The following is a 111,844-nucleotide window of genomic DNA, read 5'->3' as shown; positions in this document are numbered from 1 at the left end:
GTCGCCCGTCGAGGAGCTCACGCCGGTGTCGAACGCCCGCGTGCGGACGAGCATGCCGGTGTCCACCTTGCCGCTTGCCGGCCCGTCGAAGGGCCCGCGCAACGCGGGCGCCAGCAGCCACGGTCCGGGCGCGACCTCGGACGACGCGTAGGCCGCCGCGGCCCGGTTGCCCGCGCTGGTGCCGAGCACGTCCGGGTCGCCCTCGCCGAAGACGGCGTAGCCCAGCTCGAGCAGGATCGGCGCCGACGCCTCGGCCGCGGCGAGCACGCTGCTCGTCTGCGTCGGCACGAGGAAGTACGGCGGCGCCTGGTCGCCGGGGATCGGCAGCGGGACGCCGGTCGCCTGCGTCAGCGACAGCAGCGGCAGCGTGTCCTGGCGCTGCAGCCGCGGGTCGGCGAAGACGTCCTCGATCCCCGCGCCGGAGTTGCGCACGGTGAGCGTGGCGGTCACCGGCCGGCCCGCCTCGAGCGCCTCGCCATGCGGGATCCCGTGCGCCTTCACCGCCGGTTTGTCGAACCCGATCGTCCCGTGATACGGCGCCGACGGCGCGTTGCCCCCGACCGGGTTGAGCACGTTGACGACGAGCTTCCAGCGACCGGGCCGCGGCCGCAGCCGGTAGGCGGTGAACCCGTGCGTGAGCTGGAGCCCCGGGGCACCGGCGTAGCCGCTGTCGGCCGCGCCGAGCGCGTTGCCCTGCGGGTCGATCAGGTAGCCCTGCACCTCGGTCCCCTCGTCGTCGGGGAACGTCAGCGAGGCGGTCAGCTCCGGGCGCCCGGGCGGGACGTCGAACGCGAACGTCTCCTGCTGGGCCGGGCCGGGCCGGCCGTTGCCGCCGGCCAGCGTGCCGGAGAACCGGCCGCCATCGCCGTCGACCGGCACGAGCGAGCGCATGACGACCGGCACCACGGTGCGATCGCCGGAGCCGTCCTCGATCACGAGGTCGTGCGCGCCGTCGCCGGGCGTCCGGGGCAGCGAGACGTGCACGCGGAAGCGGCCCGTCTCGCCGGGCGCGAGCGTCTGGCCGGCCGGCGAGACGGCGTCGACCGCGCCGAAGCGCTGGGTCGCGAACTCGAGATGGACCGGCCCGGAGAACGTGCCGTCGCGGATGAAGGCGATCGCGGTCCAGGTCCCCGCCGCGGGCCGGCGGACGTCGACCTGCCCGTGATCCCCGTTGCCCTGCGGGCGCGTGTAGGCGGCGTAGGCGCCACTCGGGTCGATCACGGTCAGGCCCACGCGCGCGCTGGGTCCGGGCCACGCGTCATAGGCGACCAGCCGGTCGGCGCCGGCGGGCACGGTGAACGTCGTCCGTGCGTACGGGAGCGGCTTGCCGAAGCCGTCGATGAACGTGGGGTTGCCGGGGCCGAGCGTGACGTCGGCCTTCGCGTCGCTGGCCTGGGTCGTCAGCGCGCGGGCATGGGCGCTCACCGTCTGCGGCGCGGCGCCCGTGTTCGTCACCGAGACCGTCGCGTCGGCCGGCGTGCTCCCCGCCGGCCCGGTGACCTGGAGCTTGCCTGGACCGATCAGCAGCGAGTGGGCCGCCGGCGACCCGTGATCGACGGACTGCGCCGCCTGCACCGCCTTCAACGCATCGACCTCGCCGGCGCCCTGCTCGGCGCTCGGGAAGCCGAGGTCGTCGGCCGTGCTCATGAGGATCTGCTTGACCAGCGCGGGAGCCGGGGTACGGCCGCCGTGCGCGTCGCGGTAGGCCTCGATCACCAGCGCGGCGGCGCCGGCGGTGAGCGGCGTCGACTGGCTCGTGCCGCCGAACTGCTGGAGCGGCGAGGAGCCCGTGAAGCCGGTGCAGTCGGTGTAGAGCGCGACGTTCGGGCTGCACAGCGCCCAGTCCGCCTCGCCCGGCGCGACCAGGTCGACGCTCTGCGCGTCCTGCCCGAAGCCGCCGCCGCCGATCGAGGAGACGTTGTCGCTCAGGTAGCTGCCGTTGGAGAACTGGAACCCGTAGGAGGTCGTCTGGGCGTAGTTGCGGAAGTTGGTGCTGGCGCCCGCGTTGATCACCAGCGGGTCGGTGGAGGGAGCCGACGGGCTCGCCTCGGCGCCGGAGTCGCCGCTGCCCTGGGACACCGTGACGCCGGCGGCGACGGCCTGGTCGTTGAAGCGCCGGATCAGGTCCTCGGTCGTGTCGGGGATCGGGTAGCCGCCGAACGACTCGCTGATGATGTCGGCGTGGTCGTGGGTGACCGCCCACTCCATGCCCTGCACGATCGCCGAGCTGAACGCCGAGCCCACGCTGCCGAACACCTTCATGCCGATCAAGGACGCGCCCGGGGCGACGCCGCGGACGGTGATCGTGCAGCCGGGCGGCAGCGGATGCGCCGGGCTGACGACGCTCGACAGGTCGTACACCTGGCGGCCCTGCGCGGCGATCGAGCTCGCGTCGCCGAACGCCTCCGCGGCCCCGGTGACGGCGTTCGGGCCATCGCCGCTGAAGTCGCGGTAGTCGATGAAGACGTGCGAGCCGTCCGGGCGGATGAAGTCCGGGTTGTCGATGTCGAGGCCGTCCGCGAAGAACGCGACCTTGACGCCGCTGCCGGTGGCGAGCGACTGCGCCTGCGGCGTCGCGGTGTCGTCGTACGCGACATGCATCGTCTGCAGGGCCTCAGGCTCGAGCAGCGGCTTGGCCGGATCCGCGGGGCAGGTCCCCGTCAGCGGGGTCGACGGGTTGCCGGGCGGCGCGGCGGGCGCCGGCCCCGGATCGTCCTGCCGCGGCAGCGACACGACCTGGTCGGGGACCACTTGCGCGACGGCAGGGTCGGCGGCGAGCCGGGCGCGCTCTGCGCCGGAGACCGTCGCGCTGAAGCCGTTGAGGACGTGGAACTCGCGCGTCACGTGCCCGCCCGCCCGGGCGATCCGGGCCTTCAGCGGGCGCCGGTCGCGCGCCTGGAGCCTGTCGCGGGCGCGCAGGCTCGCTGCGCTCGCGGGGTGGCCCGGATGCTGGTCACGCAGCACGACGATCACATGCTGGGAGAGCAGCCTCGAGTCGCGCGTGACACGCATGGCGGGCAAGCCGCGGTGCGCCGGCGTGCGATGCGCCGGGGGCGGCGCGCTCCCCATCGCCTGCGACGCGCCTGCCAGCGCCAGCAGCGGCACCGCCAGCACGGCCGTCCGCGGCCTCCAGATCCCTCGCATCATCGACCTCCCAGTCGCCGCCGCCCGCCCCTGCGTCAGAGCCGACGGCAGCACGTTAGTGCGACGCGAGCGGCTTTGCGCAGCTACTGCTGACCGTTATGGGTGCATGATGAAGCGCCGATGGGATGCTCAGCGGGCGAGATGCTCGCGCGCCTCGCCCCAGCGCCAAATCCGTCGCGCGCACGCGCACGCCGCCGACCCGGCGGTCGGTCACATACGAGACCTCGCCGGCGGGCACCACCGAGCGCAAGCCCGGCTCACCGGACGAGGGTCGCCACGGCCAGCGCCGCAACCCCCTCCTCGCGCCCCACGAAGCCCATGCCCTCGCCCGTGGTCGCCTTCACCGACACCGAGGCGCCGACCGCTTGGCGCAGGCGCGCCGCGATCGCCGCCCGGTAGGGAGCGAGCTTCGGGCGCTCCATCACGACCGTCGCGTCGACGTGCTCGATCGACCAGCCCTCGGCGCTCACCAGCGTCACGACCTCACGCAGCAGCGCGAGCGAGTCGGCGTTCTTGAAGGCGGGATCCGTGTCGGGGAAGTGCTGGCCGATGTCCCCCATGTCCGCCGCACCGAGCACCGCGTCGGTGATCGCGTGCGCCAGCACGTCGGCGTCCGAATGGCCGGCCAGCCCGCGCATGTGCGGGATCTCGACGCCGCCGAGGACCAGCGTGCGGCCCTCGGCGAACCGGTGCGTGTCGACGCCGAGGCCGGTCCGGACGCTCACCCGATCGGCTCCAGCCGCCGCACCCGGCGCTCGAACACGGCGAGCTCGGTCACGCCGCACGCCTCCAGCAGCTTGCGCGCACGGTCATAGCCGAAGCCCACGTGCTCGGGCAGGTGCGCGTCGCTGGAGAGCGCGACCGGTACCCCGGCGTCGACGGCCATCTCGAGCATCGCGCGCGCGGGGTAGAGCTCGCCGACCGGCTTGCGCAGCCCGGCGGTCGACACCTCGATCGCCACGTCGGCGTCGAGCATCGCCTCGATCGCCGGCTCGTAGTAGCGGCGCGGGTCGACGTCCGGGAGCGGGCGCGCGCCGCCCCAGATCTTGACCAGGTCGGGGTGGGCGATGATGTCGTAGAGCCCGCTGCGCGCCGACGCGGCGAGCGTCTCGAAGTAGCGCTTCCAGACGCGCTCCGGCGATGTCTCGTGGCGCCACACGTCGGTCTCGTCGTCGACGTCGACCGCGTAGTCGCCGAGGAAGTGCACCGAGCCGACGACGTAGTCCCAGTCGTGCGCGTCGAGCAGGTTCGCCAGGCGATCCTCGCGGCCGGCCACGAAGTCGGCCTCGAAGCCGAGCCGCAGGTCGGTCTCCTCGCGCACGAAGCCGACGTAGGCGTCGATGTCGTCGGTCGCCCAGCGGCGCCACCACGGGTGCTGCCAGACGTCGAGCGCGGCGGTGAAGCGGTGGATGTGCTCGGACACGCCGAGCTCGCTGATCCCCTGCTCCTCGGCGGTCTCGCGGTAGCGCTCGGCGTTCGCGGCTGTGAAGTAGCGCTCCGGCGGCGTGTCGTCGCCGTCGGGGCGCAGATGCACGTGGTAGTCGGTCAGCATCGCGCATCAGGATGACGAACGGGGCGCGGCGCCGTGAAGGCGCCGCGCCCGGTGCCCGGGGCTACGCGGCGGGCACCTCGGTCGAGGGGCCCTGGTAGATGGCGTTGGCGATCACGGTCCATGCCGCCCGCGGCCACGTGCGGAAGTTGAGGTCCGTGGCCGAGATCATCACGTGGCCCTGGCCGACGTCGAACGTGACGATGTCGGCGAGCCCGCGCAGGCCCGCGTCGCCCTCGGCATAGCCGGAGGCCAGCAGCGGCTGCGCGTCGTTCGGGTAGGACGTGCCGACCTTCGCCTTGGAGGCGTCGGTCACCCGCCAGCCCGTATCGCCCTCCGACCAGGTCGCCCACTGCGCGGGCATGCCCCACAGCTCGGGCACACCGGCCGACGTCGCGACGCGCATCAGCGAGCCGGGGATGCGAAACGGCGACGGCAGCATCACGTGATCGGCCGGCAGGTCCAGCAGCGCCTTGGCGGTGTCGCCGGAGCTGCCGATGGCGACCATGGTGCCGCCGTCGAGCACGAACTGCTTGAGCTGGTCCCAGCCCTCCTGCCCGACGCCGCGCGCCCACCGGAAGCGCTCGGGCACCGTGCTCGGATCCACCCCGTTGACGATCCGCGACTGCGAGATGCCGTCGGGCATGAGGATGGTGTCGTAGAGCGCGCTCAGGCGCGGGTAGTCGTCGGCGCTGACCACCTTGTAGTCGACGCCGTGCTGGTCGAGCTGCCACATCAGCCAGCCGCCGGCCTGGTTGTTGATGCCGCGGATGAGGCCGACGCGCGTGCCCGGCTTGAGCTGGAACTCCGCCACCTGCGGCGCCGTGTCGGTCGCGTAGACCGCCAGGCCGGTCGCCTTCGACGTGTCCTCCAGCACCGCCCGGGCGCGCGCCGACGGCGGCACGACCAGCGTGCCGGGGGCGAACGCGTGCCCGTTCGAGGAGAACCCGGCCGCCGCGCGGAACGTCGGCACGTCCTGCTTCTGGAGGTTCGCGAGGAACTGCGAGACGCCCTCAGAGGCGGGCTCGACCAGATAGGCGCCGTGCGCGGCCGGCGGCTGCGGCATCAGCACGGCGTCGGGCGCGAGCGTCCGCACGCGCTCGAGGCTCGCGGAGAACGACGACGCGATCGGGTCGGCGGTGACGCCGAACATGATCGGGAGGTTGTCGGTCGCCTCGCTGTAGGGCATCAGCAGCGGGCAGCTCGGGCAGTTGCGGGCGTCCGGATACGGCCGGTTGCCCAGTAGCTGGTTGACCCAGGCGCCCATCGGCTGGCGCGTCTTGAGCACGTAGGAGCCCGCCGGATAGGCCTTCCCGCCGGCCGTGAACGGCGCCGTCGCGCGGTCGATCTCGACCAGGCTCTGGTCCATCACCTTCAGCAGGTCGTACACGGCGAACTCGTCGCGCTGGCCGGCCGGCAGCACGTAGGCCCACGGGCCGGTGGTCGAGTCGATCGCGTTGCGCGGCACCTTGTAGAGCTCGTCGAGCGACCAGCGCTCGGGCTCCTTCGCCACCGAGTCCAGGCCGAGGAAGACGCCGGTCTCGAGGTAGTCGACCATCTGCTCCAGCGTCCAGGTCGACTTGTCGTAGGGCAGCAGGTTGCGCATGCTGCGCACAGAATTGCCGAGCGGCTTCCCGTTCGAGCTGGAGAACGGATACGCGAGGTCGCGCAGGCTCGCCGTCTCGAACAGGACCAGCGCCGAGCCCATGAACGTCTCGAAGCTGGCGATGTCGGCCGTGCCCCAGATGCCGTAGCCGTTGCCGTAGGACACGCCCTTCTTGTCCTCGGAGTAGAGGCCGCGGACGATGTCCATGCCGAGCTCGTTGGAGGCCTGCATCTGCAGCGCGTCGCGCGCGTCGCTGATGCCGTCGTCCCACGGCGGGACCCACATCCGCGGGTTGCTCGAGCCCGCCTGGTGGAGGATGTGCTCGACGACCGGCCGGTACTTCTTGAAGACGCCGATCCGCAGCTTGGACTCCTTCTGCGTGAACAGGAGCCAGTCGCGGTTGTCGTCGTGACCGGTGTACGGGTGGTACAGGTCCGGATAGGTGCGGGTGTAGCTCGTGCCCTCGGTCTCGTTGAAGTAGTCGGTGACCAGGTGCGACCCGTCCGGGTTGGCCGCGGGCACGACGACGATCAGCAGCTTGTCGAGGATCTTCTTGATCTCAGGCGAGCTCTCCGTCGCCAGCCGGTAGACGATGTCCGGGATCACCTGCACCGGCCCGACCTCGGTCGAGTGCATCCCCGCCTCGAGGTAGTAGACCGGGATGTGCTTGGCCGCGAGGTCCCGTGCCTCTTCCTCGCTCAGCCCGCGCGGGTTCGCGAGCCGGTTGTTCTCGGCGAGGATCTCGTCGACCCGCTGCAGGTTCGCCGGCGAGCTGATCTGCATCAGCGGGTAGTCGTGCCCCAGCGTGGTCTTGCCCAGCGACTCGTAGGTGACGCGCGGCGAGCGGTCGGCGAGCAGCTTGAAGTAGTCCTCCATCCTCGAGAACCGCACGAGCTTGCCGCTGGTCCCGGGTTGGAAGCCGAAGAACTGCTTCGGCGGCGGAATGGGCGCGGCGTCGGCCCGCGCCGTGCCGACCGCCGGCGTGGCGGCGAGCACGAGCAACGTGGCCATGACGCGCCGCAGTGGTACCGCGAGCATGGATGTTTCCCCCCTGTGTGAGCCTGGAATGGCTCGGGCCCGAGATCCGCGCGAAGCGGACGTGGGAGTCCTATATGAGGGTGCTCAGAGGATCAAGGGAGATCCGTCATTGCTGTGACGTGAGAAGCAGCTCGGCGACCTGGAGATCGTGCGGCGTCGTGATCTTGAAGTTCGCGGGCGAGGACTCGACCACGCGGACGGACCCGCCGGCGCGCTCTACGAGCCACGCGTCGTCGGTGGCGCGGGCGAGGATCGCGTCGTCGACGTCGAGCGCGCGCTCCAGCGCTTCGCGCCGGAAGGCCTGCGGCGTCTGGATCGCCCACAGGCGCGAGCGGTCGAGCGTCGCGACGACGGTGTCGCCCTCCGCCTCCTTGATCGTGTCGGTCACGCGGGCCGCGGCGATCGCGCAGTCCGCGCTCGCGAGCGCCGCGAGCGCACGGGCGAAGAGGTCCGGCGGCGCGAGCGGGCGCGCCGCGTCGTGGACCACGATCGCCTCCGAAGGCGGGGCGGCGGCGAGCGCCGCGCGGACGGACGCGGAGCGCGTTGCGCCGCCGCGGACGCCGATGCAGCCCGGCGGGGCCTCGGCGCCATCCGGCAGCGCGACGACGATCTGGTCGATGCCCGCCGCGCGCAGCGCGGCGAGCGACCAGTCCAGCAGCGTGCGCCCGGCGACCTCTACGAGCGCCTTGGGGCGCCCGTGGCCGAGCCGCTCGCCGCTTCCCGCGGCGACCAGCAGCGCGACGGGCCCCGACGCACCGGTCATCGTGGTCGGGGCCGTGTGGAGTGTGGGGCCTTACTCGGCGCCGGCGCTCGCGGCGGCGAGCTGCTCAGCCGTGCGTGACAGGACCTCGTCGAGGTACGCCTCGGCCTCGTCCTCGGTCTTCTCGAGCGCGTACATCATCTCGGACGCGAGGATCTTCTTGGCGCGCGTGTACATCTGCTTCTCGCCCGTCGAAAGGCCCTTGTCCTGTTCACGGACGGCAAGGTTGCGGACGACCTCGGCGAGCTCGTGGATGTCGCCGGTCTTGATCTTGTCCCGGTTGTGCTTGAAGCGCCGGTTCCAGTTCTTCGGCATCTCCGACACGTCGTCGGCCAGGACGGCGAGGACCTTCTTGACCGTCTCCTCGTCGATCACGCGGCGCAGGCCGGCCTTGCCGGCGTTCTGGCACGGGACCATGACGGTCATGTCGTTGTGGAGGATCTTGATCGTCAGATACTCGCGGCGCTCGCCGAGGATCTCCTTCTCTTCCTTCTTGACGACCTGGCCCGCCCCGTGATGGGGGTAGACGACGTGGTCGCCGATCTCAAAATCGATGTTGACGAACTCGCGCTCGATCTCGAGATCCTCGATCTCGATGGCTGTATCGGGAATCGTTTCCTCCTTCATCAGGGTCCGGCTGCCGGACCGTACGGCGTCATGATCATCAGGTCTGCAGATAGCGGTCCACGAGGTTGATCTCCTGCAGGCGGCGAAGGCCCTCGCGGATGTCCTTCGCCCGGATCTCCCCCACGCCCTCGACCGACTCCAGCTCCGGATCGGTGGCGGCCAGGATCTCGTCCAACCCGCGGAACTCGCGCACGATGTTCTGCACCACCAGCTTGGGAAGCCGGGGGATGCGCCCGAGAATGCGATAACCGCGGGGGGAGACGGGATAGTCGAGCGTGTTGACCTTGCGGTCGTAGCCCAACAGCTCGGCCAGGCGGCCGAAGTCCAGAAGGTCCTGGTGCGGCAGGCGCGCGATGCCGTCGAGCGCCATCGCGAAGGCGTCGTCGACCGGATCGGCGAGATAGTCGTGCAGCAGGGCGGCCTTGTCGCCGGCCACGCCGACCATCGTCTCCTCGAGCTGCATCTCGATCAGCCGGCCTTCGGTGCCGAGCTCGACGATGTAGCGCTCGATCTCCACCGCCATGCGCGTCACCAGCTCGGCGCGCTGCAGGACGGTCAGGACGTCGTGCAGCGTGACACCGCCCTCGAACTCGAGCGCGGTCAGGCGGGTCGACACCTGGTCGAGGCGCGAGCGGTACTTGTCGAGCGTCGCGAGCGCCTGGTTGGCCTTGGCGAGGACGGCGGGGATCTCCTCGAGGATGTACTTCGCGCCGTCCACGTAGAGGCTGACCACGTCGCGGCGCTGCGAGATCGCGATGACCAGCGCGTCGGTCTGCTTGGAGATGCGCTCGGCGGTGCGGTGGCGCGTGCCGGTCTCCGACGTGAGGATCGTCGGGTCCGGCATCAGCTGCACGTTGCACCATGCGATCTTCGTCGCGTTGGCGTTCAGCGCGATCGCGCCGTCCATCTTCGCGAGCTGGTACACGAGGGCCGGCGTGTAGTCGATGTCCAGCCGGATGCCGCCGCTGAACAGGAACGCCAGCTCGTCGGGATCGCCGATGACGATCAGGCCGCCGGTGCGGGCGTGCACGATGTTGTCGATCCCCTCGCGGACGGCCGTGCCGGGAGCGACCATCTCGAGCGCCTTGACCAAACGGGGCTCTTGCCGCGCTTCGAGCTCAGTGAGCTCTTCCCCTGATCGCGGCTGCATCACAAAAGGATTCTAGCAGTTGCTTAACCGCCATTTACGCTTCGAATGTCCTGCTACAGAGCCAAAAACGCTGCTTGACGACCGCAGTTGCACATGCTAGGCGGCTTGGGTTTTGGGTGTCGACCCGAGGGCCTGGCGGACCGCTTGACGCAGCGTAGATGTGCGTTGCGAAGGGGCGATGACGTCGGCGAGCCCGAACTTCTGGGCCTCCGCGAGACGCCGTTCGGGGTGGCCCACGGAGCGCAGCTCGCCCGTCAGTCCGATCTCACCGAAGCAGGCGATCGGCGTCTGCTCGCCCATCGTCACGCCGCGGGTCGCGCTCGCGACGGCGAGGGCGACCGCGAGGTCGGCGCCCGGCTCCTCGATCTTGACGCCGCCGGCGACGTTGACGAACACGTCGGCGGCGCCGGCGCCGATGCCCGCGTGGCGGCCGAGCACGGCGAGCACCAGCGCGAGCCGGTTACGGTCGATGCCGTTGGCGACGCGCCTCGGCGGCACGATCTCGCTCGGTGAGACGAGCGCCTGGACCTCCACGAGCAGCGGCCTGGAGCCCTCCATGGCCGCGAGGACCACGCTCCCGGGGGCGCGCGTCGCCTCGGCGACGAAGCGCGCGCTCGCGTCCGCGACCTCGACGAGGCCCGAGGTCTGCATCTCGAAGACGCCGACGTCGTTGGTGGAGCCGAAGCGGTTCTTGAGGGCGCGCAGCGTGCGGTAGGTCCGCTCCCGCTCGCCCTCGAACTGCAGCACCGCGTCGACGAGATGCTCGAGCACGCGCGGGCCGGCGAGCGCGCCCTCCTTTGTCACGTGACCGACGAGCAGGACCGCGATGCCGCGCTGCTTGGCCAGCCGCGTGATCCGGTCGGCGACCTCGCGGACCTGGCCGACCGAGCCCGCCGCGCCCGTGAGGTCCCCGGCGTGCAGCGTCTGGACGGAGTCGATCACGCACACCTCCGGCCTCTCCGCGTCGAGCGTGGCGAGGACGGTGTCCAGGTCGGTCTCGGCGAGCACGGGCACGTCCAGCGCCGCCCCGGGCAGCCGTTCGGCCCTGAGGCGGATCTGCGCCGCGGACTCCTCGCCGGAGACGTACAGGGTGCGGCGGCCGTCGGCCTGCAGGTTCCCGAGCGCCATCGAGGTCAGCGTCGACTTGCCGATGCCGGGAGAGCCGCCGATCAGGACCAGCGAGCCTGGGACCAGGCCGCCGCCGAGCACGCGGTCCAGCTCGCCGATGCCGGTCGCGAGCCGCGTGTACCGGACCGCCTCGACCTGCCGCAGCGGGACGGGCTTGACGGCTCGTGTGGCCGCCTTCGGCGCCTTCGCGGGGCCACGGGCTTCCTCGGCGAGCGTGTTCCAGTTGCCGCAGTCCGGGCACTGCCCGCGCCACTTCGCCGACTCGGCGCCGCAGGAGGAGCAGACGAACACGGTGGAGGCGCGCGGCATGGTCCGGTGAACCTAGGCGCCGGGCCGGACGAGTTCGCCCCGGCGGCGGGCCGCGGCGATCCTCCGGCGGCGCCTCCGCGCTCGCGTGGTCGCTAAGTAGCGCTGTGCCCGACTTAGCGACCACACACGGGTCCGACCTCGGGCACGACCTGCCACAACGGCTCTCGCGGCCTCGCGAATCGCGCAGACAGGCTGACCCGCCTCCCTTACCGGCGCAGTTCGCCGGCCCCAGCGAGGGGCTACGCGGAGAGCGCCCCGAGGGGACGACCGTGCCGCGCAGCGGCGCGCGCCGAGGCGGCGGGGCCGCGGGGAGGGCGCCGCCGCGCGAAGACGCGCGCCGCACGGCCGCCGCCGCGCGCCTTAGACTCGCGCCGGCACCAGCGACCGCGCGTGCTCCGCGAGCACGACCATGCCGAGCGCGTCCGCGACGAGGATCGCGTCGGCGAGCATCTCTCCCGCTCTCGCCACGTCGTCGGCGCGTCCGCGGGCGAGGAGCATCTCCGCGTAGGCCACCTGTGTCCGCGCGTGCCACGGGCGGGCTCCCATGTGGGCGTGCATCTTCTGCGCCTCCTCGAAGTGGCGCTCCGCAAGGTCCCACTCGCCCTGGGCGGCCGCGAGCACGCCGAGCAGCCGGGACGCGCAGCCGTTGTTGGTCGCGTTGCGCCCCACGACCACGTTGCGTCCCGCGTAGGGCAGCAGGAGCGAGTAGAGCTCGGCGGCGCGCGGGCCGTCCTGCAACGCGCCGCAGACCTCCGCCAGCAGCGTGATCCCGATCAGCCAGTTCGCGTCGCGCGGGATGTCGGCGAAGTGGTTGGCGGCAAGGCGCTCGAACTCCGCTCGCGCCTCGTCCGGACGGCCCAGCTCGACCATCACCAGCGCCAGCGCACAGCGCCAGCCCGGGAGCGCCGGGTAGAGCTCGATGAAGCCGCGCACCGCGCCCTCCACCTCGGCCAGGCGGCCCTGCTCGCGGCGGATGTTGAACATCGACTGCGCGTAGTAGTGCAGCGCGTTCTCGGCCTGCCCGCGCTGGCCGGTCGCCAGCGTCTCCTGCGCCAGCCGCTCGGCGGCGTCGAACTCACCCGCCAGCGCCGCGCGGGCGCCGCGGAAGAGCGACGTCCACCACAGCCAGATCGGCCGGTGCAGCGCCTCGGCGAGCTTCGAAGCGGCCGCGATCTGGATGTCGACGCCCTGGATGTCGCCGAGCTCCATCAGGTCGATGATCGTCCAGCCGGCGCCCTGCAGCTCGAGCTCGGGGTCGCCTGTCTCCTGCGCCACCCGCCGCAGCTCGGCGGCGACCTCGAGCCGCTGCTCCACGTTCTCGGGCAGCCACAACGCGTAGTGGCGGGTGTCGAGGCACTGGGCGAGCGTGCGCGGGTCGTCGATCCGCCGCGCGATCTCCACGGCCTCGGCGGAGAGCGCCATCCGCAGCTCCGGCTCGCCGGCGTAGTACAGCTCGAGCGACATCCGCGCCAGCAGCCGCGCGCGCAGCGGCGAGTCGTCCGGCGGCAGCGCCTCGAGCGCGTCCTCCAGCAACCGCACGCGCTCAGGATCGGACCGCGAGAGCATCGACCACGGGCCTGCGGCGCCCAGCGCGCCGCGCCCGAGCAGCACCGGGTCGCCGAGCTGGCGCGCCGTGCGGATCGCGGCCTGGAACGTCGCGCGCGCGTCCTCCTCCATCCCGGCGCGGTCCTCGCTGGCCCCCAGCGCGAGCAGCAGCTCGGCGCGCACGTGATCGTCGACGGCGCCCGCCAGCTCGCGCGCCCGCAGCGCCGCGCGGTAGTGCATCGCCGCCTCCTCCCACGCCAGCAGGCGGTCGGCGCGGCGCGCCGCGGCGAGCGCGAAGTCGATCGCGCGATCCGGGCGCTCGACCGGCGCCGCCTGCGCGAAGTGGTGCGCCAGCATCGCCAGGTGCGGGTCCAGGTCGCCCCCGCGCAGCTTCACCAGCATCTCCCCGACGCGGCCGTGCAGCCGCGCGCGCCGCAGCTGCGAGATCCCGTCGTAGAGCGTCGCCCGCACCAGCGCATGGGTGAACGCATACCGGCCGACATGGCCGGCTTCGCGCAGGACCCGCGCCTCCACGCCCTCCTCGAGCGCCTCGACCAGCTCGTCGCCGGACTGCGTCACCACCGCCTCGAGCACGTCGAAGTCGAACTCGCGGCCGATCACCGACGCGACCAGCAGCACCGAGCGCGCGTTCTCGCTGAGCCGGCGCAGGCGCCGCGCGGTGACCTCGCGCACCCCGTCCGGGACGCCCGCCTCCTCGAGCGTGATCTCCTCCGTGAGCGCCCCCGAGGTGTCGCGGATGTGCCGCACGACCTCCTCGATGAAGAACGGGTTGCCGTCGGTCTCGCCGGCCAGCGCGCGGACGAACGAGCCCGTCGCGGGCGCCGCCGACAGCGCGATCACCAGCTCCGCGACCTCCCCCTCGTTGAGCCCGCCGAGCTCGAGCCGCCGCAGCGTCCCCTCGCGCCGCAGGTCGCCGATCAGCTCGTGCAGCAGGTGGCGCTCGGAGATCTCGCTCTCGCGATAGGTGCCGAGGAACAGCGCCCGCCGCGGCGCCGGCGCGCGCACCAGGTGGCGCAGCAGCTGGACCGTCGGGCGGTCGGCCCAGTGGAGGTCGTCGAAGACGAGCACGACCGGCGCCTCGGCGCCGATCTCGCCGATCAGCGCGGCGACGGCGTCGAAGAAGCGGAAGCGCTGCGCGTCGGCCTCGGGCCCCGACATCGCGAGCGTCTCGGGCGGCGGCGGCCCGAACTCCGGCAGCAGGATCCCCAGCTCGGCGGCGCGCGGGCCGAGGCGGTCGCGCAGCGCGTCCAGCGGCGCGCCCGCCGACCAGCCGCGCAGCATCTCGACCAGAGGCTGGTACGGCGCCAGCGTCTCCTCGTCGAAGCGGCCGTAGAGCACGACGGCGCCGTCGGAGTGGGCGCGCGCGGCGAGCTCGGCGGCCGTGCGCGTCTTGCCGATCCCCGCGTCGCCCGCCAGCAGGACGAGCGAGCGCTGCCCCTCGGTCGCCTCGCGCCAGCAGCGGCCGAGGTACTCGAGCTCGACGTCGCGCCCGACCAGCGCGTGACGGTCCACCGCGGCCGCGAGCGGAACGGGCCAGCTGACCGCGTCGAAGCCGCGCGCCGGCGCCGCCGCCGGAGGCTCCCGCCGGGCCGGGGGCGGCTCACCGCGCAGGACGCGCTCGAACACCCCCATCGCCGCCGGCCCGGGCGTCGTGCCGAGCTCCTCGCGCAGCAGCGAGCGCAGCTCCTCGAAGGCCCGCAGCGCCTCGGCCGGGTTGCCGGCCGCCTCGTGGACCTCCATCAGCAGCCGGTGGGCGGACTCGCGGAAGGGCGCGGCGGCGATCGCGGCGCGCGCCGCCTGCTCGGCGGCGCCGAGCTCGCGGCCCCCCTGGCGCAGGCCGGCCTCGGCGAGCGCCTCGAGCGCGCGCAGCCGGACCGACTCCAGCTCGCGCCGCTGCTCCGCCGCCCAGCCCCCCTCGGAGTCGGGCAGGAACGTCTGCAGGTCGATCGACAGCGCGGCCCGCGCCCGCTCGACCCCGATCGCCGGGTTGCCGGTCTCGATCGCCGTCTCCGCGTCGGCGATCGCGGCGACCGCCTCCTCGGTGTCGACGCGCACGTCGGCGGGGAGGTTCAGCCGCAGCTCGCCCCGGCCGGTCAGCATGCCCTCGCCGAGCGCCTTGCGGAGCTTCGACAGCAGCGCGCTCAGCGCGGAGTCCGCCGCGGCCGGCGGCCCCTCCGGCCAGAGGACGTCGATCAGCTCGTCGCGCGGGCAGCCGCGGGCCCGGTTCGAAACCAGGTAGGCGAAGAGGAGGCGGCCCTGCCGCCCAGGTAGTGCGGCGTCGACGCGCCGGCCCTGCGCTTCGACGACGACCGGCCCACAGAGCCGGATATCCCATCCGTGACCCACTGTCAGACCCGGAACCTATCGCGCCGCCAAGGTTTCTCCAAGGTTTCGGCAACCGCGGCGGCGCATGATGCTTGGAGCGGCGCTCGGATCGGACCCCCCGAAGCCGCAGTCGACATGGACGTCGATCGACATAGCGGGGAGTCGACACTGGCTCGGCCGGCTCTCCCACCCAGAACAAGGGATCGTCTGACCCGCGATCCCATCCTCCAGACGCTGGATCTCTCACCTTTCTCCAGCGTCGCGAGGCGGACCTACCGACTGACCCCCGGACCACCGCCTCTACGCGTGAGAGGCCCGCCGATCGGCGGGCCTCTTGCCGTCTCAGGCCTTGTCGAGCGCGGCGGTGATGCCGCTCGGCGGTCGCGTGGCGCCGCCGAACGACGTCGCCTCGGCGACCAGATCGTGCTCGACGTCGCGCGTATACGCAATGCGCGGGACCGCAAGCGCGCCGGCGCTGGAGCGCTCCAGCCGAGCCGGGCGCGGAGGCCGTCAGCCGGACCGCACCTGCAGCCGCGCGGGCGTGCACGACGGCTGGCCGGCGACGCTGATCGTCAGACTCCCGGACGGCGGCCGCCGGAGGACGAGGCGGGCGACGCCCGCGGCGCTCGTGCGCGCCTTCGCGATCGCCTTGCCGCGGCGCGTGCGCCGAGCCACCACGGTGACGCGGCGGACGCCGAGGCGCGCGCGCACGACCGTTCGCCGGTGCGGCGAGACGCGCGTGCGCGAGAGCCGGATCACGCAGGCCGGCCGCGGCCCGGGAGCCGTCGCCGGCGCCGTGCCGTCCGGGTCGCCTGCGTCAAGCGTGGTGCCCTGGGCGGCGGCCGGGAGCGGCGCCACAGGAGCGTCGCCGGTCTGGGCCGCGGGCGGCTCTCCGGGCGCCGGCGTCGCGAATGCGTCCGGTCCGAGCGCTCCGGCCGTCACCCGCACGAGGTCGAGATCACCGCGATACGACAGGCTGCAGCGGCCGAGGTAGCTGCCGATCGCGGCGCTCTGCGACGTGGTCGAGTAGTCGACACGCAGCGGCGCGGCCATCGGCGCGCCGACCGGGCGGCCGTCCACGTAGAGCCGCAGTGCGCTGCCGTCGAACGTGCCGGCGATCTGGTGCCAACGGCCGTCCCACACGTCCTGGATGCGGGCGACGGCCGAGACCACGTAGCGCCGGCCGTCGAAGACGTAGAGCGCGATCCCGCCCGCCGCGGCGGTGTAGAGGCCATAGGAGCCGGCGAAGCAGCCGCGCGCGCCGCGTGAGAGGACGTAGCGCCAGGCGCCCGGACTCTCGGGCGCGCGCACGACGGCCTGGATGGTCATCGCCTGCAGCTCGAGCCGCGAGCTCTCGGGCAGGCGGACGAGCTCGCCGCCGTCGAAGTGCAGCGCGCCGCCCGACGCGTCCGCGATCCGGACCGGATCCGCGGCGTCCGGCTCCGCGCTCGCGCCGAGCTGGCCGGTGAGGCCGAACGGGCCGTCGTCGAGCGCGGACTGCCCGTCCGGCTCGTCGAAGCGCCACTGGGCCACCAGGCCCGGAGTGTCCGCGTGTGCGGGGCCGGCCATCACCGCGAGCGCCGCGCACGCCAGCGCCGAAGCCGTCCTGCACCTGATCGCCCTCGTCGTCACGTCCGCCACCTAGCCTCGTCGGGTGCTTGACGAACGGCGGCGGCGAACCCTGGCGTCCGCGACTCGACGAATGTTGGTGTCGGCTAACCGCCGGGCCGCTCCGCACCTTTCGCGCCTTCCGCGGGTATCGAGGGGTGCGCCAACCGATCATCTCCATCGAAGGGGAAGCAAATGAGGATCTCGCGACCGTCGCCGGCCATGGTCGTCGCAAGCGCCGCCCTGTTCATGTCGCTCGGCGGCACGTCCATGGCGGCGGTGAGCTTCGCCCGCAACGCGGGCGCCGTCGACGGCAAGAGCGCCGTCTCGGCCTCCGGCACGGTGTCGCACGCCGCCGGACGGCTCGTGGCCACCAACAAGTCGGGGCCCGACAAGGGCATGCTCCCGGGCAAGTTCCTGGCCGGCGTGCCGCACACGCAGACGTTCGGGAAGTCGTTCGAGGTCGCCGACAACGCGCCGGGCGCGCCGCTGACGATCGGCAACGCCGCGGGGGTCGGGAACCTCACGGCGACGTGCAACGACCAGAACGGCGCCGCCGGCATCGAGGATCCGACGACGACGCTGAACTTCGTCAACACGTCGGGCCAGATCATCAACATCGCCCGCCGGGTCGGCGTCGGCGACGGCGCCGTCGGGCTGCTCGCCAATCAGACCGTCGCGCCGCTGACGATCAGCGGCTCCAACACGTTCTTCTACCACGTGCAGACGCCGCAGGGCGTCAACCTGCTGATCAACGGCGTGGTGCGGCAGGATGGCCGCGGCGCGCCCGCGGCCAACTGCCTCGTCTACGGGACGGTGCTCGAGATCTCCTAGCGCGGCCGGTGCCCGCTGAAGCTGATCACCTGCTGGATGCCGCTCGGGCGGTTGGTGAAGCGGATGGTCGTCTTCAGCAGGCCGGAAACGAAGCCCAGGCGCTCCTTGTCGGCATCGGCGCGCCAGGCGTCCGGGTCCGCGGTGCCCTGGGCCGTCTGGAGCGCCGCGCCGGCCGCCTCGAACGCGCCCCATAGGGCCGTGGCGCACGCCGCGGCGCTGCCGCGGCCGCAGTAGCGCGTGGAGAGCGGCCGCTTGAACCGGGTGCCGGTGAGCCGGCGCAGGTCCTTGTCCAGGTACCAGAAGCCGCCGTCGGTGAAGTCGCCGCCGGGACCCGCGTCGGTGCCGATGATCGGGCGCATGGCGTCGAGCACGCCCGGCTTGAGCGCGCCGCCCATCGCGGCGCGGAAGAGCGGCGGGCAGAGGGCGTCCATGATCGCGGGCGCCGCCCCCGCGTCGATGAGGCCGACGGGAACGACTTCTCGATCGTGACCGGCGAGTCGGGATCGTCGAACTCCGTCAGGTCGCCGAAGACCTTCCCGGCCTTGGCGGCGCCGAGGCGATTGCGCAGCGTCGAGAGGAACTCGGAGCGCCGCGCCTCGTCGCCGCCGCCCTGGCCGACGAGCGCGTTCGCGCCGATCACGTCGACGCGCGTCCACGGCTTCTGGCCGCTCTTCTCGGCGCGCAGCCGCGCGTTGAGACCCTGGACGTAGACGTCGATGTCGTGCAGGACCGTGCGCCCCGCCTGCCCGCGGCTGCGGAGGTTGCGGACCGCCGTCCGCTCGATCATCCCGTCCGCCTGCTTGGTCGGCGTGAACGTCGCCAGCTTCTCGACCAGGCTGAAGGCATCGATGTTCGGCGCGTCGAGGGCGGCGAGGCGGCCCGGGTAGCGCGCCTGGGCCAGCAGCAGCGCCCGGTCCTCCTGGGTGATCCAGCCCATCGCCCAGGTGACGTCGTCGTGCGTGGCGCCGGTGATGTGCGGAACGTGGAAGCGGTCACGCACGATCGTCACGCCCTTGCGCGGGACCGCCTCCGGCGTGCCCGGGCCGTCGGGTCCGACGCCGAAGCCCTCCGACTTGAAGTCGGTCTGGAGGTCGGCGTCCGTGACCTGGTTGAACTTCGGCGTGAGCGCGTCGTACATCTGCGCCTGCAGGCCGGCATCGGGCGGGACGGGGAACCCGCCGAGCTGGCCCGAGGGCACGATGTTGCGCGCGGTGGCGGCGTAGTCGGTGGCCGCGGCGGAGGCCGGGAATGCCACGACGACTCCTGCCGCCGCTGCGAGAGCGGCGATCCTGGACATTGGCGCGGAGATCAATGAGCGGAGGGCGCCCCGTAGGGCGCCCTCGGCGAAACGGATCTGAGCCCGGAGCTACGACTCGTCGCTCGGCGGCACGGCCGGCGTGTCCAGCGCGCCCGTGTCGTCCACCTGCTCGGCGTCGTCGCCCTCCTTGCGGCCGCCGACGCCGACCGGCGCGGGCTTCTCGACCGGGGGCTTGACGACCGACAGCCGGACCTCGTCCTCGGAGCCCTCGGGCGCCGGCTCGACCATCACGGTCCCGCCGGGCACGAGCTCCGCGCGCAGCACGAAGTCGGCGAGCGGGTCCTCGATGTAGCGCTGGATCGCCCGGCGCAGCGGGCGGGCGCCCATCGACGGGTCCCAGCCCTTCTCGACCAAGAAGTCCTCGGCCTCCTCCGTCAGCTCCAGCTGCAGCTCGCGCTCCGCAAGCGAGGTGCGGATGCGCCGCAGCAGCAGCTCGACGATGGACTTGATCTCGTCCTTCGTCAGCTTGTGGAAGACGATCACGTCGTCGATGCGGTTGAGGAACTCAGGCCGGAAGACCTTCTTGAGCTCGCCCATGATCCGCGACTTCATGTCGTCGTAGGAGATGCCGGTCTCGTCGTCGGAGACCGCGAAGCCGAGCGGCGTGTTCCGTGCGATCTCGCCCGCCCCGATGTTCGAGGTCATGATCACGATCGCGTGGCGGAAGTCCACCGTGCGGCCCTGCGAGTCCGTCAGACGGCCGTCCTCGAGGATCTGCAGGAGGATGTTGAAGACGTCCGGGTGGGCCTTCTCGATCTCGTCCAGCAGCAGGACGCTGTACGGCTTGCGCCGCACGGCCTCCGTGAGCTGGCCGCCCTCGTCGTAGCCGACGTAGCCGGGAGGCGAGCCGACGAGCCGGGAGACGGCGTGCTTCTCCATGTACTCCGACATGTCGATGCGCACCATCGCGTCCTCGTCGCCGAAGAGGAACTCCGCGAGCGTCCGCGCCAGCTCCGTCTTGCCCACGCCCGAGGGGCCCAGGAAGATGAACGAGCCGGTCGGCCGCTTCGGGTCCTTCAGCCCGGCACGCGAGCGGCGGATCGCCTTCGCGACGACCTCGATCGCCTGGTGCTGGCCGATGACGCGCTTGTGGAGCTCGTCCTCCATGCGCATCAGCTTCTGCGTCTCGGCCTCGGTGAGCTTGAAGACCGGGATGCCCGTCCACATCGAGACGATGTCCGCGATCTCCTCCTCGCCGATCGACGGGCGGTCGCCGCCCTCGCCGGACTCCCAGGCGTCCTCGAGGTCGCGCTTCTTGTTCGTGAGCTGGCGCTCGCGATCGCGAAGGTGCGCAGCCTTCTCGAACTCCTGGTTCTCGATCGCGGCCTCCTTGTCGCGACGCGTCGTCTCGATCTCCTCCTCGAGCTCCCGGTACACGGGCGGGGAGGACATCGACTTGATGCGCATGCGCGACGCGGCCTCGTCGATCAGGTCGATCGCCTTGTCGGGAAGGAAGCGGTCGGAGATGTAGCGGTCCGCAAGCTCCGCCGAGGCCTCCAGCGCCTCGTCGGTGATGTTGACCTTGTGGTGGGCCTCGTAGCGGTCGCGCAGGCCCTTGAGGATCTGCACGCACTCCTCGAGCGACGGCTGGTCCACCGTGATCTTCTGGAAGCGGCGCTCGAGGGCCGAGTCGCGCTCCAGGTACTTGCGGTACTCGTCCAGCGTGGTGGCGCCGACGGTCTGCAGCTCACCGCGGGCCAGCGCGGGCTTGAGGATCGACGCCGCGTCGATCGCACCCTCCGCGGCACCCGCGCCGACGAGGTTGTGGAGCTCGTCGATGAACAGGATGATGTCGCCGCGCTGGGTGATCTCCTTCATCACCTTCTTGAGGCGCTCCTCGAACTCGCCGCGGTACTTTGAGCCCGCGACCAGCGCCGCCAGGTCGAGCGTGTAGATCTGCTTGTTCTTGAGCAGCTCCGGCACGTCGCCGTTGGTGATCCGCTGGGCGAGGCCCTCGACCACGGCGGTCTTCCCCACGCCGGGCTCGCCGACGAGGACGGGGTTGTTCTTGGTGCGCCGCGAGAGGATCTGCATGATCCGCTCGATCTCGGTCTCGCGTCCGACGACCGGATCCAGCTTGCCGTCGGCGGCCAGCTTGGTCAGGTTGCGCCCGAACTGGTCGAGCAGCTTCGAGGACTTCTTGCCCTCGCCCTGGGCGGCACCGCCGGGAGCGGCCTGGCCCTGGCCCTGGCTGCCCTGCCGGCGCCCACCGGGGCCGGAGAGCATGCGGATGACCTCGTTGCGGATCTTCTCGGAGTCGGCGTCGAAGTCGAGCAGGATGCGTGCCGCGACGCCCTCGTTCTCGCGAACGAGGCCGAGCAGGATGTGCTCGGTGCCGATGTAGTTGTGGCCGAGGGACAGCGCCTCGCGGAGCGCAAGCTCGAGCACCTTCTTCGCGCGCGGCGTGAAGGGAATCTGCCCGGAGGTCACCTCCTCGCCCGATCCGACGATGCGCACGACCTGAGCGCGCACTCGCTCGACGGTGATGTCAAGGGACTCGAGGACGCGTGCGGCCAGACCCTCCTCCTCGCGAAGGAGGCCGAGGAGGATGTGCTCGGTCCCGATGTAGTTGTGCTTGAGCGTCCGCGCCTCCTCCTGGGCGAGGACGACCACCTGACGTGCTCGCTCTGTGAATCGCTCGAACATGGGTTGGGGAGCTTCCTTCCTACTAGTGCTCGCCTAGCGCTCGGTCGTTCTGGTGGTCCGTGGGTGGTTGGGAGGGCCTTGCGTGACGGGAACGGCGGGAGACAAAAATACCCCGGCCCTCATCCGCGTATTCGGCACGATCGCCGAATCGGATGAATGCGCGGGGTACGTCTTTCCGGCCATACCCCAGTCTACCAACGGGAGCGAGCGGAGCCGCCGCTCGACATGGCGGCCGTATCGGTTCGACCGACGGTCTACTTGAGGGCGGGGAAGAGAACGACTTCCCGAATGGTCTGGCGACCCGTAAGGAGCATCACCAGGCGATCGATGCCGATGCCGATGCCTCCCGTGGGCGGCATGCCCTGCTCGAGGGCCCGGATGTAGTCCTCATCATACGGCTGCGCCTCCTCGTCGCCCGCGTCAGCGTGCCGACGTTGATCCTCGAAGCGCGCCCGCTGGTCGTCCGGATCGTTGAGCTCCGAGAAGGCGTTGGCGATCTCCATCCCGCCCGCGTACGCCTCGAAGCGCTCGGTCAGGCCCTCGATCTCGCGGTGGCGCTTGGCGAACGGCGAGAGCTCGACCGGGTAATCGTGCAGGATCGTCGGCTCGATCAGGTGCGGCTCGACATAGTGCGAGAGCAGGTGGTCGACGAGTTGCGCCCACGTGTCCTCGCCCGGCACGTCCAGGCCATGCTCGCGCATGGCGCCCTGCAACGCCTCGAGCGAGCGGTGGGCGAGCACGTCGATGCCGGTGCGCGACCGGATCGCGCCGGCCAGCGTCTCGCGCTTCCACGGCGGCTTGAAGCCCTCGTTGCCGACGGCCCGCGCGGCGGCGTCGACGAGCCGCTCGGCGCGGTCGGCGACGACCTCCCAGTCCGCGTACGCCTCGTACCACTCGAGCATCGTGAACTCGGGGTTGTGCTTGGGCGAGAGGCCCTCGTTGCGGAAGTCCTTGCCCAGCTCGTACACGCGCTCCAGGCCCCCCACGATCAGGCGCTTGAGGTAGAGCTCGGTGGCGATCCGGAGGTACATCGTCCGGTCCAGCGCGTTGTAGTGCGTCGTGAACGGACGGGCGAGCGCGCCGCCGTAGATCGGCTGCAGGACCGGGGTCTCGACCTCGATGAAGCCCTCCTCGTCGAGGAACCGGCGGATCGTCGAGATGATCCTCGCGCGCGCGACGAACAGCTCGCGCGACTCCTCGTTGGCGATCAGATCCAGGTCGCGGCGGCGGAAGCGCGTCTCGACGTCGGTCAGCCCGTGGTGCTTCTCCGGCGGAGGCCGCAGCGACTTCGCGAGCAGGGTCCAGTCGTCGATCCGCACCGAGAGCTCGCCGCGGCGGGTCTTGAAGATGGTGCCGCCGGCGCCGATCAGGTCGCCGAGGTCGAGCGAGACGAGCCGGTCGAGCGACTCCCGGCCGAGCGCGTCGACGGTCGCGTGCAGCTGGATCCGCCCCGTACGGTCCACGAGGTCCAGGAACGCGGCCTTGCCCTGGCCGCGGCGAGCGGCAAGGCGGCCGGCGACGCGCACGCGCGCGTCGGTCTCCTCGCCGGGTTCGAGTCCCTCGTGCGGCGCCTTGGCCTCCGCGACCGGCGTGACGCCGGGATAGGCGTGCGGGAACGGCTCGACGCCCGCCTCCCGCAGCGCTTCCAGCTTGCGCCGCCGGGTGGCGAGGAGCTCGGAGACCTCCTCGCCTTGAGCGCTCATACCTCGATCTTCGTGACGGTGAGCTCGCGCGTCTTGCCGTTCGGAAGCATGACCTTGGCCGTGTCGCCCTTCTTGCGGCCGACGAGCGCCTTACCGACCGGCGACTCGTTGGACAGCTTGTTCGACGACGGATCGGCCTCGGTCGAGCCGACGATGGTGTATGTGGCCGACTTGCCCCTGTCGTCCTTGATGTGGACCTGCGAACCCACGCGCACGACGTCAGGGGACAGCTCCGACGCGTTGATCACCGATGCCGAGCGCAGCTTGTCCTCGAGCGTCGCGATCCGCGCCTCGAGCATGGCCTGCTCGTTCTTTGCGTCGTCGTACTCGGAGTTCTCCGAGATGTCACCGAACTCGCGCGCCTCCTTGATGCGCTCGGCGACCTCGCGACGCTTGTCGGTGGAGAGGTACTCGATCTCCTGCTTGAGCTTCTCGAGTCCCTCGGGGGTGAGGATGACGTCCTTCTGCATACTCCGTCAGTCCTTGTTGGGGCTGAAGATGGAAAAGGCCCGCCTTTGCAGGCGGACCGGCATCGCGCTCCGGGTCACGCGAGCCGGGCAGGATAGCAATCGCTCGTCATGCCGCAAGTGGGGTTATGGAGTCCAGCACCGCGCGCTGCTCGTCCAGCGTCTCGGCCCGCTGGAGCGCGTCCTGAACGTGGCGCGCCGCCCCTAGCCGTTCCACGTACCAGGGGTGGAACTTGCGCAGATAGCGCGCGGCCCGCTGCGGGCCCAGATGCTCCTCCGCGCGGTCGATCACCCATGCCCATTCGGTGAGCACCTCCTCCGCGGCGGGCTCGTCCCCGCGCGCGCCGAGCACCTGTTCGAAGAGCCAGGGGTTGCCGAGCGCGCCGCGCGCGAGCATCACCGCCGCGCAGCCCGTGTGCTCGAACACCCAGCGGATGTGGTCGGCGCCCTCCATGCCGCCCGAGACGATCACCGGTACGGGGAGGTTCTCGACGAGCTGCCGCGCCAGGTCGTAGTCGGGCGTGCCCTTGTGGCGCACGGCCGCTGAGCGGGGGTGGAACGTGATGCCCGCGACGCCCGCCTCCTCCACGAGCCGGCGCGCGAGCTCGAGCCCCTCGATGCCCCCGGGCTTCATCGCGGCCCGCAGCTTGACCGTCACCGGGAGGCCGGATCCCTCGCGGGCCGCGCGCGCGACGGCGACCGCGGTGTCGGGGTCCTTGAGCAGCGCCGCCCCCGCCCCGGTCTTGGTGACCTTCGGGACAGGGCAGCCCATGTTGAGATCGAGGATGTCGGCCCCGGTGGCGGCCACCTGCGCCGCCGCCGAGCGCATGATCGCGGGGTCCTGGCCGAACAGCTGCATCGACACCGGACGCTCGTCGGGATGGATGACGAGCAGCTCGTCGAGCGTCTTGCGGTTGCCGTAGTGGATCGCGAAGGAGGAGATCATCTCCGAGACCGCGAGACCGGCGCCGTAGCGCTTGGCCTGCAGGCGCACGAACCAGTTGCCGATCCCGGCGAGGGGCGCGAGGACCACCCGGTTGGGCAGCTCGACCCCCCCGATCGTCCACGGATCGTGCAGTGATCGCATCGATCCCAGGTTAGTCCGCCTGGTTGCGCTCCCAGATCAGCCGCAGGCCCTTCAGCGTCAGCAGGTCGTCGACCTCGTCGATCGACGAGCAGTGCGGGACCACCGCGCCGGCCAGCCCGCCGGTCGCCAGCGTCGTGAACTCGCCCAGCTCGTCGTGCAGCCGTCCCACGAGCCCGTCCACCATCCCGGCGAACCCGTACAGCACGCCGGCGCGGATCGCGTCCACCGTCGACTTGCCGATCACGCCGCGCGGCGGCGTCAGGTCGACCTTCGGCAGCGCCGCGGCGCGCTCGGACAGCGCCTCCAGGGAGATCTCGACGCCCGGGAAGATGACGCCGCCCAGGTACTCCCCCGCCGCCGAGACGACGTCGTGGGTGACGGCGGTGCCGAAGTCGACGACGACGCAGGCGCCGCCGACGCGCTCGTAGCCCGCCACGGCGTTGACGAGCCGGTCGGGCCCGATCTCGCGCGGGTTGTCGTAGCGGATCGGCATCCCGGTCTTCAGCCCCGGGCCTACGAGCGGCATCGAATGCCCGAGGTAGCGTCGCGCCATGGCCGTCCACTCCGGCCGCAGCTGCGGCACGGTCGAGGACACGATCGAGGCGTCGATGTCGCCGAACGCGAGCCCGCGCAGCGCGAGCAGGTTGCGCAGCGCCGCGCCCAGCTCGTCTGCCGTGGACTCGCGCACGGTCGCGAAGCGCCAGTGCTCGATCAGCTCGTCGCCGTCGTAGGTGCCGAGGTGGGTCTGCGTGTTGCCGACGTCGACGACGAGCAGCATCTCAGGGGCCTACGTCGAGCGGGAGGCCGGCGCGCCGGACGTCCTGGCCCTCGATCTTCGCGAGCGCCTCGGCGGCGGGGCCTGCGCCCGGGACGACGAGCCGCGGGGTGAGCTCGAGCAGCGGCTCGAGCACGAAGCGGCGCGACGTCACCTCGCGGTGCGGCAGCGTCAGCCGCTCCGAGGCGTATTCGAGCTCGCCGAGCAGGAGCAGGTCGACGTCGATCGGCCGCGGGCCGTGATGCTCGTAGCCGTCCTCGCCGGCGAGCGTGCGCCCGAGCGCCTTCTCGACCGCCTTGCACGCGTCGAGCAGCTCCTCCGGCCCGAGCCCCGTCTCCACGCGCACGCACGCGTTGAGGAACGCGCGCTGGTCGAGCACCTCGCCCACCGGCTCGGTCTCGTAGACCGACGAGGACGCCAGCACGACGACCCCGTGCGCCCACAGCAGCTCGACCGCCGCCTGCAGGTTCGCGCGCCGGTCGCCGACGTTCGAGCCCAGCCCCAGGTACGCCACCGCGTTCAAGCCGCGAAGCCTACGTGCCGGTGCCCGCGGATCATTCCTCCAGCGACACCCACGCCTTCGCCCAGTCGTCCTGGCCCGCGAACTCGCGCAGGTCGAAGGCCGAGATGACGTTGACGAGCATGCCGTAGGCGAAGAAGTCCCACGTCTCCTCGACGCTCACGCCCGCCAGCGAGGCGACCTTGCGCACCAGGCCGCCGTAGCGGGCCCGGATCCGGTCTTTGAACTGCGGATCGGACGCGACCGCGTAGGCCTGCAGTTGGAAGCGCAGCGAGTGCCGGTCGGGCAGCAGCTTCTCGGAGTAGGACCGGCCCATCGTGTCGAGCCGCTCCTTCGGCGTGTCGCCCCGGACCGACGCCTCGAACACCGCCTCGACGCCGGCGAAGCAACGGTCGATGCAGGCGAGGAACAGCTCGCGCTTGGTCTTGAACAGCCGGAACAGATACGGCTGCGAGATGCCCCCCTCGCGCGCGATCGCCTCGGTCGAGGTGCCGTGGTAGCCGCCCTCGGCGAAGTGCCGGAACGCGATCTGGACGATCTCCTCACGGCGGTCCTCTGCGGATCTGCGAGCGGCCATCCCGTTAAGGCCGGATGATCGGGGTGGGGCGCAGGGGCTGCACCACTTACACGATAGTGAGCACTAACGTTCTTCCCGCCACAGCTCCACCGAAACCTCCTCGACCGGCAGCGGGATCGGCGGCTCGGGCTTGGAGGCCTTCACCGTCACGCTCTCGGCGCCGAACTGCGAGGCGAGGCGATCGGCGATCACGGAGCACAGGCGCTCCAGCGTGCGATACGAGCGCGCCTGCGCGATCAGCGCGATCACCTGGCAGACCTCGCCGTAGTCGACCGTGTCCTCGACGCGGTCGGTGATCAGCGCGTCCGGCTCGCCGATGTCGAAGCGGACGTCGAGCACCAGTCGCTGGCCGATCTCGCGCTCGGCGGCGGTGACGCCGTGGTGGGTGTAGAGCGACAGGCCGACGATCTCGACGGTGACCCCGATCTCGGGGCCTTCGTCGTCCTCGTCCTCTTCGCTCAGATCCTCGTCGTCCTCGTAGTCGTCCGACTCATCCCGGGCCATGAAGTCACGGTGGCGCTAGCGCGCCGGACGGATCGACGAATCGGGCGGCGCTGCCGAGGGCACGCGGAGCAAGGTAGCAGCAGTCACGGCCAGCGCATCGGCCACCGCGGCCACGTCGTGGACGCGGAAGACGGTCGCGCCGCGCTCGAGCGCGAGCACGCAGGTCGCCGTCGTCCCGTGGACGCGCTCGGTCACGTCGCGCCCGGTAAGGCGGCCGAGGAACGACTTGCGGCTCGTGCCGATCACCAGCGGGCGGCCGAGATCGGTCAGCTCGTGCAGGCGCCGCAGCAGCTCGAGGTTGTGCTCGAGCGTCTTGCCGAAGCCGATGCCGGGATCGAGCTGGATCCGCTCCTCGGGCACACCTGCGGCGACCGCGAACGCCATGCGCTCGCTCAGGAACGCCTTCACGTCGGACACGACGTCGTCGTAGCGCGGGTCGCGCTGCATCGTGCGCGGCTCGCCGAGCATGTGCATCAGGCAGCAATCCAGGTCGCGGTCGGCCACGAACGCCGCGAGCTCCGGGTCGTGCCGGAAGGCGCTGACGTCGTTGACGTAGCTCGCGCCGGCCTCGACCGCCGCCTCGGCGACGCGCAGCTTCATCGTGTCGATCGAGATCCGCGCGTCCGCGTCCGCGAGCCCCTCGATCACCGGCACGACGCGGCTCAGCTCGTCCTCGGCGGGGACCGGATCGGCGCCGGGCCGGGTCGACTCGCCGCCGACGTCGAGGATGCGCGCGCCCTCGGACGCGAGCCGCCGGGCGTGCGCGACCGCCGCCTCCGGATCCTCGAACGACCCGCCGTCCGAGAAGGAGTCCGGCGTGACGTTGACCACGCCCATGATCTCGTACACGCGGCACACGCTAGCGGTGCCGCGGACGTCAGACGCCGGCGACCGTCCGGCGCTTGGCGGCGTACATGCCGCGGTCCGCGCCGCGCAGCAGCGACTCGGGCGTGGCCTGCGCGATGGGCTGGACGTGCACGCCGACGCTCGCCGTGGCGAGGACGGCCCCGCGATCGACCAGCACCGGCTCGGCCAGCGCGAGCGCGATCCGGTCGGCCACGTGGCCGGCGTCGTCGCGGTCGTCCAGGCGCGGGATCAGGATCGCGAACTCGTCGCCGCCCAGGCGCGCGAGCGCGTCGCCCGGGCGGACGCACCGCTCGAGCCGGCGCGCGGTGGCGATCAGCACCTCATCGCCGCACGCGTGGCCGTAGGTGTCGTTGATCGGCTTGAAGCCGTCGAGGTCGAGGTAGAGGACGGCGAGCGCGTCGTCGCTGCGGCTGCCCGCGTCGAGCGCCCACTGGAGGCGCTCCATGAAGTAGCGGCGGTTGCCGAGCCCGGTCAACTCGTCGGTCAGCGCGTCGGCGGCCAGATGCGCCTGCAGCGCCTCGCGTGCCGTGACGTCGTGGAAGAGCAGCAGTCGCCCGGCGGCCGCCGCGCGGCCGGTCAGGTCGATGTCCTCGACCTCGAAGACGCGCGTGCCGTCGGACGTGCGGATGACGTCGACGTCCAGGGGCGGCAGGACCTCCCCGGCGTCGCGGCCCACGGCGTCCTCGACCGGGCAGCGCAGCAGCGGCTGCACCGCGGCGTTGCAGTCGACGACGCGGCCGCGCAGGTCGAGCACGACCATGCCGTCGCTCATGTGCTCCACGACGGCGTCGCGGGCGATCGGGACGACGTCGAGCAGGCCCCAGCGCATGCAGCCGAGCGAGACGGCGGTGGCGGTGATCGCGAACGCGATCGTCGTCAGGTCGAACCCGGTGTCCGGGATCCCGAGCAGGTAGAGGACGTTGGCGATCCACGGCGTGCCGATCGCGATCAGCACGACGATCGACTGGCGCCGGTAGAAGCGCCGGTGCGACGCGCGGCCGGACAGCAGCGTGACCGAGGCGGCGAGGATCAGGCCGTAGGCGTACAGCGCGCCGAAGTAGAAGACCGCGCCATGGCCGAGCTGGAGCACGCGGCCGCGGGGCTGGAACGCCTCGATGTCGACCCAGATCAGATGGTGGCTCTCGTTCGTCCAGGCGAGCAGGATGATCGCGCAGGGGACGATCGCCAGCGTGGCGAGGCGCCCGGCCTGGCCCCACGCGCGGCGGCCGCTGTGCTCCACCGCGAAGGCGAAGAACGCGACCGGCAGCAGGTAGACGCCCGGGTACTCCGCCTTGGCCCAGAACATCTTGCGCGCGAGGCCGCCGGCGGCGATCTCGAGGCCGTAGCCGGCGTTCCAGACCGCCACGCAGGCCAGGAAGCACATCAGCGCGATCCCGCCCGGAGCGGAGCGGCGGCGCCAGACGAGCGCGGCCATCGCGGCGCATGCCGCCGAGACCGACAGCAGCAGGAAGCTGGTCACGGGCACGGCGTCCCTCCGGTGAGCCGGGTCATGTCGCCCACGTATCGGCGGGCGCACCCGGAACTTGAGCGCCGTCGTCAGGCGGGGTGCGTCACGTCGCTGAGCCGCCCGGGGCGAGGAGTGACCCCGGGCGGCTCAGGTCGTCGGTCACCAGGCCAGTGAGGCGCCTGCGGACGCCGGAGCGGTGGGGAGCTCGCGGACGACCGGCATCGCGAAGACGCGGGGAGCGGCGGTGCGGGAGCGGTGGGTGACGAGGAGGGTCATGAGAGGCACTGGGGAGGTTGGGTGAAGCTTCTCACCGCGTCCCCCTCGGCGAGCGGGGGCTGGCAGGCATCTCGCGGTGCGGAAGGCCACACCGCGGCCGGTGGCTAGCGGGGCGTCCTGCGGCGGCGGCGCAGGCGCTCCGCGTGGGAGGCGGTCGCGAGCTGGATCTGATGGAGGCCGGGGTTCATGCGAGGCACTCTCCCACCCTGCGCAGGGCGCGCCGGTGATGCAGGCAGGCGTTCGGTGGTGCGGTCAGCGACGCGCTCGGTACGGGGAGCCGAACCCGTGCTGAGCGCGATGCCGAGCAGGATCACCGTGCCGCCGATCAGCTGCGGCGCGCCGAACGGATCGCCGAATGCGAGCGCTCCGGCCATCGTGCCCACGAGCGGCTCCAGGTTCAGGAACGCGCCGGCGAGCTCAGGCGCCACGCGCGACTGGCCGTAGGCGAACAGGGCGAACGGAGCGAGCGTGCCGGCGGTCGCGAGCGCGGCGAGGGCGAGGACCGGCCCGCCGGTCGTGGGCGCCTGCGGAAGGCCCTCGAGCGCCGCGTTCGGCACCGCGGCGAGCATGCCGGCGAGCATCTGGACGGCGGTCACGGCGATCGGGTCGCGGCCCTTGAGCACCGCGGGCTGGGCGACGACGAAGACCGCCGACAGCGCGACGCTCAGCCCGACGAGCGCGTCGCCGCGCAGCGATGCGGCGCCTCCGCCCCCGCCGGCCACGAGGCCGACGCCGCCGATCGCCAGCGCGAAGCCGAGCCACGCGCGTGCGGGCGTCGAGCCGGTGCCGCGGGCGGCGGCGAGCAGCGCGACCAGCGCCGGCACGGCGCCGACGATCAGCGCCGCGTGGCTGACGCTGGTGTGGGCGATGCCGGCGTTCTGGAGCACGATCACGACCCCGTAGCCGGCCGCGCCGGCGCCGAGCACGGCGGGCGTGAACGCGGCGCGCAGGTCGCGGCGCGCGACGAGCGCGAGGATCGGCGCCGCCATGCCGAAGCGCGCGACCGTCAGCCAGCCGCCGTCGAGCCAGTCCAGGGCGACCTTGGACAGCGGGACGGTGAGGCCCCAGAAGAGCCCGGCGAGGGCGAGGGCGATGAGCGGTGACCGGAAACGCTTCGACATGACAAGTTCGATTCTCGCCGAATTTTTCACAGGCATGAGGTGGATTTGACGATTGCGCCGGTAGACGAAACAATATTTGGCGAAGTGGCCATCACGCTTGACGAAATCGATGTCCGATTACTGAGGGAGCTGGAGCTCGACGCCGACCGGCCGAATGTGGAGCTCGCGCGACTCGTGGGGCTCTCCCCGGCCGCGACGCTCAACCGCGTGCGGCGCCTGAAGGAGTCGGGCGTGATCCGGCGGGTCTCCGCGCGGCTGGATTCCGCCGCGGCCGGGTTCACGCTGCAGGTCTACGTGATGGTCACGCTGGCGCGGCACGACGAGGCGGCCGAGCGGCGTTTCTACCAGGAGATCCGCGCGCTGGACCAGGTGATCGCGGCCGACACGGTCGCGGGAGAGACGGACGCGCTGCTGATGATCATCGCGCGCGACGTCGCCGAGCTGCAGCTCGTCCTGTCACGGCTCTCGACGCGCGGCGGCGCGCAGCGGCTGATCACGCTGCTGCGGCTGGGCGAGATCAAGCCGCCGTCGCCGCTGCCCTTGAAGGCGACGCGCTGAGCCTCCCCGATTCGTCCACCCGAATCGTGCGCGAACACGCCCGTGCCGATGGAGCCGGCATGGATATCGCCGGCGTCGCCGCCCTCACGATCCAGGCCAACGCCCTCGACGCCGTGCGCAGCACGCTGGCCACGGCTCAGGCCCAGCCGGCCACGCCGCCGGCGCAGGCGGACGTCATCCTGCAGCTCTCCACGGCCGCGTCCGCGCTGCTCACCGGGCATCCAAAGTGACGCCGGCTGCGTAGTACGGATTGCCCTACCTCCAGCTCCGGCTGCCCTCCACGCCACACACCGGCTCCCTCCCCTCGTGAGCCCCTACCGCCGCTGACAGTCTGCACCCCACGATGTCCGCCCTCGAACTGAGAACCCACCTCATCGAGCTCAAGGCCGAGCGGGCACTGGCCGAGGAGACCGGCGTCGCGTCGATCGCGTCTTACATGGAGGACCTGGAGCGCGACATCGCGCGCTCGCGGGCGGCCTTCGTGGGTGCGGCGGTGACGGAGATCGCGTCGTTCCGCGCGCAGCTCTCCGGCTGCTCCTTCGGCTAGGCCTGGAACGACGACGGGCCCCCGGAGGGGCCCGCTGCCTTCAGTCGCTTCCGGCCGGCCTCAGGCGAGGTCGGGCTTCTCGGGCAGCTCGAGCCCGCGCAGTTCGGCGGCATAGCCGGGACGCGGGATCGGGCGCGGCGCGGACTCGCGCGGCGAGACCGTGCCGGGCACCTCGGGGCCGACCTGCGTGCCGGGCGGCAGCTGGTCGGGGGCGGGCGGGCCCCAGATCTCGGCCTCGGACTTGCCCTCGAGCAGCGCCTCGAACTCCTCGCGCTCGATCGTCTCGCGCTTGAGCAGGATCTCCGAGATCACCTCGAGGCGCTCGCGGTGGTCGGACAGGATGTCCCGCGCCACCTGGTGCGCGCCCTCGACGATGCGGCGGATCTCGTCGTCGATCTCGCGCGCGATCTCGTCGGAGTAGTCCGGCTCGGCGCTGAACTCGCGGCCGAGGAACGGCTGGCCGTGATCGTGCCCGAAGACGCGCGGGCCGAGCTTCTCGCTCATGCCGAAGCGCATCACCATCTGCTTGGCCGTCGCCGTGACCTTCTCGAGGTCGTTCGACGCGCCGGTGGTGATCTCGCCGAAGATGATCTCCTCGGCGGCGCGGCCGCCGAGCGTCATCGCCATCGTGTCGGTCAGCTCCGCCTTGGTCGTGAGGAACTTGTCCTCGGTCGGCATCGAGATCGTGTAGCCGAGCGCCTGGCCGCGGCTGATGATCGAGATCTTGTGGACCGGGTCGGAGTGCTCGAGGAAGTGGCCGACGATCGCATGGCCCATCTCGTGGTAGGCCGTGATCAGCCGCTCCTTCTCGCCCATGACCCGGGTCTTCTTCTCCGGGCCGGCGACCACGCGCATGATGCCCTCTTCGAGCTCGATCTGCGTGATCTCCTTCTTGCCCGTGCGGGCGGCGAGGAGCGCAGCCTCGTTGACGAGGTTGGAGAGGTCGGCGCCCGTGAAGCCCGGCGTCTGCCCGGCCAGCGCGTCGATGTTGATCTCCTTCGCCAGCGGCTTGCCGCGGGTGTGGACCTCGAGGATCTTGGCGCGGCCCTTGCGGTCAGGGCGGTCGACGGTGATCTGGCGGTCGAAGCGGCCGGGGCGCAGGAGGGCGGGATCGAGGATGTCGGGCCGGTTGGTGGCCGCGATCATGATGATGTTGTCCTTGGCCTCGAAGCCGTCCATCTCGACGAGCAGCTGATTGAGCGTCTGCTCGCGCTCGTCGTGGCCGCCGCCCAGGCCGGCGCCGCGGTGGCGCCCGACGGCGTCGATCTCGTCCATGAAGATGATGCAGGGCGAGTTCTGCTTGGCCTGCTCGAAGAGGTCGCGCACGCGGGATGCGCCCACGCCGACGAACATCTCGACGAAGTCCGAGCCGGAGATCGAGAAGAACGGCACGCCCGCCTCACCCGCGACGGCGCGGGCGAGCAGCGTCTTGCCGGTGCCGGGAGGCCCGTAGAGCAGGACGCCCTTCGGGATCCGGGCGCCCAGCGCCTGGAACTTCTTGGGGTTCTCGAGGAACTCCTTGATCTCGTGCAGCTCCTCGACGGCCTCGTCGACGCCGGCGACGTCGCGGAAGGTGATCTTCGGCGAGTCGACCGACAGCCGCTTGGCGCGCGACTTGCCGAACGACATCACCTTCGAGCCGCCGCCCTGGACCTGGTTCATCAGGAAGATCCAGAACCCGATGAAGATCAGGATCGGGAAGACGTAGGTCAGCAGGCTCAGGATCACGCTCGAGCGTGCCGGCTTGATGTCGAACGACGTCAGCTTGCCCTGCTGCTCGGCGGTGGTGAGCTGCTTGACGAGCTGGCCGCCGTCGTCCTGGGCGTAGCCGATCTCGTAGCGCTTGCGGTCCGGGCCCTTGAGCACGACCTCGGCGGAGAGGTCCTTCGTCTTCAGCGTGACCGAGTCGACCTTGCTCTGATCGAGCTGGTTGAGGAAGCCGCTGTAGCCCGGGGACTTGGTCTGGTCGCCGCTGGCGATCAGCTTCGACGCGAAGAACGCCAGCACGATCACGATCAGGATCGGAAAGGCTGCGCTCTTGAAGAAGCGGCTCATGAGCCCGCGCGCACCGAACGCGCTGAAGTGATACGGCGGTACAAGATGTTCAAGGCTACCAGGGGAATGAGAGTGGTCTGGAGGGTCGGTCAGTGTAGGTCGCGGAACCTATGCCGTCCCTAATGAGCATCGGCAGGTCCGGGATCAGCCACCAGGCTCGAAGGTCCAGTACCCGGGCCAGTCGCCGGACAGGACCGGCGCCGCGGCGCGCCGGCGCCTAATCGTCTGAGAGCTCCAACGCGGCGACGTAGGGCAGGTTGCGGTAGCGCTCGGCGTAGTCGAGTCCGTACCCGATCGCGAACTTGTCGGGGATCTCGAAGCCGGTGTAACGCACCGGGAGGTCGACGGTGCGGCGGCTCGGCTTGGTCAGCAGCGCGCAGACCTCGAGGCTCGCCGGCCCGCGCGCCTGCAGCGTGCGGAGGAGGTACTGGAGCGTCAGGCCGGAGTCGACGATGTCCTCCACGATCAGGACGTCCCGTCCCTCGAGCGGAGCGTCGAGGTCCTTGAGGATGCGCACGACGCCCGAGGACTCGGTCGAGGATCCGTACGACGCGACGGCCATGAAGTCGACCTCGCACCCCGTGTCCAGGTGGCGCATGAGGTCCGCCAGGAACAAGAAGGCGCCCTTCAGGACGCCGATGAGGAGGAGGTCCTTGCCGGCGTAATCGCCGGCGATCTGGTCCGCCATCTGCTTGATGCGATGCTGCAGCTCGTCGGCCTGGACGAGGATCTCGCCGATCTCTTCGCTCATGGGGCCGCGGAGTCTAGGCGGGGCTCTCCCATGAGAGCCTGACGCGGTCGGTCGTCGCGTCCGTGACCCGGAAGCGCTCGGCGGTCGCGACGCCCGGGACCCAGGCGATCTCTCCTGCGGAGACGACGACCGGGATGCGCGAGCGCTGCTCGCGCGGGACCTTGCGGTCGGTGAAGAGGTCCTGCAGCGAGCGGCTGCCGGCGAGGCCCAGCGGGCGCATGCGGTCGCCGGGCCGCCAGGCGCGCACCTCGAGCTCGGCGGCGAGCGGGCGCGCGTCGAGCGTGCCGTCGGCGACGGGGATGTCCGCCCCGCGCTCGGCCGCGATCACGCCGCCGCCGAACGCGGCGCTGCCGGGCACGGTCAGGCGCGCGGGGAGCGGCTGCGCGGGCGCGCGGGCGCGCTCGATCGTCAGGCGCCCGTAGGTGACGACGGCGCGCAGGCCGCCGGGGAGGTCGAGCGACCGCGTCCCCCGGTCGCCGAGCGCGAGGATCTCGTCCAGCCGGTCACCGACCGCGGGCCCGGGCGCGGGGACGTCCTCCACCACGGGATCGCCGCCGCCCGCCGGCGGCGTCTCGCCCCCCGCCGCCCTGTCGGCGAGGCGCTGGATCGCCAGGCGGGCGAGGGCGGGCGGCATGGCGGCGAGGCGGGCGATCTCGGGCGGTCCTTCGCCGAGGGCGACGTCGACCGCGGCGTCGAGGACCGCGGCCTCCTCGCGCAGCAAGGCGAGCGTGCGCAGGATGTTCTCCTCGGCGGCCGGGTGGAGCGCTCGCAGCGCGGGCACGAGGCCGGCGCGCATCCGGCCGCGCTTGGACTCCTCGTTGCTCGCGTCCTCGCGCCATGCGAGCCCGCGCTCGGCGCAATACGCCGCCGTCTCCTCGCGCGTGATGCCCAGGAGCGGGCGGACGAGCCGCCCCGAGCGCTCCGGCATGCCGAGCAGGGCGCGACGTCCCGGTGAGGCGGCGAGCCGGTAGAGCACCGTCTCGATCTGGTCGGTCGCGGTGTGACCCGCCGCCACCACGGCATCTCGCGCGGGCGCGAGCCGCGAGGCGTGCGCGTAGCGCTCGTCGCGCGCCCATGCCTGCACGTTGCCCTGCGGCGGCCGCCGCGGGCGCTGCACGATCAGCTCGACGCCCAGGCGCGCGCAGGTCGCCTCGCACTGCGCCTGGTCGGCGGCGGCCGCGTCGCGCAGGCCGTAGTTGAGATGCAGCGCGGTCACCGGGCCGGCGAGCCGGACCGCGAGATCCAGCAGGCAGGTCGAGTCGCGCCCGCCGGAGAGCAGCACCACCACCGGCCCGGCGAGCAGCCCGCCGGCGCGCACCCGCGCCTCGACGGCGGCGGCGACCCCGCCGGCACGGTCGCGGGCGGAGACCTCCGGCGGGTCGCCGGTCCCGGCATCGCCGCGCGGACGCGCCGCGCCGGCGCCCGGCCGGGGGGCCTCGCTCACGGCTTCCCTCTCGGCCGCGCGAGGAACAGCTCGGTCGCCTCGTCGAAGCCCTTCAGCTTCACCTCGCCGATGTGCTGGAACGCGAGGTGGCGCCCCGCCGACTCGACGACCTCGCGCGTGACGAGCACCTCGCCGCCGGCCGCGCGGGCGCCGACGCGGGAGGCGAGGTTGACCGCGCGGCCGTAGTAGTCGCCGTCGCGGTACAGCGCCAGGCCCACGTGGAGCCCGATGCGCGGGAGCGGGCGGTCGACCGCCAGCTCCTGGAACCCGACCGCCCAGTCGACGAGCGCCGACGCGTCGCTGCCGACGATCATCACCTCGTCGCCGATCGTCTTGATCACGCGCGCGTCGTCGGGCAGCGAGTCCTCGACGGCGCTCACGAATCGCTCGACGACCTCGAGCGCCTCCTCCTCCCCCAGCTCCTCGGTCAGCCGCGTGTAGCCGGCGAGGTCGGCGAACGCGATCGCGACGCGCACGCGCCCGAGCGCGCCGTCCTGCTCGCCCACCGACTCCAGGTGGCCGACGACGTCCTGCGCGACGAAGTGCTGGAGCAGCCGCTGGTGGACCTGATCCATGATCGGCGCGCTCAGCGGCAGCAGCTCCGAGGCGAGGCCGGCGAGCTCCTCGGCGATGTCGAGCCCCTCGACGCCGTCGCGGATCAGCGGCTCGTGGACATAGAGGTGGAACAGCTTGACCTCGGCGTCGGCGATCTGCGCGAGCGCCTGGCCGTACACGCGCACGAGCTGCAGGAACGCGACCAGCGGGAGCCCGGCGTTCAGGACGGTGGCAAGGCTTTTGAGCAGCTCGACGTCGTCGTCGGACAGCTGCTCGAGCGAGCCCGGCGAGAAGCCCGCGGCCGACCAGATGCGCTCGATCATGCCCGGCTCGAGCCCGGTCTCCTCCGCCGCCTGCTCCAAGGTGCGCGTCGGCGGGCGCGGTGGGAAGAGGTCCTCCAGGTATCCGTACGCGAGCCGGCCGCTGAGCGCCGCGTCGCGCAGCTGGGCCAGGCTGTGGCCGGCCTTGCGCAGCCGCGCCACGATGCGGGCCTGGGCCAGCGCCGCTCGCGTCCACTCGCCGTCGCGCAGCGGCACGATCCCCTCCGCGACCCAGCGGCGCAGCGTCGCCGGCGACACCTCGAGCGCGCGGGCGACCTCTAGCGTCGTCGTAGGCTCGGCCATGGCGGGAGAAGGAAGCTTAAGCCGCAGGACGGAAGCGGCGGGACCTCAGGCCCCGCCGCGCCTCTGCGGGCAATGCGGCCCGCTGCCTCGGCCGGCGGCGTTCGTCGTGGGCGACGCCTTGCAATGAGCTCCTGGCGGAGTCACCACTGTTCCGGCCAATGGGTGCTCGAAGGTCTAGCGCGGCACCCGTGGGGTGTCAAATCCGCGCCGTTAGAGCTCAGACCTTGAGGTGCGGGCGCTCGCGCTCCACGTAGTCGCGGTACTGGGCGTAGACCGGCTTCGTGATCGGGATCAAAGCCAGCGCCGCCTTCATGTCCCCACTCGTCTTGATCCGCCGCCTCGCGACGGCCATCGCGACGTTCTCCTTGCCCTGGAAGTAGCGGTTGGCGACCTCGGAGGACATCGTCATCTTCACCCTGGGCTCCCAGTCGACGTCGTCCGACCACTCCCAGTGCAGGTTGCCGTCCTCGCCCTGCCGCGCGGCCCGGATGTTCACGACCAGGTCGAAGTCGTCGAACTCGAACCGCTGCGGGCAGTCGGCGTCGCGCAGCCGGGGCCCCATGTCGGGGTCCGCGTCCATCATCCGGAACACCTCGTCGATGACGTCCCGGACCTCACGGGCCGATTCGAACGAGGCGGCCATCGGCTAGGAGCTCCCGCCGGACGAAGCGGGCTTGGCGGGAGGCGCCGGGGTGGCGGGCTTCGCGGCCGGAGCCGAGGCGGCCGGAGCCGGCGTGGGCTTGGCCGGGGCGGTCGGCTTCGCGCCGTTCGCGGGCTTCGCCGCGGCCGGCTTCGCGGCGGGCTTGGACGCCGCGGGCTTCGACGCGGCCGGTTTCGACGCGGCGGGCTTGGCGGCCGCAGGCTTCGACGCCGCCGGCTTGGAGTTGGCGGGCTTGGAAGCAGCGGGCTTGGACGTCGTCTTCGAGGCCGCCGGCTTGGAGTTGGCCGGCTTGGAGGCGGCAGGCTTGGACGCGGTCTTCGACACCGCGGGCTTGGACGCCGCGGCCTTCTTGGCGGCGGCCTTCTTCGCCGCGGGCTGCTTCGCGGCGGCCTTCTTGGCGGCCGCCTTCTTCGCCGAGGCCTTCTTCGCGCTCGGCTTCTTCGCGGCCGGCTTCTTGGCGGCAGGCGGCGCCGCGGGGTCGGGCTTCGCGATCGGCGACGCGGAGCCGCCGAGGCCCTCGAGCGAGCCGACGCGCCGCGCGAGGCCCTCGAGCTCACGCCGGAGGCCCTTGAGCTCATCCAGGACCTTCATGTCCTCGAAGGTCTGGCGCACGCGACCGGCGGCGTGCGCGATCTCGTCGACGAGCTGGCGGGTGCGCTCCCCGGAGACGCTGCCCAGCGCGTGCTCGACCGCCGAGCGGACGGCTTCGACGGCATCTTGGCTGTCCTTCTTGTCCTTCTTGTCCTTCTTGTCCTTCTTCGCCATAACGCGCGCAACTCTAGTTCTATGGCCCGCGTCATGTCGCGACAGATCATCCATTTACGCCCGAATGCCGACGTCGCCGAGCGCGTGCTGCTGCCCGGAGACCCCGGACGGGCACTCCGGCTGGCCCAATTACTCACCGGCAAGCCGCGCATGTTCAACCACAACCGCGGCCTCTGGGGCTACACCGGAACCGCCGCGGACGGGGAGCTCCTCACCGTGCAGGCGACCGGCATCGGCGGCCCCAGTGCGGCGATCGTGACCGAGGAGCTGATCCGCCTCGGCGCGCGCCGCCTCGTCCGCGTCGGGACGTGCGGAGCGTTGGGGGATCGCCTCCGACTCGGAGATCTGGTGATCGCGGAGCACGCGGTGGCGGCGGATGGCGCGAGCCGCGCACTCGGCGCGTCCGGAGCATTGCCGGCCGACGCAACGCTGCTTGCGCGGCTGCGCGCGGCCGCGCCGGCCGCGCCGGCCGCCCATGCGGGCACCGTCGTCTCCGTCGACCTCTTCTACGACCCCGGCCCCGCGCACCGCGACGGGGCCCTGGCGATCGAGATGGAGGCGGCGGCGATCTTCGCCGTCGCCGCCCGCCACGGGGTGCCCGCGGCGTGCGTGCTCACCGTCAGTGACATCGTCGCCACCGGCGAGCGGATCGGCGCGGACGAGCTGATCGCCGCCGAGGAGGCGCTCGGGCGCGCGGGCGCCGCCGCGGTCGCCTGACGCGCTACTTCGCCTTCTTGGCCGCCGGTCCGCGGGCCGCGGTCTTCTTCGCCGCCGGCGGCGGCGCGTCGACGGCGAGGCGCTCCTGCGAGCGGTGGACGGGCGCCGGCGACGCGTCGAGCGCACTGGCGACGTGCCCGAGCTCGAGCGTCAGCTTCACCAGCTGCGCCTCGACCCCACGGAGACGATCCGCCACGCCCGGGTCCGAACCGCGCGCGGCGGCTTCGAGCTGCGAGCTCAGGCGGTCCACGCCGGCCTGCACGCCGTCGAGCCGGTCCTCGACGCCCTCGAGCCGCTGCGAGACCGAGCGCAGCCGCTTCGTCAGCCGCTCCACGTCGGCCGCCGAGGGGATGTTCAGGGCCCCCAGCGCGGCCTCCTGGGCGTGGACCGCGCGCTCGCGCGCGGAGAACGCCCGGGTGATCGCGCCGTTGACCAGCGGGTTCTCGAGGAGATCCTGCGCGAGCTTGCCGAGCGCGTCCTCACTCTGTCGGGCCAGCCGCTCGCGCAGGCCCTGGGCGTCGTCGTCTGCCATCTAGGAAGCTCGCCTCCCGGTCACAAGTCGTCACAGGTCGCTGCAGCCGAGGACGGTACCGTAGCCGCACCCCGGCATTCTTCCTCGACCTCAGGTCGAGGTCGATACCTAAAGGGATCATGTCGAATTGCGCCTAATCTGCGCAAGACCCGTCACGATTCTCCGTTGCAAGCCCATGACGGCAGGAAGCCCGGTAGCGTGCCGAGCCAGCCGGGTGTCCAAGCGCCAAGTCATGCAGAACCGTCCGATCGCCATAGCCCTCGCCGCCAGTGCCCTCTACTCAGGGGTGCTCGTCGCGACCGCGCATGCGGAGACGCACTACGTCCGCGTGACGCTGGTGACGGGCCAGCAGCTGACGGTCACCGTCGACGTCCCGCCCGGGACGCCGGTCAGCCAGGTCGCGATCCCCGGGCTGCCCGCGCCGGTCAGCTCGATCGTGGATCTCGGTGTCGCCGAGGGCACGCCGACCCCGACCCAGACCGCGGTGCCGACCCAGACCGCGACGCCGACCCAGACCGCCACGCCGACGCAGACCGCGACGCCCGCGCCGAACACGGACTCGAAGGACTCATCGGACAAGGGCACGAGCCACAAGGGCTCCAAGAAGAAGTCCTCCGGCGATGACAGCAGCTCCAACACCGCCTCGGGCGACGGCGGCGACACCAACAAGGAGTCGCTCACGGGCAAGGTGGAGCCGGCCAAGCCGAAGGCCGATCCCGTGCAGCAGGCCGGCGACCAGCCGCCCGCGCAAGACAACCCGTCGCTCACCGTCGCGACGCCGGGCGCGGCCAAGATCGGCGTGCCGAACTTCTTCATCGACAAGTTCCGGATCCCGCCGTTCCTGCTGCCGATCTATCAGGCGGCGGGCACGGAGTACGGCGTCAAGTGGGAGCTGCTGGCCGCGATCAACGAGATCGAGACCGACTACGGCCGCAACACCAACGTCTCCACGGCCGGCGCCCTCGGCTGGATGCAGTTCATGCCGGCCTCGTGGAAGACCTACGGCGTGGACGCCAACAAGGACGGCGTCAAGGATCCCTACAACCCGGTCGACGCCATCTTCGCGACCGCGCGCTACCTCAAGGCGGCGGGTGCCGACAAGGACATCCGCGGCGCGGTCTTCGCCTACAACCACGCCGACTGGTACGTCGATCAGGTGCTGATGCGCGCGCAGGTCCTCAGCGGCCTGCCGACCAACCTCGTCGGCTCGCTCACGGGGCTCACCGAGGGCCGCTTCCCCGTGATGGCGAAGGCGACGTACGCCGACCAGGTCGACAAGAAGTCGCTCAAGGACAGCAAGCGCCGCAACCCGGTCGTGGCGGTCTCGAGCACCGCCGACCGCCGCGGCATCTCGATCTTCGCCGACGCCGGCGCGCCGGTGATCGCGGTGACCGACGCCAAGGTCGTCAAGGTCGGCCAGTCCGCGCGGCTCGGGCGCTTCGTCCAGATCCAGGACGCCTACGGCAACACCTACACCTACGGCAGGCTCGCCAAGGTCTCGCAGCTCTACGCCGCGCCGAAGCCGCAGCGCGTGACGGCCGCGCAGATCAAGCAGGAGCTCAAGCTGCCGAAGCCGGACGCGGCCCCGACGCAGCCGGCGTCGGACACGTCGGTGCCGGCGAGCAAGCGGCGCATCAAGGCCAACCCGCCGGCCGAGACGGTCAGCCGGACAGCGGCCAAGCCGTCCTCTCCGAGCGCCTCCAAGCTGCGCCTGTTCGCGCATCCGGCGCGCGCGAACTCCGCGGCCGCCGGCGGCGCCCAGCAGCAGTTCCTGGCCACCGGCCGCATCGACGGCGCGCTGACGCCGGCGCGCGCGCTCGGCCTCGCGCGCGACCAGGTCGTCATCAAGCACCTCAAGGCGGGCGCGCAGATCCCCGCCGGCACCGTGCTCGGCCGCATCGGCAAGGCGTCGAACCCGGCGCATCCGTACATCCGCTTCGAGATCCGCCCGGCGGGCCGCGGCGCCCCGCGCATCGATCCGAAGCCGATCCTCGACGGCTGGAAGCTGCTCGAGTCGACGGCCATCTATCGCGCCAAGGGCAAGAACCCGTTCGTCGGCGACGACGCGGCGACGCCCAGCATCGGCCAGATCCTGTTGATGGACAAGGACTCGCTGGCCAAGCGCGTGCTGGCCGACCCGCGGATCCAGATCTACGACTGCGGCCGCCAGGACATCCAGGCCGGCGCGATCGACCGCCGCGTGCTCGCGACGCTCGAGTTCCTCGTGGCGTCGGGCTTCAACCCCACCGTCAGCGCGCTCGAGTGCGGGCACTCGTACCTGGCCGACTCGGGCAACGTGTCCGAGCACAGCTCCGGCGACGCGGTCGACATCGCGGCGATCAACGGGATCCCGATCCTCGGCCACCAGGGCGCCGGCTCGATCACCGAGATGGTCATCCAGCGGCTGCTGACGCTGCAGGGCACGATGAAGCCGCACCAGATCATCTCGCTGATGACGTTCGACGGCGCCGACAACACGCTCTCGCTGCCCGATCACGCCGATCACATCCACGTCGGCTTCCGGCCGCTGTACGGTGCCAACACGAAGCTGGGCCGTCAGCTCAGCGCGATCCTCAAGCCCGACCAGTGGACCCGGCTCATCCAGCGCCTCGGCACGATCGACAACCCCAAGGTGTCGCTGCAGCCGTCGAAGTACGCGCTCAAGACGGACCCGTCGCGCAAGGGTCCGAAGTAGCCCGCCGCTTCGGGTTCGTCCAGTGGGAGTTCGCGGGCCGGCTCGGTCCGGCTCCCGGCCGCTACGTCGTGCGCCGGTTCGCGGGCGACGATGTCCGGCAGGTGATCGTCGTCGACGAGCCGACCGCGCGGCCGGCGCGGCGGCGCCGTGCCCGGCGAGCGGCGCCGGGGGCGCCGGCCGCGGTCGCCCCGGTGACGCGCGTGACGGTGATCGGCGCGCAGCCGCTCGCGAACGCCGAGGCGTGGCTGCGCAGCGCGAGCGTCGAGCCCGCCGAGCGGGCGCTGGCCTCGCTGGTCGCCCTGCACCGCATCGCCGCGGCGGACCCCGCCGTGGCCGACGCCGACCCCGCGCGGGCGCTCGTCGCGCGCGTCGGCTACGGGACCGGCGACGTCGTCGCGACCGGTGCGTGGGAGGCAGCGCGCGAGCTTGCGCCCGAGGAGCGCGCGCGGCGGCTGCGCCTGCGCCGCGGCCCGGACCTGCGCCCGCAGGAGCGGCTGTCGGCGCTGCTGGCCGCGCGCGATGCCGCGCTGGCCTGCGAGGAGCTCACGCTGCGCGCACGGGCCGACTTCGACCGCGGCCGCGATCGCGAGGCGGCGATCCAGCTGGAGGCGGCGTTCGGCGCGGCCCTCGCCGAGTTGCAGTGCTGGCGCGGGATCGCCGGGATACCCCGGAGGTTGACGGAGCTCGAGGGTCTGCGCGACGGCGTCGTGCAAGCGGCGGCGGCCGCCCGCGAGGGCCGGCTCGAGCCGGCCGACATGGAGCACGTCGGCGCCGCGCTCGAGCGGCTCGAGTCCGCGCTGCGGGCGCGGGCGGCGAGCGCGTAGCGGCAGCGCTCCTCGCCGTCAAGGTTCACGACGCTGCGCGATCCGGCGGCCGGCCGACACCGGCAGCGGCGCGTTCGCGATGCGCCGGCTACAGCGCCGCGACCACGGCCTCGAGCTCGGCGACGACGTCGCCTGAGAGCTTGACGGCGGCCTCGCGATCGTACGGTGTGGGCCCCATCGTCACGATCGCGAGCCGGCCGCCGTGGGCGAGGGTGTCGGCGGGCAGCGCAGCGACCGGATAGACCTCGAGCGAGGAGCCGATCGCGAGCATCAGCCCGGCGCCGGCTGCGAGCTCCTGGGCGCGCTCGATCGCCCGCTCGGGCAGGAGCTCGCCGAACAGGACGACGTCGGGCTTCAGCGGCAGCCCGCACTCGCAGCGCGGGATCCCGTCCGCGTCGCGGGCGAGCCGCGCGCGCGTCTCGGCCAGCGGGACCCGCGTGCGGCAGGCCAGGCACGACGCGCTCGCGATCGAGCCGTGGACCTCGATCGGGTCCCGAGTCCCCGCGGCCGCGTGCAGCCCGTCGATGTTCTGCGTGATCACGCCCGCGAGCAGCCCGCGGCGCTCGAGCTCGGCGAGGGCCAGGTGCGCCCCGTTCGGCCGCTTGCCGTCGAGCGCGGCGAAGCGCTGCCCGTAGAACGACCAGAAGCGCGCCGGATCGCGCCGCCAGACGGAGATGTGCGCGACCTCCATCGGGTCCACGTTCGCCCACAGGCCCGTCTGCGGCGTGCGGAAGTCCGGGATCCCGGACGGCACCGAGATGCCCGCGCCGGTGAGGGCGACGACGGGCTGACACGAGCGGATCAGCGCGGCGACTCGCGCCGCGTCGTGGCGCGGCGACGTCGCCTCGGCGGGCGCGGCCTGCGCGCCCGCCCGCGGCTCGTTCAGCGGCCCTTGAATCGCGCCTTCCGCTTCTCGATGAACGCCGAGATGCCCTCGCGGGCGTCCTCGGACGTGAACGCCTTCATGAACCCGTCGCGCTCGGCGGCGAGCCCCTCGTCGAGGTCGCCGGCGTGCGAGACGCGCTTGATCTGCTCCAGCGCGACCGGCGCCTGGCCCGCGAGCTTGCGGCCCCAGGAGAGCGCCGCGTCGAACAGCTCGTGGTCGGCGACGACGCGATTGGCGAGCCCGTACTCGTAGGCCTCCTCGGCCGAGATCGGGTCGCCGACCGTATTCATCTCCAGCGCCTTGGCCGGCCCGACGAGCCGCGCGAGCCGCTGGGTGCCGCCGAAGCCGGGGATGATGCCGAGGTTGATCTCAGGCTGGCCGAAGGAGGCCGACTGGCCGGCGAGGCGGACGTCGCACGCCATCGCGACCTCGCAGCCCCCGCCGAGCGCCATGCCGTTGACGGCGGCGATCGTCATCACCCGCGAGCCCTCCCACTGGCGGCCGAGCGCGTGGATCTTCTCCAGGTGCTCGCGGCCCGAGTCGGCATCCCACTTCGTGAACGCCTTGATGTCGGCGCCCGCGCAGAACAGCGTCGGGTTCGGCGAGGCCAGCACCATCGCCCGCGCGCCGCGGGCGACGAGGTCCTCCCACGCCTTGCGCAGGCCATCGATCACGTCCGGGGAGAGCGAGTTCGCGGGCGGGTTGTCGAGCCAGACGACCGCCACGTCGTCGCGCATATCGAGCTTGACCGGCGCGGTCTCGTAGCCGGACTCGACCTGCGGGTACGGATAGAAGCCCTGCCCGCTCTTGGCGCCCAGGCGCCCCTGGGCGACCAGCCGGCGGAGGATCACCGGCGGCTCGAAGTGCTCGCCCCACTCGCGCTCGGCGTTCTCGAGCGCGGCCAGGACCTCGTCGAGGCCGCGGAAGTCCGCGCGCGCGAACGGACCCGGGACCATGCCGGTGCCGAGCATCATCCCCATGTCGATGTCGCGGACGCCGGCGACGCCCTCCTCGAGCACGAGGCAGGCCTCGACGAACGCCTTCAGGGTGAAGCGGTCGGCGATCGAAGCGTCGACCTTCGGAGTCGTGTCAGGAGTGCTCATAGAAGCCCTTCCCGCTCTTGGCGCCGAGGTTGCCCTGCTCGACGAGCTCCTCCATCGCGCGGTGGACGTAGAAGCGGTCGCCGTACGCGTCGTGCAGGTCGCGCGCCACCTTGACGGTCGTGTCCAGGCCCGACATGTCGGCGACGCGGAACGGGCCCATCGGCATCTGCGTCTGCTCCTGGACGACCTTGTCGATCTCCTCGAAGGAGGCGCCGGTCTCGTCCTGGTAACGCCAGATCTCGCTGGCGGTCGAGACGAGGATGCGGTTGACCACGAAGCCCGGGCACTCGGCCGCGCGGACCGGCACCTTGCGGATCTGCTGCGCGAAGGTCGCCGCGGCCTGCGCGGTCTCCGGCAGCGTGTCGTCGCCCTCGATGATCTCGACCAGGCGCATGTATGAGGCCGGCCAGAAGAAGTGGAAGCCCACGACCTTGTCGGGCCGGTTGGTGATCTCGCCGATCTCGGTGATCGACAAACCGGAGGTGTTGGAGGCGAGGATCGCGTGCCCCGGCGTCGCCGCGTCGAGATCGGCGAAGACCTGGTGCTTGATCTCCATCTTCTCCGGCACGGCCTCGATCACGAAGTCGACGTCGCCGAAGCCGTCGTAGGAGGTGGTGCCGGTGATCAGGCCGAGCGTATGCTCGAGCTGGGCGTCGGCCTGCTCCTGCGAGATCTTGCCCTTCTCGACGAGCTTGGCGACCTGCCGCTGCGTCACCTCGCGGGCCTTTGCGAGTCCCGCGTCGACGAACTTCCGGTCGACGTCCTTGAGCTGGACCGGCACGTCCGCGGACGCGATCACCTGGGCGATCTCGCCGCCCATGACGCCCGCGCCGACGACCGCCGCTTTGAACACGAACATATCTCGCGACATTAGCGTTCGCGACCGAACTGGCGCTCCGCTGCCAGCTCGTACGAGAACCGCGTCAGAGTGCGCTGCAGCGACTCCCGCAGCTGCCGCCGGAACCACCATTTCCGCGCAGGCGGGACGCGCTCCTTGGGCTCCGGCTCGACCTCGAGGGTGATGCGCGTCTCCTCCAGCCCAGGTTCGAATGTGACACGTCTCACGCCCGTCCAGGTAGCGTCCTCGAACGAGAGCGTCTGCCCGAGCCGCGGCTCGTAGCGCGTGACGCGCTCCACCACGCGCCCGCGCGAGCCCGGCGGGGCGTCCCATACGAGCCTCGATCCCGCCTGCGGCCATCCGTCGTCGAGCCGGATGACCTTCCCGAACCCGTCGACCCACGACGCCCAGCGCGTGCGGTCGTACCAGAGCTGCTCCGCCTCCACGGCGCGGCCGGGCACGACGATCGAGGCCTTCACGGGTCGGCTCACCGGCGTAGCGTAATCTCACGCCTACACGGCGGCGGGCCTCGACGTCAGGTTGAGGCTTAGCCCTTGTCGGCCGGCTTGTACGAGATCGTCTCGCAATGCGAGACCTTATAGCCGGGCCGGGACTTGTGGCTGATGAAGAGGATGTCGTGGCCGGCGCCGCAGTCGATCGTCCCGCGCCCGAAGTGGGCGTGGATGATGTCGGCGCCGCCGCCGCCCTGGATCGCGTTGACGCCGTGGCCGGCGTAGATGAAGTCGTTGCCCGCGCCGCCGTCGAGCAGGTCCTGCTGCGCGGTGCCCTGGCCTGAGGGCTTGTAGTCGCCCCACAGCACGTCCTTGCCTCCGGCGCCGAAGAGTTGGTCGTCGGCGTGACCGCCGAGCAGCTCGTCGTTCCGGGCGGTACCCGTGTGCGACGTGGTCTGGTCGGTCTTGTTGATCCACAGCTGGCCGTTGATCCTGGGCCAGCCCTTGTGGCTGGTCTGGGCGATCGCCGCCGGCGCCGGGACGGCGGCGATCACCAGCATCGCCGTGAGGATTCGCCAGGTCGTCATCGCCCGCAGACTATCCGGGGCGACCGCGGCGGGCGCTCAGGCCGCGGCGGGCTCCTCCACGCGGCGCGGGAGCAGCGTCTCGCGCGCGATCACGAGCCGCTGGATCTGCGACGTGCCCTCGTAGAGCTGCATGATCTTGGCGTCGCGCATCAGCTTCTCGACGGGGTAGTCCTTGATGAAGCCGTAGCCGCCGTAGACCTGCACGGCGTCGGTCGCGACCTCCATCGCGGAGTCCGCGGCGAAGCGCTTGGCATGCGAGGACTCGAGCGTGTTGCGCTTGCCCTGGTCGAGCAGGACGGCGGAGTTCCAGGCGGCCAGGCGCGACAGGTGGACCTTGGTCGCCATGTCGGCGATCAGGAACTGGATCGCCTGGTGCATCGCGATCGGCACGCCGAACTGCACGCGCTGCTTGGAGTACTCGGTCGCGAACTCGAACGCGGCCCGCGCGATCCCCGTGGCCATCGCGGCCACGCCCGGCCGCGTGCGGTCCAGCGTCATCATCGCGAGCTTGAAGCCGGCGTTCTCCTCGCCGATCAGGTGGCCGAGCGGGATCTCGGTGTCGTTGAAGGTGATGGTCGCGGTGTTGGACGCCCGCTGGCCCATCTTGTCCTCCTTCTTGTCCACCGTGACCGTGTCGTCCTTGGGCACGAGGAAGCAGGAGATGCCGCGGTGGCCCTTCTCCTTGTCGGTCTTGGCGTAGACCGTGTAGTAGGAGGCGTAACCGCCGTTGGTGATGAAGCACTTGGAGCCGTTGATGATCCACTTGTCGCCCTTGCGGGTCGCCGTGGTGCGCATCCCGGACACGTCGGAGCCGGCGTCGGGCTCGGTCAGGCAGAAGGACGCGAACAGCGGCGCCTCGGTCAGCATGCCGAGGTACTTCTTCTTGAGCTCCTCGGAGCCGCCGAGCGAGAGCGGCGCGGTCGCCAGGCCATTGGCGCCGATCGAGGTTGCGATGCCGGAGCAGCCCCACGAGAGCTCCTCCTCGATCAGCGCGCCCTCGAGATAGCTCACCCCAGGACCGCCGTACTCCTCGCCGATGTGGGAGTTCATGAGACCGAGCTCCCAGGCCTTCTCGAGGATCTCCTGCGGCCACGTCCCGTCGCGGTCGTACTCCCAGGCGACTGGACGGATCTCCTTGGCGGCGAAGTCGTGCGCCATCTCGCGCAGCGCGCTCTGCTCGTCGGTCAGCGTGAAATCGACCACGGTCTTGCTCCTTGCCAGCTCCAGATTGACTGGTCAGTCAACACTTGGGACAGGGTACCCGCCTTGCCTGAGAGTTCCAACCGGGAACCGGCCACAATTGGAGGATCGTGCAGGACGCCCTGCCAATCGTGATCGTGGCCGTCGTGGTGGTGGCGGCGATCGTCGCCGCGCTCGCGCTCCTGCGCGGGAAGGGCGTCTACGACGACATCCGGGCGGGCGACCTCCCGATCCGGCCCGACCCGCCGGGCGCCCGCGCGGCCGAGATCGCGCAGCTGGTGGCGGCGCGCGACGCGCGCCGCGCCGCGCGCGGGCTGGGCCCCGGCGACCCGCTCGCACCCCTCGGCGACGACCTCCGCGCCGAGGTCCGGGCGCACGTGGAGGCGCGCAACGCCCGCCGGATCGCGCGCGGCGACGCCCCGCTCGACGTCGAGACCGAGATCGAGCGGCGCCTCCGGCAGCTGGACGGGTAGCCTCCGCGACATGCCTGCCGTTCGACGCTTCGATCTCGACGAGGTAACCACCCGTCCGGGCACGTATTTCAACCCGAACACGGAGATCGTCCTGATCGTGGATGACTCCGCGAGCGTCGACCTCGAGCTGATCGAGGACGTCGACGCCGAGGGCGGCGAGTGGCTGCTCCTGAGCGACGATGCCGCCGTCGACGAGCACCGCCGCGACGAGCTCGTCGAGGCGTTCGAGACCGGCCGCGCGCGGTCGGCCGCGCGCGACGACCCGGACGAGGACGAGCCCGACGAGGAGGACGAGCTCGAGCCCGACCCGGACGTGGACGACGAGTACTAGACGCCGTCAGACGAAGAAGAAGACGATCCCGAGCACGACGTAGACGGCGAGGAGCTGCAGCCCCTCGAACCACGTCGACTCGCCTTCCTGGGTCACGTGCGCGGCGATGATCACCGCGAGCAGGATCGCCCCGATCTCCAACCCGCTGAACTCGAGCGAGAGCGGGAACGGGCCCAGGAAGAACGAGAGGATCACCAGCACCGGCATCACGAACAGCGCGATCTGGGCGCTCGAGCCGACGGCGATCGCGACCGAGAGGTCGACCTTGTCGCGCGCCGCGAAGTAGACCGCGACCCAGTGCTCGGCGGCGTTGCCGACGATCGCGACGATGATCAGCGAGACGAAGAACGGCGACAGGCCGATGCCCTTCGACGCCTCCTCGATCGAGCCGACGAGGATCTCCGACATGAAGCCGACGGCGGCGCCGGCGATCGCCAGCGCGATCACGCTGCGCCTGACGCTCCAGGTCCCGTGCGGGATGTCGTCCTCCGCCAGCTCGGGATTGAAGACGTCCTTGTGGGTCTTCAGCGAGAACCACAACCCGCCCGCGTAGGACAGCAGCAGCACGATCGCGACGCCGAAGGACATCTTCTCGATGTCGGTGCTGAAGCGCGTCGCCTCGTCGCTCAGCCCGGGCAGATGGCCGCCGGTGGACAGCAGGAACATCGCCGGCAGCAGGAGCGCCACGGCGGCCAGGAGCAGCAGCGTCGCCTGCGCGCTCGCCGCCTCGGCCACGAACTTCTGGCGCTCGCGGCCCCAGCCGCCGATCAGCATCGCGGCGCCCATCACGAGCAGCAGGTTGCCGAGGATGGAGCCGATGATCGACGCCTTGACGACCTCCTGCAGGCCCTTGTCGAGCGCGAAGATCGCGATGATCAGCTCCGGCGCGTTCCCGAACGTGACGTTCAGCAGGCCGCCGATGCCCGGGCCTGACCGGTGCGCCAGCTCCTCCGTGGCCTTGCCCATCAGCGCCGCGGTCGGCACGACGCCGAGCGCGGACGCGAAGAACACGAGCGTCGGCTCGGCCTCCAACTGGTCGAGCACGATCGCGATCACGATGAACGGGACCAGCACATAGGGCCAGCCCGCGCCGCTTCGCAGGAAGCGCCAGAGATTGAACGGGGCGCGTGCCGCGGTCACGAGGCCCGAGGATACGGTGCGCGCCGGATGAGAGTCGTGTGAATGACTAGCCGTCGAGCAGGCCGGCGCACTCCTGCGCCTTGGCCTGATCGCCCTTGGCGTCAGTGACGCATCTGGCGTACTTCTCGATGGCATCGCTCGAGGCCGCGCCCGCTGCGGCGGAGCCGGATCCGCTGCCGGAGCCGGGGGCGGCGCCACCCAGTGAGCTGCCGAGCCCCTTGAGCTGGTCGGCCATCTTCATCAGCTCGCTGAACGGCTTCGCGTGCTTGGGCGCCTGGAAGCTCTGCGGGTCGCCGACGTTGTCGAGCGTGAGGTCGAAGCTCAGGTGCGAGACCGACTTCGAGGCCGGGTCGGCGAGGTCGGCATCGACGACGAGGCGGCGCAGGATGCGGTCGGCGGCGCCGGTGTAGACCTCGATCGCGAACCGCTTGACGGCCGCGATGATCTGGCGGCGCTGGTCGGGCGTGAGCTTCTGCGGCACCTGCGTCGCGCCCGGCAGGTTCAGCGTCTTCGCCTTCTCGGTCACGCGCTGAAGGTCGTCGATCACCTGGGCGACGTCGGCGTCGCCCGTGATCTTGACCGTGTCGGTGCCGTTGACCTGCGCAGAGCCCGCGTTGCGGCCGTTCTCGAGCCACTTCGAGAAGTCGACGCCGAGCAGCGCGGCGGCGTTGCCGCCGCCCTGCTTGCCGCCCTGCTTCGCTGCCTGCTTATAGCTCGCCTGAAGCTGCTTCGCGAGGGCGCCGGAGAGCTCGTACGCCGTGCCCTGGACGTTGACGAAGCCCTTCTCGCCCGTCCACATCGCACCGGCGGCGAAGCTCTGCCCTCCGCTCGTGAGCGACGCGTCGAGCTGGAACTTGGGCAGCCTGCCCGCGCCCTGGCTCTCGAACGGGCCGCTCAGCGTCGCGCCGACCGACTGGCCCTGCCCCTCCACGGCGAGCTTGGCCGTGAGGTTGGCCGACTTGACCTTGGCGAAGTTCCGAAACGTGTCGCGCAGGAGCGTGTTCACGTCCGTACTGGAGCTCGCGGGCTCCGGGGCGGCGGCGCCGCCGCAGCCCGCGGCGAGAGCGACCGACAGGGCGAGGAACAGAAGCAGGTGTCTGGGCATGGGCGTGCAGTGCTGAATGGTCAAGCGGGGCGAGCCTACCATCGGGCCATGCGCCTGAGACGCAGTAGTCGTTGTGCCTTCGTCACGATCCTGTGCTGCCTTTGTCACGTTGCCGGAGCCTCGGCGGCCCGCCGCCCCACCGTCACCGGCGAGCTCAAGGCGCTCGTCGCCGCCGGCACGCTCGCGCCCGCGGACTACGCCGCCCACCGCGCCACCTACGACGACGCAAAGACGACGGTCAAGAAGCTCGTCGGCACGCGCAAGGCGGAGCTCGACGGCGTCCTCTCCGACCTCGACGACATGGCGGCGCGCCGGCAGCTGACCGCCTCGCGCGTGCCCGCGCTGTTCCTCACGCTCCAGCGCAACGTCGAGTACTGGAAGACCGGGCCGCTGCTCGGCTACAACCAGCGCGTCGAGTTCCCCGGGTCCGAGCTCGTCTACCAGCACTACGCCAACCACGGGATCCAGATCCAGTGGCTGGGCACCTGGGGCAAGCTCAACGGCTTCTGGACCGGCGGCAAGCGCTTCAACGCGCGCGCCGCGCACCTGCTCGACGAGGCGCTGCCGCTGGCGACCGGCCGCGCCGGCGGGCTGGCGTGGGAGTACCTGTTCCCGTTCGACGGCCAGAAGCCGCCGTGGGTCAGCTCGCTCGCCCAGGGCACCGGCCTGCAGGCGATGGCGCGCGAGGCGATCCGCCTCAACCGCCAGGCCGACGTACTGCCGATCGCCGGCCGCGGCCTCGGGATCTTCCAGACGCCGCCGCCGGCGGGCGTCCGCCTGGAGACCGACGGCGGCGCGCACTACCTGCAGTACTCCGGCCTGCCGAAGCTGCAGATCATCAACGGCTTCGTCCAGTCGCTCGTCGGGCTGTTCGACTTCGGGCAGCTGACCGGCGACACGACCGCGCAGGCGCTCTTCGCCCAGGGCGACGCCGCCGCGCGTAAGGAGGTCCCGCGCTTCGACACCGGCGCATGGTCGCTGTACTCGCGCTCGGGCTCGTCCAAGCCGGAGTCCGACCTCGGCTACCACACGCTGCTGCGCGACTTCCTCAACCAGCTCTGCAAGCGCACGCAGGCGCCGGAGTACTGCAGCGCCGCGACGCACTTCAGCCTCGATCTGAAGAGCCCGCCCAAGCCGCAGGTGCTCGAGTCCAACCTGCGCGCGGGCAGGACCGGGCGGCTGCGCTTCAAGCTCGACAAGGTTTCGCGCGTGAGCGTGAAGATCGCGCAGGGCGCCAGGATCCTCGACACGCGCGGGCTCGGGACCGTCGGCCGCGGCAGCCGCTACCTCACGTGGAAGCCGCGGCACTCGGGGTCCTACGCGGTCACCGTGAGCGCCAGCGACCTGGCGGGCAACCCGGCGACGGCGACGGGCACGGTCGAGGTCAAGCCCAAGAAGTAGCCGCCGGTCCCGCATAGACTCCGTGGCTCGGAATGCGGCCGCGGACGATCCTCTACACGGGCAAGGGCGGCGTCGGGAAGACCTCGGTCGCGGCGGCGACGGCGCGGCGCTGCGCGGCCGACGGCGCGCGCACCGTCGTGATCTCGACCGACCCCGCCCACTCGCTCGCCGACGCGCTGCAGGAGCCGGTCGGGGGCGAGCCGACCAAGGTCGGCAAGCGCCTGTGGGCCCAGCAGGTCGAGGCGCAGGAGGAGCTGGAGCGTCATTGGAGCGCGGTGTCGGAATGGCTCGGCGGGCTGCTGATGGAGCGCGGCGTGGACCGCATCGCCGCCGAGGAGCTGACGATCCCGCCCGGCGGTGAGGAGCTGTTCTCGCTGCTGCGGATCAAGCGCGCCGTCGAGTCCGGCGACTACGACGCGGTGATCGTCGACTGCGCGCCGACCGGCGAGACCCTGCGGCTGCTCTCGTTCCCGGATGCGGCCCGCTGGTGGCTGGACAAGGTCTTCGGCCGCGAGCAGTCGATGCTGGCGGCCGCCCGGCCGCTCGCGCGCATGCTCCTCGACGTCCCGCTGCCCGACGAGAAGGTGATGGCTGAAGTCCACCGCCTGGTGGGAAGCCTGGTGGAGATGCACGAGCTGCTGCGCGACGCCTCCGCCGTCTCGATGCGCCTGGTGATGACGCCCGACCGGATGGTCGTCGCCGAGGCGATGCGGACCTTCACCTACCTGAATCTGTACGGCTATCTGACCGACGCCGTGGTCGTGAACCGAGTCTTCCCCGACGAGCTCTCGGACGGCTACTTCGGCGCCTGGCACGAGGTGCAGCAGGAGCAGCTCGCGTTCGTGGAGACCGGCTTCGCCCCCGTGCCGGTGCTGCGGGCGCCGTACTTCGCGGCCGAGGTGATCGGGCCGGAGCGGCTGGACGAGCTCGCGCGCGCCGTGTTCGGCGCCCGCGCGCCGATGGACGTCTTCCACGACCGCCTGGCGCAGGAGCTGCGCGTCGACAACGGCGGCGCGGAGCTGCGCCTGGACCTCCCGTTCGCGCGCAAGGGCGACGTGACGCTCAAGAAGATCGGGCTCGAGCTCGTCGTGCGCGTGGACGGGCACAAGCGGACGATCGTGCTCCCGAGCGGGATGGCGGGCTACAAGCCGACGTCGGCGAAGCTCGACGACGGCTCGCTCGTGGTGGGATTCGAGCATGGGTGAGCCGGGGCACGAGGACTACGAGGCGGCCGAGCGGCTGGTGCGCGAGGCGCACGCGCGCGCGGAGGAGGCGGCGCGCGCGGCCGCGGACGCGATCCCGCCGAACGGCTGGGCCGCTCCGGGTGACTCAGAGGCCGCGGACCCGTTCCCGGACCTGGCCCTGCTGCTGCGGCTGGCCGAGTCGGCGCGCGGCGCGGTCCCGCCTGAGCTCACGCGCCAGCTCGCGGACGCCCTGCGCGAGCTGCTGGTCGCCGTGCGGGCGATCCTCGACCACGCGATCGTGCGGCTCGAGCACCAGGCGCCGGACGAGCCGCGCGTGGAGGACATCCCGATCACGTGAGCCTGGCGAAGGACTTCCGCGGCCTGCCCGCCGAGATGCGCTTCGCCGCGCTCGCCGCCGCCGCGCTGCTCGTGTCGCTGTTCCTGCCCTGGTACCAGAAGTCCTACGTCCCGGCCGGGACGCGCGACTTCGTCCAGGCCAACGTCAGCGCGCTCGGCGCGTTCTCGTTCGTCGAGGCGGCGGTGCTGCTGGTGGCGTTCGCGGTCCTGTTCCTCGTCTGGGCGCGCTCGCAGCGCAAGGCGTTCCACCTGCCCGGCGGCGACGGCGTCGCGATCACGCTCGCCGGCGGCTGGGCGGTGCTCCTGCTGGTCTGGCGCCTGTTCGACAAGCCGGACATCAAGGGCGACGCCGTCACCGTCGGGATCCAGTGGGGCATCTTCGGCGCGCTGCTGGCGGCCGGCGCGCTGGTGGCGGCGGGAGCGCGCGTGCGGGCGGCGCACCGGCCGGAGCCGCCGAACCCGGCGGCGGACGACGTCGGCTGGGTCGCCCCGGACCGCCCGGCGCGCGAGCGGCCGCCCGACCGGCGGCCGCGCGACGCGGCGGAGGTCAAGGACGTCCTGCGCGAGCGGCCGACGTGGGAGGGCGGGCCGCCGGACGCGGAGACGCGCCGGTTCCGCGACGACGACGCGGCGACGCGCCGGATGGCCGACCCCGGCGACGAGGCCACGCGGCGGCTCCCGCGCGACCCTTCCGACGAGGCGACCCGGCGGTTCCGCGACGACGACGCCGAGACGCGGCGGATGAAGGGCGGTTCCGGCGAGCGCACGCATCGGCTCTGGGTCGACGACGAGTCGGCTTCCTGACCTCGCCGCAACATCGGGCCTGAGGGAGCCGTTGCACCCGGTGTGCGTGTCGTGCTCGCGTTCCTTCTGCTCCTCGCGGCCGCCGCGCCGGCTGCCGCCGCGCCGTGGCGGGACCCCGTCGGCGTCTCGGGCGCGCACGAGTTCGTCGACACGCTCGGCCTCGCCTTCGCGCGCGACGGCACCGGCCTGGCGACCTGGACGGCGCAGGACGGCGTCGGGACGGGCGCGACCGGCGGCACGTTCGCCGCACCGCTCGGCGCGCCTGAGCGCCGGATCTCGGCCGCGAGCGTCGTCACCGCCCCGGTCCTGTACGGGACCTCGCGCGCCGTCGTCGCGACGCAGCGCCCCGCGGGCGACAAGACGCGCCTGAGCGTCGTCTTCGGACGCGCCGACGGGAGCTTCGGCGCCCCGCGGACGATCGCCGTGCGCCGCAACGTCCGCAGCGTGCAGGTCGCGGCCAACGCCCAGGGCGACATCGCGATCGCCTGGTTCGAGGACCGCGGCGTCGTCGACGACCGCGTCTACGTCGCCTTGCGCCCGCACGGCAAGCCGTTCACGCCGCCGGTCCTGCAGGCCACCGATCGCGTCCGCTCGGTCTCGATCGCGGTCTCCCCGCGCGGCGACCTGCTGCTCGCGTGGGACGCGCGCGGAATCGTCCGCACGCGCTACAAGCCCGCGCGCTCATCGCGCTTCCGCCACCGGGTCACGATCGCCTCCGAGCCCGCGTTCTTCGCGAGGCTGCGCACGGCGGTGACCGGCAACGGCCGCGCCTACGTCGCCTGGGCCGCGCAGCTGCTGACCGAGGGCGGCGACCGCGGGGACGCCTTCTACGAGGCCGCGGTCATGCCGGCCGGCGCGACCCGCTTCCGCGCCGCCCAGCTGCTGGAGCGCCGGCCGGCGTCCGAGGCCGCCGGCGGCCTCGACCTCGTCGCCGACGACGCCAACGGCGCGACCGTGGCGTGGGGAGCGACGACGGTGAAGGCCGCGACCACCGGCGCTGCCGCGAGCTTCGGCGCCGCGCAGACGGTCGCTCCCGGCCTCGAGGCCGCGCTCGCGGGGGCGCCCGACGGCCGCGCGCTGGTCGCCCTGATCGCCGGCCCCGGCGATGCCCAGGACGGCGCGCTCCAGGCGGCGGCGAAGCCCGCGACCGGCGCCTTCGGCCCGCCCGAGACCGTCACCACCGGCCCCCAGGCGCGCGTCCCGGCCGCCGCCTTCGACGCCCGCGGCAACCGCTGGGGCCTCGTCTGGAGCAACCGCCCCTCCGGCGAGACGGCGCCGATCCGCACGTTCCTGCAGGCGAGCCTGCGACCCGCCGCCTGAGCACGGGAGCGCCGCGGTCCGCGGCACGAGACGCGGACCGCGGCGCCGGGGAAGCTACGCGGCGAGCGCGACCTCGCGCTCGGCCCCGACCAGCTCGGCGAGGATGCCGCCGAGCGCGAGCGCCTGATCGGCATCGGCCAGCCCGTCGCCGTCGAAGGCATCGTCGGCGAGGCCGACCGGCAGCTCGCGGTCGATCACGCGGGCGCCGAGCGCGCCGAGCACCTTGCGGCCCTCGGCCTGCGCCCAGACGGCGCCGAACAGGCCGGTGGAGGCGCCGACCACGGCGGCCGGCTTGTTGCGCAGCGGGCTCTCGCTGAGCGGGCGCGAGATCCAGTCCAGCGCATTCTTGAGCTGGCCCGGCAGCGAGTGGTTGTACTCCGGCGTCGCGATCAGCACGGCGTCCGCCGAGTCGATCGCGGCGCGCAGCGCGTCGACCGCGTGGTGGCCCGCGGCCTCGTCGTCCTCGTCGAACGGCGGGATCGCCTTCAGGCCGTCGAACTCGACCAGCTCGACCCCGGGCGGCAGCAGCTCGGCCGCCGCGCGGAGAAGACGGGAGTTGTGGGAGCCGGCTCGCAGGCTCCCGGAGAGACCCAGGACCTTCACGGCTACGCCTGCGCGAACTCGAGCTCGACGTGGAGCTTGACGTCGTTGGCGAGCGCGAAGCCGCCCTTGGGCAGCGGCGCGTTCCAGCTCAGGCCGTACTCGGTGCGGTCGACGATCGCCTCGAGCTCGATGCCGAGCTTGGCGATGTCGCCGAGCGTGACGACCGGCTCGGTGATCGTGCCACGCGCCTCGATCGGGCGCGTGTGGCCCTTGATCGTCAGCTCGCCGTCGACGATCAGCTCGCCGTTCTCCGCGCGCACCAGCGTGGACGCGAACCGGATGTCGGGATGGTCGGCGCTGTCGAAGAAGTCCGGCGCCGTGAGGTGCGCGGCGAGGTTCTCGTCCTTGACGGCGATCGAGTCGGCCTTGACCGAGCCCTCGAGGCGCAGCGTGCCGTCCTCGGCGGCGGTGAGGGTCGCGTCGTAGTCCTCGAAGCGGCCGCGGAACGTCGACACGACCATGTGCTTGACGGCGAATCCGACGTTGGAATGGACCTTGTCGATCGTCCAGCGAGACGCGGCGGGGACGGGGGAGGAAGCGATGGCGGTCACTTGGTGCTCCTGAGGCTCGTAGTTTCCGGACTGCGGTCCGTTTGTCTGCGATCAATGTAGCAGCGAAGCGGACCGTAGTCCAGTTACTACAATGAGAGCCGCCATGACCACCGACCTCCCCGTTCTCGGCAGCGAGCCGCACGAGCGCTCCGACGCCGCACGCAACCGGCGCAAGGTGCTCGAGGCGGCGAGCCGGCTGTTCGAGTGCCACGGCGCCGCGAACGTCTCGATGGAGGCGGTCGCCGCGGAGGCCGGCGTCGGCAAGGGCACGCTGTTCCGCCGCTTCGGCGATCGCGCGAGCCTCGCGCGCTCCGTGCTCGAGGCGCACGAGATCGCGCTGCAGGAGGGCATCATCCGCGGACCCGCGCCGCTCGGCCCAGGCGCCGAGCCGTGCGAGCGCCTGTACGCGTTCGGGCGCGCCTACCTGGGCTTCCTCGAGCGCCACAGCGACCTGATCCTCGCCGCCGAGTTCGGCTCCCCTGGGCTGCGCCTCGTCAGCCCCGTCTACGCGGTCTACCGCACGCACGTGACGCTGCTGCTCCAGCAGGCCGGCATCGACGGCCACGCCGACTACCTCGCCGACGTCCTGCTGGCGCCGCTGTCGGCCTCGACCTTCCGCTACCACCGCGACGTGCGCGGCCTGAGCATGGAGCGGCTGGAAGCGGACTACCAGGACCTCTGCCGCCGCGTCCTAGACTCCTGACGATGAGCGCCACGCAGGCTCCCGCGTCCGTCGACCACGTCGCCGACGGCCTGCGAGCGGCCGGCTACCTGCCCGGGGAGTCGACGGCGCTGGTCTCCTACCTGGCGGCGCGGCTCGGCAAGCCCGTGCTCGTCGAGGGCCCGGCAGGCGTCGGCAAGACCGAGCTGGCGAAGGCGCTGGCGACCTACCTCGGCCGCACGCTCGTGCGCCTGCAGTGCTACGAGGGCCTCGACGAGGCCAAGGCGATGTACGAGTGGAACTACCGCAAGCAGCTGCTGCGGATCCAGGCCGAGGCCGACGGCACCGGCTGGCAGGCCGTCCAGGACGACATCTTCGGCGAGGAGTTCCTGCTCTCCCGCCCGCTGCTGCAGGCGATCGCGTCGCCCGAGCCGGTCGTGCTGCTGATCGACGAGATCGACAAGACCGACCAGGAGTTCGAGGCGATGCTGCTCGAGCTGCTGTCGGACTTCCAGATCTCGATCCCGGAGCTGGGCCGGATCGGGGCACGCACGCATCCCGTGGTGTTGCTCACCTCCAATAACTCGCGCGAGCTCACCGAGGCCCTGAAGCGCCGCTGCCTGTACCTGTGGCTCGACTACCCGAGCGCCGAGCGCGAGCTGGAGATCGTCCGGCTGCACGCGCCCGAGCTGCCCGAGACCGTCGCGCGCCGGCTGGTCGAGGTCGTGGGCATGGTGCGCGAGCTGGACCTCAAGAAGCCGCCGTCGATCGCGGAGTCGATCGACTGGGCGCGCGCGCTGCTGCTGCTCGGCGCCGAGGACATCGACGGCGACGTCTTCCGCGCGACGATGTCGATCATCGTCAAGCACCGCACGGACCTGGACACGGTGGCCGAGCGCGTGGGCGTGCGGCTCGCAGCGTGAGCGGCGGTGGTCGCCCTTGCCGCTTGACCGGCAGCTGATCGGCTTCGCCGACGCGCTCCGCAAGGAGGGCGTCGCGATCGGGACGTCCGAGCTCAACGACGCGTTCGCCGCGCTCGGCGAGATCGACTGGGTGCGACAGGGGCCGTTCCGCGAGGCGCTCGCCGCGACGCTCGCCAAGTCGCCGGAGGACCGGCGCGTGTTCGAGCTCGTCTTCGAGCGGTACTTCTTCCGCGCCGCCGAGGGCGCGGCACTCGAGCACGGGGTCCGCGAAGGCGGCGCCGCCGGCGAGGATCCGGACGGCATCACCGGTGGCGAGCGGCTCGACTACGAGGCGCTGCGCGAGCAGATCCTCGACGCGATCCGGCGCGGCGACGAGGCCGCGCTGCGCGACCTCGCGCGGCTGGCGATCGCCGCCTTCGGCCGTCGCGGCGAGGGCTCCGGGGTGCTCGGCGTCGACGTGCAGCGGATCCGCCGCGCGCTCGGGCTGCGCTCGGAGCCCGGCGGGCTGGTCAAGGGCGAGGGCGCGCCGATGGAGCTCACCCGCGAGCAGATCCGGGAGTTCGAGCAGCACCTGCGGCGCGAGCTCGAGCGCGCGCAGATCGAGCGCACCCAGGCGCTGCCGCCCTCGCGCCCGCTGACCGAGCTGGACCGCCAGCTCCCGACCGGCCCCGCGCAGGACCTCGCGGCGGTGCACCGGGTCGTGATGCAGCTCAAGCGCCGGCTCGCGACGCAGGGCCACCAGGCGCGCGGGCGCAAGCGCCACGCCCACGTCGACGTCCGGCGCACGATGCGCGCCTCGCTGGAGACCGGCGGCGTGCCCGTCGTGCTCAAGTTCCGCCCGAACCGCCCGCGGCGGCCGGAGCTCTACGTCCTCTGCGACGTCTCGACCTCGGTCACCAGCGCGAGCGTCTTCTTCCTCTCGGTGTTGCACGCGCTGCACGACAGCTTCCGCCGCATGCGCTCGTTCGTCTTCGTGGAGCGGATCTCCGAGGTGACCGACGTGTTCGCCCGCGAGCGCTCGTTCAAGGCGGTGTCGGACGCGATCTCCAAGGACGCCGGCGTCGCCGACGTGTCCGGCTACACCGACTACGGCCGCGTCTGGCGCGAGTTCCTGCAGCTGGTCGAGGACGACCTGCACCCGCGCGCGACGGTGATCGTGCTCGGCGACGCGCGCACCAACGGACGCGATCCGCGCGCGGACGTGTTCGCCCACATCGCCGAGCGCGCCGGCCGCACGTTCTGGCTCAACCCCGAGCCGCGGCTGTACTGGAACTACGGCGACTCGGTGATCGCCGCCTACGAGAAGCACTGCGACGCGTACGAGTGCTGGACGACGCCGCAGCTCGAGGACTTCGTGCGGGCGCTCACGCGCCCGGCGTACGCGTGAGCCCGCCGGGCGAGACGGACGCCGATCGCGGACTCGACTTCGGTGCCGCCGCCAGGCGCGGCGCGTTCTTCGGCGTCGTCGCGGTCGCCGCCGCCGTGCTCGTGGCGACGCTGCCGGGCGTCGACGACGTGCGCGACCGGCTCGCCGCGGCCGAGCCGCACTGGATCGCGGCCGCGGCGGTCTGCGCGGTCGGCTCGATGCTCGGCTTCGTGCGCGCGCTGTGGGCCGTGTTCGACCGCGTCGTGCCGTGGCGGCGGGCGCTCGTGCTGGGACTGGCGGAGCAGGGCGCGAACGTCCTGCTGCCCGCCGGCGGGGCGGGCGGGCCGGCGCTGGGCGCGTACGTGATGCGGCGCCTCGGCGTGCCCGGACGGCTCGCGACCGAGCGCCACGCGGCGCTGTTCCTGGCCACCAGCGCGGTCTCGTTCTTCGCGCTCGCGCTCGCGGGGACGCTGACGTCGGTCGGGGTGCTGCCGAGCGACGTCTCGCTGCCCTGGCGGCTCGTCCCCGCCGCGGTCGCGGCGGCCATCATCGCGCTGGCGGTCGTCTACGCGCGGCTCCCGGCTCCGGCGAAGCCCGCGCGCGGGCGCATCCGCACGGCGGCCTGGCGCGTGCGGCGCTTCGTCCACGGCGGCATGCATACGACCTACCACCTGCTGCGCCACGGCGATCGCTTCCTCGCGGCGGGCGCGATCATGTACTTCGCCTGCGACGTCGGCAGCCTCGGCTGCGCGTTCGAGGCCTTCGGCGGCGGCGGCCCGCCGGTCGGCGACTTCGTGCTCGCCTACGCGCTCGGCCACGCCGGCGCGCTGCTGCCGACGCCGGGCGGCGTCGGCGGAACCGAGGGCGGGCTGATCGGCATGTTCGTCGTCTACGGCTCGCCGCTCAGCCTCGCCGCGGCGGCGGTGCTCGGCTACCGCGTCTTCCAGCTCGCCCTGCCCGCGATCCTCGGCGCCGGCTGCCTGCTGCGCGTCCGCCACGTGCTCGCGCACCCGCCGCCGCGGGAGCTCGTCGCCGCGCGCTTCGAAGGGCTGGATCCCTAAGGATCACTCCTGCGCGAGCGCGGCGCACTCCGTCGCTCGCGCGGCGAGCAGCTCACGCTCGCGGGTGTTGCGCGTCATCGCCGCCGCCCGCTCGAACTCGGCCCGCGCCTCGTCCCAGCGCCCGAGCCTGGCGAGCAGGTCGCCGCGGACGCTCGGCAGCAGGTGGTAGCGGTCGAGCTCGCCACCGGCCGCGAGTGCGTCGACCGACTGCAGGCCGATCTCGGGACCGAACGCCATCCCGACCGCGACGGCGCGGTTGAGCTCGACGACCGGCGAGCCTGCGACGCCCGCGAGCAGCTCGTAGAGCGCGGCGATCCGCACCCAGTCGGTCTCCTCGACCGACGGCGCGCGCGAGTGGCAGGCGGCGATCGCCGCCTGCAGGTAGTACGGCCCGACCGGCCGCCCCAGCGACTCGGCCCGCTCGAGCGCCGCGAGCCCGCGGCGGATCAGCAGCCGGTCCCAGCGGCGGCGATCCTGATCGGCGAGCAGCACCGGCTCGCCCCCCGGGCCCGTCCGCGCCGCCTGCCGCGAGGCCTGCAGCTCCATCAGCGCGACGAGCCCGTGGACCTCGGGCTCGTCCGGTGCCAGGCCGGCGAGGATGCGCCCGAGCCGCAGCGCCTCCTCGATCAGCGCCGGCCGCATCCAGCCCTCGCCGGCGGTTGCCGAGTAGCCCTCGTTGAAGATCAGGTACACGACCTCCAGCACCGAGGCGAGCCGCGGCGGGAGCTCGTCCGCGGACGGAACCTCGAAGGGGATCCCCGCGTCGGCGAGCGCGCGCTTCGCGCGCGAGATCCGCTGGCCGACGGTCGCGTCGGGGACGAGGAACGCGCGCGCGATCTCCGGCGTGCTCAAGCCGCCGAGCATCCGCAGCGTCAGCGCCACCCGCGCCTCGACCGAGAGGATCGGGTGACAGCACGTGAACATCAGGCTCAGCAGGTCGTCCCCGATGTCGTCGTCCAGCTCGGCGTCGACGTCCGGCTCCGGGCTCGCGACGCCGAGGTCGCGAGCGAGGAGCGCGTACTTCTCCTGGAGGGTCGTGTCGCGTCGCATGAGATCGATCGCCCGGTGCTTCGCGGTCATCGTCAGCCACGCCCCCGGGTTGGGCGGGATGCCCGTCGACGGCCATCGCTCGAGCGCGACCACGACCGCATCGTGGGCGAGGTCCTCGGCGAGGCCGACGTCGCGGACCAGGCGGGCGACGTTGGCGATCACGCGCCCCGACTCGATCCTCCAGATCGCGTCGATCCGCGCGCGGGTCGCCTCCACCCCGCTACTCCGCGACGGTCTGCTCCGGCGGCACCTGCGAGAGCTTGCGTGCCTCGGCGACCTCGGGCGAGTAGTCCGACCCCTCCCCGATCTGCCGCACCTCGATCGTGCCGTCGCCGATGGGCGCCCGCGACGCCCACTCGACGGCCTCTTCCTTCGAGCGCGCCTGGATGATCCAGTAGCCGCCGACGAACTCCTTCGCCTCGGTGAACGGTCCATCCGTGACGGTCGGGCGCTCGCCGCCCTTGAACGTCAGCCGGGTCGCCTGCGATGGGGGGAGCAGTCCGTCCAGCGCCAGCAGCGCGCCGGCCCGGCTGAGCTCCTCGTTGTACTTGTTCATCGCCTGGACCCGCTCGAGCGTCGGGCCCTGGTCGCTCTCGCCCGGGTACACGAACAGCATGAAGCGCATCCATGCGAGTCTACGTTCCTCAGGCGCCGGCGGGGGTCATGCGCAGGCCGAGCATGCCGCCGCCGAGGACCGTCGAGTCGACGATCTTCAGGTCGTGCTGCTCGCCGGCGTCGCGGAACAGGCGGATGCCCTTGCCGCGGACGATCGGCGACACGAGCAGCACGTACTCGTCGACGAGGCCCTCGTCCATCAGGCCCTGGACCAGCGACGGGCTGCCCCAGACCAGCACGTTCTGGTCCTGCTTGAGCGCGCGCACGCGCTCGAACACGTCGCCGTCGACGATCGTCGAGTTGTTCCAGTCGGCGCGCTCGAGCGTGCTCGAGACGACGTACTTGGGCATGGCGTTGAACTTGTCCGAGAACAGGTCGCCGGAGCGCGACGGCCACGCCGCGGCGAAGCCGTCGTAGGTGACGCGGCCGAGCAGCATCGCGTCGGCGTCCTCGAGCACGTCGGAGTTGTACGCGCCGGTGTCCTCGCTCTGGAACTTCATGGACCACAGGTGCGGGTCCTCCACGACGTTGTCGAGGGTGACGAAGCAGGTGACGGTGAGCTTTCCCATATCTCCGCCACGAACGGCGGCCGGCGCTTTCGACGGCGGCCGCCGTTCTGGCGCGTTGTCGCTCACTAGCGCATGAACGGCGGGGCGGGCAGCCGGCGCAGCTTCCGCGCCGAGAGCGTCTGCGGCTGCGCCGGCGTGGCGAACGGCGGCGCCTGCCGGCAGACCGTGCCGGCGGCGGGGAGCATGAGCGTGGCCAGGTAGCTCTCGATGCCCGTGTCGACGCAGTCCGGGCTGCCGGTCTGATAGGCGGTGTGACCGTCGCCGTTCATCGTCAGCAGGCGCGCGTTGCCGAGGTCGGCGACCAGCCGCTGCGCGCCCCGGTAGGGCGTCGCGGGGTCGTAGGTCGTCGCGACCACCAGCGGCGTCTGCGCGCTCTTGGGAATCCTGAACGGGCCGGTGTAGGCATCCTGCGCGCGGATCGGGAAGAGCGCGTCGTTCATCTCGACGTAGCCGTTGTTGAACCAGAAGTCCTCGTTCTGGCTCCATGACTGGGCCCCGTCGTGCATGTAGACGTCGAGATCGCGCGGGTAGCGCTGCTCGGCGGCGGTGATGAGGAAGAAGCGGTCCGACAGCGGGTCGTACTCGCCCGTCTGCGGGTCGCGCTCGTAGAAGTCCTCGTCGACGAGCTGGCGGATGCCGGAGCCGTCGCCGCCCTGCGCCATCGCGAGCGCGACGGCCAGCGAGTCCCAGCGCTTGGTCGAGTACAGCTCGCTGCTGGCGGCGGCCCGCAGGTCGTCGCCGTCGACGGGCTTCGGGTCGGGCTTGTAGCCGGTCGCCGGCAGCGGCGTCGCGTCGAGCTGGGCGGCGAGCCGGTCGAAGGCGCTCTCCGGGTCGTCGCCGCCGAAGCCGTGACAGCGGTCCTGGTGGGCCGCGCAGGCCTGCAGGAAGCGGCCGAACGCGCGCTCGAAGCCGGCGGTCTGCTCGGCGGTGTCCTCCAGCGGGTCGTTGATGTAGCGGTCCGCGTCGACCGGGCCGTCGAGCACCATCGCGCGGTAGTGCGTGGGGAACAGGCTCGCGTAGGTCGCGCCGAGGAACGTGCCGTAGGAGAAGCCGAGGTAGTTGAGCTTGCGCTCCCCCTGCGCCGCGCGGATCGTGTCGAAGTCGCGCGCGACGTTGGCGGTGGAGAGGTACGGGAGCGCGCCCGGGTTGAGGTCGATGCAGCGCTGGATGTAGCGCTTGGCGCGGCCGACGAGGTCGTTCTTCTGCGCCGTGAACGGGGTCACGAACGGCTGCGAGTACAGGCCCTGGATCTGCTCGTCGGCCACGCAGTCGACCGCCGGCTTGCTCTCGCCGACGCCGCGCGGGTCGACGCCGATCAGGTCGAAGCGCTTGTTGAGCTCGGGGAAGAGGTCCGCGCCGAGGACCTCCAGGTAGACCGCCATCGGCGCGCCGGGACCGCCGAAGTTCAGGAACAGCGAGCCGACGCGGTGCTGCGGGTCGGTCGCCGGCGACTTCGCGACGTGGAGCGTGAACTGCGGGCCCGCCGGGGCGTCGTAGTCGCGCGGCACCTTGTAGTCCGCGCACGTCACGCGCGCGACCGAGTCGGATCCGCACGAGCTCCACTGCAGCGGTTGGTGCTGTGCTGCTCCGGCGCGTGGCGCGAGCGCGAGCAGGGCGGCGACGGTGAGGCACGGCAGCAGCCGCGACGCTCGGGGCATGGGTCCTCCCTCGTGGTCTGCGGCCCGGAGTATCTGCGCGGCGCCGCGGGCGCGCCGTCGAACCTAGGACCGGCGCGCCCTGTACGCCCGGACGGGCGACGAGATGCCCTTGAGCTTCTTGCGTCCCGCGTCGGAGAACGCGAACGCGTCACCGGCGGCGTCCTTGATCTCCTCGGTGACGAGCACGCTGGACGGCCGCGCGCGGGTCGTGAGGCGGCTTGCGAGGTTGACCGGCGCGCCGAACCAGTCGCCCCAGCGGTGCACGGCCTGGCCGCACGCGACCCCGGCGCGCAGCGGCGGGAACGCCTCGTCCTCGCCGGCGAGCTCGACGAGCTTGAGCGTGCAGTCGAGCATCGGCTCGGGCTCGGGGGCGACGAGCATGACCGCGTCGCCGATCAGCTTGACGATGCGGACGGGCGGGTCGCACGCCTCGGCGGCGAGGTGGCTCAGGCGGCCCGCGACCGAGCCGAGCTCCTCGACCGGCACGCTCTCCCCCAGCTCGGTGAAGCCGACGAGGTCGGCGAACGCGATCACGGCCTGCTGCGCGTCGCCGTGCGAGCCGGTGCGGCGCTGCTCCTGCGTGACGGCGTCGGTCCTGAGGACCTGCTGCAGGTGGGTCGCGTAGACGTGCTGCAGCCACGGGCCGGCGAGCGGCAGCAGCCGCTCGGCTACGGCGGCGTAGCGGTGCGCGAGCTCGTGCTCGTCGAGCCCCGGCTCCATGAACGTGCGCGCGACCAGCGCGCGCGTGGCCTCGGCGTAGCGCGCCATCCCCTGCCCGAGCACGCGCGTGACCTCCAGCGCGTCCTCGTCGTCGAAGCCGGCCTGGCGATGGAGCGCGCCGAGCTTGGCGGCCTCCAGGTCGTGGTCGCCGAACACGCGCTCGTCGAGGCCCGGGACGGGCAGCCCCAGCGCGCGCCAGCTCGCCGCCAGCATCCCGATCTCGACGCCCGACATCTCGGCCACCTCGCGAGCGGTGTAGCGCTCCTCTGAGGAGAGCAGCCGCGACACGGGCGCGAGCACGAGCTTGTCCTCGGCGACGAGTCGCCGCAGCTCCTCGAGCGGGACGCCGTCGGCGTGCAGCTCGTCGAGCAGGCGCGCGCGGGCGGCCTTCGCCGCATCGTCCTCGAGCCCGTCGAGCAGGCCTTCGGCACCCCAGTCCATGTGGGCCGGGAAACTAACGGCGGGAGGTCCGGCGCGCGCCGGACCTCCCGCCGAGCGACGTGCGGCTAGCCGCCGAAGTCGTAGCGGGTGAAGTCCGCGCCGAAGCCGATCACGACGTCGTCGGCCCCCGCCGCGAAGTCGTCCGCCGGGATCGTGTTCGTCGACGAGCCGCCGTTGTCGACGCTGATCGCGCTGATGGTCGCGTTCGGGTTCGCGGCGATGATCTCGTCGAGCGTCTTCGGGTGGCCCTGGTTGGTGCCGTCGGTGAGCGGGCGGGTGCTCCACCACTTGCCCTCGAGCGTGTCGAAGCTGTAGCGCTGGTTGAGCACCACGGGCCCCTGCATGTAGGGCTCGAAGACGAGGTTGGTGAACCCGCTCGGCGTGTTCGTCTCGGCCTTCAGCAGCGTCACGTGGATCGCCGGCGCGCTCACGTCGTTGCCTGACGGGCGCTTGAGGACGCGGAAGTCGTAGCTCAGCGTCTTCAGCGTGCTCAGCGGCACGTTGTCGTAAGCGTGCGCGAGGCCGATGGCGCCGCTCGGCGTGTCGCCGTCGAAGCCGCCGTGGAGGCGGAGCTCGCCGCCGGCGAAGTTCGCCGCCGGATTGGTCTCCGTGCCGCCGCCGGTGAAGGTCCAGCCCGCGTCGTTGTTCGCGTTCACGAGCGTCGCGGGGTTCAGACCGTCCTGGCCCTTGTCGCCCTTGTCGCCCTTCTGCGGAGGCGAGCCCTGGACCGTCGCTCCGGTCGCTCCGGTGTCGCCCTTGTCGCCCTTAAGGCCGGGCGTGCCCGCCGAGGCGAGCGCCTTGCGCACGCCGGACGAGAGGCGCTCGCTGCCGATCGTGCCCTTCTTGATGTCGCGGCCCTGGATCGTGCCGTCCTTGATCTTGCCCGACGTGATCAGCGACCCGGCGGCAGCGGTGCCGGTGAGGCCGAGGACCACCGCGACAACCCCGAGGATCACCCCGGGCGTAATGCGCTTGCGCATTTTCCCCTCCCTGTGCTGCGCGGGGCTCCCATGCCCCGCGCTCCGTTGTGTTCGGCGGTCGAACCTACTGAGTTCGCTCAGCGGTTCTATAGCGACGTAAGCCGGCTGACCGAAAATGGACAAGTGGACGATGCGGTCCTTGCTGTTACGCTCCAGCCAGCTGAAAACGCGGGTGCTGCCGGACGGCGGCTGAGATTGCGTCCAGGAACTCCGACGCGGGCCGCTTGAACCTGTGGGGTAATGCCCGCGGAGGGAGCGATGCAGACGGATGTTGAGGCTCCTGCGACGGAGCCTCTCGACATTCAGGACGGCGCGGTCGTGGTGGCCGGGGTGCGCAAGGCCTACGGGCCGGTGGTCGCGCTCGACGGCGTGGACCTGCGGGCCGCGCCGGGCGAGGTCGTCGCCGTGGTCGGGCCGAGCGGGTGCGGGAAGTCGACGCTGCTCGAGCTCGTGTGCGGGCTGGCGGCCGCCGACGCCGGCACGGTGCGTGCGGCTCCGGCGGCGCTGATGCCCCAGCGCGACGGGCTGCTGCCGTGGCTGAGCGCGCTCGACAACGCGGCGCTGGCGCGCCGCGTGGCCGGGGATTCCAAGGCGACCGCGCGGACGCGGGCGCATGGGCACTTCGCGGCTTTCGGGCTCGAGGGCTTCGAGCGCGCGCGGCCGAGCGAGCTGTCCGGCGGGATGCGCCAGCGCGTCGCGTTCCTGCGCACGCTGCTGGCCGGGCGGCCGGTGCTGTGCCTCGACGAGCCGTTCGCGGCGCTCGATGCGCTGACCCGCGGGCAGGCGCAGGGCTGGCTGGCCGAAGCGCTGGCGCGCGAGCCGCGGACCGTGCTGCTGGTGACCCACGACGTCGAGGAGGCCGTGCTGCTCGCCGACCGCGTGGCGCTGATGTCCGCGCGGCCCGGCCGCGTGGTGCGGACGATCGACGTCGCGCTGCCGCGGCCGCGCGCGAGGACCGACCTCGCGGTGGTCGAGCTCCGCGAGCGCGCGCTGGCCGCGCTGGGGGCGGCGTGATGGCCGGCGGAGCCGCCATCGAGCGCCGCGAAGCGCGCGGCCGCGTGCCGAGCCGCCGGCGAGGCCGCGCGGACTGGCTCGCGCCCACGCTCGTCGTGCTGGGCGTGCTCGCGATCTGGGAGGCGGTCGTGCGCGGCGGCCTCGTCGACCCGCTGCTCCTCCCCGCCCCGACGCACGTCGCCGAAGCGCTGTGGACCGACCGGAGCCTGCTCGCGCCCGACCTGCTCACGACCACGTGGGAGGTCCTGATCGGCCTCGCGCTGTCGCTGATCCTCGGCGCCGGCCTCGCGGTCGCGATGCACCTCAGCTCGCCGGTGGACAAGTCGCTCCGGCCGCTCGTGATCGGCTCGCAGGCCGTGCCGATCCCGGTGATCGCCCCGCTGTTCGTGTTCGTGCTCGGGTTCGGGCTTGCGCCGAAGGTCCTGATCGTCGCGCTCGTGTGCTTCTTCCCGGTCACGATCAACGTCTACGACGGGCTGCGCGACTCCGATCCGGACGCGCGCAAGCTGCTGCGCTCGCTCGATGCGACGCGGTGGCAGCGGCTGCGCTTCCTCGAGGCGCCGTCCGCCCTCCCCGCCGCCTTCACCGGCGCCAAGATCGCCGCCGCCGTCGCGGTGATCGGCGCCGTCTTCGGCGAGCTGTCGGGCTCGGACTCCGGGCTCGGGCACCTGCTCGTCACCGCGAACGCCGGGCTTGCCACGCCGCGGCTGTTCGCCGCCACCCTGCTGCTGTTCGCCGAGGCGATCGCCCTCTACGCCGCGTTCGCGGCGCTCGAGCGGCGCGTCGTCTCCTGGACCCCGAGAGCCAACGCATGAGACGCATCGTCATCCTCGCCGCGGTCGTCGCGGCCGTCGCCGCGTGCGGCGAGAAGCCCGAGCCGACGGCCGGGACGAAGGCTCCCACGGAGCCGTTCACGGTCCTGCTCGACTACGTCCCCAACGCCGACCACGCCGGGATCTACGCCGCGCAGGCCGCCGGCCTGTACGCCAAGGCCGGGCTGGACGTGAAGATCCAGGCGCCGCCGGACCCGTCCGCGCCGCTGAAGCTCCTGCAGGCCGGTCGCGCCGACGTCGCGATCTCCTACGAGCCGGAGCTGATGCTGGCGCGCGACGCCGGCGCCGACGACCTCGTGGCGGTCGGCGCGCTCGTGAACGAGCCGCTGACGGCGCTGATGGCGCTGCCGGCCGCCCACGTCCGCTCGCCGAAGGACCTTGCCGGCAAGCGCGTCGGCACCGCCGGCATCCCGTACCAGACGGCCTACCTCAAGACGATCCTCGCCAAGGCGGGCGTGAGCGGCGTCAAGGAGACCAACGTCGGCTTCAACCTCGTGCCGGCGATGCTCTCCAAGAAGGTCGACGCGACGCTCGGCGCGTTCTGGAACGTCGAGGGCGTCGACCTCCAGCGGCGCGGCTCCAAGCCGGTGATCCTGCGGATGCCGGACCTCGGCGTGCCGACCTACGACGAGCTGATCCTCGTCGCCCGCCACAAGGATCTCAATGCCGCCGGCGCCTCGCGCCTGCGCCGCTTCCTGCAGGCCACCGCGGCCGGCCACCGCGTGCTGCAGGAGGACCCGAACGCCGGCGCCGACGCGCTGGTCAAGGCCGACAAGACGCTCGATCGCGCGCAGCAGCTCGCGCAGATCCAGGCGACGCTGCCGGCGTTCTTCCCGAAGGACAAGTCGAGGCCGTGGGGCTACATGGAGCCCGCCGAGTGGGCGCTCTACGAGCGCTGGATGCGCGAGAACAAGCTGCTCACGCGGCCGCCGTCCGAGGCACCGCCGCTGACGGACGAGTTCCTGCCCGGGGAATCGGTCGGCGGGGCCGAGCAAGGCGGCTGAGCCGCAGGTACTCCCCCGCGAGGCCCGCCCACGGAGCGTAGGGCTCGAAGAACGCGTGCACGTCGTCCACCTCGGCGTGCACGCCGTTGAGCCGGCCGACGAGCTTGAGATAGCCGAGGTCGCCGGCCGGGATGACGTCGAGGCGCCCGAGGCCGTGCAGCGCGAGCATCTCGACGGTCCACGGCCCGATCTCGCGGATCGCCAGCAGGCGCGCGAAGACGCCGGTGAGCGGCGCGCCCGCCGTGCCGTTGACGGCGGTGCCGGCCGCCCAGTCGATCCTCCCCGCCGCGACCTCCGCCGCGGCGCTCCGCATCGCGAGCGCGCGCTTGGCGGCGAGCCCGAAGGACTCCAGCAGCGCCGGCGCCTGCTTGGCGATGACCGCCGCGGCCGGTACGTCGCGCAGGCCGGTGCGCGCGCAGCGCGGGCCGAGCGCGCGGATCATCCGCCGCTGGATCAGCACCGCGCGCTGCAGCTCGATCAGCTGCTCCGTGATCGCCCACGCGAGCGTCTCCCACGGGTCGGGCGAGCGCCGGACGCGCAGGCCCGGGTACGCGCGCACGGCGGCGCCGATCACCGGGTCCTCGCGGAAGCGCTCGTGGAACGCCTGCAGGTCGTCGTCCACCCCGACGGCGAAGCGCATGCGCGCGATCCCCGCGCGGGCCAGCTCGTCCGACGCGGCCCGCGCCGCGAAGACCACGCGGTCCGGCGACGGCTGCGCGACCGCGACCACGACCTGCTCGCCGCCGATGTGCAGCAGCCGGATCAGCCCGTCAGCGCGCCGGCGCAGCAGCCCGTCCATCGACGCCCGGCCGAGCCGGAACGTCCACAACGGGCGGACGACCTCCCGGACGAGCACCTCGCCGGGAAGCGCCAGCCGGCCCGCGAACGGCCGTCCGCTCAATCTCGCCGGAGCAAGTGGACGTCGACCAGGAACGAGTTCGAGGACACGATCTCCCCGAGCGCGCCGACCTTCTTGCGGCGCCGCTTGGCGGCCTTGCGCGCGCGCCGGCGCGTGACGACCGCGGCCGTCGTCACGCCGACCGCGAAGCCCGTCGCCGCCAGCGCCGCCGCCTGGACCGCGGGCACGGCCGGCAACCGCCCCTCCGGCGCGCCTTCGACCGCTCCCGGCTCCCCGGCCACGACCGGCAGGCCGTCCACGACCTCGGCTTCGACTTCAGCGTCCTCGTCAACCACGAGGAAGAGACGTTACCGGCTGCGACGGACGTGCATGGTGCCGAACACGCGATCCCAGTACGGGGCGCTGATGCCGAAGCCGCGCTCGTCGTCCTGGAAGTGGTGGCGCATATGGAGCTCCCGAAGCCACTTCCCCATCCCCGTGCGCGGCGTGTGGTGGTGCAGGTGGTAGTGGATCATGTCGTAGAGCAGGTAGCCCGCCAGGAAGCCCGCGCCGAAGGCCGTCGCCCGGTCGCCGCCGAGCACGACGACGAACAGCGCGTAGAAGACCAGCGCCAGCGGGATCGACGCCGCGGGCGGCATGACGAGCCGCAGCGGGTCGTTCGGATGGTCGTGATGGACGCCATGGACCATCCAGTGCAGGCGGGCACCGACGCCGTGGTCGGGCTCGAAGTGGAAGATCACGCGGTGGATCCAGTACTCCGCGAGCGTCCACAGCAGGTAGCCGCCGACGGCGAAGCCGAGCGAGCGCAACAGCCCGAGCCGATCGATGCCGAGCGCGAGCAGGATCGCGATCGCCGGGCCGAAGAGCACGAGCGGCACGAGGTGGTGGACGCGCGTGAAGCGATCCAGCAACCCCGACTTGAACATCGGCGGAGACGCCTTCAGGTACTCGCTTCGATCCATAACGCAAACCCTACATATAAGGGCGCCCTAACTTCCAGCGCCCAGGTCCGACGCGTATACCCGGAACCGCCGTACGACGCGGCCGCCCATCGCCTCCATGGCCTTGTTCATGTTGCGGTTGGTCTCCAGGATCCAGCCCATCTCGCCCCACTTCTGCTGCACGCGGGTCGCCGTGTCGAAGTGCTCGACGTAGAGCCCCGCGGCGATCCCGGTGTGCTGGTACTCGGGCTTGACCCCGAGGAAGCCCACGCGCACGCGGTCGATCGTCTTGGCCTTGCGCAGGTAGTGCCACCAGCCGAACGGCAGCAGCCGGCCGTTCATCTTCGCCAGCACCTGGTTGACGTCGGGCACCGTGATCGCGATCGCGGCGGTGTCGCCCTCCGCCGTCTCGGCGACCATGAACCAGTTGCGGTCGAAGACGAGCTGCATCTCCTGCGCGTAGACGTCGAGGTCGCGCTTGGAGTACGGCACGAAGCCCCAGTTGTCGCTCCACGCCGCGTTGTAGACCTCGGCGAAGCGATCCATGTCCTTGCGCAGCGAGCGGCGCGACATGCGCCGGATCCGGATGCCGTGGCGCGGCTCGACCTGCTCGGCGAGCTTGAAGATGATCGGCAGGATCTTCGAGCGGTCCGCGATCACCAGCTCGTACATGAGCAGGTCGACCTCCTTCGCGAGCCCCGCCTGCTCGCACAGCCGCTGGTAGTAGGGCGGATGCCACGGCTGGCGGATGAACGGCATCCGCTCGAAGCCCTCGATCATCACGCCGAGCTCGTCGTTGATCGTGAAGTCCATCGGGCCGATCAGCCGGTCGCGCCCGTGCGCGCGCAGCCAGGCGCGCGCCGCGTCCAGCAGCGGCGGCAGGATGTCCGGCGCGTCCTCGAGCTCGAGGAAGCCGAACATGCCCCAGCGGTTGTCGTGGAACTCGTTGAAGTGCTCGTCGTACTGGGCGCTGATGCGGCCCACGACGCGCCCGTCGCGCTCGGCAAGGAACAGCTGCGCGTCCCCGTGGCTGAAGAACGCGTTCTGGCTGCGCATGAGGAAGATCCGGCGCTCCAGCCGGAGCGGGGGCACCCACACCTCGGAATTAGAATGCAGCCGGTACGGGAGCTCGATGAACTCCTTGATGTCCCGCCTTGACGAGACGGGACGAACGACCACGCTCACGGAGACGGACCCTACATGCCGACCGCCATCGACGTCTTCGCCAAGGTCCGGGGGCACGAGCGCTCAGAGCAGTTGCGCGCCGCCCGCGAGGCCGACCTGCTGCCCTACTTCCGGCGGCTCGAGGGGCCGGCGGGACCGGTGGTGGAGATGGAGGGCGCCGAGCGGATCATGCTCGGCTCCAACAACTACCTCGGGCTCACCGCCGACCCGCGCGTGATCGCCGCGGCGCACGACGCGATCGACCGCTACGGCAGCGGCCTCACCGGCTCGCGGCTGCTCAACGGCACGCTCGACCTGCACCTCGAGCTCGAGGCGGAGCTGGCGGAGTGGATGGGCACCGAGGAGGCGATCGTCTTCTCGACCGGGCACCAGTCCAACATCGGCGCGCTCGGGACGATCCTGGCGCCGGGCGACACCGTGATCGCCGACTCCGGCGACCACGCGTCGATCCTCGACGGCTGCCTGCTCTCTCGCGCCAAGCTGCGCCCGTTCAAGCACAACCGCCTCGACCGGCTGGAGAAGATGCTCGAGCGCGCCGGAGAGGACGGCGGCGGCGTGCTCGTGGTCGTCGACGGTGTGTTCTCGATGGAGGGCGACGTCGCGCCGCTGCCGCGGATCGCCGAGCTCGTCAAGGGCCACGGCGCGCGGCTGATGGTCGACGAGGCGCACGCGGTCGGCGTGCTCGGCGCGCGCGGGGCGGGCGCGTCGGAGCTGCTCGGCGTCGAGGCCGACGTCGACCTGCGCATGGGGACGTTCTCGAAGTCGCTCGCCTCCTGCGGCGGCTTCATCGCCGGCCCGCACGACGTGATCGACTTCCTGCGCATCTCCTCGCGGGCGTTCCTCTTCACGGCCTCGAACGTCCCGGCCTCGGTCGGCGCCGCGCTGGCCGCGCTGCGGATCGTGCGCAGTGAGGAGGGCCCGCAGCTGTTCTCCCGCGTGCTCGAGAACGCCGCCTACCTCAAGCAGGGGCTGAGCGGCCTCGGCTTGAAGGTGGTCGAGGATCCCTCCGGGATCGTCACGCCGGTCGTGCCGGTCGTCGTCGGTGACGACTGGAAGGCCGTGCTCCTCTGGCGCGCGCTCTACGACGCCGGGGTCTACGTCAACGTGGCGATCCATCCGGCCGTGCCGCCGGGCGGCGCGCTGCTGCGCACGAGCGTGATGGCGACGCACGACGCGGCGACGCTCGATCGCGCGCTCGACACCTTCGCGCGCGTCAAGGCGGCGTTCGAGTCAGAGCACGGCGCGCTGCCATAGCAGATACATCGGACGAAACACCCCACTACAAATTCCTTGCTCTTTGCGAGTGCGGAGGGAGATCGAGCGTTGAATCTTCCTTCGAAGTAGGGCTAGCCTGCGGGCCGCGGTCGAGCGCTAGAGCGCAGACGCTCCGGAAGAGGGACACCGGGTAGTAGCGGGGCACAACTCGAAACGGTCAATGGGACGTCCGGTAGGGCACGGACAAGGCCGTCCGAGGCTGCGCGCGCGCGCACCCGACCGCGAGCAATACGGCAACAACCCCCCACCGTGCGAGGGTGGGATAGCGGGGAGGTTTCATGGACGCAACTGCGACAGCACCTGCGCCTCAGCACATGCGGGCGCTCGCGCAGGCAAACCGCGTGCGGCTCGCGCGCGCCGACCTCAAGCGCCAAGTGGCGGAGGGCGAGGTCGACGTGGCCGGTGTCGTGCTGAGCTGCCCGTGGGAGGCAGAGAGCATGACGATCGCGGACCTGCTGATGAGCCAGCATCGTTGGGGGCGGACCCGCTGCCGCAGGTTCCTGGCATCGATCCCGATGCTGGAGACCAAGACGATCGGTTCGATGACCGAACGTCAACGCAACGCGCTCGCCGCCCAGTTGAACGGCGAGCCTTCGGCAGAGCGGCTCAGCCTGCAGTTCGTAGGCACCTGACGTCGCGGCGCCGGCGAGTCGCCTCGCTAAGCGGGCGGCCCGCCGGCGCCGAATCCAGGTCCGGCCGTGGCGATCTCCACGACGTGACCGTCGGGATCGCGCAGGTAGAGCGAGTGGAACGCGCTGCGGTGCAGCACGTCCGTGCAGTCCACGCCGCGGTCGCGCAGGTAGTCGCGCCAGGCCTGCAGCTCCTCGACGCTGTCCACGCGCAGCGCGAAGTGGTGCGTCGAGCCGGTGCCCACGACGCCCTCCGGCAACTGGGGGTACTGCATGAAGCTCACCAGCGAGCCGTCGGCGGTCCCGAACCACACGTGGCGGGCGGCGGGGTCGTCGTCGGACGGGCCGTCGTGGACGATGCCCAGTCCGAGCACGTCGCGATAGAGGCCGATGGTCCGGTCCAGGTCGCGGCAGATCGCGGTGACGTGGTGCACCCCGCGGAGCCGCATGCGTTTCTCGTCGCCCACGCGGCTGAGGATATTGGGGCTATGCGGTCGCCCGCCTCCACGCCCCGCGCAAGAGCGTGAAGGCGGCGCCGAAGACGGCGACCGCGACGATCAGGACCAGGGGGACCGGTGCGCCCGCCACCGCGAGCGCGGCGGCGATCGCCACGGCGGGCGCGAGCGCGAGCACCAGCGTGTGGCTGCGGTGGCCCGCGAAGTGCTCGCGCAGCGTCGTGTCAAGGCCGCCGAGCGAGCCGAGCGCGAGGCCGAGCAGCAGCAGCGTGCGGCCGCGGCGGCTGTCGCTCGTGATCAGGCCCACGACGATCAGGACGAGCCCGACGAAGACGGCGATCTCGACCAGCGGCACCGGGTGCCAGGGCGCCTTCGGCCGGTCCTCCAGGCGTGGGCGCGTGCGCCTCGGCGGGCGCGGCGGCACTGCGGGCGCGGTCGGCCTCGTGCGGCGCTTGCGGTTGCGGCGGCTCACGTTGGCCGCCGAGGGTAACGGGCAGCCGGACGAGACCTTGACGCGCCACCAGCCCGTGAGCACGCCGACCGGCCCGAGGCGCGGGAGGACGCGGTAGCTGGTGCAGCCCGGGAGGCCGAGATCGGCGTTGCGGATCCGCGTGCCCTTGTGGGCGAGCGGGTTCTCGAGCATGTCCAGGAGCAGGGCGCGCGCCTGGGACTGACGCGCGCTCTGCCGCTCGCGGGCGTGATGCGCCGCGGTCACCCGGCCCGCGAGGTCGTCGCGGGCGCGCTCGAGCTCGGCGAGGTCGAGCAGATGGGGACGGCCGGGAGCGCCGGCGCGCGCCGGAGGCGGGGCGACCGGCGGATAGGTGGAGGCGAGGATGGTCGCGAGCTCGCCCTCCAGGCGTGCGATCTGCGCGCGCAGGGAACGCCGGGCGGCGAGTGCATCCGCGGGGGCGATCGACTCGACGACGAACATGGTCAGCGCGAGCCTACTCCGCATGGCGCCGGGCTCCAACGCGGGCGTCAGGACGCTGCCCCGATCGGGTGGGATGACGGGGCGCCGGGCCGCCGAGGATTGCCGCCTCGCCGCCGGGACGGCCGTATGCTCGGGCCTGTGCCGCGCAACGATCCCTCCGACACCGGCGGGCTCTTCATCGGGCGCCGCCCGGGCACGGGGCCGCTCCACTACCGCGCGGCGCCGGAGCGCGGCGGCGCCGGGCGACGGCGTGCCGACGCGATCCTCGCCGCGGCGGTCCTCGCCGTCGAGGTCCTGCTGTGCCTGTCGGTCTGGGGTCCGCAGCCGGCCGGGTGGCTGTGGGTCGGCTCGCAGGTCGACTACTGGACGGGCTCGGTCTTCCTCGGCATCGTGGTCGCGTTCGCGGGCGTGATCGCGACGCTGTTCCTCACGCTCTCGCTCGCCACCCGCCTCGATCGCGTCTGGCGACTGCTGCGCCGCGCCGCCGGGTTCGAGCAGCGCGATGGCGTGCTCGGGCGCATCTTCGGCGCGACCGCGATCGTGGCGCTCATCGCGTTCGGGTTCTGGTTCGTGGTCATCCAAGGCCCGGGGCCGCAGCTCGCCCCGCGCTGATGCGGCGCTTCTTCGACTACTACCGCCAGTTCGAGGAGCTGCCGCACGAGGAGGTCTCGCGCGAGCTGCGCGAGCGCCGCGACGCGGAGCGCGCGCTCGTGGGCCGGCCGTCGCTCGACCTCTCGGGCTCAGGCTGGCACGAGCCGCCGCACCCGGAGGTCGTCAACGCCGCGACGTTCGCTCTGCGGCGGGCGGTGAACGCGTACCCCGACCCCACGCCGCTGCGCGCCGCGATCGCGCGCTCCCACGACGTCGATCCCGCGCGTGTGGCGATCGGGCACGGCGCAGGAGAGCTCCTGCGCGCGGCGCTGCGGATGGTCGCGCGCGACGGCGAGGTCGTGGTCGCGTGGCCCGGCTGGGGCCGGCTGCCGCGGTTGGTGAGCGAGGCGGGCGCGAGCCCGGTCCCGGCGACGATCGCGGAGATCGCGGGAGGCGACCCGGCCGCGACGCGCGCACGCGCGGTCGTGCTGTGCCGCCCGGCCGATCCGACCGGCGCGTTCGTCCCGGGCGCGCGACTCGCCGGGCTCGCGGGCGACGGCTGGCTGATCCTCGACGAGGCGCTCGCCGGGTTCCTCCCGGACGGCGAGGACGCGCTGCTCGACCGCCCGCGCGCGATCCACGTGCGCTCGTTCTCCAAGGCGCACGCGATGGCGGGCTTCCGCGTGGGATACGCGATCCTGCCGGAGGGCGTGCCGGCAGAGCCGCTCGAGCCGGTCCACGGGGTCGGCGCCCCGGCGCTCGCGGGCGCGCTGTGGGCGGTCGAGAACGGCGCCCCGTACGTCGCCGCCCGCCGCGCCGCGGCAGCTCGCGAGCGCGAGCGGCTGGCCGCCGGCCCGTTCGCGGTCGAGCCGGGCCACGGCCCGTACGCGTGGGTCGAGACCGCGGGCATCGCGCTCGCGGAGGAGCTCGCCGCACGACGCGTCTTCGTCGCCCCGGGGTCGGCGTGGGGCGACGACGCCCACGTGCGCGTCACGCTCCGCGACGCGGCATCGACGGGCCTGCTGCTCGAGGCGCTGGAGGACATCACGCGGACCCGCTGACCTCGCCGCGGCTGAAGGACGAGCGCGACGACCACGGAGGCGGCCGCGACCCGCGCGCTCACGGCGCGTACGCGGACTCGCACCGCTTCGGGCGGCGGCGCTGGAGCTGTGCCACGATGCCGGCGAGGGCGATCAGCGCGGCCGCCCCGAAGCCCCAGCGGTAGCCGGTGATGACAGGCTCCCCGGCACCCTGGCCGAGAGCGGCGGCGAGGCTGACGATCACCGCGACCCCGAGCACGGTGCCGACCTGCGCCGCAGAGTTCAGCAGCCCCGAGGCGAGCCCGGGGCGCTCCGGCAGCGCGGCCGTGCCCGCGGCGGTCGAGCCGACCGAGGCGACGCCGAGCCCGAAGCCCATGATCACCGACGCCGGGATCAGCGCTCCGGTGCTGAACAGCAGCGAGCCGGCGGCGACGCCGAGCAGCCCGGTCCGCATCCCGCCGACGCGGCCGCCGAGCAGCGAGCCCGCGATCACCGCGACGTTGAACGGCATGCACGCGAGCCCGGTCTGCGTCGCCGAGCGCCCGAGCACCTGCTGCTGGTAGAGGATCGACATCAGCATCGCCGGCGTCGTCGCCGCGGTCAGCGCGGCGGCCACGAGGTTCGCGCGCACGAACGGCCGGTTGCCGAGCACCGCGAGCGGGAGCAGCGGGTCGCGCGCCCGCCGCTCGACGGCCGCGAACGCCGCGAGCAGGATCACTGCCGCGGCCAGCGTGCCGAGCACGACCGGCGAGCCGAACCCGCGCGACCCGGCCTGCGTGAAGGCGAGCACGAGGGCGACGAGCGCGGCGGTCACGGTCGCCGCGCCGGGGAGATCGAGCGAGCCGCGCGCCGCAGCGGCGGGGCGGCGCTCGCCTCCGCCCCGCAGCAGGCGCCCCGCCAGCAGCACGCCCGCGGCGCCCAGCGGCACGTTGACGAAGAAGATCGCCTCCCATCCCACGTGTTCCGTGAGGATCCCGCCCAGCACCCAGCCGCTCGCGCCCCCGCCCGCCGCCGCGGCGGTCCAGGCGCCCAGGGCGTGCGGCGCCCGCGTCGCGGTGACGAGCGCGAGCGCGGCGGGCGTCATCAGCGCGCAGCCCGCGCCCTGGATGGCGCGCAGCGCGACGAGCGCGGCCGGCGACGGAGCGAGCCCGCAGCCCGCCGACGCGGCGGTGAACACGGCCAGGCCCGCGACGAACAGGCGCCGGCGGCCGAACACGTCGCCCGCGCGGCCGCCCGCGATCAGCAGTCCGCCGAACGCGAGCGTGTACGCGGTCACGACCCACTGCAGCGAAGCCGGGCCGAATCCGAGGTCGCGCTGGATGGCGGGCAGCGCGACGGCGACGATCGTGGTGTCGAGGACGGCCACGAACTGGGCACTGCACAACAGCGCGAGGACCATTGCGCCGGAGCCTACCCGAGACTAACGGATTCATTCGTCGAATCCGTTAGGCTTTCGAGCCGTGACCATCGAACGCTGGTCCTGGCTCGGCGAGCCGCTCGCGGCGGACTTCGCGAACACGGTCCGCCGGCGCGGCCAGGAGTACGAGGAGCAGCTCGAGCACCCGCAGCACCTGGTGGACTGGGCGCGGCACGAGGGCGTCGAGCTCGAGCGCCCGGACGCCGCGCAGCTCGAGCGCGTGCGCGAGCTCCGCGATGCCGTGTTCGCGATCCTGCTCGCCGCGACGAGCCGCGAGCCGCCCCCGCCCGGCACCGAGCGCCTCGTCAACGCCGCGCTCGCCGCCGTCCCGCTCGTGCCGCAGCTGCAAGGCGGCGAGGTCGTCCTCACCGCGCCGGGCGATCCGCCGGCGCTCGACGAGCTGCTGGCGCGGGTCGCCGCCTCCCTGCTCGACCTGCTCGGCGATCCCGCGCTCGCGTTCTGCGACGCCCCGAGCTGCGGCCAGTTCTTCCTGCGCCACCGCCGCGACCAGCGCTGGTGCGGCCCCGCCTGCGGCACCCGCGCGCGCGTCGCCAGGCACGCGCGCCGCTGAGGTTCAGCGCACGGGGGGACGAGACGCGCATCGCATTCGCGCCGGCGGTCGGCATCGTCTCCGGAGCGGGCACTGAGCCGCGCGCGGCGCGCGGGGAATCTCGCGGGCGCGTCTCGGGATCGGCGAACTGCGCGGGTAAGGGATGCGGGTCTATCCCGCCCGGCGGGATGACGATCACCCACGATCATCGCCGCGCCCCATTCGCGCACGAACGATCATTCCCGCGCGGGAGCTCCGGGAGGTGCCTCACGAACCTTCGAGCTATTCGAAGGTTCGTGAGACACGCCCTCCCCCACGCGGCGCAAATCGATACCCGCGAAGCGCACAGGCAAACCGACCCACTCCCTTACCGGCGCAGTTCGCCGGGCCCGCCGACGCGAGATGCGGAGACGGCGCAGCTCGCCGGCGCCGCCAAGGCGAGATGCGGAGACGGCGCAGTTCGCCGGGCCCGCCAACGCGAGACGCATTGACGGCGCAAATCGCCGCCCCCGCCGACGCGAGACGCGCAGACGTAGGCGACCGCGCGGGCATCGGCCGGCGTCCCTCGCCACGCATGGGTCGCGACCCTACTCGCGGGGGGCGAGCAGCTCGGCCGCGGTCCAGAGGGCCTCCTCGACCGCGATGTCCGGGACGCCCTCCGCGAGGATCGCGTACAGCGTCAGCGCCCGGGTTCCCCGCTCCACGGGCTCCTCGGGCGGCGCGAACAGCTCGGCGACCCGCTCCAGCTCGCCGGCGACGACGATGCGCCCACCTTCGAGGACCAGCCGGAGCTCGCGCTCGCCGGGCACCGCCCAGACGCCGACCTCGGTCTCGATCGTCGCCGTCGCGAGCGCGTCGGCCAGCAGCACGCGCGATTCGAACCCGCCGACCAGCAGGCGCCCGACGACGAGCTCCTCGACCGGGATGCGCCGCGTGTCCGGCTCGAGCCCGAGGTGGCGGAAGAGGACGCGATATGCGTGCGGGATGGCGCGGCTGCGCAGCGCGATCGCCTGCGCGCCGCGGTGGCGGTCCGACAGCGCGCGCAGCCGCGCCCGCAGCTCCGGCGGCGTGCGCCGCAGCGGATCGCCCGTGAGCATGACGTGGCAGAACGCGATCCCGAGCCCGGGCAGCTCCGCGGCGATCGCCGGGGCGACCGCGCCGGCCCGCACGACGGGCTCGCCGGTCATCGCCCCACCGCCTCCAGGCGCCGTACCCGCCGCTCGACCTCCGCCTCGGACTGCGGCCCCGCCGTCGACTCCAGCACGGCTCCGCCGCGGCGGGCGAAGACGAGCGTCGGGCAGACGACCACGCCGTACTCGTCGGCGACGGCGGCGTCGTGGTCGTAGCCGACCGGCAGCGTCCAGCCGCCCTCGCGCACGAACCGGCGTGCCGCCGCCCCGTCGGCGCGCACGTCGATCGCGGCGAACGCGACGCCCGGGTGCCGCGCCCGCACGCGCTCCAGGACGCCGAGCTGATCGCGGCACTCGCCGACCGGGGCGAAGACGAACGCCAGCACGACGGGACCGCGCTCGGCCAGCTCGCACGAGTTGAGGACGTCCGGGCGGCGGACCGTACAGGCGGGGCGCTCCCCCGCCGCGCCCTGGCCGGAGCGGAGCGCGACGTTCGCGTCGCAGCGCCCGCGGCACGAGGAGCTCGCCAGCGGCATCGCGAACGGCGGCAGCCGGGCGCCCGCGGGCAGCCCCTTCGAGCCGGCGGAGTCCGACGTCACCGTGTTGAGCGTCACCCAGCCGAGCAGCGCGACCAGCACGAACGCCACGATCCAGCGCGTCATCGCCTCACCCCGCCCGGGAGAATCGCCCCCTGGGCGATTGCTCCCAGCGACGCGAGCGCGCAGCGCGAGACGTCGCCCGTCACCCCGCCCGGGAGAATCGCCCCCTGGGCGATTGCTCCCTGGGCGATTGCTCCCAGCGACGCGAGCGCGCGGCGCGAGACGTCGCCCGTCACGCCGCGACGGAGGCGCGCCGCCGGCCGCGGCGCGGCAGCCTGACCGCCCGTCGCTCGGCCAGCACGAGCACCGCGGGGAGCACCGCGAGCACGCCGAGCAGCGACACGCTCAGATCGACGACGGTCACCAGCCCGAAGTCGCGCAGCATCGCGATGTCGGACGCGACCAGCACCGCGAAGCCCGCGATCGCGGTCACGCCGGAGGCGAGCACGGCGGCGCCCGTCGAGTGGTACGTCCGCGCGAGCGCCTCCGCCGGATCGAACGCCGCGCGCTCGGCCCGGTAGCGGGCGCAGAGCAGCACCGAGAACTCCGTCGAGATCGCGATCACCAGCGCGCCCAGCGCGGCCGACAGCGGGTTCAGCGACACGCCGAGGACCCATAGCAGCAGCGCCGACCAGCCGGTCGCGAACGCGATCGGGACGAGCGGCACCCAGGCCCGCTCCCACGACCGGTACACGGCGAGCAGCGCGAGCAGCACCGCGAGCAGGCCCGCGAGCGTCGTCGCCAGTCGCCGCAGCGGATCCGCCAGCGCGTGGTTCGCGTCCGCGGCCAGCACCGGCAGCCCGGCGAGCCTCGCCGTCACGCCCGCCGGCGGGTGCAGCGAGGCGCGCATGTCCTGGATCACGTCGTGCTGCTTGTCCAGCGACTCCAGCCGGATGCCGAACGCCAGCACCGCGGTCCGGCGGTCGGGCGTGATCGCGGCCCGCGAGAAGTAGGCCGGGACCGCGTCCAGCAGCGCGCGCACCTGCGCGCGCGTCGCCGAGGACCCCGGGCTGCGGAACAGGTCCGGAAGCGACAGCGCGGGGCACAGCGCCGCGCGTCCGCAGCCCTGCGCGGCGGAGTAGCCGTGCCGCCGCAGAAGCCGGTTCTGGTAGTCGCGCATCCACGCCACGACCTTCGGCTCGGTCAGGTCGGGGGCCTGCACGAGCACGTCGACCTCACCGGCGACGCCCGTGTCGTGCTGCAGCGCGCCGAGGTCGCGCACCGACGCGAGGTCCTGCGGCACCAGGCTCGGCAGGTCCGAGACCACGTGGACCTGCGTGTCGAGCGCCCAGCCGCCGAGCGCGAGGACGAATGCGGCGGCGACCACGCGGCCGGGACGGCGGATCACCCGAGCGGTGAGCGAGCGCACCGGCGGCAGCGGCAGCCGGACGCCGTCGAGGATCTCCGATGCCCCGCGCAGCGACCGCGACAGCGTCCCCTGCGACGCGCGGCGGCGCACTGAGAGCACCGCCGTCACGACCGCGACCGCCAGTACCAGCCCCACCCCGACGCCCACGATCAGCAGCGCCCCGAACCCGCGCACCATCGGCACCGGCGACAGCAGCAGCACCAGGAACCCGGCCGCCGTCGAGAGCGCCGCGGTCGCGATCGCGGGCAGCGAGCCGCGCGACTGATACTGGATCGCGTAGTCGACCACGAGCCCGAGCAGCACCGGCAGCACGGCGATCGACGCCAGCGTCAGCGGCAGGCCGAGCAGCGACAACCCGCCGAACACGACCGCGCACGCGCCGAGCGCCACCGCGAGCGGGAGCAGCCGCAGCCGCGCGCGGAACACCAGCACGAGCACGACCGCCATCACGATCACCGCCACGAGCAGCAGCCGCAGCGTCGATCCCGCCAGCCGGCCGACCAGGTCGTCCGCGAGCACCGGCACGCCCGTCACCACGTAGGACGCGCCGCCCGAGAGCTTCCACTGCGGCATCCTCACGACATCGCGGATCAGCTCGATCGCCCGCGCACGCTGCGCATCGCTCAGCCCCGGCTTCAGCCGCACCGAGATCAGCGCCGAGCCGGCGCTCGGGAACAGGTACGCGAAGCGCGCCTTCGGCACCCTCGCACCGCGGGCCGGGTCGAACACGAGCTGGTACACGAAGTCCGGGTCGTTGAGCCGCGGCGCGCCGGTCAGGTTCAGCCCGTACTTGGTGTTGAGCGCGATCAGGTCCTGCGCGAACTGCGCGTAGACGAGCTTCGCCGCGCCATCGCCGAGCTTCTTGGCCTGCGTGCGCGACCTGCCCTGCGACAGCGCCAGCTTGCGCGCCGCCAGGGCGGCGCGGTCGGCCTGCGCCGCGCGCGACTTCGTCTGCGCCTGCAGCTGCGCCGTGATCTGCTCGACCGCCGAGTTGATGAACGTCCCCGGCCCGTACACGACCTGGACCGGCTTCAGCCGTCCGAGCTCCCCGCACGCGCCTGGTGCGCGGACGCCGCGCGGCACGTTGCCCGACAGGCACCCCTCGATCCCGACCAGCCGGTTGAGGTCCTCGGTCAGCACGATCCGCGCCAGGTCGCCGCGCACGAGCACGTAGACGGCGTCGTCTCCGAACTTCTCGTGCGCGACCTCCGTCGCCGCCCCGGAGGAGCCGACGAGCGAAGCCGTCGAGGCCGAGGGCGCGAGCCGCAGCGCGAGCCCGGCGCCGGCCAGCACGACGACCGCGACGACGGCGAGCACCGCCCACGGCCGGCGCCGCGCGAGGTCACTTGAGCGCATTGACATGCGGGTACTGCGTCTTCTCGCCGCCGAAGTCGAAGGCACCCTGCTTGCGGCACGGCGGCGCCAGCGAGCCCGCGCTCGCGCCGCCGCCGAACGCGAACTGCTGGATCTTCTGCAGCAGGTCGGCCGGGATCAGCGCCGACGCCTGGTCAGGCGTCAGGGGCACCTGCGGGATCGGCGGCAGCTGCACCAGGCCGCCGGTCACGTCGGTCACGGTCTGCGTGACCGTGTTGGTGACGCCGACCGGCACGTTGCTGATCGAGGGCAGCAGGTTCGACGACGAGCACTGGCGGTCCTCGTAGACCGGGATCCCGCCCTGGGCGAGCTGGTCGAACGTGCCGGGCTTGGCGTAGGGATTCGGGCGGTTGGTCGGCAGCCGGCGCGGATAGACGGCGAGGTTCTCCGGGTTGAGCGGGTTCGTCGTGCGCAGGTAGTGCAGCGTCGTGCCGGGATCCTTGGCCTGCGTGGCCGACGCCGCGTTGGCGAAGAACGACGTCATGTCGCGCTTGTAGAGCGAGAGGAACTGGATCATCGGCGTCAGCTGCTGCGTCGCCGGCCCGAGCTGGCCGATCAGCGGCCGCGCGTCCTGGAGCACCTGCTCGGCCGCCGGGAAGCCCTTCTTGGACGCGTCGATCAGCGGCTGCAGCTGCTCGAGCAGGTTCTTCAGGTCGGGCGCCACGTCGGCGAGGTCGCGCAGCGTCGGCGACAGCTCGCGCGCCGCCGGCCGCAGCTGCGTCACCAGCGGATCGGTCGTCTCCGAGAACTGCGTCAGCCGCCGGAGCGTCGTCTGGGACTCGGTCTCGAACGTCGGCAGCGCCTTGAACGCCGCCTTGAGCTCCTCGTCGCGCGAGGCCGTCGTGCTGAGCACCGTGTTGGTGTTGCGGATCAGCGAGCGCAGCTGCCCGTCGCGCTCGTTGAGCGCGCCGAACACGACGCCCGTGTTCGAGATCAGGCGCGACAGCGCGCCCTCCTGGCGGTTGAGGATCCCGACCAGCGTCGCCGTGTCGTCGGCGAACGGGCCGAGGTTGCCGAGCGCGTCGTTGAGGTCCTGCCCGCGGTCGCCGATCGCCTGTCCCTGCGCCTGCATCCACTGCTGGAACGCGGCCCGCGTCGGCGGGTCGAACGTGCGCACGATCTCGTCGAGCTCGACCGTGTCGGAGACCTGCGAGGCGGCCAGCGTCCCGCCTTCCGGGATCGGCCGCGCGCTGCGATGCCCGGGGGTGAGCTCGACGTAGGTCTCCCCCAGCAGCGTCTTCTGGCGCAGGATCGCCTTCGCGTCGGAGGGCAGCGGCGCGTACTCGGGGTCGAGCTGGATCGTGACGTCCGCGCGGCCCGTCCGCTTGTCGGCATCGATCGTCTTGACCTTGCCGACCGGCACCCCGGAGATCCGCACGTCGGCCTCGGTCGAGAGCTGGCCGGCCTCGGCGAAGGAGGTGTGGAAGCGGTAGCCCTTCGGCTTCAGCGGCACCGGGCCGCCGAACGCGAGCCACAGGAACAGGAGCAGCCCGAAGCACGTCAGCGTGAAGAGCACCATCGCGGCGATCTTCCAGATCGAGGGGGCGGACTTGACCATCGGCCCCTCAGCCCCCGAGCCCGCCGGACTGCGACGTGGCCGGGCAGATCTGCTGCTGCGTCGGCGCGTTCAGCAGCCCGATCAGCGTGCCGAGCTGCGGGTTGCCCTGCCCGACCGCGTTGAGCAGCTGCGCCGTGCTGCAGGAGAGGACGATCAGGCCGCGGCGGATCGGCCCGTGGGCGTCCTGGCTGGCGAAGATCGCGTTGCCGGCGTGGTTGACCCACGACTGCCAGAAGAGGTAGCCCTCCTCTTTGTCGCCAGGTGGGTTGTAGGCGACCTCGTTGAGCAGGCGGTTGACGACGTTGAACGTGCGCGTCAGGTCGGGCGTCGCGGCCGCGAGGTCGCGCATGGCGGGCCGCAGCTCCTTGACGGTCGGCAGCGCGGCGCGCGCGAACGGCCGCAGCTCGTCCTTGATCACCGGCGTCGTCTCGCGCAGGAACGGGCGCGTCTTGCGCAGCGAGGGGCCGAGCGAGCGCGCCGCCGGGCGCAGCGCCTGGAGCGTCGGCCCGAGCTCCTTGGCGAGCGAGTCGACCTTGCCCAGCGTCGTCTGCGTGGTGTCCAGCGCCCCGGGCAGCTTGCGCAGCGTCTCCTGCAGGCTCGCGTCCTGGCCGGCGAGCGAGGCGAAGACCGCGTTGGAGTTCTGCACGAAGCCCGCCAGCTGCGTGTCGCGCTTGCCGAGCTCGTCGGTCAGCAGCGAGAAGTTGTGGACCACGCGCGCGAGGTTGCGCCGCCGCTCGGCGAGGCCCTCGTTGATCTGCCGCGCGTACCTCGCTGTCGGCTCGATGCGCCGGATCGCCGCCGCGAGCCGGCGTCCCTTCTGCGTGGAGCCGATCCCCTCGGCCCCGTCGTTGAGCAGCAGCTGCAGGTAGTCGCGCGTGTCGGTGTCCAGCGAGGAGAGGATCTCGTCGAGGTTGACGTCGGGCAGCGTCTGCGAGACCGGGATCACGCCGCCCTCCTTCAGCCGGCCGGCACCGCGATGGCCCGGCGTGAGCTCGGCGACCATGTCCTTGAGCCCGGTCTTCGGCCGCAGCAGGATCGACGCGTCGTTGTAGATGCGGTCCTTGAAGCGCGGGCGCACCTTCATCCCGACGATCGCCTTGCCGCCGCGCAGCTTGACCGAGGTGATCTCCCCGACCTGGACGCCGGCGATGTTGACGGTCTGGCCCTGCCCCGGCGTGACGGCCTGCGCGGTCGTCATCTCGGCCGAGAACGTGAAGAAGTCCTTGCCCACGACGGGGATCCACGCCGGCAGCGAGAGCCGCTGCTTGCCGAGGATCACGCTCGCGACCGCGACGGCGATCACGATCAGCGCGACGAGCGCCGCGACGTCGCCCCAGTGCTTGCGGATCGCCGTCTTCACCTGGACCGCTTGCTGTCGAAGGGATGCAGCTTGGCTCGCACGGCCTCGAGGTCGGCCTGGCGCTTGAGCCGGTCCGAGACGCTCGTCGCCTGCGCGGTCGACGCCGTCGTGCCGGTCGGGGCGGTCTTCGCCGCCGCCGGCCCGTTGAGATCGGGCAGCTTGTTCGTGTAGCAGGGGACGTCCGGCTTGTACGGCGGGCGCTTGCCCGGGTACGCCGGCCGGTTGCCGAGCGGCACCTGGACGTTGTTGCCGAACAGCTCGCCGGTGTTCGCGCTCTTGGAGCCCAGCGACACGGTCTGGGAGCCGCCGCCGGTCTGGAAGCGCACGTACATGCCGTTGCCGTCGGTGTTCTGGCCCTCCCCCGCGAGCCCGACGAGCGCGTAGAAGAACTCCTTGTAGTTCTCCACGCCGGTCGTGAACTCGTCCTTGATCACGACGTCGCCGGCCGGCAGCACGATGTCGCGCACGCACTTGGACGCGAGGTCGGTCTGCGGCAGCAGCTCCTCGGCGCGGTCGATCAGGCGCGTGAGGTCGGCGGTCGCGGGCGAGAGCTCCTGGGCCAGGCCGCCCAGCTCGGACTTGCCGACCAGCGCGCGCGTCTGCGCGATCCACGGGAACGCGGCGTCGATCGTCGCCGGCGTCTCGCGCACGCCGGGCAGGATCTCGCGCGCGAATGCCCGCGTCGACGGGAACGCGGCGTTGAGCGACGCGAGCGCGGAGTCGGCGTTGCGCAGCGTCGGCGGGAGCTCGCGGATCGACGCCTGCAGGTTCTCCGACTCGCCCGCGAACGCCGCCATCGTCGTGTTGAGGTTGGTGATCAGGCCCTGCAGCTGGGACTCGTTGCGATCGAGCGCGTCGGCCGTGTTCGCAGTGCCGCGGATCAGCCGCGCCACGTCGCGCCCCGGCTCGGTGCCGAGCAGCGCTTGGAGCACCTGGGCGCTCGAGCTCTCGGCGCTCGGGATGTCGTCATAGGCGTCGTTGAGCGACTGCGCCCCGCTCTTGCCGTCGCGCGTGTCGTTGAGCGCCGTCGAGAAGCCGTCCAGGACCTGCTTGAGGTCCTCGCGCGAGTCGCTCTGCAGCGAGGTCAGGACCTGGTCGAGCTGCACCGGCGTCGCCGTCTGGGAGATCTTCAGCGTGTCGCCCGAGTGCAGCGTGGGCGACTGCGGCGTGCCGGGCTTGAGGTCGACGAAGAAGTTGCCCTCGAGGAAGATGCGCGGGCGGATCTTGGCGGTCGCGTCCTCATGGATCGGCAGCGCCGACTTCTTGAGCTCCATCGTCAGGACGGCCGCATTGGTGCCCTGCAGCGCCTCGACGGACTTGACCTTGCCGACCTCGACGCCCGCGATCCGCACGGGCGAGTTGGGGCGGATCGAGTTCGCGGACTCGAACTGCGCCTTGAGCGTGTAGCCGTGCGTGAACGGGATGTCCTTGGTGAAGCCGAGGAACGCGACGATCGCCAGCACGACGACCGCGACGAGCCCGACGAAGGCGCTTGAGCGCTTGGGCCTGCTCATTGCCCGTCCGTCCTCGCCTGCTGGGTCCCGTCCACGTTGCCGATCACGGTCTTGCCGATCGCGTACGGCTCGTTGCCCGACTCGCACTCCTTCGGCTGCCCCGGCGACGCCGTGTTCGGGTACGGGTTGGTGTGCAGGTGGTTGTCCTGCGAGGGGCCGTTGGCGGGACCGGAGGAGGGCAGGCCCTCGGAGTTCGGGCCCTGCGGGGTGGTGACGATGATGAAGCGCTGCCAGGTCCCGTTGCGGTCGCCTTCGCTCAGCAGCGACGAGATGTTGCGGAAGAACAGCGTCACGTAGTTGCACTGGATCTGGGCCGGAGCGAGGAACCGCAGCGTCGGGTCCAGCGCCTTGACGGCCTGCGTCGTGGACTGCAGGCCGCGCGGCACGAGCGGGTCGTCGGAGAACGTCTTGAGCTCGTCCAGCAGCGACTCCAGGCGCTTGTTGAGCGGCGGCGTGTTCGGCAGCACCTGGATGCCCGCGCCGAGCGCGTCCGAGAGCGGCGGCGCCGCGGTGCGCAGCGCGCGCACGCCGGGGCGCAGCTCTCGCATCAGGCCCTCGGTGTTGGCGAGGAACGGCCGCTGCTTGGGGAAGTCGCGGATCGCCTCGTCGAGCGCCGGCTTGGCGTTGGTGATCGAGTCCTGGATGTACGGGCGCGCGACCTCGCGCAGCGCCGCCATCGTCGTGTCGAGGTTCACGAACAGCGACGCGTTGGTCTCCGCGGCGGGCGCCACGATCGCGTTGAACGCGCCGAGCTGCCGCACGAAGTTGCGCAGGTCGGTGTCCGGCGCCGCGAGGTTCTGCATCACGGGGATGACGTCGCGCAGGAGCGGGCGGAACGCGCCGATCGCGGTGTTGATCGACTCGCCGCGGCCGGCCAGGCCGGTGCCGAGCCCCTGCAGGTTCTGCTGCGCGGCGTCGCGCGTCCTGGCGTCGAACATGTTGAAGAACTCGTCGAGCTCGACCGGCTCCTTGGCCTGCGCGAGCTTGATCGTGTCCCCGTCGGCGAACATCCGTGAGGACTTGCCGCGCGTGATCTCGACGTACTTCAGGCCCAGCGCCGAGCGCGGCCGGACGAGCAGCGTGGAGTCGACCGGCAGCGGCCCCGCGTCCTTGTCGAGCTTGAGGCCCGCGACGGCGATCACGCGGCCGTCGGACTCCGTGCGCGGCTTCAGCGAGGAGACGGCGCCGACCCGCGAGCCGCCGATCTTGACGTCGTTGCCGACGACGAGGTTGGAGCCGCCCGGCAGCTCGGCCTGGAGCTGATAGGTCGGGACGAACGGCAGGCCCTGGTTGGCGTTGTAGGACAGGAAGACCGCGACGATGATCACCAGCACCGTCGCGGCGCCGATCAGGACCGGGTTGCCGGCGATGCCGGAGCCGCGGTTGCTCACTTGCCGTCACCCCCGAAGAGGTAGTCGAGCAGCGCGTCGCCGGTGCCCTGCTGGGTCGGCGTGGGCGTCGGCGTCGGCGCGGAGGTGGCCGACTCGGTCGGGGCCGGTGCGGCGGGAGCACCCGGCTGGGCGGGCGCCGGGCCGGCCGGCGACTGGGTGACGCCGCCGCCCGACGCGGGCGTCGGGGTCGCCGCCGCGGCGGGCTTCTTCTTGGCCGCCGGCTTCTTCGCGTGCCGCTTCGCCTTCGGCTTCTTGGCGGGCTTCTTCTTGGTGGCGCTCTCGCGCTTGACCTTCTCCACCTGCTGGCCCAGCGCCTTCGCCAGCGCGATCGCCGTCGCGCGCAGCGTCGGGTCGTTGCCGACGGCGCTGGCGACGCTCGCGACGGCCGGGTTCGAGGAGGCCGAGGCGCTGTCCTGCGGGTAGTTCGACGAGCAGCCGCCGACCGGCCGGACCGAGTAGTTCGAGCACTGGTTGACGATCAGCTCGGCGCGCAGGTAGTGGCCGAGCCCGTCGAACCCGTTGATGGCGGCCGCCTGGTAGAAGATGTAATCCATCAGCCGATCGATGCCCTGGGTCTTCTGGAAGGACTCCAGCAGGGCCGCGGCGGTCGAGCCGACCGGCCGCACGGCCTGGGCGAGCGAGCGCAGGTCGGCGATCACGGGACGCGCGTCGATGACGGCAGGCGTGCCGCTCTTGGCCGCCTCGCCGAGCGAGTCGACCGCGGGGATCGCGGCCTGCGAGAACGGGCCGAGCCGGCGGACCACGCCGTTGATCTGCGGCGCCACGTCGTGCAGATCGCTGAGCACCGGCGTCGTCTGGTCGGCGAGCGAGCCGAGCTGCTGCATCGTCGGCGTCAGCTGGTCCAGGAACGCCGGCAGCGTCTTGATGTCGGCCTCGAGCGCGCCGCGGCGCTCAGCCGTCGCCTCCGCGACGTCGCTGGAGTTGCGGATCGCGCCCGCGACCTTCGTGCGCTCGCGCGCCAGCGGCGCGACCACGGTGTCGGAGTTGACCGCCAGCTCCTGGAGCACCTTGTTCTGCGAGGCGAGGATCGAGAGCACGCGGTCGGTCTGATGCAGCGCCGGGTCCGCGCGCCGGATCACCTCGTTGAGGTCGCGCCCTCGCCCGGCCAGGCCCGTGCCGAGCTCGTTGAGGATCAGCGACAGCCGCTCGCGCTCGGGCTGGCGCATGACGTCGCCGATCAGGTCGATGTCGACCGACTGCTGCGTGTTGGTGACCGGCAGCAGGTACTGCCCCTTGCCGGGGCCGTCGTCGATCCGCTTCAGCGGCGGCGGCGCCGTGCTCCCGGCAGCGCGCGGCTGCGTCGGCGTGCACTCGACGAAGCGCTCGCCGATCAGCGACTGCGGGCGGACGATGCACGACGCGTCGCGGCGGAAGTCGCGGTAGCCGGGGACGTCGATCTGCAGCACGACGGCGGCCTTGTCGTCGGGCGTGACGTCGAGGTCGGCGATGCGGCCGACCTTCACGCCCGCGACCTTGACGTCCTCGCCGGGGATGACGAAGCCCGCGTTGTCGAAGATCGCGCGCACCTGGTAGGGCGGGCCGCCCGCGCGCGTGGCCAGCAGCGCGACGGCGGCGACGATCGCCACGAGCACGAGGACGATGGGGATCGCGCGCCTCATGGCCCGGGCGGCACCTGGGTCGGGTCGCAGTCGAGGTTGCCCGGCGCATCGCGGAACGGCGCCGACTTGTCGGGCGGCACCTGGCTCGCGGTGCCGGGGCAGCGCTTGAGCATGAAGTTCTGCAGGCCGTCGAGGCGCTGGGAGACGGGCAGCGGCACGAGCGTCGGGCCGGTCGGCAGCTCGTGCAGCTGGAAGGCGTTGAAGACCGGCTGGATGCGCGCGTAGTGGCCGTTGGCGTCGTAGTTGGCGGCGCCGACGCCGAAGTCGCGGAACCAGCCGACCAGCTCGGGGATGTACGGGCGCACGAACTCGAGCACCGGCTGGCCCTTTCTGAGCGCGCCGGTGGCGTCGCTGAACGCGGGGCTGGCGACCTTCTGCAGGCCCGGGAGCTTGCGCGTCGCCTCGACCAGGTCGTTGTCGGCGCCCGGCCGGCGCAGGAGCGTCGAGAGGTCGGCGATCGTCGGCTTGGCGTCGCGCACGAGCGGGCGCAGCTCGCGCAGGAACGGCGCGAGGTCCTTGGTCGCGACCTTGGACTCCGCCACCAGCGGGTCCAGGTCGTCGAGCGTCGAGCGCAGGTTCACGAACGTCGAGTTCGCGCGCCGCAGCGTCGTGGGCAGCAACGAGAGCGCCTCCGAGAGCGCCCGGTTCTCGGACGCGATCGCGCCGGCCGTGGCGTTCGCGTTGCCGACCAGCGAGGAGAGGTCGTCGCGCTTGGAGGCGACTGTCGTGACCGTGCGCGAGGAGGAGACCAGGAAGTCGGTCAGCGCGCCCTCGTCCGCGGTCGCCTCGTTGACGAGCCGGCGCGCGCTCGAGAGCAGCGGATTGAAGTACTTGGTCGACTCGGCGGCCTGCTGCGCCTTGCCGTCGTATTGCGTCGCGAAGCCCTTGATCAGCCCCTGCAGGTCCTTGCGCGCCTTCGGATCGAGTGCGTTGAAGAGCTGGTCGAGGTCGACCGCCGTGGTCGTCTGCGAGGTGTCGAGCACGGCGCCGTCGCCGAGCGCGCGGTTGGTCCCCGGCGCGGGCGAGAGCGCGATGTAGCGGTTCGCGATGCCCGACAGCGAGGTCAGCCGGATGATCGCCGTCGTGCCCTCGCGCAGCGGCGCGTACGGCTCGTCGACGGAGACCTTCACCGCGGCCTGGTTGTCCGGCGTGAGCGCGATCGACTTCACGCTGCCCACCGGCCGGCCGCCGATCTGCACGTTGTCGCCCTTCACGAGCTGGCCCGCGTTCTGGAAGATCAGCGTGTACTCGTGCCCGCCGCCGTGGAGCAGCAGCAGCCACACCGCGAGGACGGCGACGAGTGCGACGCCGATGGCAACGGCCGCGCGGGCGAGCGTCACGCGGGCTCCCTACTCCATTCCCAGCGGACCGCGCGAGGCCCCGGACAGGAACTGGTTGACGAACTGGTTGTCGGAGTCGAAGAGCTCCTCGGCGGGCCCGCTCTCGACGATCCGGCCCTTCCACAGCACCGCGATGTACTCGGCGACGCGCTTGGCGGACATGATGTCGTGCGTGATGACGACGTAGGCGCCGCCGTTCTCCTCGTGGATCTCCTGGATCAGCTCGCACAGCAGCGCCGTGCGCACGGGATCCAGGCCGGAGTCGGGCTCGTCGAAGAGCACGATGTCCGGGTCCAGCACGAGCGCCCGCGCGAAGCCGGCGCGCTTGCGCATCCCGCCCGAGAGCTCGTTCGGCATCTTGTCGGCGGAGCCTTCCAGCCCGACCTCGCGCAGGCGCCGGTTGACGATGTCCCCGATCTCGTCCTCGCCCTTGTCGGTGTGCTGGCGCAGCGGGAACGCGACGTTGTCCCACAGGTTCATCGAGCCGAACAGGGCGCCGTCCTGGAACAGCACGCCGAACTTCTTGCGCATCTCGAACAGCTCTTCGTCGCGCATCCCGGGCACCGACTCGCCGTGGACGAGCACGTCGCCGGAGTCGGGATACAGCAGGCCGACCATGTGCTTGATGCAGACCGACTTCCCCGTGCCCGACGGGCCGAGGATCATCGAGATCTTGTCCTCCGGGATCTCCATGTTCAGACCGCGGAGGATCTTGTTGCGCCCGAACGCCTTGTGGACCTCGACGAACTCGACGGCGGCCGCCGCCCCCGACGGACGGTGCTTGCCGGTGTGCCACTGATACTCGTCGGTCTCTTCGATCATCGTCATCCTCCGATGGGGGCGCGCGGGTTGGCGCCCCAGAAGATCTGCGTGCCGAGCATCCCGATCAGGTGCACGAGCACGATGTTCAACACCATCGATTTCGCGGTCGCGGTCCCCACGCCGACGGGGCCGCCGGATGCCGTGTACCCGTAGTAACAGCCGACCAGCACGATGACGGTCGCCATCGCCATGGCTTTTATGACGCTGTAGAGCAGGTCCGGCGGGTTCTGGAACATCCAGAAGATCAGCGAGTAGCCGCCGCTGGAGACCTCGCCGATCTGCTGCACCACGGCTAAGTAGGACGCGAGGAAGCCGGCGCCGATGCCGGCGATGTAGACGAACGGCAGCACGAGCCACGCGGCCAGCAGCCGCGTCGCGCACAGGAACGTCATCGACGGCACGCCCATCACCTCGAGCGCGTCGATCTCGTCCGAGATGCGCATCGAGCCGAGCTCGGCGACGATGCCGGTGCCGACCTTCGCCGACATCATGTAGCCGAACGCGTACGGGATCAGCTCGCGCAGGTCGCACCAGGCGGCGAACACGCCCGCATAGGCGGGGGCGCCGGTCGCGCGGTTGAAGTACGCGGCCTCGATGCCGCACTGGAGCCCGATGATGAACGTCAGGCCCCAGATCACGAGCGTCGAGGAGAGGATCAGGACGCCGGCCTGACGCAGGCCCTCGCCGAAGTAGCGGAAGACCTTGAGGCCCCAGACCTCGCCGGTCACGCGCCCGCTGAAGCGGACGATGTCGCCGAAGGACGCGAACCAGTCGCGCGGAACCGCGAGCCAGCCGTTCATTTGATGTTGAGGATCTCCGGGTGGGTCGCCAGCAGCGTCTGGGTGAACACGTAGTTGAACGCGAACACGCCGAGCGTGGCGATGACGACGGCCTGGTTGACGGCGCGGCCCACGCCCGCGGCGCCGCCGGATGCGGTCATGCCCTTGTAGCAGCAGACGACGGCGATGATCGCGCCGAACAGCGTGCACTTCAGGACCGAGCCCCAGAGGTCGGGGATCGACGCGTTGGTCAGCAGGTTGGCGAAGAACGGCCCGACGGGCTGCTGGTTGACGCCGTTGGCGACGAGGCCGCCGAAGAGGCCGAAGAGGATCGCGTAGACGTCGAAGAGGCCGGTGACGATCATCAGCGCCAGGAAGCGGGGGACGACGAGGTTCTTCACCGGGTCCACCCCGAGCACCTGGAGCGCGTCGAGCTCCTCGCGGATCTTGCGCGCGCCGAGGTCGGCCGTGATCGCGGTGCCGGCGACGCCCGCGACCACGATCGCGGTCACGAACGGCGCGAACTCGCGGATGCTCGCGAGCACGAAGAAGCCGCCCAGGCGGTCGTTGGCGCCGAACAGCGTGAGGAAGTTGGAGGCCTGCAGCCCGGGGGCGGCGTAGCCGAACGCGATGGTCGAGACCATCAGCGGGAACCAGCACAGGCGGAGCGCGAACAGGAACTGCTGAACGAACTCGCCGCCGTACGGGTACGGCGGCCTGAGGGCGGAGACGATCGTCTTGCCCGTCAGGATCATCATGTCCCCGACTTCCTCCAGCAGGCCCTTGGCCGGCAGGAACGCTCGATCGGCGACGCCTCTGACCACTTCTCTCCTCTCCCCTACAAGCCCCTACAGAGGCGCGAAGGTTATGGCACGGCGTATCGCCGGCTCAAACGGGAACCGGCGCCGTTACTTGCGCAAACGGGCCAGCAGGACGACGTCGACGTGCCGTCCGCGCTCGAGGTTGCGGCCCCGCATCACGCCTTCCTCCGTAAATCCGAGCGCTGCCGCGAGGGCTCGCGCGGCGGCGTTTTCCGGCGTGGTGGTGATCTCGATGCGGTGCAGGTCCAGCTCCGCGAACGCCCATTCCACCAGCAGCGAGACCGCTGTCTTGCCGATCCCGCGGCCGCGCGCGGCCGGCACGAGCCAGTAGCCGATCTCGGCGCGGCGGTTCTTGAAGTCGACGCTGTGCAGCATCACGTGGCCGAGGAACGGCCGCCCGCTGGCGTCGGTCACCGCGAGGCCGAGGAACTCGCCGCGGGCGCGCAGGCGCGGCTGTCGCGCGATGAAGCGACGCACCCCCGACTCCGTCGGGTCCTCCTCGGCGCCGATCAGGGCGCCCAGCCCCGGGTCCTCGCGGAAGGCGTTCGCGAATGGTCCGGCGTCGCGGGCGCGCAGGCGGCGCAGGGCGATGCCGTCCCGGCGGAGCTCTTCGGGGACGGGCAGGGATGGCATCTCGTCTGGCGCGAGCGTAGCCCGCGCGGTGATACGTTCGCCCGACTGATGCGCCGGGTGATCGTGCTCGCCGTCGTGCTCGCCGCGGGCTGCGGGGGCGGCGGCGCGCGCCAGGACGCCGACGAGCCATCCGGGGACTTCAAGGTCGAGGTCGTCAGCGCCTCGTTCCCCCGCACGCAGCACATCGCCCAGACCGTGCAGCTGCGCGTCCGCGTGCGCAACGCCGACACGCGCGCCCTGCCTGTCGCGGTGACCGTCGAGACCGCCGCCCCGGCGGGCGTCGCGCCGAGCGCGTTCGGGCAGGGCTCGTCCGGCGGCGATCAAGCGGACTCGACGCGGCCGATCTGGGTGCTCGATCGCGGGCCGCGCCGCGGCGACACGGCAGCGGTCAACACATGGAGCGCGGGCCCGCTGCGGCCGGGACAGTCACGCGTGCTGACGTGGCGGCTCGTGGCGGCCAAGGCGGGGACGTACACGGTGGCCTACCGCGTCTCGCCGGGGCTCGCCGGGCGGGCGAAGGCGGCCGCCGGCGGGCGCACCGAAGGACGCTTCCGGGTCACGATCGACGACGAGCCGGTACCGGCGCGCGTCGGGGACGACGGCGGCGTGATCCGCGGAGGCTCTGACCGGCCGGACTCGTGAGCGACCCGTATCTCGCGCGACCGTGGCTCGACAAGGCGCCCGGCTCGGGACCGGCGCCGCCGACGATCATGGACGCGCTGGCGGCGGAGATCGAGGCGGGTGGCGAGCGCGATCTGATCCGCCACGGCGACGGGCGCATCTCGCTGCGGGATGCCGATGCTCGCGCGGACGCCGTTGCCGCCGGGCTCGCGGCGCGCGGCATCGGGCAGGGCGATCGCGTCGCGATCCGGCTCCAGAACGTCCCGGAGTTCGTCTACGCGCTGCTCGCGTGCTGGAAGCTCGGGGCGATCGCCGTGATGGTCAGCCCGATGCTGCGGGCGGGCGAGATCGACTTCGAGCTCGAGGACTCCGGCGCCGCGCTGCTGCTCGCCGCCGAGGACCTGCACGTCGAGACCGTCGACGCCGCGGCGCTCGCGCGCGAGCACGCCGGCGAGCGGCCGGCGCCCGCGCGGATCGCGCCGGAGGACGTCGCGGTGCTCACGTACACGTCCGGCACGACCGGTCCGCCGAAGGGCGCGATGAACACGCACGCGAACCTCGTGCACGGCGCGCGCGCCTACCGCGACTTCGCGCAGCTCACGCCCGACGACGTGATCATCGGCATGGCGCCGCTGTTCCACGTGACCGGGTTGGTGGCGCACGTCGCCTCCGCCCTGCTCGTGCCGATGCCGCTCGTGCTCGGCGGGCGCTTCGACGCCGCGGCCACGTGCGCGCTGATCGAGCGCCACCGCACCACGTTCACGGTCGCCGCCATCACCGCCTTCACCGCGATCCTCAACGCGCCCGGCGAGCACGACCTCAGCTCGATGACCAAGGCCTACAGCGGCGGCGCACCGGTGTCGGTCGCGAGTGCGGAGGCGTGGGAGCGGCGCAGCGGCAGCCCGCTGCGCGTGGCCTACGGGCTGACGGAGACGACCTCACCCGCGCACCTCGTGCCGGTGGGGCTGCGGCCACCGGTCGACGAGTCCTCCGGCGCGCTCTCGATCGGCATCCCGGTGACCGCGACCGACGTGCGGATCGTCGACCCCCAGGGCGAGAGCGTCGCGGCCGGCGAGCCCGGGGAGATCGCGATCCGCGGGCCCCAGGTGGTCCCCGGGTACTGGGAGCGCCCGGACGCGACCGGGCACGCGATCCCCGGCGGCGAGCTGCGCACCGGCGACGTCGGGCTGATGGACCCCGAAGGCTGGTTCTACGTGATCGACCGGCTCAAGGACCAGATCAACGCGTCCGGCTTCAAGGTCTGGCCGCGGGAGGTCGAGGACGTCCTCTACCGCCATCCGGCGGTGCGCGAGGTCGCCGTCGTCGGCGTGCCGGACGAGTACCGCGGCGAGACGGTCAAGGCCTTCGTCTCGCTCAAGCCCGGCGCGGAGGTCGCGCCGGACGAGCTGATCGCCTACGCGCGCGAGCGCCTGGCGTCGTACAAGTACCCGCGGCTGGTGGAGCTCATCGACGAGCTGCCGAAGACGGCCAGCGGGAAGATCCTGCGGCGCGAGCTGCGCTCACGGCCGGACGGGCCGTGAGCGCGGTGCCGCGGAGCTAGAGCGGCTGGACCTGGACGGCCTTGGGGCCCTTCGGGCCCGCCTCGGCCGTGTACGAGACGCGCGCGCCCTCGGCGAGCGAGCGGAAGCCCTCGCCCTGGATGGCGCTGTGGTGCACGAACAGGTCCGTGCCCGTCTCGTCCGGGGTGATGAAGCCGAAGCCCTTCTCGTCGTTGAACCACTTAACGGTTCCGGTTGCCATGCTGGCCTCCACGTGGTGCTTGGTGCTGTGCTGCGGTACGCGGAGGTGCTTTGGAGCGACGATCTGCGATGCGGCACTGCGGATTTGTCGCGCCGCACCGTAGCAGTTCCCGCGGCTCACCGTAGAGCCCACGTTCACCGCCGCTTGACGTGCTCGCAATGCGTCAGCCGATCGCGCCTGTCCGCGGTGACGGTATCCGAGCCGCTGCCGCAGTCGACGGTGTCGCGCTCGCCGTCGCGCACGTCGATCGTGTCGCGGCCCGCGCCGGAGCCGATCTGGTCGCGCCCGGGGCCGCCGGTGATGCGGTCGTTGCCGGACTCCGTCGCGACGATGTCGTCGCCCGCGCCGGCGTCGATCCGGTCCGAGCCGCCCCCCGTGGCGATCCAGTCGTCACCCGCGTCGCCGTGGATGTCGTCGAGCCCGGTACCGCCGTCGATCTCGTCGTCGCCCGCCCCGCCGGTGATGCGGTCGTTGCCGGAGCCGCCCGAGATCGAGTCGGTGTCGTCGCCGCCGTCGAGGCGGTCATTGCCGCGGCCGCCGCGCAGCTGGTCACGGCCGGGGCCGCCGATCAGCGTGTCGGGGCCGCCCGAGCGGTCGTCGCGGTCGTTGCAGTCGTCTGGGACGACGGCGCCCGGCTTGCACACGCCGTCGCCCTCGATCGTGTCGTCGCCCTCGCCGCCGTCGATCTTGTCGGCGGCGCCGAGTCCGTAGACGACGTCGCCGCCGGCCTTGGCGGTGATGCTGTCGGCCGTCGCGGTTCCCACCAGGAAGTCGGTCAGGTCGGTTCCCTGGACGTCGGTGGCGAGCGCCGGAGCGGCGACGCCGAGTGTCAAGGTCGCCGCCGCGACTGCCAGCCAAGTGCGCCTCATGCAAGCATCCGTAACCCGGCGGGGCGCCCAACGGAGCGGGCGGATTGCGCAAAGTCGCCGATCAGGCGCGAGCCGCCGGCAGGACTCATCCGACCCGGTAGAAGCGAATCCCCATGCGGTTCGGCGCGCGGGCGGCTTCGGGCGCGCGTCGCGGGACCGGCGAACTGCGCGGGGTGAGGAATGCGGGTCTCTCCGGCCTCGGCGGGCTGACGGTCGCGATCGATCATCGTGGTGGCGCTTTCGCGCACGTTCGATCGTCTTCGCGCGGGTTCTCCGAGGGGTGACTTACGAAACTTCGAACTATTCGAAGGTTCGTGAGGCACCCCTTGTGTCGCTGCCTCAAACCGATCACCCGGCCTCGCGAGCCGCGCAAACAACCTGACCCGCTCCCTTACCAGCGCAGTTCGCCGGACCTGCGGGGCCGCGGCGAGAAGACGCGCCGCACGGCGCGCGTTATGCGCGACCCGGGCGGCCCGTTCGAGCCGCACACGGGGAGCGGCCACCTGTACTCCGACATCGCCGACGTGAGCTTCAAGCGGCTGACGAAGACGGTGGCGGTCCCCGGCGGCGGACACCAGAAGTTCTGGGCGGCCTACGGCACCGCTGAGTCCTGTGCCTCCGGGTGGCGCGAACTGCACCCGCAGCTCGACCACCACCAGACGTTCAACGGCGACGCATGCACGCCGACCGGCACCACCGGCGGCTGGTAGGAGTGGGATGTCGACATGAGCGCCTCCAAGGGCGGCGAGGTCGCCGGACCCGCACCGGGGCCGCCCGGCTCCCCGAGGGCGCGGCCATCCGGACGAGCGGTCGCCGCTGCTGGGCTTCGGCCTCGAGCAGGTCGACACGGACGCCAGCCGCGCGGCGATCATGGGCCGCGCCATGCAGGACCCGCTCGACTAGCTGGAGGGGACGATCGCGGGAGCGCCCCCGCGACCGGCCCAGTACCACGACGCGGCCGAGGCCTCGGCGATCGTCGCGGCGCCTACCGCGGCAACCGCGGCGCGATGATCCGGTACGCCTTCAGGCCCAGCCCCAGCCGCTCCCGGTCCTCGCTCAGCAGCGGGTCCAGGCCGGTGAGCTCCTTCACGCGCTCGAGGCGGTACGCGACGGTGTGCCGGTGCGCGTAGATCGCCGAAGCGGTCGCATTCATGTTGCAGTTGCGCTCCAGATACGCCGAGAGCGTGCCGACGAGGTCGGTCGAGTACTGCGCGTCATAGGCGACCAGCGGCGCGACCGTGTCCTCGTAGAACGAGCGCACCTCCTCGGGGTGCGAGGCGAGCACCCGGAACAGGAGGCGGTACGTGCCCGTGCCGATGTCCTCGGCGATCGGGACGTCCGAGCGCCGCAGCACGTCGAGCACGAGCTCGGCCTCCTGGATCGCGCGTCCGAGGTCCGACACCTCGGCGTAGAACGATGACACGCCGACCGTCCCGTGCCGCTGCAACCGTGCGGCGAGCCGGCGTGCGGCGGCCAGCGTGGCCGTCGCGTCGCCGCCGCCGACGGCCGGCAGGAGCGCGTAGACGCGTCCCGACCCGCCGCCTTCCATGTGCTGCGCCAGCGCGCCGGGGTGCTCCCCCGCGATCGTCGCCACCACGTGGCGCGGGCGATCGGAGGAGAGCTCGGCGCACAGCGCCACCGCGCCGCGCGAGAGGTCGCAGCCGAGGCGCGCCGCGCGGCGCAGCACGTCGTCGGCGTCCAGGTCGTCGCGCCCGCGCAGCTCCTCGAGGAACGAGCCGCGCAGGTTCTGCTCGACCTCCAGGCGCGCCTCTTCGACGGCCACCTCGGTCAAGCACGCGACCGCCGCCACGTGCAGGAACTCGAGCGCGTCCGCCACGGGCTCGTCGTCGCCGATCAACAGCACGGCGCCGAGCTTCTCGTCGCCGGACGCGATCGGGACCTCCGCCGCGACGCCGGGCGGCACCGCGGCCGTGCGGCCGCGGGAGCGCTCGCTCACGTAGCGCCGCAGCGCCGCCAGGTCCGTCACCGGCCCGGACGCCGCCGCCGCGCCGAGCCTCGGCACGACGATCGCGACCACGCCGCCGGTCTCGCCCGCGGCAAGCGCCGCAACGCCTTCAAGGCCGTCGCCGCCGAGGACCGCGTCGACCATCCGCAGGTGGACGCCCCGCACGCGCTCCACCACGGAAGGCCCGCGATCCCGCGCGGACTGCGCCTCCATCGCCACCAGAAATGCCTCCTTCGCACGTGGGGCGGCCGTCACGGCCGCCCCACGCAATCCGCCTTGAACGCCTGCCTGTCAGGAGGCCGCCTGGATGGCGGCCTCCGGGTGGGCCTGCAGGGTCTCCTCACCGGACTCGCCGGTGCGGATGCGATACGCCTCCTCGACCGGCAGGACGAACACCTTGCCGTCGCCGATGGATCCCGTCCGGGCATGCTTGAGGATGGCGTCGACCACCGTCTGCACATCGCCGCTCGCCACCACGCATTCGATCTTGACCTTCGGCCGCAGCCAGTTGGTCAGCTCGGCGCCGCGGTAGCGCTCGGTGATCCCCTTCTGACGCCCGGAGCCCTTGACCTCCGAGATCGACAGCGAGGGGAACCCCAAGGACAGCAGCTCCATCCGGATCGGCTCGAACGCCTCGTGCCGGATGAACGCCTCGATCTTCTTCACGCTGGGACCTCCCGAGTGGATGCGGTCGCCACCCGTGCCGGTGGCGTACCCAGCGTTGCAGGCGCCGAATAGCCGATCAGCTCGGGGGCGGGGATGAACTGCTCGGGATACCCGTACATCCCATGCTCCGAGATGTCCAGTCCGGCGTCCTCTTCCTCGGCGCTGACACGCAGGCCATAGGTCTTCTTGATCGCCCAGAACGTGGCGAAGGACAGCACGAACACGAACGCGAACGCGGACGCCACGCCGAGGATCTGCGCGAGGAGCTGGTGCAGCGAGCCGGAGTAGACGAGGCCCGGATCGCCGACCGCGTTGTACTTCGCCAGGCGCGGCGCCGTGAAGATGCCGCAGGAGATCGTGCCCCAGATGCCGGCGAGGCCGTGCGCGGAGAGCGCGCCGACCGGGTCGTCGATCTTCTTGTCGATCGCGAACACGCCGTACACGACGATCACGCCGGCGACCGCGCCGATGATCGGCGCCGCCCACAGCTCCACGTACCCGGAGGGCGCGGTGATGGCGACGAGCGCGGCGATCGCGCCGTTGCCCGCCATGCCGATGTCGATCTTCTTGGTCTTGGTGTACATCACCGCCACCGCGCTGATCACGCCGGCGGCGGCCGCGAGGTTCGTGACCATCGCGATCTCCGGGAAGCGCCCGTCCATGGCCTGCAGGCCGGAGCCCGGGTTGAACCCGAACCAGCCCAGCCAGAGGATCAGGATGCCGAGGCCGAACAGCGGCATGTTGTGACCGGGGATCGCGCGCGGCTTGCCGTCGGCGCCGTACTTGCCGCGCCGGGCGCCCAGCAGCAGCAGCGCCGCGAGCGCGCCGGTCGCGCCCATCAGGTGGACCACCGTCGAGCCGGCGAAGTCCTGCATGCCGAACTTCGTGGCGAGCCAGCCGCCGCCGAAGATCCAGTGCGCGCCGACCGGATAGATGATCGCCGAGAAGACGACGGCGTAGATGATGTAGACGCCGAACTTGATGCGCTCGAGCGTCGTGCCCCAGACGATCGCCAGGGAGACCGCGCAGAACACGAACTGGAAGAACCACAGCGTCTCGACCGTCACGTGGCCGGTCGACTTGGGACCGGACCAGGCGAGCGGGAAGTTCGCCGCGGCGTTCCCGCCGGCCAGGAAGAAGCCGTGCGTGCCGATGATCTGGTTGCCCGCGCCGAACGAGAACGCGAAGCCGACCGCGTAGAACATCAGGGCGCAGATGGCGAAGTTCACGAGGATCTTCGCGACGACGGTGCCGGCGTTCTTGCCGCGGGAGAAGCCGATCTCCAGGAAGGCGAAGCCCGCCTGCATGAACATGACGAGGATGCCGGCCACCAGCACCCACACCGAGTTGATGGCGACGTCGGACGGGAGCTGCCCGGCTACTGCTGCCTTCAGCGTGCCGCCGTCGGCCAGTGCTGCAGCCGGCAAGACGGCCAGCGCGAGCAGCCCGGCCCCCACGCCGGCGGCCCAGCGAGTCCTGCGCATCGATCCTCCTCTTGTCTAACGTCGTCCGACGTCCGAGCTTGAGCGGACGCAGGACGAAACATTTCCTGTAAGGAGTCTCCGCACGGGGCGTCGGAAGCTCATTGTCCCCGTGTCGAAGATTCGCCCGCCGCAGTTCTCCCTGCGGTCGAGGCGACCGCAGACGATCGCGGCATGACGCCGGGCGAACGCCGGTCGCCCCAATTTGGACACCGGGACAAACAACGCTCCGCCGCGCGCGCATACGCTCTGCCCGCAGTCTCTGATCCTGAGGAGGACCACGCCCGCAATGCCAACCCGCACCCGTACGCCAAATGTCAGCGCCGCCCAGTGGAGCCCCAACGGCGGCGCGCTCGGGCAGGCGGATCTGACGCTGCCGAGCGCGAACATCTTCGGCGAGAGCGTCTTCTCGATCGCCGTGCAGCGCCAGCGCCTTCCGAAGGGCCTGTTCAAGCAGCTCGAGGCGACGATCGCCAAGGGCAACCCCCTCGAGCCTGCGCTCGCCGACGCCGTCGCCTCCGCCATGCGGGAATGGGCGATGGAGCGCGGCGCGACCCACTACACCCACTGGTTCCAGCCGCTGACCAACTCGACGGCCGAGAAGCACGACTCCTTCTACGGCCCGACGGGCGACGGCAACGCGATCGCCGAGTTCTCGGGCAAGGAGCTGATCCAGGGCGAGCCGGACGCGTCCTCGTTCCCGACCGGCGGCATCCGCGCCACCTTCGAGGCGCGCGGCTACACGGCCTGGGACCCGTCCTCGCCGGCGTTCATCCTCGAGAACCCGAACGGCGCACTGCTGTGCATCCCGACGGCGTTCACGTCCTGGACCGGCGAGGCGCTGGACAACAAGATCCCGCTGCTGCGCTCGATGGACGCGCTGTCGAAGTCCGCGATCCGCGCTCTGGGCCTGCTCGGCGTGCAGGGCGCGTCGCACGTATTCACCACCGTCGGGCCCGAGCAGGAGTACTTCCTGATCGACGAGCAGTACTTCTTCGAGCGTCCTGACCTGGTGATCACCGGGCGCACGCTCTACGGCGCGAAGCCGCCGAAGGGGCAGGAGCTCGACGACCACTACTTCGGCTCGATCCCAGAGCGCGTGCTCGCGTGCATGCTGGAGACCGAGCAGGAGCTGGCGAAGCTCGGCGTGCCGATCAAGACGCGCCACAACGAGGTCGCGCCGGCGCAGTACGAGGTCGCGCCGATCTTCGAGAACTCCAACGTCGGCTCCGACCATCAGCAGCTGACGATGCAGGTGATGCAGAACGTGGCGCGCCGCTACGGGCTCGTCTGCCTGCTGCACGAGAAGCCGTTCGCGGGCGTCAACGGCTCCGGCAAGCACAACAACTGGTCGATGGGCACCGACACGGGCGTCAACCTGCTCGATCCGGGCGACACGCCGCACGAGAACCTGCTGTTCATGTTCTTCTGCTCGGCGGTCATCCAGGCGGTCAACTCGCACCAGCAGCTGCTGCGCGCGTCGGTCGCCAACGCCGGCCAGGACCACCGCCTCGGCGCCAACGAGGCGCCGCCGGCCATCATCTCGATCTTCCTCGGCGCCGAGCTCGAGAAGATCTTCAACGCGATCGAGTCGGGGTCGGGCGACGCCGCCACGCCGCAGGCGTACCTGTCGCTCGGCGCCTCGGTGCTCCCGCGCCTGCCGCTGCACGGCGGCGACCGCAACCGCACGTCACCGTTCGCGTTCACCGGCAACAAGTTCGAGTTCCGCGCGCTCGGCTCGAGCATGTCGCTGGCGCTGCCCAACACGGTTCTCAACACGATCGTGGCGCAGGCGATCGACGCGCTCGCCGACAAGCTCGAGGCGGCCACGGGCGCCGGCTCCTCGCTCGAGGAGGCGGTGCTGGCGGTCGTGAAGGATGCGTACAGCGCAAACAAGCGGATCGTCTTCTCCGGCGACAACTACTCCGAGGAGTGGCACGCCGAGGCCGAGTCGCGCGGGCTGGCGAACCTGGCCCAGAGCCCGGACGCGCTGCCGTGGCTGATCGAGCCCTCGACGGTCGAGGTGTTCGGCGCGTACGACGTGCTGTCGGAGCGCGAGCTGCACTCGCGCTACGAGGTGGCGCTGGAGCAGTACATCACCACGATCAACATCGAGGCCGAGACGGCCGCCTCGATCGCGCGCACGCTGCTGCTGCCGGCCGCGATCCGCTGGCTCGGCACGCTGCAGTCGGTCTCGAGCACGGGTGTGACGAAGCTGACCGAGGAGTCGGCCGCCCTGGTCGACCAGTTCACGGACGCGATCTTCGCCCTGGAGGCGGCCAACCGCGACCACCCGGAGGACGAGTTCGAGAACGTCCTGGGCGGCGCCAAGTACGTGCAGACCAAGGTCATCCCCGCGATGGCCGCGGCCCGCGAGGTCGCGGACAGGCTCGAGCGCATCGTGCCCGACGACGTGTGGCCGCTGCCGAAGTACTCGGAGATCCTCTTCATCAAGTAGCTGATACGCCGCTGGCGGGGCCGTGCACGCGGCCCTGGATGGGTCGCGGGCCGGCGGCCGACCGCGTGAGGCGACGGCCGCCGGCGCCCCCGATCTGCGACGCTTGGCGCGTGCGCCCTTCGCTGTTCGAGTTCGCCGGCGGGGAGCCGGCGTTCCTCGCGCTCGCCGAGGCGCACCACGCGCGCTGCCTCGCGGACCCGCAGCTCAACCACCCGTTCTCGCATCCGGAGCAGCACCCGCAGCACGTGGAGCGACTCGCGGCCTACTGGGCCGAGGTGCTCGGCGGCCCGCCGCGCTTCTCGCAGACCTGCAGCGATCAGTCGGCCTTGCTGCGCATGCACGCCGGCCACGGCGACATGACGGACCTCGGCGAGCGTTTCCTGCGGTGCTTCGACGCCGCGATGGACGACGCCACGCTGCCCACCGACCCCGAATTCCGCGCGGCGATGCACGCGTACATGCGCTGGGCGATCGACGACGTCCTGGTCTACTCGCCCAAGGACGCCGTCGTCGCCTCCGGCGCCCCGATGCCGCGCTGGGGTTGGGAAGGCCCCGAGGCCTAGGAGTCTGTTGATCTTTGATCCGTCGATGCGAGGTGGTGCGCCCGTGGATGCCGGGCGCCGGGCCCGTGCCTCGGCATACCGGCGCGTCTTCCTGGGCACGGGCCCGGCCAATCCGGCGCCGCGGGCGTGCCGCATCGCGCGGCGGGGAAAGTTCAACAGGCTCCTAGTCGATGCGCTGGGTGGCGCGCGACATGGCGGACTTCTACGCGACGCGCTACGTCGAGGGACGACCGGCTGCGCCAGTCGCCGCACGCGCGGCTCGTCGAGCGCGATCCGGCGATGCTCGCGGCGAGCGCGCACCTGCTCGCCGTCGCGCACCGCTGAGGTCCGCCCTCAGGCCTCGGCTTCGAGGCCGCCCACGGCCATCGCGGTGTCGAGCGCCGCGCGGGTGGTCGTCACGAAGGCGAGCAGGACGACGAGCGCCCCGCAGAGGGCGACGATCCACCATCCCGTGTGGCCGGCGGCCGCCAGCGCGGCGGGGCCGCCGGAGCTCGCGACGCCGACCGCGCCGACGAGCGCGATCCCGAGCGAGGCGCCCACCTGCCGGCTCGTCGACGCGATCGCCGCCGCCACGCCCGCCTGGGCGGGCGGCATCCCCGACACCGCGGTGTTGGTGATCGGCGGGTTCACCGCGCCGAAGCCGAGCCCGAAGATCACGTAGGCGGCGATCAGCCAGGCATGCGGCGTCGTCGGCGTCACCCCGGTCAGCATCAGGGCGCCGATGGCGATTCCCGCGCCGCCGAGCAGCAGCGACGGACGCGAGCCGACGCGCCCGACGGCACGGCCGCTCAGCGGACCCACGACGACCGTCGTGACGGCCATCGGCAGCATGTATAGGCCCGCTTCCAGCGGCGAGAGCCCGCGCGCCTGCTGCAGGTAGAGCGTGTTGAGGAAGAGGAAGCCGCTCAGGGCGAGGAACGCGCTGACGGCGATCAGCGTCGCGCCGGAGAACGGCGCGCTGCGGAAGAAGCGCAGCTCGATCAGCGGATCCCGCCGCCGCGGCTCATAGAGCACCAGCGCCCCGAGCGCCGCGGCCGAGAGCGCGAACAGCCCGAGCGTCTGCGATGAGAGCCATCCCGCCTCCGGCGCCTCGATGATCGCGTACGTGACGCTCGCCAGGATCACGAGCACGAGCACCTGGCCGACCGGATCGGGACGGCGCGCGTGCGGCGCGCGCGACTCGGCGACGTAGCGCGCGGTCAGCACGATCACCGCGAGCCCGACCGGCACGTTGACCCAGAAGATCGAGCGCCAGCCGATCCCCTCGACGAGCGCGCCGCCGAGCACCGGTCCGAGCGCCATGCTGAGGCCGATCACCCCGCCCCAGACGCCGATCGCCTGCGCACGCTCGCGGGCGTTGGTGAACGTATTGCGGATGATCGACATCGCGACCGGGTTGAGCATCGAGCCGCCGATGGCCTGCAGCATCCGGAAGGCGATCAGCAGCTCGACGCTGGGCGCGAGGCTGCACAGCAGCGAGCCGAGCGTGAACAGCGCCAGGCCGACCTTGAAGATCCGCGCGCGGCCGAGCCGGTCGGCCGTCGAGCCGGACAGGATCAGCAGGCTCGCCAGCACCAGCGTGTAGGCGTCGACGGTCCACTGCAGCTCGGGGATCGAGGCGTGCAGGTCCTCGCGCATCGTCGGCAGCGCGACGTTGACGATCGTGTTGTCGAGGCCGACGATGAAAAGGCTGCTGCAGCAGATCGCCAGCACCAGGTAACGGCGCGGGTTCTGACGCGGCTCGCGCGCGGGCGCCGTTTCCGTCTCGATCGCCGATGCCATGCACGAACGAGGTTAGGAAGCGGCGCGGCGGCGGATCAGCTGCCGCGGGCGCCCGGCTGCTCGCCGACGGGCTCCGGCGCCTGGATCGCCCGCGCGGGCGGCGGCGCGGCGACCGGCCTGGCCGGCGGCTCCGGCTGGGCCGCGAGCGTGGTGGGATCGGGCCACGGCGTCGGCGCCGCGCCCTGCACGTTCAGCGTCATCGCGACCTCGGTCGGCGGCCGCGGACGGCCGCTCGCGCGCGAGCCGGGATCGGTGTACGAAATCGCTAAAGGTCCCCGGCGGGGTGCCGATACAGGGGGTGAGTCGCCCGCACCGCCCGTCCGTCGAAACCCCTCTTCAGTGGACGAGGCCTCATCCCAACGCGGGCGTCTCGCCCCTCCCCTCACCCCGGCCCCGGCCCCGTCCTCGACGGGGCCGACGGCTGTTAACCGGTAGACATCCCGGCATGAAGGTGCTGATCACGGGCGCCGCCGGGCGCATCGGAACGGTCCTCAGCCGCGGCCTCGCGCACGAGCTGCGGCTGACCGACATCCTCGAGCCGCAGGACGGCGGCCACGAGTTCGTCGCGGCCGACCTGAACGACCAGGACGCGGTGGACCGTGCGGTCGAGGGCGTCGACGCCGTGGTCCACCTGGGCGCCGTGCCCGACGAGGCGCCGTTCGAGCAGATCGCCGGACCGAACCTGCACGGCGCGTTCCACGTGTTCGACGCATGCCGCCGCCTCGGCGTCGGCCGCATCGTCTACGCGAGCTCCAACCACGCGACCGGGATGTACCCCGTCGGCGAGCCGCTGACCGAGCACTACACCCCGCGCCCGGACGGCCTCTACGGCGCCTCGAAGGTCTATGGCGAGGCGCTCGGGAGGATGTACGCCGACAAGTTCGGGCTCGAGTTCGTCGCGCTGCGCATCGGCACCTTCGACGAGCGGCCCCCGAACAAGCGCGCGCTCCACACCTGGCTCTCACACGGCGACGCCGTCCGCCTGGTGGATGCCGCGCTGACCGCGCCGGACGTCGGCTTCACGATCGTCTACGGCGCGTCCGCCAACACCCGGCGCTGGTGGCCGCTCGACGACGCCGCGAAGCGGATCGGCTTCGAGCCGCAGGACGACGCCGAGGACTACGCGGACGAGCTGCAGGAAGGACCGCACTACGACCGCCAGGGCGGCCCGAACACCGAGCCCGGCTTCGGCGGCTGGGCCTAGCTTCGGCGCGAGGCGCGCCAGCGCTCCAGCAGCGCGGGCATCTCGGCCTGCAGGAACTCGAAGAACGCGAGCGTCTCGGCGAGCCGGGCGCCGGCGGGCGTCTCGCGCCCCAGCGCCTCGATCCCCTCGCGCGTCGCGCGCGACCACAGTTCGAGCAGGCGCTCGCGGCGGACGACCGCCTCGTACCAGGCGTCGTCGCGGACCGCGTACACGTCGCGCCGCGAGCCGGGCTCGCGCGCGCGCACCAGCAGGTCGACCTGCATCAGGTAGCGCACCGCGCCGGAGATCGCGGCCGGGCTGACCTGGAGCCGCTCCGACAGCTCGGCGGCCGTCAGCCGGCCGGCGTCGCTGGCGAGGATCGAGGCGAAGACGCGCGAGGGCATGCGCGGGACGCCCGCGTCGGCGAACGCGGCGGCGAACGTCTCGACGAAGCGGGAGACGGCGGCGGGATCGCGCCGGACGATGCCGGCGTCGCGATCCGAGCGCGCGCCCGCGGCGGGCCGGCGGCCACGCCGAGGCGATCCTCTCGACCGCGGTCACGCGTACGCGCTGGACGCTCAGCCACGCCGCCGTCGCCGCCGGCGGGACGGTCGCGCTGCTCGGCGCCGCCGGGCTCACCGCGGGGATCATGCACGCCGCGCAGACCGGCGACGCGGGCCAGCTCGGGCGCGTGCTCGCCGCCGCGCTCGTGCAGGCGCCGGCCGCCTGGGTGCTCGGCGCCGTCGCGCTCGCGCTGTTCGGGCTGGCGCCGCGCGCCTCCGCCGCCGGCTGGGCGGCCGTCGCGCTGTGCGTCCTGATCGGCGAGATCGGGCCGCTGATCCACGCCGGCGACCGGCTGCTCGACCTCTCGCCGTTCACGCATGTGCCGCGCCTGCCCGGCGGCGCCATCAGCGCGGCGCCGCTGACGCTCGCGGCGATCGCCGCCGCCGTGGGCGCCGCGGGGCTGGCCGGCTTCCGCAGGCGCGACGTCGGGTGACACCGGCAGGTTGACAAACCTGTGTCAAGGTTGCGCTAACTTGTAGCGACATGCGTGACTTCCTCGCCGCCACCCGTGACCGCGTCATCGTCTTCGACGGCGGCATGGGCGCCACGCTCGAGCAGTTCGACCTCAGCCTGGAGAAGGACTACCGGCTGCCCGGGCGCTGCCACGAGGCGCTCGTGCTCAACCGCCCAGACGTCATCCAGGGCGTGCACGAGTCGATGGTCGAGGCCGGCGCGGAGGTCGTGGAGACCGACACGTTCCAGGCCTCGCGGCTGAAGCTCGAGGAGTGGGGACTGGCCGAGCACACGCTCGAGATCAACCGGCGCGCGGCGGAGATCGCGCGCAAGGCGGTCGGCGA

At 72.2% G+C, this 111,844-nt stretch carries 107 protein-coding genes (2 of these 107 only partly in view); 34 read left to right on the top strand and 73 right to left on the bottom strand.

The features are described 5' to 3' along the window. From H958_RS37275 to H958_RS46290, 10 genes are all read right to left on the bottom strand, one after another. Positions 1-3,144 carry the 5' portion of a S8 family serine peptidase gene (locus H958_RS37275; RefSeq protein ID WP_196807347.1) on the bottom strand. 210 nt of this gene lie to the left of the window's left edge, so the window shows 3,144 of its 3,354 coding nt (coding positions 1-3,144); the start codon lies at positions 3,142-3,144; its stop codon lies beyond the left edge, outside the window. Between the two features lie 257 nt (positions 3,145-3,401). Beyond that, a complete protein-coding gene (ispF, locus tag H958_RS0114150) occupies positions 3,402-3,869 on the bottom strand; it encodes a 2-C-methyl-D-erythritol 2,4-cyclodiphosphate synthase (protein ID WP_028059150.1) in 468 nt (155 codons plus the stop codon). Then, positions 3,866-4,696, bottom strand: coding sequence for a histidinol-phosphatase (locus tag H958_RS0114145; RefSeq protein ID WP_028059149.1), 831 nt, complete (start codon positions 4,694-4,696; stop codon positions 3,866-3,868). The genes ispF and H958_RS0114145 overlap by 4 nt, the downstream gene beginning before the upstream one ends. Positions 4,697-4,757: 61 nt before the next feature. After that, positions 4,758-7,310: a M14 family zinc carboxypeptidase gene (locus tag H958_RS0114140; protein ID WP_028059148.1), complete on the bottom strand. Its 2,553-nt coding sequence runs from the start codon at positions 7,308-7,310 to the stop codon at positions 4,758-4,760. A gap of 133 nt (positions 7,311-7,443) precedes the next feature. After that, a complete protein-coding gene (gene ispD, locus H958_RS0114135; RefSeq protein ID WP_028059147.1) occupies positions 7,444-8,100 on the bottom strand; it encodes a 2-C-methyl-D-erythritol 4-phosphate cytidylyltransferase in 657 nt (218 codons plus the stop codon). A gap of 30 nt (positions 8,101-8,130) precedes the next feature. Beyond that, complete coding sequence (locus tag H958_RS37270; RefSeq protein WP_081685877.1) at positions 8,131-8,724, bottom strand: CarD family transcriptional regulator; 594 nt, start codon at positions 8,722-8,724, stop codon at positions 8,131-8,133. 37 nt (positions 8,725-8,761) lie between these two features. Continuing rightward, positions 8,762-9,874: a DNA integrity scanning diadenylate cyclase DisA gene (disA, locus tag H958_RS0114125; protein ID WP_028059146.1), complete on the bottom strand. Its 1,113-nt coding sequence runs from the start codon at positions 9,872-9,874 to the stop codon at positions 8,762-8,764. 96 nt (positions 9,875-9,970) lie between these two features. Next, complete coding sequence (radA, locus tag H958_RS0114120; protein ID WP_028059145.1) at positions 9,971-11,311, bottom strand: DNA repair protein RadA; 1,341 nt, start codon at positions 11,309-11,311, stop codon at positions 9,971-9,973. 360 nt (positions 11,312-11,671) lie between these two features. Continuing rightward, positions 11,672-15,223 (bottom strand): ATP-binding protein, encoded by a 3,552-nt coding sequence (locus tag H958_RS0114115; RefSeq protein WP_028059144.1) that lies wholly within the window; start codon positions 15,221-15,223, stop codon positions 11,672-11,674. Positions 15,224-15,712: 489 nt separating this feature from the next. Continuing rightward, on the bottom strand, positions 15,713-16,834 hold the full coding sequence (locus tag H958_RS46290; RefSeq protein WP_156027982.1) for a LamG domain-containing protein: 1,122 nt from the start codon (positions 16,832-16,834) through the stop codon (positions 15,713-15,715). A 198-nt stretch (positions 16,835-17,032) separates the two neighbouring features. Between H958_RS46290 and H958_RS0114100 the strand changes: the two genes are divergently transcribed. Beyond that, a complete protein-coding gene (locus H958_RS0114100) occupies positions 17,033-17,644 on the top strand; it encodes a hypothetical protein (RefSeq protein WP_028059142.1) in 612 nt (203 codons plus the stop codon). A gap of 73 nt (positions 17,645-17,717) precedes the next feature. Here H958_RS0114100 and H958_RS46285 read toward each other — a convergent pair whose 3' ends face one another. The 12 genes from H958_RS46285 to H958_RS0114025 form a co-directional block, all read right to left on the bottom strand. Then, on the bottom strand, positions 17,718-18,899 hold the full coding sequence (locus H958_RS46285) for a penicillin acylase family protein (protein WP_196807346.1): 1,182 nt from the start codon (positions 18,897-18,899) through the stop codon (positions 17,718-17,720). Between the two features lie 111 nt (positions 18,900-19,010). Further along, positions 19,011-21,608, bottom strand: a complete 2,598-nt coding sequence (locus H958_RS37260) for an ATP-dependent Clp protease ATP-binding subunit (protein ID WP_081685876.1) — start codon at positions 21,606-21,608, stop codon at positions 19,011-19,013. Positions 21,609-21,862: 254 nt separating this feature from the next. Continuing rightward, entirely contained in the window at positions 21,863-23,311 is a 1,449-nt protein-coding gene (lysS, locus tag H958_RS0114070) for a lysine--tRNA ligase (RefSeq protein WP_028059139.1), read from the bottom strand. Continuing rightward, positions 23,308-23,781: a transcription elongation factor GreA gene (gene greA / locus H958_RS0114065; protein ID WP_028059138.1), complete on the bottom strand. Its 474-nt coding sequence runs from the start codon at positions 23,779-23,781 to the stop codon at positions 23,308-23,310. Before greA ends, lysS begins: the two co-directional genes overlap by 4 nt. 106 nt (positions 23,782-23,887) lie before the next feature. Continuing rightward, a complete protein-coding gene (locus tag H958_RS0114060) occupies positions 23,888-24,865 on the bottom strand; it encodes a tRNA dihydrouridine synthase (RefSeq protein WP_028059137.1) in 978 nt (325 codons plus the stop codon). A gap of 10 nt (positions 24,866-24,875) precedes the next feature. After that, positions 24,876-25,643 carry a type III pantothenate kinase gene (locus H958_RS0114055; RefSeq protein WP_028059136.1) on the bottom strand — a complete coding sequence of 256 codons (768 nt, stop codon included), beginning with the start codon at positions 25,641-25,643 and terminating at the stop codon, positions 24,876-24,878. Position 25,644: 1 nt separating this feature from the next. Continuing rightward, on the bottom strand, positions 25,645-26,154 hold the full coding sequence (gene folK, locus H958_RS37255; RefSeq protein ID WP_081685921.1) for a 2-amino-4-hydroxy-6-hydroxymethyldihydropteridine diphosphokinase: 510 nt from the start codon (positions 26,152-26,154) through the stop codon (positions 25,645-25,647). 40 nt (positions 26,155-26,194) lie between these two features. Further along, entirely contained in the window at positions 26,195-26,737 is a 543-nt protein-coding gene (locus H958_RS0114045; protein WP_028059135.1) for a TetR/AcrR family transcriptional regulator, read from the bottom strand. A gap of 63 nt (positions 26,738-26,800) precedes the next feature. Next, a complete protein-coding gene (gene folB / locus H958_RS37250) occupies positions 26,801-27,241 on the bottom strand; it encodes a dihydroneopterin aldolase (protein ID WP_037410125.1) in 441 nt (146 codons plus the stop codon). A gap of 15 nt (positions 27,242-27,256) precedes the next feature. Next, complete coding sequence (gene folP, locus H958_RS37245; protein ID WP_231379246.1) at positions 27,257-28,090, bottom strand: dihydropteroate synthase; 834 nt, start codon at positions 28,088-28,090, stop codon at positions 27,257-27,259. A gap of 28 nt (positions 28,091-28,118) precedes the next feature. Next, positions 28,119-29,594: a histidine kinase N-terminal 7TM domain-containing protein gene (locus H958_RS0114030; protein WP_028059134.1), complete on the bottom strand. Its 1,476-nt coding sequence runs from the start codon at positions 29,592-29,594 to the stop codon at positions 28,119-28,121. 362 nt (positions 29,595-29,956) lie between these two features. Continuing rightward, entirely contained in the window at positions 29,957-30,973 is a 1,017-nt protein-coding gene (locus H958_RS0114025) for a DMT family transporter (RefSeq protein WP_028059133.1), read from the bottom strand. 84 nt (positions 30,974-31,057) lie between these two features. On the opposite strand from H958_RS0114025, the gene H958_RS0114020 reads away from it, so the two are divergent. From H958_RS0114020 to H958_RS0114010, 3 genes are all read left to right on the top strand, one after another. Continuing rightward, a complete protein-coding gene (locus tag H958_RS0114020; RefSeq protein ID WP_037410123.1) occupies positions 31,058-31,531 on the top strand; it encodes an Lrp/AsnC family transcriptional regulator in 474 nt (157 codons plus the stop codon). Between the two features lie 59 nt (positions 31,532-31,590). Next, complete coding sequence (locus H958_RS46280; RefSeq protein ID WP_156027980.1) at positions 31,591-31,761, top strand: hypothetical protein; 171 nt, start codon at positions 31,591-31,593, stop codon at positions 31,759-31,761. 113 nt (positions 31,762-31,874) lie between these two features. Then, entirely contained in the window at positions 31,875-32,078 is a 204-nt protein-coding gene (locus H958_RS0114010; RefSeq protein WP_028059131.1) for a hypothetical protein, read from the top strand. Between the two features lie 60 nt (positions 32,079-32,138). Here the strand turns inward: H958_RS0114010 and ftsH are convergent, their stop codons facing one another. The 6 genes from ftsH to H958_RS43355 form a co-directional block, all read right to left on the bottom strand. Continuing rightward, a complete protein-coding gene (ftsH, locus tag H958_RS0114005) occupies positions 32,139-34,133 on the bottom strand; it encodes an ATP-dependent zinc metalloprotease FtsH (protein ID WP_028059130.1) in 1,995 nt (664 codons plus the stop codon). Positions 34,134-34,350: 217 nt separating this feature from the next. Further along, complete coding sequence (gene hpt / locus H958_RS0114000) at positions 34,351-34,884, bottom strand: hypoxanthine phosphoribosyltransferase (RefSeq protein WP_028059129.1); 534 nt, start codon at positions 34,882-34,884, stop codon at positions 34,351-34,353. A 13-nt stretch (positions 34,885-34,897) separates the two neighbouring features. Next, positions 34,898-36,328, bottom strand: coding sequence for a tRNA lysidine(34) synthetase TilS (tilS, locus tag H958_RS0113995; protein WP_028059128.1), 1,431 nt, complete (start codon positions 36,326-36,328; stop codon positions 34,898-34,900). Continuing rightward, positions 36,325-37,506: an adenylate/guanylate cyclase domain-containing protein gene (locus H958_RS0113990; RefSeq protein ID WP_028059127.1), complete on the bottom strand. Its 1,182-nt coding sequence runs from the start codon at positions 37,504-37,506 to the stop codon at positions 36,325-36,327. Before H958_RS0113990 ends, tilS begins: the two co-directional genes overlap by 4 nt. A 217-nt stretch (positions 37,507-37,723) precedes the next feature. Next, complete coding sequence (locus tag H958_RS43360; protein WP_051324241.1) at positions 37,724-38,149, bottom strand: SCP2 sterol-binding domain-containing protein; 426 nt, start codon at positions 38,147-38,149, stop codon at positions 37,724-37,726. Positions 38,150-38,152: 3 nt separating this feature from the next. After that, on the bottom strand, positions 38,153-38,932 hold the full coding sequence (locus H958_RS43355; protein ID WP_051324240.1) for a hypothetical protein: 780 nt from the start codon (positions 38,930-38,932) through the stop codon (positions 38,153-38,155). Between the two features lie 33 nt (positions 38,933-38,965). Here H958_RS43355 and H958_RS0113975 point away from each other — a divergent pair, with 33 nt between their 5' ends. Next, on the top strand, positions 38,966-39,649 hold the full coding sequence (locus H958_RS0113975) for a phosphorylase family protein (RefSeq protein ID WP_028059126.1): 684 nt from the start codon (positions 38,966-38,968) through the stop codon (positions 39,647-39,649). 4 nt (positions 39,650-39,653) lie between these two features. Here H958_RS0113975 and H958_RS0113970 read toward each other — a convergent pair whose 3' ends face one another. Beyond that, a complete protein-coding gene (locus H958_RS0113970) occupies positions 39,654-40,181 on the bottom strand; it encodes a hypothetical protein (RefSeq protein ID WP_028059125.1) in 528 nt (175 codons plus the stop codon). 232 nt (positions 40,182-40,413) lie between these two features. Here H958_RS0113970 and H958_RS43350 point away from each other — a divergent pair, with 232 nt between their 5' ends. After that, positions 40,414-42,876: a lytic murein transglycosylase gene (locus H958_RS43350; protein WP_156027979.1), complete on the top strand. Its 2,463-nt coding sequence runs from the start codon at positions 40,414-40,416 to the stop codon at positions 42,874-42,876. A gap of 101 nt (positions 42,877-42,977) precedes the next feature. Beyond that, complete coding sequence (locus tag H958_RS0113960; RefSeq protein ID WP_156027978.1) at positions 42,978-43,700, top strand: hypothetical protein; 723 nt, start codon at positions 42,978-42,980, stop codon at positions 43,698-43,700. Positions 43,701-43,788: 88 nt separating this feature from the next. Here H958_RS0113960 and H958_RS37225 read toward each other — a convergent pair whose 3' ends face one another. From H958_RS37225 to H958_RS37215, 6 genes are read right to left on the bottom strand one after another with little or no spacing between them, the layout of a single operon-like run. After that, positions 43,789-44,586: an SIR2 family NAD-dependent protein deacylase gene (locus H958_RS37225; RefSeq protein WP_081685872.1), complete on the bottom strand. Its 798-nt coding sequence runs from the start codon at positions 44,584-44,586 to the stop codon at positions 43,789-43,791. Beyond that, positions 44,583-45,689, bottom strand: coding sequence for an enoyl-CoA hydratase-related protein (locus tag H958_RS0113950; RefSeq protein ID WP_081685871.1), 1,107 nt, complete (start codon positions 45,687-45,689; stop codon positions 44,583-44,585). Before H958_RS0113950 ends, H958_RS37225 begins: the two co-directional genes overlap by 4 nt. Beyond that, positions 45,676-46,548, bottom strand: coding sequence for a 3-hydroxyacyl-CoA dehydrogenase family protein (locus H958_RS0113945; RefSeq protein WP_028059122.1), 873 nt, complete (start codon positions 46,546-46,548; stop codon positions 45,676-45,678). Before H958_RS0113945 ends, H958_RS0113950 begins: the two co-directional genes overlap by 14 nt. Before the next feature lie 11 nt (positions 46,549-46,559). Beyond that, a complete protein-coding gene (locus tag H958_RS46275) occupies positions 46,560-47,018 on the bottom strand; it encodes an SRPBCC family protein (RefSeq protein ID WP_156027976.1) in 459 nt (152 codons plus the stop codon). 56 nt (positions 47,019-47,074) lie between these two features. Beyond that, positions 47,075-47,566 carry a calcium-binding protein gene (locus H958_RS43345; RefSeq protein WP_028059120.1) on the bottom strand — a complete coding sequence of 164 codons (492 nt, stop codon included), beginning with the start codon at positions 47,564-47,566 and terminating at the stop codon, positions 47,075-47,077. 36 nt (positions 47,567-47,602) lie between these two features. Beyond that, a complete protein-coding gene (locus tag H958_RS37215) occupies positions 47,603-48,769 on the bottom strand; it encodes an acyl-CoA dehydrogenase family protein (protein ID WP_081685869.1) in 1,167 nt (388 codons plus the stop codon). Positions 48,770-48,876: 107 nt separating this feature from the next. Here H958_RS37215 and H958_RS0113925 point away from each other — a divergent pair, with 107 nt between their 5' ends. Next, entirely contained in the window at positions 48,877-49,239 is a 363-nt protein-coding gene (locus tag H958_RS0113925; protein ID WP_156027975.1) for a hypothetical protein, read from the top strand. 10 nt (positions 49,240-49,249) lie between these two features. Continuing rightward, entirely contained in the window at positions 49,250-49,570 is a 321-nt protein-coding gene (locus H958_RS0113920; RefSeq protein ID WP_028059118.1) for a hypothetical protein, read from the top strand. A 6-nt stretch (positions 49,571-49,576) separates the two neighbouring features. Here H958_RS0113920 and cax read toward each other — a convergent pair whose 3' ends face one another. Both cax and H958_RS46270 read right to left on the bottom strand, forming a co-directional pair. After that, on the bottom strand, positions 49,577-50,710 hold the full coding sequence (gene cax, locus H958_RS0113915) for a calcium/proton exchanger (protein ID WP_051324237.1): 1,134 nt from the start codon (positions 50,708-50,710) through the stop codon (positions 49,577-49,579). Between the two features lie 46 nt (positions 50,711-50,756). After that, positions 50,757-51,815 (bottom strand): hypothetical protein, encoded by a 1,059-nt coding sequence (locus tag H958_RS46270; protein ID WP_028059116.1) that lies wholly within the window; start codon positions 51,813-51,815, stop codon positions 50,757-50,759. Positions 51,816-51,863: 48 nt separating this feature from the next. Here H958_RS46270 and H958_RS0113905 point away from each other — a divergent pair, with 48 nt between their 5' ends. Genes H958_RS0113905 through H958_RS0113885 form a run of 5 tightly spaced genes read left to right on the top strand, consistent with a single transcriptional unit; the run spans position 51,864 to position 56,881 of the window. Beyond that, a complete protein-coding gene (locus tag H958_RS0113905; protein ID WP_028059115.1) occupies positions 51,864-53,216 on the top strand; it encodes a D-glucuronyl C5-epimerase family protein in 1,353 nt (450 codons plus the stop codon). 32 nt (positions 53,217-53,248) lie between these two features. Further along, complete coding sequence (locus H958_RS0113900) at positions 53,249-54,421, top strand: ArsA family ATPase (protein ID WP_028059114.1); 1,173 nt, start codon at positions 53,249-53,251, stop codon at positions 54,419-54,421. Beyond that, entirely contained in the window at positions 54,414-54,758 is a 345-nt protein-coding gene (locus tag H958_RS0113895) for a hypothetical protein (RefSeq protein WP_028059113.1), read from the top strand. The genes H958_RS0113900 and H958_RS0113895 overlap by 8 nt, the downstream gene beginning before the upstream one ends. Then, complete coding sequence (locus H958_RS0113890; RefSeq protein ID WP_028059112.1) at positions 54,755-55,561, top strand: hypothetical protein; 807 nt, start codon at positions 54,755-54,757, stop codon at positions 55,559-55,561. The genes H958_RS0113895 and H958_RS0113890 overlap by 4 nt, the downstream gene beginning before the upstream one ends. A 51-nt stretch (positions 55,562-55,612) precedes the next feature. Next, complete coding sequence (locus H958_RS0113885) at positions 55,613-56,881, top strand: hypothetical protein (protein ID WP_156027974.1); 1,269 nt, start codon at positions 55,613-55,615, stop codon at positions 56,879-56,881. A gap of 54 nt (positions 56,882-56,935) precedes the next feature. Here the strand turns inward: H958_RS0113885 and H958_RS0113880 are convergent, their stop codons facing one another. Beyond that, positions 56,936-57,484, bottom strand: coding sequence for an NADPH-dependent FMN reductase (locus H958_RS0113880; RefSeq protein ID WP_028059110.1), 549 nt, complete (start codon positions 57,482-57,484; stop codon positions 56,936-56,938). Between the two features lie 2 nt (positions 57,485-57,486). After that, positions 57,487-58,035, bottom strand: a complete 549-nt coding sequence (locus tag H958_RS0113875; protein WP_051324236.1) for a YceI family protein — start codon at positions 58,033-58,035, stop codon at positions 57,487-57,489. A gap of 103 nt (positions 58,036-58,138) precedes the next feature. Here H958_RS0113875 and H958_RS0113870 point away from each other — a divergent pair, with 103 nt between their 5' ends. The 4 genes from H958_RS0113870 to H958_RS0113855 are packed head-to-tail and all read left to right on the top strand — an operon-like array spanning position 58,139 to position 62,046. Further along, positions 58,139-58,738, top strand: a complete 600-nt coding sequence (locus H958_RS0113870) for a TetR/AcrR family transcriptional regulator (RefSeq protein ID WP_037410118.1) — start codon at positions 58,139-58,141, stop codon at positions 58,736-58,738. Between the two features lie 2 nt (positions 58,739-58,740). Continuing rightward, complete coding sequence (locus H958_RS0113865; protein ID WP_037410116.1) at positions 58,741-59,619, top strand: AAA family ATPase; 879 nt, start codon at positions 58,741-58,743, stop codon at positions 59,617-59,619. Positions 59,620-59,635: 16 nt separating this feature from the next. After that, positions 59,636-61,006, top strand: coding sequence for a VWA domain-containing protein (locus H958_RS37210; protein WP_051324235.1), 1,371 nt, complete (start codon positions 59,636-59,638; stop codon positions 61,004-61,006). Further along, the gene (locus H958_RS0113855; RefSeq protein WP_028059106.1) at positions 61,003-62,046 is read left to right on the top strand and encodes a lysylphosphatidylglycerol synthase domain-containing protein; all 1,044 of its coding nucleotides are present in this window, start codon (positions 61,003-61,005) and stop codon (positions 62,044-62,046) included. Before H958_RS37210 ends, H958_RS0113855 begins: the two co-directional genes overlap by 4 nt. Before the next feature lie 3 nt (positions 62,047-62,049). Here H958_RS0113855 and H958_RS0113850 read toward each other — a convergent pair whose 3' ends face one another. The 6 genes from H958_RS0113850 to H958_RS37195 form a co-directional block, all read right to left on the bottom strand. Then, positions 62,050-63,312: an RNA polymerase sigma factor gene (locus tag H958_RS0113850; RefSeq protein WP_028059105.1), complete on the bottom strand. Its 1,263-nt coding sequence runs from the start codon at positions 63,310-63,312 to the stop codon at positions 62,050-62,052. 4 nt (positions 63,313-63,316) lie between these two features. Beyond that, positions 63,317-63,721: a YciI family protein gene (locus H958_RS37205; protein WP_037410115.1), complete on the bottom strand. Its 405-nt coding sequence runs from the start codon at positions 63,719-63,721 to the stop codon at positions 63,317-63,319. A 19-nt stretch (positions 63,722-63,740) separates the two neighbouring features. Further along, on the bottom strand, positions 63,741-64,280 hold the full coding sequence (locus tag H958_RS37200) for a dihydrofolate reductase family protein (RefSeq protein ID WP_037410113.1): 540 nt from the start codon (positions 64,278-64,280) through the stop codon (positions 63,741-63,743). A gap of 65 nt (positions 64,281-64,345) precedes the next feature. Next, a complete protein-coding gene (locus H958_RS0113835) occupies positions 64,346-65,938 on the bottom strand; it encodes an alpha/beta hydrolase (RefSeq protein WP_028059104.1) in 1,593 nt (530 codons plus the stop codon). Between the two features lie 63 nt (positions 65,939-66,001). After that, a complete protein-coding gene (locus H958_RS0113830) occupies positions 66,002-67,099 on the bottom strand; it encodes an adenylate/guanylate cyclase domain-containing protein (RefSeq protein WP_028059103.1) in 1,098 nt (365 codons plus the stop codon). A gap of 65 nt (positions 67,100-67,164) precedes the next feature. After that, entirely contained in the window at positions 67,165-68,079 is a 915-nt protein-coding gene (locus H958_RS37195; RefSeq protein WP_156027973.1) for a hypothetical protein, read from the bottom strand. Between the two features lie 258 nt (positions 68,080-68,337). On the opposite strand from H958_RS37195, the gene H958_RS0113820 reads away from it, so the two are divergent. The 3 genes from H958_RS0113820 to H958_RS37190 are packed head-to-tail and all read left to right on the top strand — an operon-like array spanning position 68,338 to position 70,930. Then, on the top strand, positions 68,338-69,093 hold the full coding sequence (locus tag H958_RS0113820) for an ABC transporter ATP-binding protein (protein ID WP_051324301.1): 756 nt from the start codon (positions 68,338-68,340) through the stop codon (positions 69,091-69,093). Continuing rightward, positions 69,093-69,908, top strand: a complete 816-nt coding sequence (locus H958_RS0113815; RefSeq protein WP_081685863.1) for an ABC transporter permease — start codon at positions 69,093-69,095, stop codon at positions 69,906-69,908. The genes H958_RS0113820 and H958_RS0113815 overlap by 1 nt, the downstream gene beginning before the upstream one ends. After that, complete coding sequence (locus H958_RS37190; RefSeq protein WP_051324234.1) at positions 69,905-70,930, top strand: ABC transporter substrate-binding protein; 1,026 nt, start codon at positions 69,905-69,907, stop codon at positions 70,928-70,930. The genes H958_RS0113815 and H958_RS37190 overlap by 4 nt, the downstream gene beginning before the upstream one ends. Here H958_RS37190 and H958_RS0113805 read toward each other — a convergent pair. Genes H958_RS0113805 through H958_RS37185 form a run of 4 tightly spaced genes read right to left on the bottom strand, consistent with a single transcriptional unit; the run spans position 70,845 to position 73,915 of the window. After that, a complete protein-coding gene (locus tag H958_RS0113805) occupies positions 70,845-71,831 on the bottom strand; it encodes a DNA-3-methyladenine glycosylase family protein (protein ID WP_028059100.1) in 987 nt (328 codons plus the stop codon). The two genes, H958_RS37190 and H958_RS0113805, sit on opposite strands and share 86 nt — an antisense overlap. Beyond that, a complete protein-coding gene (locus H958_RS0113800) occupies positions 71,828-72,124 on the bottom strand; it encodes a hypothetical protein (RefSeq protein WP_028059099.1) in 297 nt (98 codons plus the stop codon). The genes H958_RS0113805 and H958_RS0113800 overlap by 4 nt, the downstream gene beginning before the upstream one ends. A 12-nt stretch (positions 72,125-72,136) precedes the next feature. Further along, positions 72,137-72,751 carry a sterol desaturase family protein gene (locus H958_RS0113795; protein ID WP_037410110.1) on the bottom strand — a complete coding sequence of 205 codons (615 nt, stop codon included), beginning with the start codon at positions 72,749-72,751 and terminating at the stop codon, positions 72,137-72,139. Positions 72,752-72,778: 27 nt separating this feature from the next. Then, positions 72,779-73,915: a hypothetical protein gene (locus tag H958_RS37185; protein WP_156027972.1), complete on the bottom strand. Its 1,137-nt coding sequence runs from the start codon at positions 73,913-73,915 to the stop codon at positions 72,779-72,781. A 15-nt stretch (positions 73,916-73,930) separates the two neighbouring features. On the opposite strand from H958_RS37185, the gene H958_RS0113785 reads away from it, so the two are divergent. Further along, positions 73,931-75,169: an aminotransferase class I/II-fold pyridoxal phosphate-dependent enzyme gene (locus H958_RS0113785; protein ID WP_028059097.1), complete on the top strand. Its 1,239-nt coding sequence runs from the start codon at positions 73,931-73,933 to the stop codon at positions 75,167-75,169. Between the two features lie 335 nt (positions 75,170-75,504). After that, positions 75,505-75,822 carry a hypothetical protein gene (locus H958_RS0113780; RefSeq protein ID WP_028059096.1) on the top strand — a complete coding sequence of 106 codons (318 nt, stop codon included), beginning with the start codon at positions 75,505-75,507 and terminating at the stop codon, positions 75,820-75,822. Positions 75,823-75,848: 26 nt separating this feature from the next. Here H958_RS0113780 and H958_RS37180 read toward each other — a convergent pair whose 3' ends face one another. Continuing rightward, positions 75,849-76,286 carry a VOC family protein gene (locus H958_RS37180; protein WP_081685862.1) on the bottom strand — a complete coding sequence of 146 codons (438 nt, stop codon included), beginning with the start codon at positions 76,284-76,286 and terminating at the stop codon, positions 75,849-75,851. A gap of 19 nt (positions 76,287-76,305) precedes the next feature. After that, positions 76,306-77,205 carry a hypothetical protein gene (locus tag H958_RS0113770; RefSeq protein WP_028059095.1) on the bottom strand — a complete coding sequence of 300 codons (900 nt, stop codon included), beginning with the start codon at positions 77,203-77,205 and terminating at the stop codon, positions 76,306-76,308. 138 nt (positions 77,206-77,343) lie between these two features. Between H958_RS0113770 and H958_RS0113765 the strand changes: the two genes are divergently transcribed. Then, positions 77,344-77,817 (top strand): hypothetical protein, encoded by a 474-nt coding sequence (locus tag H958_RS0113765; protein WP_156027970.1) that lies wholly within the window; start codon positions 77,344-77,346, stop codon positions 77,815-77,817. Continuing rightward, entirely contained in the window at positions 77,817-78,857 is a 1,041-nt protein-coding gene (locus H958_RS0113760) for an aminotransferase class I/II-fold pyridoxal phosphate-dependent enzyme (protein WP_028059093.1), read from the top strand. Before H958_RS0113765 ends, H958_RS0113760 begins: the two co-directional genes overlap by 1 nt. 58 nt (positions 78,858-78,915) lie before the next feature. On the opposite strand, the gene H958_RS37175 is transcribed toward H958_RS0113760, so the two are convergent. After that, complete coding sequence (locus H958_RS37175; protein WP_051324232.1) at positions 78,916-80,235, bottom strand: MFS transporter; 1,320 nt, start codon at positions 80,233-80,235, stop codon at positions 78,916-78,918. Positions 80,236-80,296: 61 nt separating this feature from the next. On the opposite strand from H958_RS37175, the gene H958_RS37170 reads away from it, so the two are divergent. Beyond that, positions 80,297-80,824, top strand: a complete 528-nt coding sequence (locus tag H958_RS37170) for a CGNR zinc finger domain-containing protein (RefSeq protein ID WP_051324231.1) — start codon at positions 80,297-80,299, stop codon at positions 80,822-80,824. Between the two features lie 566 nt (positions 80,825-81,390). On the opposite strand, the gene H958_RS0113745 is transcribed toward H958_RS37170, so the two are convergent. From H958_RS0113745 to H958_RS43340, 13 genes are all read right to left on the bottom strand, one after another. Next, positions 81,391-81,990, bottom strand: coding sequence for a hypothetical protein (locus H958_RS0113745; RefSeq protein WP_028059092.1), 600 nt, complete (start codon positions 81,988-81,990; stop codon positions 81,391-81,393). Next, the gene (locus H958_RS0113740; RefSeq protein WP_028059091.1) at positions 81,987-82,595 is read right to left on the bottom strand and encodes a TlpA family protein disulfide reductase; all 609 of its coding nucleotides are present in this window, start codon (positions 82,593-82,595) and stop codon (positions 81,987-81,989) included. The genes H958_RS0113745 and H958_RS0113740 overlap by 4 nt, the downstream gene beginning before the upstream one ends. Before the next feature lie 169 nt (positions 82,596-82,764). Then, complete coding sequence (locus H958_RS0113730; RefSeq protein WP_028059090.1) at positions 82,765-85,257, bottom strand: MMPL family transporter; 2,493 nt, start codon at positions 85,255-85,257, stop codon at positions 82,765-82,767. Then, positions 85,244-86,833: an MlaD family protein gene (locus tag H958_RS0113725; protein WP_028059089.1), complete on the bottom strand. Its 1,590-nt coding sequence runs from the start codon at positions 86,831-86,833 to the stop codon at positions 85,244-85,246. Before H958_RS0113725 ends, H958_RS0113730 begins: the two co-directional genes overlap by 14 nt. Positions 86,834-86,840: 7 nt before the next feature. Next, positions 86,841-88,193 carry an MlaD family protein gene (locus H958_RS0113720; RefSeq protein WP_028059088.1) on the bottom strand — a complete coding sequence of 451 codons (1,353 nt, stop codon included), beginning with the start codon at positions 88,191-88,193 and terminating at the stop codon, positions 86,841-86,843. After that, positions 88,190-89,707, bottom strand: a complete 1,518-nt coding sequence (locus H958_RS37165) for an MlaD family protein (protein ID WP_037410107.1) — start codon at positions 89,705-89,707, stop codon at positions 88,190-88,192. The genes H958_RS0113720 and H958_RS37165 overlap by 4 nt, the downstream gene beginning before the upstream one ends. Beyond that, positions 89,704-91,098 (bottom strand): MlaD family protein, encoded by a 1,395-nt coding sequence (locus H958_RS0113710; protein WP_028059087.1) that lies wholly within the window; start codon positions 91,096-91,098, stop codon positions 89,704-89,706. Before H958_RS0113710 ends, H958_RS37165 begins: the two co-directional genes overlap by 4 nt. Then, a complete protein-coding gene (locus H958_RS0113705; protein WP_028059086.1) occupies positions 91,095-92,738 on the bottom strand; it encodes an MlaD family protein in 1,644 nt (547 codons plus the stop codon). The genes H958_RS0113710 and H958_RS0113705 overlap by 4 nt, the downstream gene beginning before the upstream one ends. Further along, positions 92,735-94,078, bottom strand: a complete 1,344-nt coding sequence (locus H958_RS0113700; RefSeq protein ID WP_028059085.1) for an MlaD family protein — start codon at positions 94,076-94,078, stop codon at positions 92,735-92,737. The genes H958_RS0113705 and H958_RS0113700 overlap by 4 nt, the downstream gene beginning before the upstream one ends. Positions 94,079-94,087: 9 nt before the next feature. Beyond that, positions 94,088-94,900 carry an ABC transporter ATP-binding protein gene (locus H958_RS0113695; protein ID WP_081685920.1) on the bottom strand — a complete coding sequence of 271 codons (813 nt, stop codon included), beginning with the start codon at positions 94,898-94,900 and terminating at the stop codon, positions 94,088-94,090. A gap of 2 nt (positions 94,901-94,902) precedes the next feature. Further along, the gene (locus H958_RS0113690; RefSeq protein WP_028059083.1) at positions 94,903-95,700 is read right to left on the bottom strand and encodes an ABC transporter permease; all 798 of its coding nucleotides are present in this window, start codon (positions 95,698-95,700) and stop codon (positions 94,903-94,905) included. Next, entirely contained in the window at positions 95,697-96,503 is an 807-nt protein-coding gene (locus H958_RS0113685) for an MlaE family ABC transporter permease (protein ID WP_231379245.1), read from the bottom strand. The genes H958_RS0113690 and H958_RS0113685 overlap by 4 nt, the downstream gene beginning before the upstream one ends. 84 nt (positions 96,504-96,587) lie before the next feature. Beyond that, entirely contained in the window at positions 96,588-97,133 is a 546-nt protein-coding gene (locus H958_RS43340) for a GNAT family N-acetyltransferase (RefSeq protein ID WP_051324230.1), read from the bottom strand. Between the two features lie 48 nt (positions 97,134-97,181). Between H958_RS43340 and H958_RS0113675 the strand changes: the two genes are divergently transcribed. Further along, positions 97,182-97,775 (top strand): hypothetical protein, encoded by a 594-nt coding sequence (locus H958_RS0113675; RefSeq protein ID WP_028059081.1) that lies wholly within the window; start codon positions 97,182-97,184, stop codon positions 97,773-97,775. Beyond that, positions 97,772-99,295 (top strand): class I adenylate-forming enzyme family protein, encoded by a 1,524-nt coding sequence (locus H958_RS0113670; RefSeq protein WP_028059080.1) that lies wholly within the window; start codon positions 97,772-97,774, stop codon positions 99,293-99,295. Before H958_RS0113675 ends, H958_RS0113670 begins: the two co-directional genes overlap by 4 nt. A gap of 16 nt (positions 99,296-99,311) precedes the next feature. Here the strand turns inward: H958_RS0113670 and H958_RS0113665 are convergent, their stop codons facing one another. Both H958_RS0113665 and H958_RS37155 read right to left on the bottom strand, forming a co-directional pair. Next, the gene (locus H958_RS0113665) at positions 99,312-99,515 is read right to left on the bottom strand and encodes a cold-shock protein (protein ID WP_028059079.1); all 204 of its coding nucleotides are present in this window, start codon (positions 99,513-99,515) and stop codon (positions 99,312-99,314) included. A 134-nt stretch (positions 99,516-99,649) separates the two neighbouring features. Next, positions 99,650-100,384, bottom strand: coding sequence for a calcium-binding protein (locus H958_RS37155; RefSeq protein WP_156027968.1), 735 nt, complete (start codon positions 100,382-100,384; stop codon positions 99,650-99,652). Positions 100,385-100,839: 455 nt separating this feature from the next. Between H958_RS37155 and H958_RS0113655 the strand changes: the two genes are divergently transcribed. Then, positions 100,840-101,094 (top strand): hypothetical protein, encoded by a 255-nt coding sequence (locus H958_RS0113655; protein ID WP_028059078.1) that lies wholly within the window; start codon positions 100,840-100,842, stop codon positions 101,092-101,094. Between the two features lie 275 nt (positions 101,095-101,369). On the opposite strand, the gene H958_RS0113650 is transcribed toward H958_RS0113655, so the two are convergent. From H958_RS0113650 to H958_RS37145, 3 genes are all read right to left on the bottom strand, one after another. Next, positions 101,370-102,563, bottom strand: a complete 1,194-nt coding sequence (locus H958_RS0113650) for a PucR family transcriptional regulator (RefSeq protein ID WP_037410105.1) — start codon at positions 102,561-102,563, stop codon at positions 101,370-101,372. Positions 102,564-102,641: 78 nt separating this feature from the next. After that, positions 102,642-103,016 carry a P-II family nitrogen regulator gene (locus H958_RS37150; RefSeq protein ID WP_051324228.1) on the bottom strand — a complete coding sequence of 125 codons (375 nt, stop codon included), beginning with the start codon at positions 103,014-103,016 and terminating at the stop codon, positions 102,642-102,644. Beyond that, entirely contained in the window at positions 103,013-104,500 is a 1,488-nt protein-coding gene (locus tag H958_RS37145; RefSeq protein WP_081685860.1) for an ammonium transporter, read from the bottom strand. The genes H958_RS37150 and H958_RS37145 overlap by 4 nt, the downstream gene beginning before the upstream one ends. Before the next feature lie 286 nt (positions 104,501-104,786). Here H958_RS37145 and H958_RS0113635 point away from each other — a divergent pair, with 286 nt between their 5' ends. Beyond that, positions 104,787-106,955 (top strand): glutamine synthetase III family protein, encoded by a 2,169-nt coding sequence (locus H958_RS0113635; protein WP_028059076.1) that lies wholly within the window; start codon positions 104,787-104,789, stop codon positions 106,953-106,955. A gap of 110 nt (positions 106,956-107,065) precedes the next feature. After that, entirely contained in the window at positions 107,066-107,518 is a 453-nt protein-coding gene (locus H958_RS0113630) for a group II truncated hemoglobin (protein ID WP_028059075.1), read from the top strand. Positions 107,519-107,851: 333 nt separating this feature from the next. Here the strand turns inward: H958_RS0113630 and H958_RS37140 are convergent, their stop codons facing one another. Both H958_RS37140 and H958_RS46265 read right to left on the bottom strand, forming a co-directional pair. Next, positions 107,852-109,300, bottom strand: a complete 1,449-nt coding sequence (locus H958_RS37140; RefSeq protein WP_051324227.1) for an MFS transporter — start codon at positions 109,298-109,300, stop codon at positions 107,852-107,854. A 35-nt stretch (positions 109,301-109,335) separates the two neighbouring features. Next, complete coding sequence (locus H958_RS46265) at positions 109,336-109,500, bottom strand: hypothetical protein (RefSeq protein ID WP_156027967.1); 165 nt, start codon at positions 109,498-109,500, stop codon at positions 109,336-109,338. A gap of 245 nt (positions 109,501-109,745) precedes the next feature. Here H958_RS46265 and H958_RS0113615 point away from each other — a divergent pair, with 245 nt between their 5' ends. Further along, positions 109,746-110,504, top strand: a complete 759-nt coding sequence (locus H958_RS0113615) for an NAD-dependent epimerase/dehydratase family protein (RefSeq protein ID WP_037410103.1) — start codon at positions 109,746-109,748, stop codon at positions 110,502-110,504. On the opposite strand, the gene H958_RS0113610 is transcribed toward H958_RS0113615, so the two are convergent. Then, the gene (locus H958_RS0113610) at positions 110,501-110,887 is read right to left on the bottom strand and encodes a GbsR/MarR family transcriptional regulator (protein ID WP_081685859.1); all 387 of its coding nucleotides are present in this window, start codon (positions 110,885-110,887) and stop codon (positions 110,501-110,503) included. The genes H958_RS0113615 and H958_RS0113610 overlap by 4 nt on opposite strands. 245 nt (positions 110,888-111,132) lie before the next feature. On the opposite strand from H958_RS0113610, the gene H958_RS0113605 reads away from it, so the two are divergent. Together H958_RS0113605 and H958_RS37135 are read left to right on the top strand one after the other, a co-directional pair. Next, positions 111,133-111,480, top strand: a complete 348-nt coding sequence (locus H958_RS0113605; protein ID WP_028059072.1) for a hypothetical protein — start codon at positions 111,133-111,135, stop codon at positions 111,478-111,480. A gap of 50 nt (positions 111,481-111,530) precedes the next feature. After that, positions 111,531-111,844, top strand: partial view of a methionine synthase gene (locus H958_RS37135; RefSeq protein ID WP_081685858.1) — the 5' end (the start) only. The gene runs 3,238 nt beyond the window's last position; 314 of the gene's 3,552 nt are visible here — the first part of the coding sequence; it begins with the start codon at positions 111,531-111,533; its stop codon lies off the right edge, out of view.

Origin of the sequence: Candidatus Solirubrobacter pratensis, from assembly GCF_000425945.1 — a bacterium.
Classification (GTDB): domain Bacteria; phylum Actinomycetota; class Thermoleophilia; order Solirubrobacterales; family Solirubrobacteraceae; genus Solirubrobacter; species Solirubrobacter pratensis.
The sequence above is the reverse complement of the archived record's forward strand: the minus strand, read 5'-3'. Positions and strand labels throughout refer to the sequence as shown.

Bases quoted from the DNA above. Each gene is read 5' to 3' on its own strand.
- H958_RS0114145 (WP_028059149.1), bottom strand. From the start codon at position 4,696: ATGCTGACCGACTACCACGTGCATCTGCGCCCCGACGGCGACGACACG.
- H958_RS0114140 (WP_028059148.1), bottom strand. From the start codon at position 7,310: ATGGCCACGTTGCTCGTGCTCGCCGCCACGCCGGCGGTCGGCACGGCG.
- ispD (WP_028059147.1), bottom strand. From the start codon at position 8,100: ATGACCGGTGCGTCGGGGCCCGTCGCGCTGCTGGTCGCCGCGGGAAGC.
- H958_RS37270 (WP_081685877.1), bottom strand. From the start codon at position 8,724: ATGAAGGAGGAAACGATTCCCGATACAGCCATCGAGATCGAGGATCTC.
- disA (WP_028059146.1), bottom strand. From the start codon at position 9,874: ATGCAGCCGCGATCAGGGGAAGAGCTCACTGAGCTCGAAGCGCGGCAA.
- radA (WP_028059145.1), bottom strand. From the start codon at position 11,311: ATGCCGCGCGCCTCCACCGTGTTCGTCTGCTCCTCCTGCGGCGCCGAG.
- H958_RS0114100 (WP_028059142.1), top strand. From the start codon at position 17,033: ATGGTCGTCGCAAGCGCCGCCCTGTTCATGTCGCTCGGCGGCACGTCC.
- H958_RS37260 (WP_081685876.1), bottom strand. From the start codon at position 21,608: ATGTTCGAGCGATTCACAGAGCGAGCACGTCAGGTGGTCGTCCTCGCC.
- lysS (WP_028059139.1), bottom strand. From the start codon at position 23,311: ATGAGCGCTCAAGGCGAGGAGGTCTCCGAGCTCCTCGCCACCCGGCGG.
- greA (WP_028059138.1), bottom strand. From the start codon at position 23,781: ATGCAGAAGGACGTCATCCTCACCCCCGAGGGACTCGAGAAGCTCAAG.
- H958_RS0114060 (WP_028059137.1), bottom strand. From the start codon at position 24,865: ATGCGATCACTGCACGATCCGTGGACGATCGGGGGGGTCGAGCTGCCC.
- H958_RS0114055 (WP_028059136.1), bottom strand. From the start codon at position 25,643: ATGCTGCTCGTCGTCGACGTCGGCAACACGCAGACCCACCTCGGCACC.
- H958_RS0114045 (WP_028059135.1), bottom strand. From the start codon at position 26,737: ATGGCCGCTCGCAGATCCGCAGAGGACCGCCGTGAGGAGATCGTCCAG.
- folB (WP_037410125.1), bottom strand. From the start codon at position 27,241: ATGGCCCGGGATGAGTCGGACGACTACGAGGACGACGAGGATCTGAGC.
- H958_RS0114025 (WP_028059133.1), bottom strand. From the start codon at position 30,973: ATGTCGAAGCGTTTCCGGTCACCGCTCATCGCCCTCGCCCTCGCCGGG.
- H958_RS46280 (WP_156027980.1), top strand. From the start codon at position 31,591: ATGGATATCGCCGGCGTCGCCGCCCTCACGATCCAGGCCAACGCCCTC.
- H958_RS0114010 (WP_028059131.1), top strand. From the start codon at position 31,875: ATGTCCGCCCTCGAACTGAGAACCCACCTCATCGAGCTCAAGGCCGAG.
- ftsH (WP_028059130.1), bottom strand. From the start codon at position 34,133: ATGAGCCGCTTCTTCAAGAGCGCAGCCTTTCCGATCCTGATCGTGATC.
- hpt (WP_028059129.1), bottom strand. From the start codon at position 34,884: ATGAGCGAAGAGATCGGCGAGATCCTCGTCCAGGCCGACGAGCTGCAG.
- H958_RS0113990 (WP_028059127.1), bottom strand. From the start codon at position 37,506: ATGGCCGAGCCTACGACGACGCTAGAGGTCGCCCGCGCGCTCGAGGTG.
- H958_RS43360 (WP_051324241.1), bottom strand. From the start codon at position 38,149: ATGGCCGCCTCGTTCGAATCGGCCCGTGAGGTCCGGGACGTCATCGAC.
- H958_RS43355 (WP_051324240.1), bottom strand. From the start codon at position 38,932: ATGGCGAAGAAGGACAAGAAGGACAAGAAGGACAAGAAGGACAGCCAA.
- H958_RS0113975 (WP_028059126.1), top strand. From the start codon at position 38,966: ATGTCGCGACAGATCATCCATTTACGCCCGAATGCCGACGTCGCCGAG.
- H958_RS0113970 (WP_028059125.1), bottom strand. From the start codon at position 40,181: ATGGCAGACGACGACGCCCAGGGCCTGCGCGAGCGGCTGGCCCGACAG.
- H958_RS43350 (WP_156027979.1), top strand. From the start codon at position 40,414: ATGCAGAACCGTCCGATCGCCATAGCCCTCGCCGCCAGTGCCCTCTAC.
- H958_RS0113950 (WP_081685871.1), bottom strand. From the start codon at position 45,689: ATGAGCACTCCTGACACGACTCCGAAGGTCGACGCTTCGATCGCCGAC.
- H958_RS0113945 (WP_028059122.1), bottom strand. From the start codon at position 46,548: ATGTTCGTGTTCAAAGCGGCGGTCGTCGGCGCGGGCGTCATGGGCGGC.
- H958_RS43345 (WP_028059120.1), bottom strand. From the start codon at position 47,566: ATGACGACCTGGCGAATCCTCACGGCGATGCTGGTGATCGCCGCCGTC.
- H958_RS0113920 (WP_028059118.1), top strand. From the start codon at position 49,250: ATGCCTGCCGTTCGACGCTTCGATCTCGACGAGGTAACCACCCGTCCG.
- H958_RS46270 (WP_028059116.1), bottom strand. From the start codon at position 51,815: ATGCCCAGACACCTGCTTCTGTTCCTCGCCCTGTCGGTCGCTCTCGCC.
- H958_RS0113905 (WP_028059115.1), top strand. From the start codon at position 51,864: ATGCGCCTGAGACGCAGTAGTCGTTGTGCCTTCGTCACGATCCTGTGC.
- H958_RS0113900 (WP_028059114.1), top strand. From the start codon at position 53,249: ATGCGGCCGCGGACGATCCTCTACACGGGCAAGGGCGGCGTCGGGAAG.
- H958_RS0113895 (WP_028059113.1), top strand. From the start codon at position 54,414: ATGGGTGAGCCGGGGCACGAGGACTACGAGGCGGCCGAGCGGCTGGTG.
- H958_RS0113870 (WP_037410118.1), top strand. From the start codon at position 58,139: ATGACCACCGACCTCCCCGTTCTCGGCAGCGAGCCGCACGAGCGCTCC.
- H958_RS0113865 (WP_037410116.1), top strand. From the start codon at position 58,741: ATGAGCGCCACGCAGGCTCCCGCGTCCGTCGACCACGTCGCCGACGGC.
- H958_RS37205 (WP_037410115.1), bottom strand. From the start codon at position 63,721: ATGCGCTTCATGCTGTTCGTGTACCCGGGCGAGAGCGACCAGGGCCCG.
- H958_RS37200 (WP_037410113.1), bottom strand. From the start codon at position 64,280: ATGGGAAAGCTCACCGTCACCTGCTTCGTCACCCTCGACAACGTCGTG.
- H958_RS0113835 (WP_028059104.1), bottom strand. From the start codon at position 65,938: ATGCCCCGAGCGTCGCGGCTGCTGCCGTGCCTCACCGTCGCCGCCCTG.
- H958_RS0113830 (WP_028059103.1), bottom strand. From the start codon at position 67,099: ATGGACTGGGGTGCCGAAGGCCTGCTCGACGGGCTCGAGGACGATGCG.
- H958_RS37195 (WP_156027973.1), bottom strand. From the start codon at position 68,079: ATGCGCAAGCGCATTACGCCCGGGGTGATCCTCGGGGTTGTCGCGGTG.
- H958_RS0113820 (WP_051324301.1), top strand. From the start codon at position 68,338: ATGCAGACGGATGTTGAGGCTCCTGCGACGGAGCCTCTCGACATTCAG.
- H958_RS0113815 (WP_081685863.1), top strand. From the start codon at position 69,093: ATGGCCGGCGGAGCCGCCATCGAGCGCCGCGAAGCGCGCGGCCGCGTG.
- H958_RS37190 (WP_051324234.1), top strand. From the start codon at position 69,905: ATGAGACGCATCGTCATCCTCGCCGCGGTCGTCGCGGCCGTCGCCGCG.
- H958_RS0113795 (WP_037410110.1), bottom strand. From the start codon at position 72,751: ATGGATCGAAGCGAGTACCTGAAGGCGTCTCCGCCGATGTTCAAGTCG.
- H958_RS0113785 (WP_028059097.1), top strand. From the start codon at position 73,931: ATGCCGACCGCCATCGACGTCTTCGCCAAGGTCCGGGGGCACGAGCGC.
- H958_RS0113780 (WP_028059096.1), top strand. From the start codon at position 75,505: ATGCGGGCGCTCGCGCAGGCAAACCGCGTGCGGCTCGCGCGCGCCGAC.
- H958_RS0113770 (WP_028059095.1), bottom strand. From the start codon at position 77,205: ATGTTCGTCGTCGAGTCGATCGCCCCCGCGGATGCACTCGCCGCCCGG.
- H958_RS0113760 (WP_028059093.1), top strand. From the start codon at position 77,817: ATGCGGCGCTTCTTCGACTACTACCGCCAGTTCGAGGAGCTGCCGCAC.
- H958_RS37175 (WP_051324232.1), bottom strand. From the start codon at position 80,235: ATGGTCCTCGCGCTGTTGTGCAGTGCCCAGTTCGTGGCCGTCCTCGAC.
- H958_RS0113745 (WP_028059092.1), bottom strand. From the start codon at position 81,990: ATGACCGGCGAGCCCGTCGTGCGGGCCGGCGCGGTCGCCCCGGCGATC.
- H958_RS0113740 (WP_028059091.1), bottom strand. From the start codon at position 82,595: ATGACGCGCTGGATCGTGGCGTTCGTGCTGGTCGCGCTGCTCGGCTGG.
- H958_RS0113730 (WP_028059090.1), bottom strand. From the start codon at position 85,257: ATGCGCTCAAGTGACCTCGCGCGGCGCCGGCCGTGGGCGGTGCTCGCC.
- H958_RS0113725 (WP_028059089.1), bottom strand. From the start codon at position 86,833: ATGGTCAAGTCCGCCCCCTCGATCTGGAAGATCGCCGCGATGGTGCTC.
- H958_RS37165 (WP_037410107.1), bottom strand. From the start codon at position 89,707: ATGAGCAGGCCCAAGCGCTCAAGCGCCTTCGTCGGGCTCGTCGCGGTC.
- H958_RS0113705 (WP_028059086.1), bottom strand. From the start codon at position 92,738: ATGAGGCGCGCGATCCCCATCGTCCTCGTGCTCGTGGCGATCGTCGCC.
- H958_RS0113695 (WP_081685920.1), bottom strand. From the start codon at position 94,900: ATGATCGAAGAGACCGACGAGTATCAGTGGCACACCGGCAAGCACCGT.
- H958_RS0113690 (WP_028059083.1), bottom strand. From the start codon at position 95,700: ATGAACGGCTGGCTCGCGGTTCCGCGCGACTGGTTCGCGTCCTTCGGC.
- H958_RS43340 (WP_051324230.1), bottom strand. From the start codon at position 97,133: ATGCCATCCCTGCCCGTCCCCGAAGAGCTCCGCCGGGACGGCATCGCC.
- H958_RS0113675 (WP_028059081.1), top strand. From the start codon at position 97,182: ATGCGCCGGGTGATCGTGCTCGCCGTCGTGCTCGCCGCGGGCTGCGGG.
- H958_RS0113665 (WP_028059079.1), bottom strand. From the start codon at position 99,515: ATGGCAACCGGAACCGTTAAGTGGTTCAACGACGAGAAGGGCTTCGGC.
- H958_RS37155 (WP_156027968.1), bottom strand. From the start codon at position 100,384: ATGAGGCGCACTTGGCTGGCAGTCGCGGCGGCGACCTTGACACTCGGC.
- H958_RS0113655 (WP_028059078.1), top strand. From the start codon at position 100,840: ATGCGCGACCCGGGCGGCCCGTTCGAGCCGCACACGGGGAGCGGCCAC.
- H958_RS0113650 (WP_037410105.1), bottom strand. From the start codon at position 102,563: ATGGAGGCGCAGTCCGCGCGGGATCGCGGGCCTTCCGTGGTGGAGCGC.
- H958_RS37145 (WP_081685860.1), bottom strand. From the start codon at position 104,500: ATGCGCAGGACTCGCTGGGCCGCCGGCGTGGGGGCCGGGCTGCTCGCG.
- H958_RS0113635 (WP_028059076.1), top strand. From the start codon at position 104,787: ATGCCAACCCGCACCCGTACGCCAAATGTCAGCGCCGCCCAGTGGAGC.
- H958_RS37140 (WP_051324227.1), bottom strand. From the start codon at position 109,300: ATGGCATCGGCGATCGAGACGGAAACGGCGCCCGCGCGCGAGCCGCGT.
- H958_RS46265 (WP_156027967.1), bottom strand. From the start codon at position 109,500: ATGACGCTGAACGTGCAGGGCGCGGCGCCGACGCCGTGGCCCGATCCC.
- H958_RS0113615 (WP_037410103.1), top strand. From the start codon at position 109,746: ATGAAGGTGCTGATCACGGGCGCCGCCGGGCGCATCGGAACGGTCCTC.
- H958_RS0113610 (WP_081685859.1), bottom strand. From the start codon at position 110,887: ATGCCCTCGCGCGTCTTCGCCTCGATCCTCGCCAGCGACGCCGGCCGG.
- H958_RS0113605 (WP_028059072.1), top strand. From the start codon at position 111,133: ATGCACGCCGCGCAGACCGGCGACGCGGGCCAGCTCGGGCGCGTGCTC.